This is a genomic window from Polynucleobacter sp. AP-RePozz3-80-G7 (assembly GCF_018882145.1).
In the GTDB taxonomy this organism is placed as follows: Bacteria; Pseudomonadota; Gammaproteobacteria; order Burkholderiales; family Burkholderiaceae; genus Polynucleobacter.
The window spans coordinates 905,744-1,000,929 of the sequence record NZ_JACVPC010000001.1 but is presented as its reverse complement, the minus strand read 5'-3'; the positions used below and the strand labels follow the sequence as shown (position 1 = coordinate 1,000,929).

Genomic DNA, 95,186 nt, shown 5'->3' with positions numbered 1-95,186 from the left:
GAATACATCCACTACTACAACCATGATCGAATCAAACAAAAACTAAAGGGATTGAGCCCGGTGCAATACCGAACTCAATCCCTCGTGCTAACCTAACTAAACTGTCCAACTACTGGGGGTCAGTTCAAATAAGTGGCTTTTAACTTCAGCAATGCAGACCTAACTAGTCTTTTTGGAGAAATACATTCACAGTTTCAGAAAGCTTCTTATAGCTTTGAAATAAGAATGCATGGCCACCCTCATAAAAAGCCAACCAGGCAAAAGGAATTTGATTGGCAATCACAACTGAGTTTTTTGGATTGTCGATGATGTCCTCACGACCGTCAGCCACTAGAACGGGAACTTTAATCTTCTTTAAATCCTGGTAATTCTGATTATCAGCATTCCAGAGAGTGATACGAGCACGAACCTGGCGTTCCTTAGCTTCTTTAGAAATTACGAAATCATCAGGGATGGTTCCCGCAGCTTTTGCTGCCATAAATCTCCCGTATACAACCTTAGCGGCCGCTTTACCTTCAGGCGTAATTGGGAACAACAACTCGAAATTCTCCATAGGAGAAAGACTCGGATTATTCAACTCCTCCCCAACCTTCTTATCAATAGCAATCTGATATTTTCCGCCGGGATTTGGGGCGCACAGAATGACTTTATTGACTAGCTCTGGGTGTCTGATAACAAGCTGCTGACCAATTCGTGCACCCATTGACCACGAGAATACGTTTACCTTTTTAAAACCCAGGGCCTTCACCAAGCCTGCGGCATCATCTGCCATTTGCGGAATGGTTGTGTAGTTTTCTTTAGTGTCGGTAGAAAGTCCAGCGCCGCGGTTATCAAAAATGATCAGCTGGTTATTCTTTGACAACTCACCGAGCAGGGCTGGATCCCAAGCGCTCATGGTGGCGGCATAGCCCATGATGAGGATCATGGGATCACCTTTGCCTTTTAGGTAGTAGGCTAACTTCACATCTCCTACTTGGGCATACTTAACTTCAGGTTTTTCTTGGGCTTGCACTGGAATGCTGAGGCTTAAAAAAATAAAAAGTATGGCAACCGTTAAATAAATGCCTCGCATTAAAGCGGTAGTCAAAACGCTTAGGGAGCTATTAAGAGCTGTCATAAGGTCCTAGGTTGGATTGGTTTTAGGAGGGGTCATATTAGCATTCAATACTGATCAAGAATTGCTTTAGGTCCTAAGCTGACATCCAAAAACGCCTCATCTCAGGGAGATCTTGCATTCCTCGATCATATCCATACTGAATGGCTGGCTCCATGATTGCCGGATCTACAACGCTCATTGTTCTTCTGCCAGGGAGCATCCCAACCACAACCAACTTGGTCTTTGTGCCGGCAGCTTCCAAGTCTTTTACTTCTTGCAAAATGGTATTAGGCAGATGATTCAAACGCAGCCCTTCTTTTTCTTGCTCAATAGTATCTGCCAGCGCAATTACTAGAGCTCGCTTAGATCCCGCAACAATGTCGCAATGTGTTTCGGTAGAGCCAATACTGCCATCCATACAAACACGATCCTTAACCCAGGTTGGGCCGGTGACACCTGGCGCAGAAGCACTAGCCGCACAAGCATCGATGACCGATACACCCGAATCTGGAGCAATCACTAAACGTTCAGCCGTATAGCAATCAATCGTAGTGATGTACATCTTCTGGGGAATGGCTTTAATACCCCCCAAGAAAACTTTAATGTTATTTTGAAACTTTTCAGATGGAATGGATTTTGCAGCCATTGCAGCATGGCCAATCGCCTGAATAGTATCGGGATTACCATCCTTGGCATTAAGCCCCATCCTCATTACACGCTCTTGGCTAGGCAAGAACTTTTTTGTTGGAACTAGCTTAGCCATGACCTTTGGATAGTCGGCCAATAAATTAAATTCTGCTGAAAATAGGTCTAGGCGGCTACCTAATAAAGCGCTTCCCAAAACTGCACCAGCAGATGTGCCAACCACAATGTCTGCCAAGCGAAGATCAATACCATTGGTTAGCATTGCATGAAAGTAGCCAACTAAAAATGAGCTCATGTATTCAGAGCCCCCACCCAATACAATCGCCCTATCTTTGCCTTTACCCGGAGGATTTTTATATGGAATCGGATGGGCTAGACCATCATCCCAGCTTGAGGTTGTTTTCTGAATTTCTTTTGCATCCAAAGCTCTCACTTCCGCAATAGTCTTTTTAGATACAGCTGGCGATTGGGGAAAAGCCTGAGTACTAGCAGCAACTGCCGCACCAATTGCAGATGATTTAAGGAAATTACGGCGAGTGGATTGGGTCATACATATACTCCTAAAGAATAACCACCCGAAGGTGGTTATGGATGTCTTAGTTTTTTGAAATTGAGATTACTGCTTCTGACTTGGTTGCGGGCAACCATTTGCCAGCGGTTTACCTGCAATGCGATCCTTTACCCAAGCTAGATAAATAGGCGCTGATACGCCAGGAGTTGTAAAGTGTGTTTGCTCACCCGGTAACTGATTTCTTCCCACATTCGCTCCCATAGCGCACATCTGCTTCTGATAAAGCTCGTGCATGACTGGTGGAACTGCAGTATCTTTGGTGCCCCAATAAATAACTACTGGCGCTACTGGTTTCACAGGTTTTACGCTGCCATTAATAAATGCATTGATCCAAGCTAAGGAGTTGCTAGGCTGGGGCTTAATCAATGATTTGTATTGATCGCCGTAAGTATAGGTAAATGAATCGGCCATCACGTGAACACATTTATTACCGGCTAACTGGTTTGCAACCTTGACACCTTCATCAGTCAAAACATCTGTTAGCTTCAGATTCGGATTAGCCGCCTGAGCTCCCCACAGACCCATGACGTAATGAGCAAATAGAAATACATTTGGGACATTTGCCTGGGTAAATTCATTCATGAGTTTATTAGCGCCTGCCTCATCCGCTGGTAACTTTGGTAATACCGCCGCTACGTCGTCTGGTGCCAATGCTACAAATCCAAGATATTGGAGATTATCTGCCGCAGTGCCCTGTTGAGCTTGGTACTCTGGCAGACTTGCAGCTGCAATCGTCGCCCCGCCACCTTGAGACCAGCCATAAATAATGGTCCTCTTACCGGCGCCGACTTCTTTCATGGAGCTAGCTGCTCTTGCAGAATTAATGGCATCTCTACCATTAGTTTGAGCCACTGCGTATTGATGCTTACCACCACCGCCTTGACCTTGATAGTCGGTAGCAACGATGACATAGCCTTCTTTAATAAACTCTTCCACATTCGGAATGCCGTAATCAGTCCAAGAATTGCCATCCATTAAGAAGTATTCATTTAAAGGGGTGGCTGGGTTAGTAATTTGAGAAGGGCCACAGTTTTGGGCTGAACCTGTTGTGCCATGAACCCAGGCCATGATCGGCCTACCCTCTTTAGGCGCCTGTCCAATAGGCGCTACGATTAAACCAGTTGAAATGGTCTTACGCTCAGCAACATCTGAAGAAATGTAAGCAATCTTCCATGCTTGCGCACCTTTAACGGATGTTTTTATCTTTTCTTTTTTGATAATCTGCCCCAACTTACCCTCTGGAGCCATTTTCATGACAGAGGCATAAAAAGGTGGCATTGGAGGTTCGGCAAATGCAACTGAAGACATTGCGCCAAGAGAGGTGCCAAAGATCAAAATAGGTAGTAATTTTTTCATCGGAGTTTGAAAGTAATCAAGGTGCAAGTCCTGTTGGTTAAAAATAGAACAATTCCAGTAAATATACCAAACTACATTTACTCACATCCCATGGAATTGCTGGGGAAATCTCGAACTGACAAGCGAGATATCCCCACTAATGCTTACTTTGGCGCAGCCTTTTCAGCCTTCTTATTTTTACGACTCTCAAAGAAGGTTTCGATTTCAACGTAGAAGACTGGCACTAATGCCACTGCAAGGCAGGTAGAGGCAATCATGCCGCTAAATACGGTAATGCCTAAGGAGATACGTGCTGCTGCACCCGCACCGGTAGATAGAAGCAAGGGCATGACACCCAAAATAAAGGCAATCGATGTCATCACAATTGGCCTAAAACGTTCTCTTGAAGCCTCTAAAGCAGCATCAACAAAACTCATGCCCTTATGTCTGCACTCAATAGCCACCTCAACAATCAAAATAGAGTTTTTACATGAGAGCGCAATCATTAACACCAGGCCAATCTGCACATAAATGTTATTTGATAGGCCCGTAAGCAATAAGGCCAATACCGTACCCGATAAAGAAAGTGGCACTGCAGTCAAAACAGCTAGCGGCGCTATCCAAGTTTCATATTGCGCTGCGAGCACTAAGTACACCAACAAGATCGATAGCGCAAAGATTAAGATTACGGTGTTTCCTACCAAATCTTCTTGATAAGACATGCCAGCCCACTGGTACGCGACCCCATCTGGCAAAGTCTTGGCGGCTACCTGCGCTAGCACCTTCATCGCCTGTCCAGAGCTATAGCCATCATTGGCAGCACCTAGAACGGCAGCAGAAGGATAAAGCTGGAACTGTGAAGCAAACGCAGGTCCAGTAGTGTCTTTGACATCAATGAAGGATCCAAGCGGAACCATATTGCCACTCTTATTCTTGACATAGAGTCGATTCACCTGCTCTACAGCATTGCGGTATTTACCATCAGCTTGAACATACACTTGGTAGGTTTGGCCATATTTGAAGAATTGATTGACGTAAGAGGATCCAAGATAGGATTGCAATACATCGTAAGCATCCCCAATATCGACACCAAAAGTTTCAGCCCTACCTACATTGAAGGTGAGTTGGAGTTGGGGAACATTGTTTTGGAATGGCGTAAAGATCATCATGATCTCTGGATGCTTTTGCGCCTCAGCAATAAAGGTCTTAGCGGCAGCATCTAACTTAGCAAAATTATTACTGCCATCCGTCAGCATCAGTCTCATCTCAAAACCACCCGATAGACCTAAACCTGGAATGGCTGGCGGCAAGAGCACAAAAGACTTAAGCTCTTGAACTTGCTTCAGGCCTTGATTCATATTGTTATAGATATCACGCAGGCCCTCACCTTTGCCCCGTTCTTCCCATTTCTTCATGATGACGTATAAGCCGCCCGCATTGGATTGGGAGCTACTGTTGTTCAGTAAGTTAATGCCGCCGATCACCACAACCGTGTCAACACCAGGAACCTTCTTGATGACATCAACTGCTTTTTTCATGCCACTCTCGGTACGCTGCAAAGAGGCCGCATCAGGCAAGGTAGTTGAAACCACCAAATAGCCCTGGTCTTCATTTGGAATAAAACCAGAAGGTACAAACATCAAGCCGATGAGAGAGGCGGCAATAATCGCAATCCCCACCATCGATGCTTTAGCTCGATTCTTCATCAAGCCTTCAATCTTGTGTCCATACCAAGTGGCCAAGCGATTGAAATACAAATCAAATTTTTGATAGAACTTATTTTTAACCTTATTAGGGTCAATCGGCTTGAGATACTGAGCTGACTGGGTTGGCTTCAGAGTAATCGCATTAATACCGCTAATCAAAGCAGTTGCTGCAATCACCAAAGCAAACTGTCGATACATTTGCCCGGTAATACCAGCAATAAACGAAGCCGGAATAAACACGGCCATCAAGACTAAGGTAATACCAATAATCGGACCCATCAAAGCAGTCATGGCATCAATTGCACCCTGCTTAGGATCCTCGCCCTCTTCTACCTTCTTAGAAACTGCTTCAACCACCACAATCGCATCATCTACAACAATACCGATACATAAAACGATCGCGAACAAGGTCAGCAAGTTGATAGAGAAACCAAGTGCGGCCATACATGCAAACGCACCAATAATTGTCACGGGCACTGTTGTTGCAGGTACCAGTGTGGCACGCCAGTTCTGCAAGAAAATCATGATCACGAGAAGAACTAAGATGCCCGCCTCGTAAAGCGTTTTATAAACCTCATGAATAGAGGCCTTAACAAACATGGTGGTATCAAAAGGAATGGCCCAAGTAACTTCTTTTGGAAGTGTCTTGGCAATACTCTTCATCTCATCCTGAACTGCTTGTGCAGTAGCAATCGCATTGGCACCCGGCATTTGGTAAATGGCTATGCCACCTGCAGGCTTGTCATCAATCTTGAAGAATTGACTGTAGTTCTGACTACCCATTTCTATTCTAGCGATATCACGCAAGTACGTGATTTCAGCCTTGTTACCAGCCTTGACAACAATTCTGCCGAACTGCTCAGGGGTTGTCATGGCGCTGGTAACATTAAGCGTTAACTGAAAATCTTGACCCATCGGTGTGGGCGGGGCGCCAATTTGACCTGCTGTTAGCAAGACGTTTTGCTTATTAATAACGGCAATGACATCGTTTGGCGTCAGATTGCGCATCTTGAGTTGGGCAGGATCAAGCCAAACTCGCATACTGTAATTACCCACACCAAATACATTGGCAGCCGCTACACCTGGTAATCGCGCTAAACGTTGCTGCAACTTGAGGTTTGCCAAGTTACTTAAAAATAAGCCGTCATGGTCAGGATTGGATGAAGTCAGGGTTACGAACTGCAGAATGGCAGTCGATTGTGTTTTGGTTGTGACGCCCTGCTTTTGAACTGCCTGCGGCAAGGAAGGAAGCGCAATAGCCACTCGGTTTTGCACATTGACCTGAGCTAAATCAGGGTTCGTGCCCACCTTAAAAGTTACGGTGAGGGTATAGTTTCCGTCATTGGTGGATGCAGACTCCATGTAGAGCATGCCATCAACACCATTCACCTGAGTTTCAATATTGCTCGCTACTAATTGCTGTACAAGTGTGGCGCTTGCACCTGGATATCGTGCTGTCACCTGAATCGTGGGTGGAACAATATTAGGGTACTGAGCAATCGGCAAGCTATTAATGGACACTGCTCCAATCAATAGCATGACTAAAGCAATTACATTGGCCAGTACCGGCCGTTCGATAAAAAATTTAGAGAGCATGATTATCGAGCTGGCATTGCATCAAGCGTGACCTGTGTTGGGTTAGCAATTTGATTAATACTCAGATTAATAAAACCATTAATGACCACTTTACTATCTGGGGTCAAGCCTTTGCTGATCTCGACATACTTTTCAAAGCGCTGACCCAGGCTAATATCTTGACGTTGTGCTCGCATAGCATTATCCAAAATAAAAACATAATCACCCACTTGATCCGTCATTACAGCAGTCTTAGGCAACAGCAAAGCCTGCCTTGGTGAGCCATACTGAGCCATAACTCGTGCATATAAACCAGGGATTAACTCGTAACTCTCATTTTTGAAGATTGCCCGCAATTGCAAGGACCCAGTCTCTGTAGAAATCAAATTAGCGGCGTAATCCAAAACACCTTCAAAAGGATATCCAACCTCCCCTTGAAGACCGGCATAAATGGGCAGAGTATTTACTTCAGACTTACGCTCTGCGTTTGTATCTTGACCCTTTTGAAACTTTAAGTAATCCCTCTCATTAATAGAGAAGTACACATAAATGGGTGAGATCTGCTGAATAGTAGATAGTTGCACACCCTTTGTAGTGGAATCTAAATAGGTACCGACATCCAATAAGTGTCTTCCCATGAGCCCATCAAATGGCGCCCTGATTTCGGTATAGCCCAAATTAATCTTTGCGAGCGTTAAATTAGCCTCCGCTTGCTGGTATTGCGATAAAGCCTTATCAACAGCTGCTTGCGAGGTTGCATTCTCTTTGAGCAAAGATTTTTGACGGCCATATTCAAGCTTCGCTTCGGTATAAATTGCCTGTTTTAATTTCACCTCTTGTATATATTGGTCTTGCTCAATGACAAACAGAAGATCACCCTTCTTCACCATCGCTCCGTCAGCAAAACCAATCTTAGTAAGGTAGCCCTTAACACGTGCATCCAAGTTCACTGTGAGGTATGGGTCCACTAGGCCATCAAAGGTCGCAAAACTGTGGATCTCTTGAGACAGTGGTTGAGCGGTTGTCACTGGAATTGGGGTCTGTTTAATTTCTTTGCCACAAGATTTCAAACAAATCAACGCAATCAAAGCAACAAGAACTAATAAAGAAACCCCAATTGTGCGTGGTGAAAGTTTCTTCTTAAGAATAGGAATCTCAACCGCGCTTAGCTTTACTAGGAATGCATTCCATTTTCCTAAGAGCGATCCCCAAAGAGTCACAAGCATCCCCCACAAGGGCAGCAGAAAAAGTTTGGCTTTTATTAATAGTTCTTTCATGGCGCAGCACTTCCCTGAGTCGGCGGAGTTGTTATATTTGATGGTGTATTTAATTTATCCGGCACTGTAGTTTGTGTGGGCTTTAATGGATCAGGAGCATCTACCAAAAACTTGCCAGCCTTCACCGTCAATGGATCACCTGTCCTGGTGAGAACAGAACCCCAATCTGTTCGGTCGGTCATGTCAGCAACCATCTGGTCTGGCAACTTAGGGGGATTCATGTCCGCAGTCCAACCGCCACCAAGCGCTTTAAATGCACCCACATATCCAATGAGCTCGTTTGATGAGGTTTGGACTAGGGAGTTTTGGATATTTAATAGATTCTGCTGTGCAGTGATCACCGTGGTGTAATCATTCTGCCCCGCCTTATAACGCTCAAGGGCTAAATCTGCAGCACTTTGCGCTGCTACCACACCGCGAGTTAAATCCTCTTTTGAACTTTTGGTAGTCGAGATAGTAATGAGTGAATCTTCAACTTCTTTCTGAGCATTCAGGACTTGATTTTGGTAGGCCAAGAGGCTCTGCTGGAAAATAGCATCCTGCACGCGGACTTGATCCACAATTGCGCCTCTATAAAACAGTGGCAAGTAAAGTCCGGCGTTTACTCCAGAAGAGTTGTTGCCCCAACTAAATAAATTGGCAGAAGATAAAGTTCCGTAATTTGATGTGGCATAACCAAAGATGCCGCCCAAGGTAAATGTTGGAAACAGTTGCGCCTTGCTTACACCAATCAAGGCAGACTTAGAAGCAGCGTCAAATTCGGCCTGCAGAACATCTGGGCGGCGACGCAATAAATCCCTTGGCATACCAACGCCAAGCTCAGATGGAGGCGTCAGACTTCCCTTAGTGTTTCCGTAAGTCTTTTCATAGTACTCAGGAGGCTCACCCAGCAAAATACTCATGGCATGCTGGTTTTTCTTTAAATTCGCAATCAAAGCAGGAATCTGCGCCTTAGTTTGCTCATACTGGGCTTGCGCTTGACTAAGGTCCAACATCGAGGTGGCACCGTATTTAAAGCGCGCACCTGCAATACGCAAACTTTCTTTTTGCAAGGCGAGATTGGTTTTAGCAACCATGATCAGCTCTTCATAGTTGCGAATATTGATGTAAGTATTAGCAACATCCGCAGTTAAAGACACATCTGCCGAGTAAAAGGCTGCAACCCCAGATAAATAAGACGTCAATGAACTTTGAATTCCGCGACGACTCTTGCCCCAAAAATCAATCTCCCAACTCATTTGAACTAAAGCATTTTTAGAGACTAGATTATTGGAATCATTAATTGCCTCTTGTATTGCGCTGTTTCGATTATTGGAATAGGAGGCACTTAGATTTAGGGTTGGTAACAATGCGGCATCACTCACACCCAGTTGTGCCTGCAGTTGGTATATCCGTAGAGCGGTTTGTTGCAAAGTGAGGTTTTGCGCAGTAGCTTGCTTCAGCAAGACATTGAGCGTTGGATCATTAAAGCTTTTCCACCACTCTACTGGGTCCAGAATCTTGTTTGAGTTTTCGCCCAAAGATTCGGTAAATTCAGTTTGAGCTGTTGATTTATATTGATCTACCGCCTTAACAGGGGGTCTTGCAAAATCTGGACCAACCATCATGCAACCAGCAAGCATCAAAGTGCCGGAAATAATAAGTGCATGGGTAATCGTGTTTCTAGTTAATGGCATTCAAGAGCTTAATCTTTAAACTGATGGCTTCGTCTAAGGGCGGAAATTATCGATATTAATCATAAGGATAAAGCAAGATTCAGAATGCTGGGCTAGTGTAAGCCCTAGGCTTACGGTTTAAGACTTTTGGATCTGCGCAATCACCGGAGCGTGATCTGAAGGCTGCTCCCAGGCTCTAGGTACTTTATCTACCGTGCTAGCACTGCATCTTCCCTTGAGCGCCTCACTCAGCAAGATGTGATCAATACGCATGCCGGCGTTTCTTCTGAAACCCATCATGCGGTAATCCCACCAACTAAAAGTTTTCGGAGCCTGCTCAAACATTCTGAATGAATCATGGAGGCCAAGCTTAATCAGGTCTTGAAACGCTTCTCGTTCTGGTGGTGAAACAAGGTTTTGCCCTTCCCATGCTTTAGGGTCATGAACATCTTCATCTGCCGGAGCAATATTGAAGTCGCCCAAGAGTGCTAAGCGTTCGTTCTGTTGGAGCTCTTCTGTTAACCAAGTTTGTAATGCCTTCAACCAACCTAGTTTGTATTGAAACTTATCGCTATCGGGCGATTGCCCATTAGGAAAATAGGCCGATACCAGTCTCATCGGTTTCGTACCAGCAAAGCAGACTGTCGCCGCGAGGATGCGCTGCTGCTCATCTTCGTAGTTGGGTATGTTTCTAGTGGGCTTCAGAAAGGCTGTTTCTATGTCTGAAGCGATAGGTGCGAGTGCCGCTTTACGCAAAATGATCGCAACGCCGTTATAAGTCTTTTGACCAGCAGCTAAGCTTAAGTAACCCGCAGCTTCCAACTCTTGATGGGGGTACTTATCATCCATAAGCTTAAGCTCTTGCAAGCAAAGCGCATCAATCGGTTGTTTCTTGCTTTCTTGGTCTTGTAGCCAACGAAGCACTTGTGGAAGGCGAACTTTTAGGGAGTTCACATTCCACGCGGCTATTCGAACCGAATCAGTCATCAATACCGAGCTCTTGCAACTTACGGGTAATCGTATTACGCCCAATACCTAGACGCTGAGCGGCCTCTACTCTTCTGCCGCGAGTAACCTCTAATGCCGCCTGCAATACCGCCTTTTCAAAACGTGCGGTCAAGGCATCAAAAACTTCTTTATCACCATCTTGCAACATCTTGACAGCCAGACGCCCTAAACCATTCTCCCAGTCACCTACAGCAACCTTGGCAGCAACGGGATTACTTGGCGAAGACTCGCCGTGAATAACGATGGGTTGTGCACTCGCTTCCGAAACAATATCAGCCGGGAGATCGCTTACACCGATTACGTTTGCAGAGGTCATTACCGTTAACCAGTGACATAAGTTCTCTAATTGACGTACATTTCCCGGAAATGGCATTACGCTCATTTCTTTTAAGACTTCATCGGATAATTTTTTAGGTTCAACGCCCAAAGACTTCGCACAACTCAACATGAAATGTCTAGCTAACATTGGAATGTCTTCACTACGCTCACGCAATGAAGGCATACGCAAACGAATCACATTCAAACTATGCAACAAGTCTTCACGGAAGAAACCGGCAGCTACTCTCGCATCCAAATTTTGATGAGTTGAAGCAATGATCCGAACATTCGCTTTAATCGGGTCTTGTCCACCGATGCGATAAAAATGTCCGTCAGTCAGAACGCGGAGTAAACGGGTTTGAAGATCAAAAGGTAAATCACCAACCTCACCCAAGAATAGAGTACCGCCGTCAGCCTGCTCAAAACGGCCTCGACGCAAGGTCTGAGCGCCCGGGAAAGCACCGCGCTCGTGACCAAATAACTCAGACTCCAACAAATCCTTTGGCACAGCTGAAGTACTTAAGGAGACAAATGGCCCTTTGGCGCATGGACTGTGCTTATGCAAGGCATGAGCAACCAACTCTTTGCCAGTACCAGATTCACCAGTAATCAGCACTGTGGCGTTAGATTGCGCTAAACGTCCAATGGCGCGGAAAATTTCCTGCATTGCTGGTGCTTGTCCAATAATCTCAGTAGCGTCTTGCCTCCACGCGGTTAACTCTTTCGCACCAGAGTCATTACGGATGCCCTGCTCTACCGCACGATGAATTAATTCAATCGCCTTTTCGACATCAAAAGGTTTGGTGAGATATTCAAAGGCGCCACCTTGAAATGAGGAAACAGCAGAGTCTAAATCAGAATACGCCGTCATGATGATGACCGGTAAATTCGGATGACTTGCTTTCACGTGCTGCAATAAATCCAAGCCGTTACCACGTGGCATACGGATATCAGAAATCAGCACCTGAGGAGATTCTTTTTCGAGGGCATTGAGCACATCATTTGGATTAGAAAAGCTCTTATGGGGAATATTCTCACGCGCTAGAGCTTTTTCTAAGACCCAACGAATAGATTGATCATCGTCAACGATCCAAATTGGTTTCATGATGCTTTCTCCTGCCTACGGTATGGAATTTGAATATGAAAATCGGTGCGCCCTGGACGGCTATTGCAAGCGATAGACCCCTGGTGCTGCTGTACAAAGGTTTGCGCCAGGGTAAGACCAAGTCCACTACCACCCTCTCTCCCTGAAACTAGTGGGAAGAAGATGCGCTCAATAATTTCTTCAGGAATACCTGGGCCGTTGTCAATCACATGCAGATCCATGGCTAATTTGTAGCGATGCTTTGCAATCGTGACTGAACGTGCCACACGGGTCTTAAGCTCAATTTGTGCAACACCACTGCTAATCTCTTCAGAGAGAGCTTGTGCAGCGTTATGCACAATATTTAAGGTTGCCTGAATCAATTGCTCCCGGTCGCCCAAGACATCGGGCAGACTTGTATCGTAGTTACGAATAATTCGTAAACCTTTTGGAAACTCTGCCAAGACTAGACTACGCACGCGCTCTAATGCTTCGTGCACATTGAAGGATTCCATCACATGCGCCTTGCGATGCGGCGCTAAGAGACGATCAACCAAGGTCTGTAGACGATCTGACTCTTTAATAATGACTTGCGTGTACTCGCGCAAGTCTTTGTCTGGTAACTCAAACTCTAATAGCTGCGCTGCCCCACGAATACCACCCAATGGGTTTTTAATCTCGTGAGCCAAATTACGCATTAATTGTTTATTTGCCTCTACCTGCTGCGTCACGCGTTCGTCGCGCTCACTACGCAACTGTTGATCAATCGGAAACCACTCCATCATGATCAGGGCGGGATCCTCCAAAGCCGCAACAACTACATGCGCCGGAATAGAATCCTGATGAATGCTACCCGGCAATGAATGTAATACCATTTCTTGGCGTTGGGCCAATACATGACCCTGTTTCACCTCAGAAATCATGTCACTTAATGCTAAGTTGTCGCCAAATAAGTTGTGCACAGATTGACCCTCAAGTGATTTACGCGAGAGGTCCAGGGCTGACTCAGCAGCCGGGTTCACGTATACCAATTGTTGGTTCTCAGCCTCAAATACCACGATGGCATTGGGCATCTGATCAAGCAATGTCGGAAAAAAAGGAGCAGCCGTAGCTGCTCCCTTGAACGAATTGCGCAACAGACCTGCGCTCAAGTTCTCTCCTTCGCTTACAGGGAGTAGTACATATCAAATTCGATTGGATGGGTAGTCATACGGAAACGTGTGACATCTTCCATCTTCAAATTGATATATGCATCAATCATAGATTCAGTAAATACTCCACCGCGAGTCAAGAACTCGTGATCTTTCTTCAATGCGTCCAATGCCTCTTCCAAGCTTGCACAAACGGTTGGGATCTTTGCATCTTCTTCTGGCGGCAAGTCATACAAGTTCTTGTCAGCAGCTTCGCCTGGATGAATCTTGTTTTGAACACCATCCAAACCAGCCATCATCAATGCAGAGAAGCAGAGGTATGGGTTAGCCAATGGATCTGGGAAACGAGTTTCAATACGACGGCCCTTGGGATTAGGAACGTGTGGGATGCGAATTGAAGCAGAACGGTTACGTGCTGAGTAAGCCAATTTCACTGGAGCCTCAAAGCCTGGAACCAAACGCTTGTATGAGTTTGTACCTGGGTTAGTAATTGCATTCAATGCTTTAGCGTGCTTGATGATGCCGCCAATGTAGAACAATGCAAACTCAGACAAACCTGCGTAGCCGTTACCAGCAAACAAGTTCTCGCCGTTTTTCCAAATAGATTGGTGAACGTGCATACCAGAGCCGTTATCGCCAACTACTGGCTTAGGCATGAATGTTGCTGTTTTTCCATAAGCATGAGCAACGTTCTGAATAACGTACTTTTGCCAGATAGTCCAGTCAGCGCGTTGTACCAATGTGCTGAACTTAGTACCCAATTCGTTTTGGCCTTGGCCTGCAACTTCATGGTGATGAACTTCTACTGGAATGCCCAATGACTCAAGAATCAAGCACATTTCAGAACGCATATCTTGGAATGTATCTACAGGAGCAACTGGGAAGTAACCGCCTTTTTTACCTGGACGGTGGCCAGTGTTGCCGCCTTCGATTTCTGCACCAGATGACCATGGGGCTTCTTCGGAATCAATCTTCACGAAGCAACCCTGCATGTCAGCACCCCAACGCACGCCATCAAAAATAAAGAACTCTGGCTCTGGACCAAAGTAAGCAGCATCACCTAAGCCAGTGCTCTTCAAATAGGCTTCAGCGCGCTTAGCGATAGAACGTGGGTCGCGATCGTAACCTTTGCCATCAGCTGGCTCGATAACGTCACATGTGAGAACCAAAGTTGGCTCTTCATAGAATGGATCGATATAAGCGGCTGTTGGATCTGGTCTGAGCAACATGTCTGAGGCTTCAATACCTTTCCAACCAGCAATAGAAGAGCCGTCAAATGCATGACCGCTCTCAAATTTGTCTTCGTCAAAAGCAGAAATAGGAACTGTCGTGTGCTGCTCTTTACCCTTTGTATCTACAAAGCGGAAATCAACGAAAGTACATTCTTTCTCTTTAACCAACTTCATCACATCAGCGACGGTCTTCGTCATGCAAATCTCCTCTATTAACTAAATTCGGAATCAAAACTTAAGGCATACACCCTTGTTTATTCCAGGCACCAAACATGCCTACTGGATGTATGTAATTTACTGAAGCAAACAAACGGGAACACTCATTATTGCACTGTTTAAGTGCTGAAATACCCCTCATACAGGCTTAAATACCCCTATTTGCACCTCTTTAGTGCAATTAAGCTTGGCTGATGTCATGGATTTCGTAACCCAGCTCTTGGGTACCTGCTCTCAAGGCAATCCAAGCGCTTTCTAAAAGGTTGGCATTGCCCTTTATCCCCAGTTCAATATGACGCTGAGCATAAACGCCCCCTTTAAAGGCATCACCGACAGAAGGGAGACTAAAGACCTTCACCCCCGGAAAATTAGCCTCTATGCGCTCCATTAAGGGGGTTAAGGTAGATTCAACTCCCTTAGGAACAATGAAGCTTTGCTCTGCCCAATTTTCTTGATGGAATAGATCCTTGTAATAAGTATCTAAGCACCAAGCCATCATCGGCGCAGCCATTACCGGAAAGCCGGGTACAAAGTGATGCTCCTGTATCCGAAATCCTGGAATTTGGTTGTATGGGTTTGGAATAATTTCACTACCAATGGGGAACTCCCCCATCTTGAAGCGATGTTGATTTTCAGGAGTACTTAAATCTGACTTGATGGGATCACCTTCAGCCATCGACTGAATACGACCAGCAATTAATTCTTGCGCAGCTGGATGTAACTGAGTTTTTGTTCCGAGAGCAAGTGCCGCACATTGACGGGTGTGATCATCCGGGGTGGCACCAATGCCGCCAGTACTAAATACGACATCACCACTCGCAAAACTATCTTTGAGTGTTGCGGTAATTTGCTCGGGATCATCAGCAACGTATTTAGCCCATGCAAGACTGAGGCCGCGCTCATTGAGCAGCTCAATAAGCTTACTCATATGCTTATCCTGACGACGGCCTGACAAGATCTCATCACCAATTACGATTAAACCAAAGCGACGTTGGACTTTGTTTGGCATTTCTATTTCGACTTTTTTCATTGCATCAACCATGGTAAGGCAACTCCATATCAACAACGCGAGATTGCACTGTGAGCGCTTGATCCAACTCTTCTTCTCTCAATTCTTTGAGCGCATCTAATAAGAAGTAGCTAAACCACAAAGCAGCAAACACAAAAATCAGAGAATAAATCCAAAGGGCTATAAAGCTCACTATTGGAAACAACACCAAAGCCAATGCGGAGGTAGCCCAGAAGAAGGTTGGCACTGCGCCCAACATCCCTGATGCAATACCCATACAGAACAAAGGCCAGCGATACTTTTGAAGCAGAAGATCGCGCTCTTCTGCGCTAGCATGCTTTGCCAGAACGTCATACGACATCAAACGCATCGTTAGCCACCCCCATAGCAATGGAGGCAAGACAGCCACTAAGGGAGGAACCCACCACACAGGTAAGGTGAGCATCACTAATGCAAGACAAATGAGGGCTGACCATAGGCTGTAGATCAAACTGCCAAAGAAACCGCCGCCCTTCTTGCGCTCTAGATCCTGAAATTGTGACTGCCTAGAGGCAATCTTCACAATCGAGGGTACCGTTGAAAACGCAATAAAGACTAACAAGCTAATCGTAATCAAAGGGATGATTAGCATGACAAAAAATAATGGCGCAATCCATGCCCTGGCATTTTCAAAGCCCGCCCACACTAAACCCTCTTGTATCCAACTAGTAAAGACAGAAGTTGTTAGAAAGATGCTTAATGTTTCTAATGCTGGAGTCCATGTGAGCCAAATGAGGCAACCCCATAAAACTGAGACGATCAAAAATGGCCTGAAGCTCAGCCATAACATTCGCGGATGCATGGTTCCAACTAATGCCATGCCAAACGATTTAAATACTTGCGGTAATCCGACCATACAACTCCTATTGACGGCAGACTTGTAGTCTACTTAGGCTTGAATTCTTTAATGGCACGCACCAAGCTTTGCCATTGTTGAGTGAGGATATTTTCTGAAACAGTTAAATTTCTGACACCCGTAGGATAGACCTCTTTAGTGAAGATGGCGGTTCCGAATAACATATCCCACCACGGAAACAAAATACCAAAATTACAACCGCCCAATACGCCAGGTTTACCTATTGCCTCATGCCCATAGCCCACAGCATGATGCATACGGTGAAACATTGGGGATACCAATAGGTACTTAGCAGACCCTAAGTGAACCTTAATATTGGCATGCTGCCAACTTTGAATAAATTGACTTAGCGCAATCAACATGATGAATTGTCCTGGCGATACACCAATCAACAGCGCGAAAAAAGACATGATTGCTGCTCGCATCACATCATCCAGAATGTGACTACGATTATCGGACCAGGCCGTCATCACTGTTTGACTATGATGCAAGGCATGCAATTGCCACCACCAGTTAAACGCATGCGAAGCGCGGTGATAAAGAAAATCAACAAAGTCCAGAATGATGAGATAGATTACGAAGCTAACGACGGGAACTGATGTCACACCTGGCCACCAGGACTCTACATTCAGGCGATCAAAACGGAAATCATGCAGGATGGAATCAATCTCAAAAAAGAATCCAGATAAGCATATAAAAATCAAGCCATGAAATATTCCCAGACGATGAAATAAGGTGTACAGAATATCCGCCCTACTCGACTTTGAAAATCGCTCTTGCTTTTCTGCTGGGGCTAGACGCTCCCACGTTCTTAATACAACCAGAATTAAGAAGAGCTGAACACAACCAAACAAGAACCAATCGATTCCATCAAATACATCCTCAGCCCAAGACATTAAATCGAATTGGTACAGAATCGGACCCACTACATTAGCAAACAGAAACTCCTGAACGCTGGCGTAAGCATTCGCAATCATGGAGGTGACGATAGTGAGGTCCATGCTTTATTTTGACTGATTTGCTGAATCTTTGGGTAGCAACCCAAAACAGAAACCACGGCCCTTCAGGTTAACAATCAACTGCTCCAAAACCGCAGGTGCCCATGGATCTTTTCTAGACCAAATACCCAAGTGAGCCATGGTGATATCGCCATCCTTTAGATCTCTACTCGCTTTGTCCAACAGAAGATGATTGGGATGCTTCTCGGAATTCAATTCATCCCCCAAGAAGCCAGCAGGTGCCCAGCCAATATGCTGATAACCACACATATCGCCGATGCGAATCAAAGTAGGCGAAGTTTTACCCCCTGGAGCACGCCAGATTTTCTGCAGCGGCTGATTTGTCATTTCTTGAAAGCGCTGATCAACCCGACGAATCTGCTTACACATTGCCGCTTCGTTATATAAAACGGTTTCCCCAGCCTTTGGACCAAATTGCGGTTTCTCAAAAACCTGTCCCTTAGGGCCATCCTTTATAAAGTAATCATGGTCGTAAGTATGACTACCAAAATGATTGCCTTCCTTTGCTAATTGCTGCCAAAAGGGTTTCCAAGAATCATCCAAGGCAAAGTCGCCGCGGTAAGTTTTTTCATTGGCCAAGAAAAAAGTAGCCTTTACGTTTTGCCGCTTGAGAATCTCAGCCACTTTTTCAGCCACTGACATATTGCCAGTATCAAAGGTGAGATAAACCTGCTTGCTGCATTGAGCAGATTGGGCAATAACGCCCATTGAAAAACAGCCGAGCATAAGCACGGCTGCGACACGGATGAATACCTTATGACTTTGGCGGCTCATGCTGAGGGTTACTCCCATCCAGCCCTTGGAGTGAAAAACACACCATGTGGTGACTTACCAACCGGAATCACCGTTACCAACTTCATTGTTGGGATATCAATTACCCCAACCTTTTTAGAAAAGCGGAAAGTGACCCACATCGTTTTACCATCTGGAGTAATTTCCATATCGTCTGGGCCAGCTGGCAGTCCTGTGATGTCGCCCACCTTCTCCAAGGTTTGCATATTGATCAAGCTGATCGTAGAAGCAATACGGTTGCTTACAAATACATGCTTTTTGTCCCCTAAAGGACGGAAGTTATGGGCACCCTTCCCTGTAGGGATACGCTTTACTTCTTTGCGATTTTTCCAATCAATTACTTGTACATAGTCTTCGCCCGTAATACCCACTAAGAGGAATTGATCACCAGGCGTCATCCACAAACCAGCAGGCACTTTACCCGTGGGCATGACCCACAATACATTTTGTGTTTCAAGATCTATTGCGGCAAGTTCACTAGAGTCTTGCAAAGTAATAAATGCAATTTTGCTATCCGATGTAAAAGCAATATGACTAGGTGTCTTACCTAGCTTTACGGTCTTAGCCAATTTAAGATTTGCACTGTCGGCAGCATAAATATCCACTCGATCCAAGCGATTGCCATTAGCTATAAACCATTTGTGGTTTGGGGAGTAACCGATTTGGTATGGATCAATAATGTTCGGAATCTTGCCAGTCAACTCACCCGTAGTTGGATTCATCAATACAACATCATTACCTGCAGCATTGGCAATCAATAGCGATTTTTGATCAGGGGTCATCATGAGGTGATGAGGTTCCTTACCAACCGAGATTGTTTTAATAACCTCACGCGTGTTCATATCGATCAAACTGACAGATGCAGAACCGGAATTCAGAATCACCGCCAACTTGGGTTGATTTGCAGGAGTTGTTGAGGCTACGGGACTAGCGGTTTGCCCAAAAGCGGTTTGATTGGCAACCAGAAGCGCCAATAATGCAGAGGCCGCGATTGTGCGAAAACCTCTAATCTTGATAAATTTGTACATCCCTCCATTGTAAGCAATTGGGGAGACAGAATAAGCCTCCAAATCCAGTGGATATGCTTTGGATTTGACCTAGCGCAAGCTTGTTAAAACCTTTTCGAGCCGCTTTAAGGACATAGGGGTTGGGGTTTTGAGCTCTTGAGCATACAAAGCCACCCTCAACTCTTCCAACTGCCAACGAAAATCCGTTAAAGCCTGATCCTCAGCCATCGCATAAGAGGCAGACCCCTTGTTACCTTGCATCAGCTTTTGCCACGGACGAGCAACCGATTCCCAATCCTTTTGGCATTGGGCATCACGACTAGGGTTTGATCGCAATTTATCAATTCGCATCGCAATTGCTTTTAAGTAGCGTGGCACATGCACCAATTGCGAATACGGTATCTCAGCCACGAACTTAGGGAAGATCAATCCCTGCATCTGCGCTTGTATATCCGTGTAGGCGCTTGGCGAAGCCGCTTTTGCACTAGCAATCTTTTTCTGCAAATCTGCATGGGCTTGCAATGCATTTAATGCGTGGCGAGAAATCTCTTGGGCAATAAGTGCCAATCTCGGTTTTCCGGCTTGAAGGCGCTCGGCGAATTGCTCTGCATTCACTGGAAGTTGCTCAGCCATAAAAGCACGCTCAAGGGCAATATTCAGAATCTGATCAATCAAGCCCTCTACCGATCCCACATTGATAAATAGCAAACCCAATTCACGTATACCGGGCAATTGTTTTTGCAGGGCTTTGAGCGTATCTTTATTACTCAGCGCAAATAAGCGACGTAGTCCTAAAGCATGCTGTTTGCGAGCCTCCTCTAAATCATCAAATACCTCAAGATCACAAAAATCACCGCGATCCACTAGAGCGGGGTAACCAAATAAAGTTTTATTTCCCTTCTGAATCTCTAAGGTTTCTGGCAACTCGCCAAACTCCCAAGTGCGGTATCCGCCCTGTTCGATCTTACGAGTCGCATCAGGGTTAGTCGTGTGAGATTTAGATTTTTCGTCTCTTGGTGGCTCCACTCCCAACTCAACCTGAGCAGTCTCTTGAGCAATGGCCTGGAAGGCATTACGGGCGGTCTGCCCATACTCTGAACGTAAGCGAGCCAAGTTGCGCTCTACCTCGAGCTGGCGTCCATGTTCGTCAATCAAACGGAAATTCATCGAGGAATGGAGTGGCAATGCCTCTGGCCTAAAGTCTGTGCGTTTAATTTCTAAGCCGCGCTCTTTGCGAATATCACCGATCAGACTATCCAGAAAGTCCCCAACGCCAAATTGCTTTTCTTCTAACTTACGCTCAAGAAAGGACTTTGCATAATCTGGCAACGGCACGCAATGGCGCCTTAATTTCTGCGGAAGTGATTTAAGGAGGAGCAATACCTTCTCTTCACACATACCAGGGACAAGCCATTCGCAACGACGCCCATCCACTTGATTAAGCTGGGTTAAAGGAACAACCAGAGTCACGCCGTCCTTTGGGCTGCCAGGCTCGAAGTGATAGGTGAGACTCAGCTGTGCACCACCGACCAACATCGTCTTTGGATAGCGATCCACTGTGATACCAGCGGCTTCATGGCGCATCAAGTCCGCTTTTTCTAGGCGAAGTTGAGTATCAAGATCTTTTTCGGTATTTCTGTCTTTCGTTAGCCATGCTTTAAGACTTTCACGACTACGCACTTCCTTAGGTATTCGAGATTCATAAAAAGCGAATAGCAACTCATCATCTACCAATACATCGGGCCGACGAGAGCGATGCTCTAAAGCTTCGATTTCTTTAATCAAGCGGCGGTTATGCCAAAAGAATCCAAACACATTAGGATATTTTTTCTTGGCATCAGCTTCTGTTTCACGCTGGAGCGCAGGGGTATCCATGCGCCCAAACATTTCTTCCTGCACCAGGGCTTGGCCAATAAATAACTCCCTAGTTTCCTCGGGATTGTGTGGTTCATATCGAACCCTACGGCCATGATAAATCGGCAAGCCATACAAAGTGCCCCGCTCAAAAGCCATCACCTCACCCTGACGGTTATCCCAGAAAGGATCACTAAGGGATTTAATCAGACGATGCGCAGCAACACGCTCCACCCATTGCGGCTCAATCTTCGCAATCGTTCTGGCATACATGCGATTCGTTTCTTGCAGCTCTCCAGCTAGGATCCAGGCGCCTGCCTTTTTGCCAATAGTAGAACCAGGCCAAATGAATGGACGAATACCACGCGCGCCTACGTAACCACCTGTTTTGCTATTGCGATCTTGAGATTTTTCGTCTTCTTCTTTTTTGGCTACATATCCGAGCAGGCCTGTTAATAAAGAAAGGTGTACCTGCTCATATGTTGCGGCCAAAGAATTTTCTTTCCAGCCCTTCTCGCCCAGCATGGTGTGCAGTTGACCATGAACATCGCGCCATTCACGCAAGCGACGTGGTGACAGAAATTTACTTTTGCACAGATTCTCAAGTTGTCGATTGCTATGTTTGTGTTGTAAGGCATCTTGATACCAATTCCAGAGTTTGACGAAACTCAGAAACTCAGAGCGTTCATCAGCAAACTGAAGGTGGGCTTGATCGGCGGCGGCAGCTTGGTCCATGGGGCGATCACGCGGGTCTTGCGTAGCTAAAGCAGATGCAATGATGGTGACTTCCTTTAAGGCATTCTGCTCTTTAGCAGCTAAGAGCATTCTGCCAATGCGCGGATCAAGGGGTAAGTCTGCTAATTGTTTGCCAATGGCCGTGAGCTTAAAGCTGTTATTAATATCCTTGCCATCTGCAGGCTCTGATTCATCAAATTCAATTGCGCCTAATTCGTCTAGAAGTTGCACGCCATCGGCAATCGCTCTACCCAAGGGTTTATCAATGAAGGGGAAATGCTGGATCTTGGGTAAGCGTAAGGAGCTCATGCGCAACAGCACTGCAGCTAATGAGCTACGCAATATCTCTGGATCAGTAAATTTAGGCCGTCCTAGATAATCTTGCTCGCCATATAAGCGAACACAGATGCCATCGGATACACGTCCGCAACGCCCTGCCCTTTGATTGGCAGCAGCTTGCGAGATGGGTTCAATTTGTAGCTGCTCTACCTTATTGCGATAGGAGTAGCGTTTGACTCTCGCTAGACCACTATCGATCACATACCGAATGTTCGGTACTGTTAACGAGGTCTCCGCAACGTTGGTTGTCAGAATAATTCGTCGTCCATTGCCTGGGCTAAAGACCCTCTCTTGCTCAGCGACGGATTGACGAGCAAATAAACTCAGAATCTCGGGATGAAAGCGTTGCTGCAAGACATGGTCTTTACGCAAGGCTTCTGCGCAATCGCGTATCTCACGCTCGCCCGGCAAGAAGACCAATACGTCTCCTGCGCCCGCTGCTCCTTCTCGCCATAAGCTGGCGATCTCTTCCGTCACCGCATCCGGGATTTCCTTGGCAGTTTTGGATTCTTTTTTGCCATCTGGTTTGGCATCCGGCTCCAGCGGTGCATAACGTTGCTCTACCGGAAACAATCTACCGCTGACTTCGATAACGGGTGCTACCTTGCCATTAATGGCAAAGTGCTCGGCAAAACGCTGGGCATCGATGGTTGCCGAGGTGATGATCAGCTTGAGATCTGGACGCTTTGGCAGCAGCTGGCGCAGATATCCCAATAAGAAATCAATGTTCAGACTACGTTCATGCGCTTCGTCAATGATGAGCGTGTCATAAGCACGTAACTGAGGGTCGCGTTGAGTCTCTGCTAGCAAGATGCCGTCGGTCATCAGTTTGATAGAAGCGGTATGGCTAGTCTTATCAGCAAAGCGAACTTGGTAGCCCACATCTTGGCCAATGGGCGAACCTAGCTCTTGGGCGATACGCTTGGCCGTAGCGGTGGCTGCAATCCGGCGAGGTTGAGTATGGCCAATGAGCTTGCCGCCATTAATCGTGCCTCGCCCCAGATCCAAACAGATCTTCGGAAGCTGGGTAGTCTTGCCCGAGCCAGTCTCACCGCACACAATCACCACCTGGTGGCTCAGCAGGGCATCCTTGATCAGCTGACGCTGACCAGAGACCGGCAATTCCTCCGGAAACCGAATTTCTAGCCGGCGTGAGGTGTTGGAAGCAGGCACAGGCCGTGGCATTGCTTTGGGTTTTTGTTGGTTTATAGGCTCTTGCACCCTATAATTTTCTCACTATGCCAACAAATGCACCGAACCAGGCCTTAATGGCCGAAGAAACGACCTCCAACTTCCCTTTCGTAGGGTGGTTGCGCGATGTTGCGCCCTACATTCATAGCTTCCGCGAGAAGACCTTTGTGATCGCCTTTGCGGGTGAACTTGTCCAAGAAATCGGCCTTGAGAATCTGATTGAAGATATCGCCATGCTCCATGCCATGGGTATGCGCATTGTTTTGGTTCACGGCATCCGCCCACAGATTGAAGAGCAGTTGATGCTCCGGAATATTAAAAGCAAGTTTGGCAAGAGCGCCTTGCACAGCTATCGGATTACTGATGCTGCCGCACTAGAGTGCGTTAAAGAAGCTGCCGGTGAATTGCGCCTCGATATTGAGGCAGCATTTAGTCGTGGCTTACCAAATACTCCAATGGCTGGCTCACGTATTTCTGTGATCTCAGGAAACTTTATTACTGCAATGCCTGTGGGTGTTGTTGAAGGCACTGATTACATCCATACTGGTTTGGTGCGCAAAGTTGACTCTAGCTCTATTAGACAGTCTCTTGATAGCAATAAGATTGTGTTGCTGTCTCCTTTAGGTTTCTCACCAACAGGCCAAGCGTTTAATCTGGCATACGAAGATGTAGCTGCATCCACTGCCGCAGCTCTTAAAGCGGATAAGTTAATCTTCCTGAGTCCATATGCCGGCCTTAAAGATAATGAAGGTGATTTCATCACCGAGCTGTCTATGCCGCAACTGCAAGAATATATTGCGCAGAATAAAGACATGGATCTTGGCATGAAGGGTCTACTGAATACTGCTGGTAGAGCGATTCGGGCTGGTGTTAGCCGTGTTCACTTCCTACCTTGCAATCAAGATGGCGCACTTTTGGAAGAACTCTTCACCCACGATGGTATTGGCATGATGCTGGCCTCATCTGATATCGAGAACTTGCGTGAAGCCAACCAAGATGACGTTGGCGGTATCTTGCAATTAACCATGCCTTTAGAAGATGAAGGCATCTTGGCGGCACGTGGTCAAGATGTGATTGAGCGTGATATTCAGCGCTTCTCAGTAATTGAGCATGACCGCGTTCTCTTCGGTTGCGCTGCCCTCTTCCCATTCCCCAATGGTGTTGGTGAATTAGCCTGTCTTGCTGTTGATCCGGATGTTCAAGGTTCAGGCGACGGCGAACGTCTTTTAAAGCGTGTTGAAATGCGCGCCAAGCAAGAAGGCATCAAAAAATTATTTGTTCTCACTACTAGAACTGAGCACTGGTTCTTAAAGCGTGGCTTTAAACGGGCAACGGTCGATGATCTGCCTGAAGAAAGAAAACAAATTTATAACTGGGACCGCAAGTCCATGGTTTTAACTAAAGATCTATAAGTAATTTAAGAAACTGAAGAAATACTAGAAAGGTATTACAGATGGCACGCATGGTTCAATGTATCAAACTCAATAAAGAAGCTGAGGGAATGGATTTTGCCCCGCTTCCAGGCGAGCTAGGTAAGAAGGTTTGGAATCAAGTCTCTAAGGAAGCTTGGGCAGCTTGGTTAAAGCACCAAACCATGCTCATTAATGAAAACCGCCTCAACATGGCAGACCCGCGTGCACGTCAGTACCTCCTAAAGCAAGTAGAAAAGTACTTCTTTGAGGGTGGTGCTGATATGGCTCAAGGTTACGTTCCGCCTGCAGACTAAGTAAATATAGTTTGCAAATAAAGTTTGCCGTGTTGCAGCATGTGATTTATTGAAAAATATATTTTGAATTGCTGTTGACACTGCCAACGATAAGCGTAGGATGAAGCTGTGGTGAGACAGAAGTAGTGTCCCACTCACATTGGCGAAAGCCACTAAAGATGAGTGCATCTGTGCACTCATAGATGTCGGAACTAATTACCTTCCGATTATCTGCGCCATGCATACCATGGCAGACAAACCCGATGGGCATACCCCGTCGGGTTTTTTAATTTCTACAGCGCAATTCTTTCAACGCCAGCAGCGTTACTGACCAACAGAATATTGGCTTTTTCTTTAGCAAATAGACCAACAGTGATCACACCAGCGATCTGATTAATTTGCGTCTCCATCTGAATAGGGTCAGCAATCTTCAGGCCAGCTATATCTAAGATCCAACCACCGTTATCGGTGACAAAAGGCTCGCTGGGAGTTTGATTGAGATCAGCCCTAGTGCTCTTTGCCAGACGTAGGGTAACTTTTCCGCCTAATTTCTCCAACTCACGACTCACAACGCCTTTTGCAAGAGGAATGATTTCTACTGGCAATGCAAAGTTGCCTAGCACTGGCACTTGTTTTGATGAATCGCAGATGCAGATGAATTGCTTTGCCATGGAGGCAATAATTTTTTCTCTGGTAAGCGCTCCGCCGCCGCCCTTAATCATATGTCCCAAAGGATCGATTTCATCTGCGCCATCAACATAGGCTGGCAGACCTTGCACATCATTTGGGTCTAGCACCTTAAAACCATGTTTGAGCAAGCGCTCAGTGGTCGCGTTAGAGCTCGATACCGTGCCCGCAAAATGATCCCTATGTGGAGCAAGTGCATCAATAAAGCAATTGGCAGTCGAGCCTGTACCAACACCCAAAACCTGCCCAGCGGGTAATTTGAGAACTTCGTCTCTAGCTGCCTCGCCCACCATTTGCTTTAGTTGATCTTGGTTCATATAGCTATCAAATGCCTTTACTGGAACTGAGTAATTAATCCATCTATCATATGATATCTATCAGAAAACCATCCTAGAGCAGCGAGTAAGCCCATGAATAGCACCCCTTCTTCACTAAGCCAACTTGAGCAACTCAAGAAACTGACCACGGTTGTGGCTGATACAGGCGATTTTGAGCGCATGCAGGCTTTTCAGCCGCAAGATGCGACTACCAACCCTTCGCTGATCCTGAAGGCTGCACAGCAAACCAATTACCAGGATTTAGTGCAGTCAGTCAAAGCAGCCCATCCAGGCATGAACCCAACCGACTTAGTCGATTACATTTTGGTTGCATTTGGCTTAGAGATTTTGAAAATTGTGCCGGGTCGCGTTTCTACTGAGGTGGATGCCAGACTTTCCTTCGATACAAAAGGAACGGTTGTTAAAGCCAAGCATTTAATTGCCCTTTATGAGTCTCATGGCATCGATCGCAAACGCATTTTGATTAAATTAGCTGGCACATGGGAAGGTATTGCTGCTGCCAAGGAATTAGAGGCGCAAGGCATTCATTGCAATATGACATTACTTTTTTCCCTCATACAAGCTGCTGCATGTGGAGCCGCCAATGCGAAACTTATTTCTCCATTTGTGGGTCGTATTACCGATTGGAATAAAGCCAAGTTAGGTACCAACTGGAGTGATAGCGCAAATGGTGGAGCGAATGATCCTGGCGTGACTTCCGTTAAGAGAATTTTTCACTATTACAAGCACTTTGGTATCCCTACTGAAATCATGGGGGCTAGCTTCAGAAATACCAGTCAGATACTAGAGTTAGCTGGTTGTGATCTTTTGACTATTAGCCCAGAGCTATTGGCTGAACTTCAAAGCAGAAATGCATCAGTTGAGATAAAGCTAATTCCCGCTAATGCCCAAGCCGCGCTTCAGACAGAGGGTATAACACCCTTAAAGCTTGATGAATCTAGTTTCCGCCTGCAGCTCAACAATGATGCAATGGCTACCGAGAAACTGGCTGAAGGGATTCGGAACTTCTGCGTAGATACTGAGAAGCTGGAAGCGCTACTAGCTAAGTAATTACTTCTTGGCGGTATTAATGCCTAGTATTGAATAAGCAGGGCAATTACCAATCATTCCTGTGATGAGGGGAATGACGCCAATCCAAGCCCATGGACCAGTAATACCAAAACCAGCCAAGCCCATCAGCGTGATGCCGACAGTCATTCGTAGAACGCGATCAGTATGTCCGATATTGCATTTCATAAGAAGCCTTTCGTTTTACTTAGCAGCTTTGTCAGTTACCTTATTTACTTACTTTAGCTAGGCGCTGTCTTAATGCCTCATATAAGCATACGCCACTTGCAACGGACACATTCAAACTGGATACAACACCTTGCATCGGTATTCGAACCAATTCATCACAGTTTTCCTTGGTAAGGCGACGCATCCCCTCGCCCTCAGCACCCATCACGATCCCAATAGGACCTGTGAGGTCAATGTCATAGATCGATTTTGTGGCTTCGTCATCGGTACCAATCAACCAAACACCCGCTTCCTGCATTTCTTTCATACTGCGTACGAGATTGGTCACCGTAATGACTGGCATCACTTCTGATGCCCCACTAGAGACCTTGCTAACGGTGGCATTAACCGATGCAGAGCGATCTTTAGGAACTACTACAGCATCTACGCCCGCACCATCTGCTACACGCAAGCAAGCACCAAAGTTATGGGGATCAGTAATGCCATCCAAAACCAGAAATAATGGCTTTTTCTGAGCACCCTCAGCATCTTCAACCACTTCAGTAACAGTGCGTGCCACAGTCATTTTTTCAGCCAAGGCCACAACACCTTGGTGGCGATCATGTCCTGTCAGCTTATGCAAACGCTCAGCATCAGCGGCATGTAAACGCTCACCTAAAATCTCTTCAGCTTGTTTTAAAAAATCCCCCATACGTCTATCACGACGACCGGAGTCAAAGTACACAGACTTCAAACTGTCTGGATCAACTCGTAAGCGCGCTTGCACCGCATGAAAACCTACTAATATTTGCTTCATTTTCTTTTCTATTCTTTATTTGCGGCGTGCTTTAGTACTGCGAACTGGAGGCTTGCTGCCTGCAGGCTTGCCGACGGCCCTGCCGGGCTTTGCTTTGCCATTTTTGCGAGTGGCTTTACTCTTAGACTGGTTAGCTCCAAGCGTTCCAGCAGATTTAGCTGCATTGACATTGATGCCACTTGGCTTTTGTGGAACCTTGTTGTCAGAACGACCTCTTTGAGGGGCTGCTTTTTTATTGGGTCTGCCTGTATCCGTTGCCAATAGCAATTGACGACGATTGGAAGATCCGCCAGGCTCAGCACCAACGGATTTGACAAGACTAAATTCAATCTTGCGCGCATCTAAGTCAACGCGACTGACCAATACATGTAAACGATCGCCCAAGCGATAACGAATACCAGTACGTTCTCCACGCAATTCTTGGCGCGCTTCGTCATATTGGAAGTAATCTCCGCCAAGCTCAGTGACATGCACCATGCCCTCAACGAAGAGATTTTCTAACTGAATAAACAAGCCAAAGTTTGCAACGCCAGTCACTGTACCTGCATATTCTTGACCTAAATGATCACGCATGTAGTAACACTTGAGCCAAGCTTCTACATCGCGTGATGCTTCATCAGCACGACGCTCATTGGATGAGCAATGAACACCCAATTGACCCCAGATTGGCAATGCGGCATTGGCACCCTTAGGTGGCTTAGTGCCTTTGGCCACTCCTGCTTTAGCATCACTTTGGGATTTCTTGGCATTGACTGCATTCTCACGACCTTTACCCTTACGCGGTAATGTGAGATTGAGTGGAACCTTCGGCGGTAATACCGGTACGTAAGGTTTTTTCTGAAGAATCGACTTGATCACGCGATGCGTTAGCAAATCAGGATAACGGCGGATCGGGCTTGTGAAATGTGAGTAAGCTGGGTAAGCCAAGCCAAAGTGGCCTTCATTGTCGGGCTGGTACATCGCTTGTTGCATGGAGCGCAATACCACTGACTGCAGCATATTGGCATCGGGGCGCTCCTTGATTTCACGCATCAATTTAGCGTAGTCACGTGGCTTAGGTTTATCGCCACCGCCTAATGACAGACCTGAAGTTCTCAGAACTTGACGCAAAGTAACCAACTTCTCTTCTGATGGCTCACCATGCACACGATACAGACTAAGGTGCTTATTTTTTTCAATAAAGTCAGCTGCACAAACGTTTGCAGTCAACATGCACTCTTCAATTAAGCGGTGGGCATCATTACGAAGACGTGGCTCAATACGGAGAATCTTGCCAAGCTCATTGCTAATAATTTGAGTCTCGGTAGTTTCAAACTCAATAGCACCCCGCTTCTCACGAGCAGCCAATAGAATCTTATAAAGCGAATATAGGTTACCCAGCAATGGGCGGAACTGAGCAAAGCGTGTTGCCTCTGGACCCTTGCTGTTAGAAAGAATTTCCCAGACGGTGTCATAAGTAAAACGTTGTGCTGAGTGCATTACCGCTGGGTAAAACTGGTAAGCCAACACAATACCGTTGTTATCTACGACAGAATCGCACACCATACACAGGCGGTCTACACCTGGATTGAGTGAGCAAAGACCATTGGAGATCTTCTCTGGAAGCATTGGGATTACGCGTCTTGGGAAGTAGACTGAAGTAGCACGCAGTAAACCCTCGTCATCCAATGGCTGACCTGGTTTGACGTAATGAGATACGTCAGCAATGGCTACAATTAAACGCCAAGCCTTAGTCTGACCGTACATGACCGGCTCACAATAGACAGCATCATCAAAGTCACGGGCATCAGCACCGTCAATGGTGACCAATGGCACATCACGTAAATCAACGCGGCCTTCTAGATCGGATTGCTGGACTGTATCTGGCAATGCTGCAGCCTCTTTCATGGCAGCAGCAGAAAATTCATGGGGGACGCCATACTTACGTACAGCGATTTCGATTTCCATACCGGGATCGTCAATCTCACCCAATACTTCAACTACACGTCCAACTGCCTGACGATAACTATCTGGGTAATCAATAATCTCCACACTGACAACCTGGCCTAGCTTCGCTTGTCCTTGACCTTTAGGCGGAATCAAAATGTCATGACCTATGCGCTTATCTTCGGGCGCAACAATCAGAACACCGTTTTCATTTAAGAGGCGGCCAATCACTACTTTATTAGCGTGCAGAACTACTTCAACAATCTGCCCTTCTGGGCGACCACGTCGATCTGTTCCTAATACTCTGACATTAACTCTATCGCCGTGCATGACGCGAGACATTTCTCTTTCAGATAGAAAGATATCTTCGCCACCATCATCGGGAATGACAAATCCAAATCCATCTCGATGCCCTTGAACTGTTCCTAAGCGGTCAGCCTCACGTGGCATCAAGTCTTTTGCTTTACGCATTTAATTCCTTCGGCAATACATGCCCTGTATATATCTACTGATATCTATTTTTGTTATGAATAAGGCTACTGTATCAAACCACCAAGTCTGAAGGGGAAAAGCCAAATAGGGGTAGAAATGACCTCAAAACGCCCATCCCCCTATAATAAGGGTATGCCCAGGTGGCGAAATTGGTAGACGCACCAGCTTCAGGTGCTGGCGATCGTAAGGTTGTGGGGGTTCGAGTCCCTTCCTGGGCACCAAATGCACCTACAAAGTCCTATATGGGGCCTAAAGCCCCCTTTTCAATAGACTCAGATTCCAAGCGTCCAAAGAAAAACCGCCCGAAGGCGGCTTCAAATCTAGGGTTCACTATCTTTAGTTTTTCTTAAATACCTGCTGACCATTTACCCACGTTTCATTTACTTCAATATCTCTAATCTTATAGGCATCAGTTTTCATTGGATTTTTATCCACGATGGCAAAGTCTGCGTACTTGCCCGCTTCTACTGAGCCAATCTTGTCATCCATCTTTAGCTGATAAGCAGCATCAATAGTGATCGCCTTTAAAGCATTATTTATAGATACTTTTTCATCTGCATTTAATACTTTTTGCGGGGCAACCTGCCAAAGTCGTGAAGCACCTTCCGAGGCATACTTTAATGGATGAATAGGGGAAACTGGGGAGTCGCTATGGTAGGCAAAATGCATACCGTTCTTAATCAAACTTGCGCTCGCATCAATACGATTAGCCCTCTCCGGCCCAAGCAGATGGTCATGAAATGCTTCACCCCAATAATCTGTATGGCCAATAGTCAAGCCAGGTACAACGCCTAGCTTTGCTGCTTTTGCAATTTGTGCCTGAGTAGGGACAGTAAAATGCTCAATTCTTAATCTAGTCTTAGCATCACTTGGCTTGGTAACCAACTTCTGAAAAACATTAAGAGTCTGCTCAATCGATTTATCGCCGTTGGAGTGCACAGAGATTTGCCAGCCCTGATCAAATCTTGGCTTGGCAAGATCATAGAGCTCTTGCTCAGTAAAGTTGAGAGTGCCGGTATTTGTGGTTTCTGCAGGATACGCATATGGCTTAGTCATAGCACCAGTAAGACCTTGATCGGAGCCATCCGCCACAATCTTTACGCCAATAACCTTAAAGACGTCATCACCCTGACCTGGCTTATAGCTATTGTTAGTCAGTGGGTATGCGCCTGCATACATATAACCCCGCACGCGAACAGGTAGCTTGCCGCTGTGGGTCATTGAGTCTAGTAAGGCATATTCTTTATCAACACCAAGGTATCCGCCAACAGTAATTTCCGCTGAAGTAGTGACGCCCTTGCTCACCATTTTCTGGCCAACCTTTTGAACGGCTTGCTCAATCATTTCTTGATTTGGAACAGGCATCTTGCTTAAAAACAAGTAAAAGGCTGGCACCTCATAAATCACTCCTGTTAAATGCCCCTTGCTATCTTTTAACAACTGGCCACCCTTTGGATTTGGACTGGAGTCAGTTAGACCCGCAAGCTCCAAAGCCTTGTGATTAACATAAGCAATATGCATACTTTGGTTCATGACAAAGATTGGCTTTGTAGTGGATACCATATCCAAGATATCGGCCGTCAATTCAGACATGAATGGCTCTGTTCTGGACGGATCTACTCCGAATGCAGTAATCCACACACCATCCTTAACATTCTTGCTATACGTTTTCAGCTTTGCAACCAAACTATCCAAGGTGTCATGCGGCATCTCAAAATTGGACATGTTCTGCCACAGCTCTTCTGAAAATGCTGTACCAAAAATATGCACATGAGGCTCAACCAAACCAGGCATTAATGTTTGACCATTTAAGTTAATGAGCTTGGTATCTTTTCCTTGAAGGGTCTTCACTTTGGATAAAGAGCCAACCTTAACGATTTTTCCAGCCTGAATTGCTACAGCCTCAGCTGTAGGTTGGGCTTTATTCATTGTGACAATATCGCCACCATAGAAAATAGCATCTGCATTTCCACTTGCGATGGCTGATTGTGCAATCAAGCACATGGCTGTAAAGGTAATTTGATTTAAATGGCGCATTGTTTAACCTTAGGATTTAGAGAGTGTTTCTTGTGAATTCTAACAGCGCAAAGACTGGAAATTGGCTATGCAGACTATCTCAATGCCAGTGCTTTATTAGAAAGCCAAATAGCCTTTATTTGCCACAACCTTTAATATAGGGCACTTGTCCCAGCTTTACGCACTCAGAAAACACAAATTGACTAGCCAGCCAAATCCGACTTTACTTAAAAACTCGAGCAAGAAAACCCAAGGCATTAGCCTTTTTTCAGCCACTGCTCTAGGTATCGGCGGCATGATGGGGGCTGGGCTATTTTCTCTTTTGGGTACTGCTAGCGCTCATGCGGGGTCGCATATTCCCCTGGCCTTTTTACTAGGGGCTATAGCTGCCTCATTCTCGGTCTACTCCTATGCCAAATTAGGTGCTACCTTTCCTAGTAGTGGAGGTGCTGCCACATTCACAGTGATGAGCTACGGTCCTGGGGTCATTTCTGGTGGCCTGAATATATTTCAATACATTGCCTATCTGATTGCAGCCGCTCTTTACGCTGCCGGCTTCTCGGAATACGCCAACACCCTGCTTGGCGGAAACTTAGACCCCTTTGAAGTAAAGATCGTTGGCGCCGTTATCGTCATTCTGTGTACCGGCATTAATTTGTTGGGCACCAATATCGTTGGCAAAGCAGAAATGTTAGCGATTGGCTTTGTCACATTTGCTCTACTACTATTTTCTGTTGAGGGCATTCATGTAGCCAATATTGGCGCATATCAGTTTACTGGCTGGTCTCTCAATGGCATTGCGATTGCTACCGGCATCTTGTATATCAACTACCAGGGTTTCGGCGTAGTTGCCAACTCCTCCAATGCCATGCGTGAACCCCAAAAAGAGCTTCCTCTTGCTATGTTCTCGGCCCTGATTTTAGTAACGATTGCTTATGTACTAGTTAGTACCGCAGTGATACTGCTACTTTCACCCACTCAAATGGCAACCTACAACGGCCACGTATTGGCCGATGCAGCTCAAATCGTATCTGGGAAAACAGGTTTTGTTGTGATTGGTGCCTCTGCCCTCCTAGCCTGTGCCGCTGCGCTCAACGCCACTATTTTTGCCGCATCTAATATTGCAGCCGATATGGTACACAAGAATTCTGTCTCAAAAGCCTTAGGTGACTCGATCTTAACAACAGAGTTTCGCGCCTTAACTGTGTCTGCATTTTTAGTGATTGCTTTAGTAATGGCATTTCCATTAGAGGTTGTTGGCAAAATGGCCAGCCTTGCCTTTTTATTGGTCTATGCCGCCATTACTTACGGACACATTCGCGTACGAAATCAAACAGGTGCAAAGCTTTGGCCACTTTGGGCGGCAATCGTCATTAACTTGAGTCTATTTGCTACTTTATTCGTGAATGTGATCGAGACAGCTCCGAATAGCGCAATCGCTTTAGTAATTGCCTTATTAGGATCTTTTGTGGTTGAAGCAACTTCTCGTAAATTTCTCAGAAAGAAATTAAAGTCCCATTGAGCGGTGCAATATTTTAGACTTCATCTCCGCCCACAGACTTTCAAAATCTTCAGTCTTGTCTTCTGATAGTCGTATGGACTCAAAGAGGCCGCCAAAAATAATGGAGCCCTTCTTTACCAAAGTCTTATCAAACTCACCCAAGGATATCGGCTTATCATCCATATCTCTAGTGAGCTCAGCTGAGCAGACAATCGCATCCGCATCATCTCGATCAATGACTGCAAATTCAATGAACTGTTGATTTTTTTCAACGATTACCAAAGTGCCACGCGCATAGCAAACCGCCTCATGTGCCTGTACGATATAAGCAAGAAATTGATTCTGCTCATCGTCACTCTTCATGGGGAGATCATCAATAAAGAATAGATATTGATCTCCCTCGCCGTTTACCAAAGTAAATACCTTTGGAACAACTCCATGACCTAATGCCAAATTACAGTAATAGGAGGAAATTTCTACTGCAAGATTTTCAGAAAATAAGTGCATATTGATTCAGGAAAATATTACTCTTTACGAGTTTTAATGGATTCAATAATTTTATAGAATGCAGCTGGCTTAACGGAATTCTGACCCTTAAACGGCTGATCAGTTATCACCAACAAAGAAATCAAAGCGCCCATGGTGATGGGCAAGATCTTCAATCCCAAAAAAAATGAATCTGAGGGCAAGAATAGAGTATTGATACCAATCAAGGCAAACATACAGATCAAAATGACTATCCAAAATAAACCAGGCAAGCGGATATTCGAACGCTCAATGCGAGCCTCCCTACTCTCAGCAACCTCTTCAGACTTCTTAATGATGTCTGTATACATTGCTGTTTGACGATTGGTTTGGGGTTCGATTGACATGAGTTGCCTAGAAATTCCACGCCACAGCATATGCGTTTTAGTACTGCCTTGCCCCTTTTGCAATAGAGCCCACTCATCATTAACAATGGAGTTCATATATTCAAATAGTTCAACACGAATAGGTGCAATGGATGGATCACCAAATCGCGTGAGTAGACGATCCAAGTTATTAATACGTCCAGCCTCTTGAGAAACCAAGGTTTGGACTTCACGAAAGTTGCTTTGTGCTTGATTGAGCAAAAAACCAATCAACAGACCGCTTAGAGTGATGATGGATCCAAAAAGACCCAAACCTAATCGAGTGCTATCTTGTGTAGGTGCAAGGATCGGGATAGTTTGCAGTACACGTGGCATCAGATCCAACAAGGCAACAAAGAAGAGGATTAATATCAAAAGAATCTGGACATTACTTTTCTTGTATATCCAATTGAAGAACGCATCTTCACGAGTACTTTTATTCATAAGACCTAGCTATTAATAGTTTTTTGTAGGAAATTGAGCGTACGCTCCCAGGCCAGCCGCGCTGCTTCAGCGGTGTACTTTAGCGGAGCCAATCCGCGCGCATCCGATTTAGGGTTAGCAAAGGCATGCTTTGTATCGTAGCGATGAAATTCATAATTCACGCCCGCTTGCTTTAGCTTTTGCTCTAGATGATCGACTCCAGCTATTGGAAAGAACTCATCATGCATAGCCCAGTGGCCTAACATCGGCTTGCTAATGGCCTCTGCATTGACATACTCCAAAGGAGGATTGCCGTACCAAACGATGGAAGCGTCGAGTTCAGGCACATTACATGCGGCCAAAATGGTCAGCGCACCGCCCATACAAAATCCTGTCACCGCAACCTTTGTGCTGCCAGTAGCTTTCAAATACTGAACAGCACCTCGAATATCTTGACCAGCCGCATCACCAAAGTTCAGGTCGCCCATTAAATGCTCAGCTTCATTAGCTTCAATCGCTAACTTACCGCGATATAAATCTGGGACTAGTGCGCGATAGCCCTCTTTAGCAAGGCGATCAGCCACCGCCTTCACCTCATCATCCAAACCCCACCACTCCTGAATGACAACTACTCCAGGGGCATCCGCTTTATCGACTGGCTCGGCCAGGTAACCCTTTACTGCCTGTCCATCGGGTCTTTTAAATTCAATCATGGGGTCTCCTTATGCTCTTTAGTTCTTACGCTTTTTTCGTATCAGAATGAATATATCCCACAACCCAAAAAGTGAGCAAGCCGCAAATGGCAGCCCCATAACCAACTAGGTTGTAATGCTCCATCCTTCCATTGGTTGTAATTGTGACCACTAGGCCTGCTACTACTGATGCTATGCCGGAAGCCAACATCTGCACTGAGCCAATTAAGCTCATAAAGGTTCCCCGAATTTTGGGCTCTACCATTTGGCTCACAATAGCCATGGCCGGAATCATTCGGCCAGAAATCAAGACAAAGAAGGCGGTCTGATTAACAAGCACCACCCATAAAGGGACCGGCATTAAATTGGTTGTCACTAAGATCGGTATCAAACTAATAATGGCTAGCATGCGAAATACTTTGACCTTGCCATATTTATCCGCCATGTGTCCAATAAATCTTGAGCTCATCAAAGTCGCCAAACCACCACAAAGATAGATCAGGGAAATGTAGGAATTTTCGATCCCAACGTTAGCGGTGAGATAGAGGGCAATATAAGGAATGACAGTAAAGCCAGTCAACATAATTAGACCCACAAACAGAAAGGCGCGTAGATGACGATGAGCAACAAAGACTTCGTAGATTTGCTGGAAGCGATTACCTTCATGAACGTGATGCAAGTGGCCAGATATTTTAGGGATATAGCGATATCCAATAAATAGAATCAATATAGAGATGAGTCCAATAAAAATAAACGGGGCACGCCAGCCTAAAAAGCTAATGTGATTAGCTAAGAACAAACTCAAAGGCACGCCTGCAACGGTTGAAACTGAGAAAGCAGCCATGACCGTACCCAGCGCCTTACCTCTGCGCTCAAAAGGAATGCTATCAGCCACAATCGTCTGCACCAAAGATCCTAGAATGCCTCCAAAGGCACCTGCGCATGCACGGGCGATAAATAGCATGTGATAGTTTGAAGCAAGCCCACAAGCTATCGTTGCAATAATGAAGCAAACATACAAACGCAGGAGCAATTGCCTTCGCTCAAAACGGTCGATGTAATAGGTGGCGAATACCCCAGCGATTGCAGCAGCAAAAGTATAAGAAGACAGCAGCAGACCAAATTGATGCGTATTAATGGAAAGCGCTGTAATGAACTGAGGCCCCAAAGGCATCATAATCATGAAATCCAGGATGTGGGTGAACTGAATGCCAGCCAATGAAAACAAAAAGAAGCGCTCTCGCTTCATGGCTTCAGTAGTATGAGAAACGGTATTCAAGGGATGCTTTACTTGAGGTAATCAATATGACATTATCAACCCTGATCCAGATGTTTGCTTATCCCATACCTTTCAAGAACTATCTAAATTTATGCCAATTACCCCAGACGTTGTAGCCCAAACATCCTTAGCTGGCATCCCACTTCTGCCCCTAGTGAGAGATGCACTTTATGGGTTACTGGGCCTGATCATGGTAGTTGCTTTCCATGGCGGCCTGATTAATTACGTCATGATTCGCTTTGAGAGGTTAACCGATCAAAATCTCAAGAAGAAGCAGTATGACCGCGTTTTTTATCACTTCTACGCCTCTTTTTTAATCATCGCCCTTATTCACCTCACAGAAATTATCATTTGGACCGTCTATATCACCAACCTCAGATTAATCGACGACGGTTTACAGACGCTACTCTTCGTGGGTAGCTGCTACACCACAGTAGGCTTCGTCTCAGACATCCTACCCAATGGCTGGAAAAGTCTTGCCTTCTTTATTTCCTTTTCAGGATTATTCTCAATCGCATGGACCACCTCAACCATGATTGGAATGACCAACACCTTTAAGGCAGCGTGGAATATAAAACATCGCCAGAAAGATCCTACCGCCTCTTAACGTAGTACCCATAGACACAACGATTTCCGCCTCTTGAGGGATCGTGTGTATCGTGAATCACGCCATCAATGATCGCGGTGAGATGCTTCGAAACCCTAGCAATCAGCATTTCTTTGGGTAGCTCGTCGGGGCGTAGGTGAACCTGACAGCCCGCCCCTACTTTCATAGTGGGCACCCACTCAAAACCTTGGGCTAGGATATAGTCATGAAAGACATTCCGGTGATTACCGTTTCTGGGTGACGAACCTTTGACGTTGAGCCTTTTAGCAAGGCGGTCATTTTTCAGTTGGGCGTAACTCTCATTTGCCAGTCTTAAATCCTCATAGACCTGCATATAAGGCAGGCTTGCGGCAATGGCAATAGATCTGACAACACAATCTCCTGCGCCACCTTTAAAGCCAGCCGCCCCCCTTCCGCCATCATCAAACTGAAATGGAAACCTGGGATATGACTTGGCGAATGGGTTTAAAAATGCAAACATTTGACGGTGTGTAATAAAAAATGGATTTGCTTTTTGGGCAAATCCATTTTTACTTAAAGCGTCGGCTAGATTACTTAGCGTGCGCCTTCTTTACCTCTAAACGCCATGCATGCAGCAAAGGCTCTGTGTAGCCGTTAGGCTGCTCAAGACCTTTGAAAATCAGATCGCTCGCTGCTTTATAGGCATATGAATCTTGGTAGTTAGGCATCATTGGCTGATACAAAGAATCGCCAGCATTTTGACTATCAACTACTTTAGCCATACGTTGCAAGGTCTCGTTGACTTGATCAGCAGTCACAATGCCATTGAGCAACCAGTTAGCGATATGCTGGCTGGAGATACGCAAAGTCGCACGGTCTTCCATCAAGCCTACGTTATGAATATCAGGCACCTTGGAGCAACCAACGCCTTGATCAATCCAACGCACCACATAACCCAAGATACCTTGGCAATTGTTATCCAACTCTTGCTGAATTTCTTCCTTAGACCAGTTGGCCTTTTCAACCACTGGAATAGTCAACAAATCATCGATTAGCGCTTCTGCTTCAGCGGCTGTATCGAGCTTTTCCATTTCTTTTTGGAGTTCAGCCACGTTTACTTGATGATAATGCAGCGCATGCAAGGTTGCTGCTGTTGGTGATGGCACCCAAGCAGTGTTTGCGCCTGCTTTAGGATGAACAATCTTCTGCTCAACCATGGCCTTCATCATGTCTGGCATTGCCCACATACCCTTACCGATTTGAGCGCGGCCACGCAAGCCACAATCCAATCCTGCAAATACGTTACGACGCTCGTAAGCGGATAACCACTTGCTGGTTTTCATATCACCTTTGCGCATCATTGGACCTGCATACATCGCTGTGTGCATTTCATCACCAGTACGATCTAGGAAGCCAGTATTAATAAAGGCTACGCGCGCACCGGCAGCAGCAATAGCCGCCTTGATATTTGCACTCATGCGACGCTCTTCGTCCATGATGCCCAGTTTCACAGTGTCTGCTGGTAAGCCGAGTAATTTCTCAACACGCCCAAAGAGCTCGCCTGCGAAAGCGACTTCTTCTGGGCTGTGCATTTTTGGCTTCACGATATAAACAGAACCCTTGCGAGTATTACCAATGGTTTGGCTTGCTGGACGATTGATGTCGTATAAAGCAATCAATACAGTCACTACCGCATCCAATATACCTTCATAGATTTCTTTACCTTCGCCAGTAATGATGGCTGGGTTCGTCATTAAATGCCCAACGTTACGAAGGAACAAGAGTGAACGGCCATGCAAAGTTACCACACCATCTTTTGCATCAACAGCGCCGATACCGGCTTTGTACTTGCGATCTGGGTTTAGTGAGCGAGTAATTGTCTTATCGCCCTTCTTCACCTCCTCAACTAAAGTACCTTTTAAAATGCCTAACCAGTTTTCATAAGCAAGCACCTTATCGTCACCGTCAACGGCAGCAATCGAGTCTTCCAAATCCAAAATAGTGGAGAGTGCAGCCTCGAGGACAACATCATTGATGCCTGCAGGATCGCTAGCACCAATCGTTTTAGTCTTATTGATTTCAATATCAATATGAACACCGTTATTGCGCAACAAGATAGAGCTTGGCGCTGCTGCCTCACCTTGGTAGCCAACAAATTGCTTCTCATCCGCTAAACCTGTTGTAGTGCCGTCTTTTAATTTAACGGACAGCTTATTGCCATCAACAGAGTACGCAACTGAATCACGGTGCGAACCTTTAGCCAATGGTGCAGCTTGATCCAAGAAATTGCGAGCGTATGCAACTACTTTTGCACCACGAATTGGGTTGTAAGCGCCAGTCTTGGTTGCGCCATCTTCTTCTGAGAGAACATCAGTGCCATAGAGGGCATCATATAAAGAGCCCCAACGTGCATTAGCAGCATTTAAGGCATAGCGTGCATTAAGCACTGGAACCACTAATTGAGGGCCAGCTTGCAGAGCCAACTCATCATCTACATTCTTGGTGGTTGCAGTAATTTTTCCCGGCACATCAACTAAGTAGTCGATCTCTTTCAAAAACTTGCGGTACGCAGGCATATCCTTGATTGGGCCTGGATTGGCTTGGTGCCATTTGTCCAAATCCAACTGAATGCGATCGCGCTTTGCGAGCAAGGCATCATTTTTTGGCGTGAGATCTTTAACGATCTCATCAAAACCTTTCCAAAAAGCGGCACTCTTAATACCAGTACCCGGAAGTACTTTGTCTTCGATGAATCTATATAAGGGAGTTGCCACCTGGAGGCTATTGCAAGTAGTGCGCGCAGTCATGTTGTGAACCTTTGTCTCTAAAGCGAAAGTTAATAAATATGGTTGATTAAATATTTTCCATCAATCCTGGAAAGGATGTTGGAGAAGAATGGTTTCATCACGCTCTGGGCCTGTAGATACCATTGCAATCGGCTTACCAGCTACCTCCTCGATACGACGAAGGAACTTTTGGGCTTCGGCGGGCAACTTATCCCACTCGCGAATGCCGAAAGTTGTACCCTTCCAACCCGGGAAATCCTCATAAATTGGCTCGCAACGGGCAACTGATTCCGCGCCACGCGGCAATACATCTAACTTCTTGCCATCAAGGTGATAACCAACGCATAAGCGAATAGTTTCAAAGCCATCAAGGACATCTAGCTTAGTAATGCAAAGACCAGATAGGCCATTGATCTGAATCGAGCGCTTCAAAGCAGCAGCATCTAGCCAGCCAGTACGACGTGGGCGTCCAGTGACAGAACCAAATTCTTTACCTACTTCAGCCAAACGCACGCCAATCGGATCTTGTCTTGCAGGATTGTCATGGTCATATAGCTCACTTGGGAATGGGCCGGCACCAACGCGTGTGCAGTAAGCCTTCGTAATACCTAAAATGTATTGCAAAGAGTCTGGCCCAACCCCTGAACCTGCAGCAGCATTACCTGCTACACAGTTACTGGAGGTTACATAGGGATAGGTGCCGTGATCGATATCGAGCAATGTGCCCTGCGCACCTTCAAATAACAAGTTTTGACCAGATTGCTCGGCAGCATACAAGGCACTGGATACATCCACCACCATTGGCTTAAGACGCTCTGCATAAGACATTGCCTCAGCTAAAGTCTTCTCATAGCTTACTGGCTCAGCACCGTAGTAATTTGTGAGCATGAAATTATGGTATTCCAAATTCTCTCGCAATTGCTCAGCAAATTTCTCTGGGTAGAACAAATCTTGCACACGCAAAGCACGACGAGCTACTTTATCCTCATACGCAGGTCCGATGCCGCGACCAGTTGTGCCAATCTTGGCCTCACCGCGCTTTTTCTCGCGAGCATGATCAATAGCTACGTGATAAGGCAGAATTAGAGTGGTTGCTTCAGAAATTTTGAGACGGGACTGAACATCTAAACCAGCAGCCTCGAGCTCGCCGATCTCTTTAAAGAGCGCCTCTGGTGAAAGCACCACGCCGTTACCGATATAGCAAATCACGTTTTTATGCATGATTCCAGAAGGAATCAAACGAAGAATGGTCTTCTTGTCGCCTATGATTAATGTATGGCCGGCGTTGTGTCCACCTTGAAAGCGAACTACTGCTTGTGCATGGTCAGTCAACCAATCCACTACCTTACCCTTGCCTTCATCACCCCACTGGGTGCCAATGACAACTACGTTACGACCTTTTGCTTGCTGCGTTGAAGACATAATGAAATCCAAAAAGATAATTACAAAATAAGTTAACTGCTTAATGCCAAATTGATTGCTTTACTTCTTTTTTACTTCCCAAGAGCTGCCCTGCTTTACCAGTTCTCGATCACATTCATACTCGGCAGCTTCTGCTGCTGTTCCTACTGGAATCTGTATCACCACCTCGCCCTGACTTCTCAAAGCGGTGATTGCCTTGCTTAATGCAGCATCCTCAACCCAAGGAGCCAAGATAGCCAACTTGCGCACCTTCATGGGTGATAAGCCTGCAAGAGTCAAAAGATCTAACGAAAATCCGGTTGCTGGACGAGGGCGACCAAAGGCCTGACCCACATGATCGTATCGACCACCTCTGGCAATAGGCTGAGGCAACTGATCTATATAAGCCGCGAACATCACACCACTGTGATATTGATAGCCACGAAGATCGGCCAAATCAATACTGAGCTCTAAGTTGACAGATAACTTCGCTGCAGCTGAAACTAAACGCTCCAGATCTGCCAAAGCCTGATCAATTGCTACGTGCTTAGGCAAGTCTTTCTTAGCCTTTGCCAACACTTCAGCACAAGGGCCATTTAACTCAGTCAAGGCCATCAGCGCTTTAGCAACATTCGCAGGCAAACACGCCGCCCACTGACTTAAGCGAGGACGATCCTTGCTTTGCAAAAGGCTATACAAAGCTTCAACCGTTGCTTTATCTAAATTCTGGCCATCTAAGATACCCGCCAAAATGCCCGCATGAGATAAATCGAGGTAAACCTTTTCTAGGCCTGCAAGAGACAGTGTTTTGAGAAGCAAGGTGATAGCCTCTAGATCAGCTTCCCAAGTGGCACATCCATAGATCTCTGCGCCCAACTGCAACTCTTCACGCGCTGAGCTACCAACTGGTGTGCGAGCGTGCGCAACGGATCCGGCATAGCAAAGACGAGTGACGCCAGCACGATTCAAGAGATGTGCATCAATACGAGCAACTTGCGGAGTCATGTCTGCACGCAAACCTAAGGTGCGCCCAGATAACTGGTCTACCAATTTAAAAGTTTGCAGATTAAGATCGGAGCCAGTGCCGGTTAATAGGGAATCTAAAAACTCCAAAATAGGAGGGGCAACCAACTCATAACCATAGGATTGATACAAATCCAAAATAGCACGACGCAATGACTCAACTTTGCGAGCCTCAGCGGGCAAAACGTCTGCAATATCTTCAGGAAGTAACCAGCGATTCATGATGTGGACTATTCGCTTTCTTATTTTTTGTGCAGGAACTTAAAGAACTCACCATTCGGCTCAACCACCATAATGTCCTTCTTGTCCTTAAAAGAACTTCTATAGGCTTCTAGGCTTTGATAGAACTGAGCAAACTGGGGGTCGCGCCCAAACGCCTCTGCATAGAGTGCAGTCGCTTTAGCGTCCCCTGCCCCTTTAATCTTTTGGGCATCGCGATAAGCTTCCGCCAGGATAGTGTCACGTTGACGCTCTGCATTCGCACGAATCTTGTCGGATTCTGCAGCACCCGTGGAGCGGAGCTCATTAGCCACACGCTTACGCTCTGCTTCCATACGGCGATATACAGAATCACTGATTTCTGCCAAGAGGTCAACACGCTTTAAGCGCACATCAACAATCTCTACGCCGATATCAGAGGCATCATCAGCAACCTTCTTGCGAATACCCTGCATCACCTCTTCACGCTGATCAGAAATTAACTCACGCACAGTGCGTTTAGTGAATTCTTCATTCAGGGCGGAACGAACCAATTGGGTTAAGCGATCCTGAGCTAAGCGCTCATCGCCTTTGAAGCTGATAAAGAATTTTCGTGGATCAACAATGCGCCACTTCACATAAGAATCTACCAATAAGTTTTTCTTCTCAGCAGTAATAAAACGCTCTGCTTCTGGATTATCGATTGTCAAGATGCGACGATCGAAGAAGCGCACGTTTTCAAATGGCGCTGGGAACTTTATTTGTATGCCCGGCTTCTCAATCACACGAACAATCTGTCCAAATGAGAACACCACAGCGAACTGACGTTGATCAACGACAAAAATACTAGAGGACAGAACATAAATCAGCGCAATAAAGCCAATACCTGCAGCGATTAAACGATTGGCATTCATTATCTGGACTCCCGATCACGACTACGGAGACCATCACGTTTATCGGTAGAGTTATTCACAGCTGACACTGGAGCTGCAGGAGCAGCACTGGAAGTTGGGGCTGGAGTATTTACTCCAGTGGCACCACCAACTGTCACGCTACCAGTTGGAGTGTTGGTACCAGACTGATTTGCCTGTGTATTTGCCGCTTGAGCACTTTCAGCACTCACCTGTGCAACGATCTTATCGAGTGGGAGATATAAGAGACTATTGCTCTTGGTGGTATCAACCAAGATTTTGGTCACGTTGTTATACATCTCGCGCATGCTATCGATATACATGCGATCACGAGTAACTTGAGGCGCCTTAGAGTATTCAACCAATATTTGTTTAAAACGTGTGGCATCGCCCTCTGCAGTAGCAACTACACGAGCCTTGTATCCCTCAGCCTCCTGAATCAGGCGGGCTGCAGTACCTTTGGCGCGCGGAATAATGTCATTGGCATAAGCCTGGCCTTCGCTCTTCAAGCGCTCCTGGTCTTGACCCGCTTTTACTGCATCATCAAACGCTGCTTGAACTTGTTCTGGTGGCTGAACGTTTTGGACGGTTACGCTAGTCACGTAAATGCCCGTTTTGTAACTGTCCAAAATCTTCTGAATTGAGTTGGCTAAATCGATACCAATCTTTTCACGACCCTCGTACAGTACAGTATCCATCTTGCTGCGAGCAACGATTTCACGCACAGCCGTTTCAGCAGCTTGCACTACCGCCGCATCAGGATCACGGTTATTAAATAAGTAATCCGTAGGATCCTTGAGGCGGTATTGCACAGCAAAGCGCACATCGATGATGTTTTCATCTTCGGTGAGCATTGAAGAATCTTTTTGATTGGTAGCCTTGATTAATACGGGGCGCCCTACTTCTACAGAGCGAACTCCTGATAAATTCACAGTCTCTTCAGACTGAATTGGCCAAGGCATATGCCAGTTAATACCCGGCTTAGCGGTGTAATCGTACTTACCAAAAGTTAAGATAACGCCAGCCTGCCCTTCTTGAATAATGAAGAAGCCACTGCAGATCCACACAAAGAAGACCAGCGCTCCAGCAACAAGAATGCTTGCTTTAGATCCAAATGGATTATTGAAATTAAAGTTAGGCGCATTGATGCCGCCATTACCACCACCGTTACCGCCATTTCCGCGTTGTGAAGGTGGGGGAATATCGGTGCTGTTTGGTTTATTCGTTGGCCTACCAGTAGGACTGCCTGTTGCGCCTGGTGTTTTCTTGCCACCAAAGATACCGGCAATTCTGTCATTGAAATCGCGCCAAAGCTCGTCCAAGTCTGGTGGGCCGTCTGGCTTAGTTGGCTGATTCGTTGGTTGAGTCTCTACCGGCTTATTAGTTTCTGGATCTGCTTTGGGGGCTTGTTCATTTCCCTGCCCATCTTTGGCATCTTTGGATCCACCGGCATTGTGGCTATTGCCCCAACCTGGATCATTGACCGAAAACAGGTCGAGAAATTTACGCATCATTTGAAAAATAGCTTCGCTTGGCAATCGGATTAAATTCAGAAGTTTCTGGTCGTTCGGGTAAAGGCTCTAAAAACTCATCCGGGGCCAATTGCTTCTTGGCACGGTTGTGCTCGACCCTTATTCTATCAGTCATTTGGGAGCATTCGGCCAAGGCTGAACGGAGTAAATCAAGGCCCAAGCCCGTCTTGGCCGACAGGAAAACCTGGCTCGGAATACCCTCCCCATCCCGCTCTAAAACAGCCCCACGGGTGAAGGTTAGAGGCATCTGGTCAATCTTATTCATGACCTCGATACGGGGGATGTCATCTGCCCCGATTTCCTCCAAAACCGCTTCAACTTCCGCTTTTTGCTCTCTAGCTACAGGGCTACAGGCATCAATGACATGCAAAATCAGGTCGGCATGGATGGTTTCATCCAAGGTGGCTCTAAAAGCCTCTACTAACTGGTGAGGCAAATCCCGGATAAATCCAACCGTGTCAGAGACCACAATGGAACCAACCCCCTTTAGATGGACCCTTCTAGAAGTGGTATCCAGAGTGGCAAATAACTGGTCAGCAGCATAAGTCCCGGCTTTGGTTAGGGCATTAAATAAGGTGGATTTACCAGCATTGGTATATCCAACCAAGGAGACCGAAAACACATCTCTACGATTTCGGGAACGTCTTTGGGTTCTTTGCTGACGCTGCAGCTTTTCAAGCTCATTTTCCAAGCGCTTTGCTTTAGTGGCTAGCATCCGGCGATCTAACTCCATCTGCGTTTCACCAGGGCCGCCACGCACACCAATACCGCCGCGTTGACGCTCCAAATGACTCCAGGCTCTCACTAAGCGTGACATGCGATAGCGGACCTGTGCAAGCTCAACTTGCGTCTTACCAATATGACTTTGCGCTCTTTGGCTAAAGATATCCAAAATCAAGCCTGTGCGATCCATTACATGAAAGCCAATGTGACGTTCTAAATTGCGTTGCTGGGTTGGGGATAGCGGGTGATTAAAGATGGCAAGTTCTGCCCCCTGCTCCTCCATCACCCTCTTGAGTTCGTTAGCCTTGCCCGAACCAATAAATAAGGCGGGGTCAGTTTTGCCCTTGCGTGCGATAACACTGGCTGCAGGTATAGAGCCGGCGCTGTCAGCTAAAAGACTGAGCTCAGCCATGCTATCTGCAAAATCCTCGCGTCCTGTATCTACACCAACCAGAACGGCGCGTGCCGCATCTACTCCAGTTTTATACAGGGCTAGCTTCTTCCAAACGGAAATCAATCGCACGAGCGGGAACGATCGTGGAGATTGCATGTTTGTAAACCATCTGTGTCACGGTATTACGCAAGAGGACAACATATTGATCAAAAGATTCAATATTGCCCTGTAACTTAATGCCGTTTACAAGATAGATCGAAACAGGAACATGCTCTTTGCGCAAAGCATTGAGAAAAGGGTCCTGAAGTAATTGAATTTTGTTGGGGTTGCTATTACTCATACTGCTCCTTAATTATTTTTTGCTTTATTACTTTTTTGGGAGTCTTGCTTTTTTATTAAATACCAATTCACTACAAACCTTCACTACAAATCATTTATTACAAACTACTCAATCAGCCCTCTATATTGGGCTGATTTTGGAAAAAATCAAGCCCATTTCGAATGAAAGATAAAACTCAGCTTAAATTAACGCTTTTTGCCTTTTTTACCCTTATCCGCTTCTACGTAGGGGTTTTTAGCGGTATTCATCTGAATACGCAGAGGCGTACCGCGTAATTTAAAGACATCCCTAAAGCGACCTTCTAAGTATCGCTTGTAGCTATCCGTCACCCCACTCAAGGATGTACCATGAATGACCACAATTGGAGGGTTCATGCCCCCTTGATGGGCATAACGCAATTTAGGACGACCCATACCAACGCGTTTAGGCTGTTGATGCTCAATCGCCTCTTGCAAAATACGGGTTAAGCGTGGGGTTGGTAGTTTTGCCATTGCGGCTGCATATGCAGAATCCACATCCTTAAAGAGCTCCTTAAGCCCTGTACCCTTTTTAGCGGAGATTGGGTGGACGTTTGCAAAATCGAGGAAGCGTAGCTTTTGCGCAATCTCTAATCGAGCGCGCTCTTTTACATAAGCATCCAAACCATCCCACTTGTTCACTGCAACCACTAAAGCGCGGCCAGCTTCCACAATAAATCCAGCGATGTGTGCATCTTGCTCCGAAATATCTTGCTGAGCATCTAACATCAAGATCACCACATTACAGTCAGCAATCGCTTGCAATGTTTTAACAACAGAAAACTTTTCAATCGCTTCAAAAACTTTTCCACGGCGACGCAAGCCTGCAGTGTCAACCAAGATGTAAGGCTTGCCATTGCGCTCAAAGGGAACTTCGATCGCATCACGGGTGGTACCTGGCATATCAAATGCAATGACGCGCTCTTCACCGATTAATTTGTTAATCAGTGTTGACTTGCCAACGTTAGGTCGCCCTACTACGGCGATCTTCATTGGACGATTTGGATCGTTAGCCAATTCATCCTCATCTGGCTCTGCAATGCCAAGGGAATCTAATGCGTCATCGATCAAGCCACGCACGCCATCGCCATGTGCTGAAGAAATTGGGAACGGCTCACCTAAACCAAGCTCATGGAAGTCGGCTGTGACAACGCCAGCCTGCATGCCTTCTGTTTTATTAACTGCGAGGATAACGGGTCGACCAGTCTTACGTAAGAAATCAGCGATGACACGATCTTGTGGAGCCATACCAAGACGACCGTCAACCAAGAAAATCACAATGTCAGATTCAGCAACGGCTTGCTTGGTCTGCTTTGCCATCTCAGCCACAATGCCGGTCTTGGCTACTGGCTCAAAACCACCGGTGTCTACGCAAATAAAAGCGCGCTCACCAATACGACCTTTGCCGTAGTGTCGATCTCTGGTTAGGCCAGAAAAGTCAGCCACCAATGCATCACGTGAACGCGTTAAGCGATTAAAGAGAGTCGACTTTCCCACATTAGGACGGCCGACGATAGTGATGACTGGATTCATTTTGGACTGTACGCCGCTATTTTTCCACCTTGAGATTGAACCAAGATGAGGCCACCTACCGCAATGGGGGCAGCCGAGATTGGACTACTGTCGTGACGAATACGCGCAACCATCTCGCCATTCGCCTGTGAAAATGCATGGATATAACCTTGAGCATCACCCATGAGTAGCACCCTACCTACCGCAAGCGACTCACCAACATCACGGAATGTCAGCTGCGTGTTTTCCCAAACTTGAGTGCCGTCTTTTGTTGCAAAGGCGGTGACATAAGACTTATCGTTTGCCGAGAAAACCATGTCGGTGCTTTGTGAGGTACCGGTATAACTTGAATAGTCTTTGAACCATAAAAGGTTGCCTGTACGAGCCTGCCCGCAACCAATACGTCCTTGATAAGAGACTGCGCAGAGGATATCGCCTTCCATACTTGGTTTAGCGGTGACATCATTCAAGCGCTCAATCTCTGAGAAGCCCTTAGGAAAAGAAACTGGCGTCTCCCAAACTAAGCCGCCATTAGCAATAGCAATCATCCCAAAGCGCCCACCAGTGAAACCAGTAACGATGACTTCATTGCCAATAGCCAGCATGCCGTAGCCAACACGCAATGACAATGCAGCCTGTTGACGCTGATAAGTCCATTTTTTAGCGCCCGTTAGCGCATCCAGTCCAATGAAGCGATTGTCTAGCGCGCGCACTACGACAACGCCACCGGCTACCACTGGCTCACTCAATACTTCACTACCAACGCTGACATTCCACATCGGCTTACCAGTATCGTCATAGGCGTAGACCACCCCCTTGGTGGTAACGGCAACAGTAGTACGGCCATCAGAGCCAGGGCCAACCGATAAATTCTCAGGAACGGATACTGACCAGACCTTATTGCCGGTTGCTAAATCAATCTTTGCCAAGTTACCACCATGAGAGGCTGCATACACCGCATCGCCAGCAACAATAGGATGAAAGTTAAAGGATTCAGATGAACCAATGCTAGTTGACCATACAGGCTGCAAATCAAATTGATTGGTAACGGTCACTAAATCAGCGGGCTTCCTTACTCTGGAGCTACCAGAGCATGCGGCTAAAGCAATTACCACGGCACCCAATACCAAGGCGGCGCCTAAGCACATCGGTAAACGCTTGATTTCTTTAGTCATCACTGAGCAACTCCTCCAACAGCATCTAATTTAACCTTGAGAAGGCGACGCGCCTCTTCAGGAAATTCTTTTGCTTGGTCTAATTTTTTCCAGGCATCTTGATAGCTTACTTTAGCTTGCTCATTTTTCTTTTGCGCCAAATACCAATCGCCACGACGCTCAAGCCATAAAGATTCAAAACCAGCAATCGGTTTCTCATTCAATATTTGATCAGCCTCTGCAAAATCTTTTTCACTGCCCTGCTCAATCAATAGAGTTACTAGGCGTAATTTCGCCAATCCAAGATAACCATCATTAGATGCATTCTTTGCCGCCCAACGCAAATAATCCAAAGCCTTCGCGGTATCACCTGCGTCTGATGCGATCCGTGCGGCGATCAAACTAGACATTGCTGCGTAAGGTGTGCGGCCATAATCTTTTTGTAAATCATCTGTTGCGCGCAGAGTCTGATCTTTATCACCTTTAGCAATAGCGCCCACCATCGTTTCATAAAGCTTCGAGGCTTCGAGCGCCTGACTATTGCGCCACCATTGATATCCACTGTATGCGGCGTAAGCAAACAACGCAACCGTAACCACACCGGTAATGAGGTTGCGGTACTTTTGCCAAAACGCTTTGAATTGGTCTAATTGTTCTTGTTCTTCTAGATCTAAAGGCATGTCAATCCAAACTTATTTAATAGGTAATTAGTATGTATTAGCTTAATTCTATTCGGAGGCGCCTACCAAGGCATCAATTGCAGCACCTAAGACATCATCCAGGGGTACAGACTTCTGCTCGCCCGTACCGCGCAAGTCCTTGAGTTGCGCCTCATTCTTGGCTAATTCATCGGGTCCAATAATGACCGCAAAGGCAGCCCCACTACTATCAGCCTTCTTCATTTGGGACTTAAAGCTGGCTGATTGACCATCAGGAGGACAGAACAGGATGGTATCGATTCCAGCGCTCCGCAAGCGTTCAGCGATGATCATGGAGGCAGTCAACGTCTCGCCACCTTGATGCAATACAAAAATATCGCATTGAGCCTGAGCTTCTGGCAATGATCCAGAAACCTTCATTAATTCTAGAACCCGTTCCATACCCATCGCCCAACCACAAGCCGGCGCGGCTTTGCCTCCCATACGCTCAATTAATGGGTCATAGCGTCCACCGCCAGCAATAGTGCCTTGAGCACCTAATTCATCAGTCACCCACTCAAATACAGTGAGGTTGTAGTAATCAAGGCCACGAACTAAACGAGGATTAATTTTGCAGGGGATGTTATTTGCTTTAATTAATGCCTGTACCGCATTGAAATGCTTCAGCGACTCTTCGCCCAAGAAATCCAATAATTTTGGTGCGCCCTCAATCAATGCCTGCATCTCTGGATTTTTAGAATCCAAGATACGCAAGGGATTGGTAATGAGACGACGCTGTGAATCTTCGTCTAGCTGCGATTGATTTTTCTCAAAGTAAGTAACCAATGCGGCGCGGTGTTCAGCACGCTCAGGGGCCTGACCTAGGGAGTTCATTTCTAAACGAACGCCCTTCAATCCCAACTCGTCCCATAAACGCTGACCCATGAGAATGATTTCAGCATCAATATCAGGTCCGGCAAAGCCTAAGGCCTCAACACCAAACTGGTGGAACTGGCGATAGCGACCACGCTGTGGGCGCTCATGACGGAACATCGGTCCGGTGTACCAAAGACGCTTAGGCCCTTCGTATAACAAATTATTTTCAATTACAGAGCGCACTAATGCGGCAGTACCCTCAGGGCGTAAGGTGAGTTGCTCGCCATTCAAGCGATCCTCGAACGAATACATTTCTTTTTCAACAATATCGGTAACCTCACCGATGCCACGCTGGAATACGGCAGTTGCCTCAACAATAGGTGTTCGCAAAAACTCATAGCCGTAAGCACGAGTTAAATCACGCAATACATGCTCAAGATGAGCCCACTGCGCCGCATCCGCTGGCAGTAAATCATTCATACCGCGCACGCCATTTATCTTTTGAGTTTTCTGGACTTTAGTTTGCTTGTTCTCGTCAGTCATTTTTATTATTCTTCTTGTTAAAGCTTGGCAGCGTAGTTTTGTTTAACATAGTCATCTACGATCACCTGAAACTCTTCGGCAATTTTCTCACCACGTAGCGTTTTGACTTTAACTCCATCGACAAACACTGGCGCCGCAGGGCTTTCACCAGTTCCTGGTAAAGAAATACCAATATTGGCATGTTTGCTTTCGCCTGGGCCATTGACGATGCACCCCATTACAGCAACATTCATATTTTCTACGCCAGGATGGGTTTTCTTCCAAAGAGGCATTTGTTGGCGCAAATAAGACTGGATATTCGCCGCTAACTCTTGAAAGGTAGTGCTAGTAGTTCTGCCGCAACCTGGACATGCAATCACCATTGGCGTGAAATTACGCAAGCCCATGGTTTGTAATATTTCTTGGGCAACGATGACTTCATTTTCACGAGGAGCACCTGGATCAGGCGTTAATGAAACGCGAATCGTATCGCCAATACCTTCTTGCAACAAAATACTCATTGCTGCAGTAGAGGAAACAATGCCTTTGCTACCCATGCCTGCTTCAGTTAAACCCAAATGCAGCGGATAGTCAGAGCGTCGAGATAGATCACGATACACAGCAACTAAATCTTGAACATTGCTAACTTTGCAAGAAAGCAAAATCTGATCAGGATTCATACCAAACTCAACTGCTTTTTCTGCTGACTGCAAAGCCGACTGAATCAAAGCCTCAATCATCACTTCTTGAGCAGTTTTTGGATTTGCCAGAGCTGCATTGCCATCCATGATCGAAGCCAGAAGCTCTTGATCCAAGCTGCCCCAGTTCACACCAATTCGAATAGGCTTGTCGTATTTGCAAGCGGCTTCAATCATTTGCGCGAATTGTGGATCGCGCTTGGCGCCCTTACCCACATTGCCTGGATTGATGCGGTACTTCGAGAGGGCTTTAGCGCACTCCGGAAAATCATTTAATAAAGTATGCCCGTTGTAATGGAAGTCGCCAATCAATGGCACCAAGACATCCATCTTGTCCAACTGCTCACGAATATAGGGAACTGCAGCAGCAGCCTCTGGAGTATTGACAGTGATACGCACCATCTCCGAACCAGCGCGGGCTAATTCCTTTACCTGAATTGCAGTACCCACCGCATCCGCAGTATCGGTATTAGTCATTGACTGCACACGTACTGGTGCATCCCCACCAACGGTAATGATGTTGGTTTTCCAGGCAACGGTTGCTTGACGCGTTGCACGCTTAAGGGATGGGCCCAGCGGCAGTGGTGGCAATGATTGATTAGAGCTCATTAGGATCTATGGGTTGGGTTCTCATTTTTTACTTAAGCTTTTTGAGCCACTCGATGGGATGCTCGTTTGGCCCCAGATTGGTATCCTCATCAAACTCTTCATCCGACCCAACCTCTGTGAGCTCGATCTCAGTATTGTGAACAGCACGTTCACGCACACGGGTGCGGTCGACTACATCCCCTGCCAGCTGACCACAGGCGGCAGCAATGTCATCACCGCGCGTCTTACGCACAGTAGCCACCATGCCCGCATCTAAAAGGATACCGGCAAAAGCATTGACGCGTTGGGCTGATGAGCGCTTGAGGCCAGACTCCGGGAAAGGATTAAATGGGATGAGATTAATTTTGCACTTAATGTTTCTAAGTAAGCGCACTAATTCTTTTGCTTGGATGTCAGAGTCATTCACGCCATCGAGCATGCAATACTCAAAGGTCAAGAAATCTCTTGGCGCAAATGGTAAGTAACGTTCACACGCATCAAGCAGTTCACGCAGGGGATATTTTTGATTGAGTGGCACTAATTGATCACGTAATGCGTCATTGGGTGCATGCAATGAAACCGCCAACGCTACTGGACAATCTTGTGCGAGACGATCAATCATCGGCACTACACCTGATGTAGAAACTGTCACACGACGGCGTGATAAACCGTACGCCCTATCGTCCAGCATCAAGCGCAATGCAGATACAACGTTGTCATAGTTGAGCAAGGGTTCACCCATGCCCATCATCACCACATTTGAAATCACACGACCCGTGTGTTCCCAGCCTGGCGTTGGAAACTTTTCAATTCTGCGAATAGCCTCGGGGTCATTACGCAAAAGATGTTCAGCAAACCAGAGTTGGCCAATGATTTCGCCAGAAGTCAGATTGCGTGAGAAGCCTTGGTGCCCAGTTGAGCAAAAACGGCAATTGACTGCACAGCCTGCCTGAGAAGAGATACACAAGGTGCCTCGATCATCCTCAGGAATAAACACAGACTCGACCGCATTGCCAGCGCCCACATCCAATAGCCACTTGCGTGTGCCGTCATTGGCATGCTCATCTTTGATAACAGGGAGGGAAAGTACTTCAGCTTTATCTAGCAAAGTTGCTCTAAAGCTTTTTGCTAAATCACTCATATCATTAATGTCAGCTACACCGCGTTGGTGTATCCACTGCATGAGTTGCTTTGCCCTAAAGGGCTTTTCATTCAACCCCGCGACATACGCTGCCATTTGGTCAGCGTCAAAATCTAAGAGATTTACGCGCGGGGAGGTCACTGCGCCTACTTATAAATTAAATAGGTTGTTCGTTAGCAATCGTTGATTAACGATTGAAAACATTCACGCCAGGGAAGAAGAATGCAACTTCCACAGCAGCTGTTTCAGGAGCATCAGAACCGTGAACCGCATTTGCATCAATGCTGTCAGCAAAGTCAGCACGGATTGTGCCTTTTTCTGCCTTCTTCGGATCAGTAGCGCCCATCAAGTCACGATTCTTAGCAATAGCGCCTTCGCCTTGCAACACTTGAATCATTACAGGACCAGAAATCATGAAGCTCACTAAATCTTTGAAGAAAGGACGGTCTTTATGAACGCCATAAAACTGCTCAGCTTCATTTTGTGACAAATGCGCCATTCTGGAAGCAATGATCTTCAAACCAGCGGATTCAAAACGGTCATAGATTTTGCCGATGACGTTTTTAGCGACAGCATCAGGTTTGATAATAGAAAGGGTGCGTTCAATTGCCATGCAAGACTCCAATAGTGATTTCAAAGGTATTTGCTAGGTGAGGTCAATAAGCCACCCCACTCCAGCGACCCCCGAATTATACATTGCCTGACCGTATTTACCCCTATGTCTGTAGGGCTAAGCCCTTGAATTTACAGGGCATAAGCCTTTAATTTGTAGGTCTTTTCTGTGGGGGCTTGAAATTAGGGTGTTTTGTCTATACTTAACCTCAACAGCCCTTCATGGGCTCTTGTATTCACTATGAAAAAGAAGGAGTCAATATGAGTGATCTGAACTCTTACGGCTTTGGCCAAACCGGCTCAATTAGTAATGTCCAGGTGCGCAACCGCGTTCTCCGTAATACTTATGCCCTCTTGGCGCTCTCCATGATTCCAACCGTGATTGGCGCCTGGCTTGGAGTGGCCATGGGTCTAAGCCTTTTCTCTGGTAGTCCATTTATTGGCTTTATCGTCTTCATGGCCGTAGCCTTTGGCTTCTTCTGGGCAATTGAAAAGAATAAAGATACAGGCGTGGGCGTTCTCCTGCTCCTGGGCTTTACCTTCTTTATGGGCATCATGATGTCCCGCTTGATTGGCTTTACCCTCAATAGCTATAGCAATGGTGCGACATTGATCATGTTGTCATTTGGCGGTACGGCTGCAATCTTCGCCACAATGGCAACCATTGCAACAGTGAGCAAGAGTGATTTCTCTGGCCTAGGCAAATTCTTGATGGTAGGCGTACTTCTCTTGATCATTGCCTCATTGGCAAATATCTGGCTGCAATTACCAGCGTTGATGTTGACAGTGATGGTGTTAGCCATTGCCATCTTCTCAGCCTTCATCCTGGTTGATGTTCAACGCGTCATCAATGGTGGCGAGACAAATTACATCATGGCTACTCTGGCTATTTATTTAGATGTCTATAACGTCTTCACCAACTTACTTGCCCTCTTGGGTATTGTTGGTGGTAATCGAGATTAAGGGAGATTAAGACACGCTAAAACTTTAGTGTGTTGTTCTCATTAGGCGCCTGCGGGCGCCTTTTTTACTACTGCTATTTAGTCTGTTTGTTTAGCTAAATAATTAAGTTGCTACAAACATACTCACAGCATAGGATAGTGCAAGCAAGATCAATAAGATTGCAAAACTATCTGAGGCTTTCATGACGCTCTCCCGAAGGTAAAAAAGTTGGGCAGAAATACATCACTGCACAAACTCAATCTACTCTTCTATAAGACATGATTTTGAGGGCGCCGCACCAGCATCAGGCTAAATGCACTAAATATGGGCAATACTTACGGAAAATAGAACTAAATCTGCGGTTTGAGGGGCTATAGACGATCAAATACGGCCATAGACTCCACGTGGGAGGTGTGGGGGAACATATTAATAATGCCCGCACTACTTAATGTGTAGCCTGCCTGATGGCACAAGATCTCCACATCCCTCGCCAATGTTTTGGGATTGCAGGACACGTACACGATGCGTTGTGGCAACAATTCACTTTGTGCAATATGCAATTCTGCAAGCGCCTTGCAAATCTCCATTGCGCCCTCGCGCGGCGGATCCATTAACCAGCGCTCTGCTTTACCCCATGATGCAATCGTTTCTGTTGTGACTTGAAATAAGTCGCTTTGCATAAAGCTGGCTTTATCAACGAGCCCGTTATGCTCTGCATTGGCTTTAGCTCGAGTCGTCAAACTCTCCAAACCCTCGATCCCTAAAACCTGTTTTGCTTTTCTGGCAAGGGGTAATGTGAAGTTTCCAATACCGCAAAAGAGATCCAATACTCGATCTGTTTCTTTCACTTCCAATAAGCGAATCGCCCTACTAACTAAGGCACGATTCATCATATGGTTGACCTGTGTGAAATCTGCAGGCTTAAAGGGCATCTCAATTGCAAACTCAGGCAGCCGATAACAAAGCTTGCCGGTCTCAGGGTAAAACGGTGCAACAGTCTCAATGCCCTTGGGCTGGAGCCATATCCAAACCTGATGCTGATCCGCAAAAGCTCGCAGAAGTTGCTCGTCATCTGCAGTTAAAGACTTGAGATTCCGAAACACTAAAGCAGTGACTGGTTTTGATTTCTTAGGATCATCCGATAAGGCATCTTCCGGCTCGCCAACCGCAATCTCAATCTGCGGCATGCGGTCAACGATTGATAAACCCATCACTAGCTTACGCATTTCTGGCAATAAATCCGATACATGCTTGGGCAAAATTTCACAAGCCAGCATGTCAGCTACATAGCCGCTCTTACCCTCATGAAAACCAATCAGTACGGTACCTTTTTTAATGGAGCGATTGACAGCACTTAAACGTGCGCGGTGACGATATTCCCAAGTAGGGCCACCCATCGGGCGCAGAATTTCTTCAGGCCTTACCTTGGCAATATGTTGCAAGTCATCCTCAAGTACACGCTGCTTGATAGCCACTTGCGCTCGTATATCTAGATGCTGCATGGTGCAGCCACCACACACACCAAAGGCTTTGCACTTAGGTTCCACCCTAAATACGGCGGGTTTCAGAATGTCGCGTACTTTAGCCTTACTAAAGCGCGCTTTATCACTGGTGATAGTGTAAGTGACCAACTCGGTTGGCAGCGCACCCTTAATAAAGATCACCTTACCGCTTTGACCTTGGGCGACCTCCTCCTCATTGGGGGCTAGGCGCGCAATCCCCTGGGCATCCAAATCCAGTGCTTCGACTTTAATTGGCTCAGTCACCTCAATATTGACCGGCTTATCCCCTCTACGCATTCGCAGAAAAACCTTGGAGATATTCTTGCCACTGACCACCGTTAGGCTCTTTAGATTCTTTTTCTAAATAAGCCTTTACGAATTCAATTTCTTCTTGATATTCAGCGTGAGAAAAGCCGCCACGCAGCAATTGAAAGCGGCAGTACATGAGATAGGTATTGACCACGTCGGTCTCGCAGTAACGGCGGATGTCATTAATCTTGCCATCTTGATACGCGGGCCATACTTGGCTGCCGTCCATACCCATCTTGCCCGGGAAACCACATAGCTTTGCCAACCCATCTAAAGGGGCATTCGCACGACCATTGAATTTAGCCAACAGATCCATCATGTCAAGATGACGCATGTGATAACGACTGATGTAGTTATTCCACTTAAATTCTCGGCTATCAGAATCCTGGCTCTCACCCATCTCCCAGTAGCGGGGAGCTTGCACATGATTCGCTAATGCGCGATAGTGCAACACGGGTAAATCAAAGCCGCTGCCATTCCAAGAAACGAGTTGAGGGGTGTATTTTTCGATGAGATCAAAGAAGGCTTGTATTAGGACCTTCTCATCATCCTGCGGAGTGCCTAGAGTGCCCACTTTAATTTGTGGCAAGCCCTCTTTAGTAGTTCTGCGAATCACACAAGAGATGGCAACAATCTTTTGCAGAAACAAGGGTAGAAATTCACTACCGGTCTTTTCTGCGCGCTCAGCCATCACTTTGCTAGCAACCTCGGCATCACTCATGGAGTCTGGAAAATTCTCCAGACGACGTAATCCAGAGACATCTGGAATGGTTTCAATATCAAAGACAAGAACGGTCGCCATGACGCCTACCTTAGACGAACAACATTACTGCAAGTACGGCGTTGGATTAACAGGTTTGCCGTTAACGCGTAACTCGAAATGCAGCTTTGCTGCAGTAGTGTCTGTATCGCCCATCTCAGCAATCTTCTGACCCTTACGAACAGCATCACCCTCTTTTACCAAGAGCTTACTGTTGTGGGCATAAGCAGTGAGATAGGTATTATCGTGCTTAACAATCACAAGGTTGCCATAGCCACGCAAACTATTACCTGCGTAGACTACTTTGCCATCAGAGGCGGCAAGAACTGGCTCGCCGACCTTGCCGGCAATATCAATCCCTTTATTGGTCTCACTGAACTCACCAGTAACCTTACCTTTTGCAGGCCAAGATAAACGAATACCTGGCTCAGCAACTACCTCGTTTTTCGCTGACTCAGGAGTGGAGGCTACTGAATCTGCTTTATCCGCTGCAGGTTTTTTCTCAGCCACTTTTGCGGGCTTAGTTCCTGCTGGTGCTTTAACCATGATCAAGTCACCGACCTCAATCACGTTGGGATTAAAGCTAGGATTGGCTGTCTTGTTCCACTGCACCACATCACGCGGTGCCTGACCATGGTCCAAAGCAATGCGCGCCAAGGTGTCACCTTTTTTAACGCGATAGTAACCAGGGGGCGCAGGCTCAGTTGAGCCACCGCTACGATCAGTCACGCTAGCAGGCTTAGTGCGAGGTGTAGAACATCCAACCATCAACATCAAAGATGAGGACATGAGCGCGGCGAGGAAAAGCTTCAATAAAGTGGATGACATTAAATTGGGTTCTGAATTGGTGAATTCATCATAAATCTCATACTACCCCTGATTGTAAGGGTACAAAAAAGACCCCGTCCAGTACAGTTCTTTGATAGCGCTGGGAACTCATTCTTTCAACCATTACCAGCTGCTGCTCTTTGTCATTCTTGACGACTGGGGCTACCAAGCGTCCACCTATCGATAACTGATCTAGCAAGGCATCCGGAATACCCAAGCCAGCTGCAGCCAAAATAATCCCATCAAATGGAGCAGCCTGAGGCAAACCTAAAATACCGTCGCCATATATTAAACGAAGGTTGTTAATGCGAAATGGGCGCAACTTAGCTCTTGCCATGTCATGTAGCGGACGAATACGCTCTATGGAATAAACCTCGTCTGCCAATAAACTCAGTACCGCCGCTTGGTAACCGCAACCGGTACCAATCTCCAATACTTTGCCAAGTTTATGTTTAGGCTTGTGAAGTAACTCAATCATGCGTGCAACTACTGATGGTTTAGAGATGGTCTGCTCATGCCCAATTGGTAGCGCAGTATCTTCGTAGGCTTGCGCATGTAATCCAGCATCCATAAAAGCATGACGTGGGACAGTGGCAATTGCCTCTAATGTTTTGCCGTGCTTTACTCCCCCAGCATGTACTTTCGCTGCTAGAGCCTGCCGATAAGCAGCAAAGCGTTCGGTCGGAGCCTTCAACCGCGGTCCCAGCCATTTGCGCGCATTGCCGCTAAACGAGCATGGTGCGTTAAATCAAGTTGCATTGGCGTAATCGAGATACATCCTTCAGCAATTGCATGAAAGTCAGTACCTTCAGAGCCCTCTTTGACATCGCCTGCGGCGCCAATCCAGTAGATCTTCTCGCCACGTGGACTGTCTTGCACGACTACTGGTTGTGAGTGATGACGATTACCGAGACGGGTTACACGCCAGCGATATAAATCAGCATAAGGACGATTAGGGATGTTGACGTTCAGTAGTGTTGCCGCACCCTCAGTACGAGCCAAGGCAGAAACCAGCATTTGGGCTACTACATCATGCGCTGCTTTAGCGGCATCTTCAATACGATTCCACCCACGATCAATTTGTGAGAAAGCGATGCCTGGTACACCAAACATCACGCCCTCAACTGCAGCAGCAACTGTGCCAGAGTAAAGCGTATCTTCACCCATGTTCTCGCCTTGATTAATGCCAGAGATCACTAGGTCAGGTTTCTCATCCAAAAATCCAGTCATGGCAACGTGCACACAATCTGTTGGCGTACCGTTGATAAAGAAAAAACCGTCACGCTCACCGCCAGCTACTCGATGAATCGAGAGTGGTCTAGAGAGCGTCAAGGAGTTTGAAGCCCCGCTGTGATTTTGTTCTGGAGCAATCACAGTAATTCGCCCTAATGGACGTACCGCATTGACTAAGGCTAATAAGCCAGGAGCCAAATAGCCATCATCATTTGAAACCAAGATATGCGGTTGTTTTGACATGATTAAACAAGCCCCTGTTTACGTGTGCCACGCGCTCTCATTGCTGCGTAGATCACTGGCAAAACTAGTAAAGTTAAAATCGTAGTGGTTACCATGCCGCCCACAATCACAAGAGCCAACGGACGTTGCGCCTCGGAACCGATCGAATGGGACAAAGCTGCAGGTAGAAGACCTAAACCAGCCAACATTGCTGTCATTAGCACAGGGCGAACACGCAATGCAGCACCATCTACCATCGCATCTTTCATGGCGCCAGACTCTTCAGCTACGGTTTTATTAATATAAGAGATCAAAATCACACCATCTTGGATTGCAATACCAAAGAGCGATAAGAATCCAAACAAAGCAGAAATACTCAAGGTCTCGCCACCAAGATGCAAAGCAATGATGCCACCAATAGCAGCGAATGGAACGTTGATCAAAACAATCACTGCATCGCGGAAATTACCCAAGGCAGTTACAAGCAATAAGAAAATGGCAACGAGCGTCAATGGAATGATGACCATGAGCTTTTGTTGTGCAGCCTTCATTTGATTAAATTGACCGTCCCAAGCAATAGTGTAATTCGTTGGTAAAGCTACGTTCTTTTCAACTAAATACTTGGCATCCTCTACAGCACTACCCAAGTCTCGACCACGTACACTAAAGATCACAGCGATGTAGCGCTTACCTGCTTCACGATAGATAAAGAATGGGCCATCGGTTAATCGAACATTAGCCACCATACCCAAGGGAACCTTTTGCCCATTGGGTGTATCAATCAATAAGTTCGTGACATCGGGAATGTCATTGCGGCTTGCTTCATTTAAACGAACGGCAATTCCAAAGGTTTTTTCATCCTCTAGGAAGTTTGAAACTGGCGCACCGCCAATCGAATTTGCAACCACTGTTTGAATATCACTGACATTCACGCCGTAACGCGCAGCCTTATCGCGATCGATCTGAATATTCAAAGTAGGTTGACCCAATTCTTTGAGGGTATTTTCATCCTCAATACCGCGTACTTTTTTGAGTTGCGTCACTACTTCATGCGCTTTTTGTGCAAGCACCTCTAGATCGGAGCCAAAAATTTTGACTGAGTTTTCTCCCTTAACTCCAGATAAGGCCTCATTCACGTTATCTTGGATGTACTGAGAGAAGCTGTAATTAATACCCGGGATCTTATCGAGCTCAGCCTGCAGATGTTGTAATAGAACATGCTTGCTTGTGCCTTTTGGCATCGACTCAGGAGACTTTAAATACAAGCCGTACTCTTGGTTAAATACCCCAGTAGAATCCGTACCATCATCAGGGCGACCAATTTGAACGGCAACTTTTTCTAATTCTGGCTGCTTTAAGAAAGTCTCACGCAGTTGATTGGCAACCTTAATAGAGTAATCAAGATCAACCGTATTAGGTAAGGTCACGCGCAACCAAATATTGTTTTCTTCGAGCGTTGGTAAGAACGCCGTTCCCAATCGAGTCGCGCTTAATAAAGTTACGCCTAAGATAAAAATAGATACAGCAATGACATGACGAGGATGATCCATCCACTTTCGGAGCAAAGGGCGATAACGCTCGAGCATCCAAGTAATGAATTTAGGCGGCGCATGATGGAAATTTTCACCAAAAACATAAGACATCGATGCCGGCAAGAAGGTCAAACTCAGAATAATCGAGGCCACCAAAGCAAAGCCCATAGTGAAGGCCATTGGCTTAAAGATAATACCTTCAACACCGCCCATTAAAAACAACGGTGAATAAGCCACAATGATGATGCTGGTGGAATAAATCATGGCACGCTGGACTTCGCTAGTGGCCAAAATAATGCTTTGATTGACCCGCTTACCACCCTCTTCCATATGGCGCATCACGTTTTCCGTAATGATCACAGCCGCATCCACAATCACACCGAAGTCAATTGCTCCTAGCGAGATCAAATTCGCTGGCACATTGAATATATACATCATGATGAAAGAGAAACATAGCGCTAACGGAATCACAGCGGCTACGACTGCCGCAGCGCGGAAATTACCTAAAAATACATAGAGCAATACCAGAACCATGGTGATGCCAAAGAACATGGTGTGCTTCACAGTGCCTACAGTGATGTCCAGCAACACCTGTCGGTCATAAAAAGGTCTCACCTGAATACCGGGTGGCAAGATGTGATTATTGACGTTATCAATTTTTTCACGCACGCGAGCCAAGACTTCTGAGGCATTTTCACCGCGACGTAGATAGACGATCCCTTCAACAGAGTCTGGATTGCTATCGAACTGAAACAGGCCCAAGCGGGGTGCATTACCAATAAGAACAGTTGCAATATCGCCAATTCGAACTGGTACTCCCTTATTGACTGCAACAACTACTTGTTTAATATCAGCAATATTCTTCAGTAGGCCCACACCGCGCACGACAAACTGTTGCTCGCCACTTGGCAATATGCCACCACCAGTGTTGTCATTCGCTTTCGTTAGTGCATCGATCACCTGAGGCACAGTCACGCCCTTGGACTGAAGACTTTCTGGGCTAACAATGACTTGATATTGGCGAACTTTGCCACCAAAGGAAGAAACGTCAGCTACCCCTGGAGTTTGCTTGAGCTCTTTATAGATCTCGTAATTTTGTAAGGTCTTAAGACGTGTAGGTGACGCGTAATCAGAAGTCACCTGGTAACGCAAGATTTCACCGGTCGCATCTGAATCTGGACTAACACTGGAATTTACCCCTGGCGGAAACGCCACATTGCCTAAATTGGTGATGAAGATTTGGCGAACTTTAAAGGGGTCGGCATTGTCATTGAACTTCAACGTAACAACGGACAAACCAAACAGAGATACTGAGCGAAACGCTTTTACCCCCGGAATACCAGCTAAGGCATTCTCAACTGGAATAGTGACTTGCTGTTCAACCTCAGTTGTACTTCTCCCTGGCCATTGGGAAATCGCCTGAATCGTCAGCGGCGCAACTCCTGGGTATGGCTGAATCGGTAATTGTTTTAAGCTAAATGTGCCAAGCACCAACAGCACAGCAGCGGCAAATAAAATAATGACGCGCTTATCTAAAACTCCCCGAATGAAGGAGGTTACAAAACTCAATTATTCCTCCTGCTTGGCAAAACGGTCGTTCAATAGAACCGCGCCATCAGTTAAGACCAACATTCCAGGCTCCAGCCCCTCGGTTACCGCGAAACGCTTGCCATCAAGGTCGTAGCCTTTAACTGAGAAACGGCGGAAGGTGTCTTTAGATGTTTTGATGATGACATAACGCATCTCACGTACCCGCACAATGGCTGACTGAGGGACGACAACAGCCTCTGCCTCGCCCGTCTTAAGCTTTGCGCTGACATACATATCGGGGCGCAATAAACCATCGGTATTTTCAACATCACAACGGATGAGCAAAGCATGTGTCTCTGGATCAATCACTGGCGCAATGTAATTGGCCGTTGCAATAAATTCTTTATCAGGATAGGACTCGGAACGCAGCACCATGGCCTGCCCTTTTTGAATCTTCCGAATATCCTGCTCGTACACATTACCTAAGAACCACAACTCTTTAGGATTTGCCAAGGTCACCAAAACATCGCCAGCATTTACGATCGATCCTGGCTCTATTGAGCGCTTTACCACCACGCCCTGTAAAGGAGAGCGCATCACTAAGTTATATTGGGTTTTTCCACTTTTATCTAAAGTCTTAATATCTCCATCACTCGCCCCTAGATTACGCATCCGGTTTGCAGCAGCCTGTTGCGTAATTTGAGCATCGCCCAACAGATCACTCATTGTCTTGTTCGCCTCAAGCACTTTAGCGGTCTTAGAGGACAGTAAATACTCTTGTTGCGCAGAGAGAAACTCAGGACTATAGAGCTCAACCACTGGAGAGCCGACTTCAACTGGCGCGCCATCAAAAGCATAGATACGCTCTACCCTTCCAGGGGCTCTAGCAGAGAGTACCTTAGATTTTTCAGCATTAAATGCTAGGCGGCCCGGAACACTTAACTCAACAGGCACTTGAGTTTTTACGGCATCTTGGAAAATATAAATATTGGGATTGAGATCTACGCCTGGGAGCTTTAACTCCATTGCACCACTGTTTTCAATCGATAAAGTCTTGGCTGTTTTCTCAAGTTTGACTGGACGGTTCACGTTAACAAACAAACCAATCACAATACCCAGCATCAAAATAGAAACACAAATAATGACTAAGCGGAGACGGGCACGTGTCTCTGGGGGTAACGCCCAATATGAGCGATGAATCTGATTCGTATTAGCGGCAATGCGAGCAGTAAATTTATCCCTTAGCTTCTGAATCTCTTCAGAAGCTCGCTTGAGGATATGGGTTAACTTGTCCTTCAAAACAACTCCTTAAAAAGGTTCTTTGCCAGCAGAAACCAGCAAGACTGCCTGGGATTGCATCAAATTTGCTTCCGCCAAAGCCAGTTGCACCTCTAAATTACGCAACTGCGTCTGTGCCGTCAATAAATCATTAAAGCCTTGACCGTTATTGGAATACTGAATTAATCCCACCTTGTAAGCAGCATCTGCTTGTGGTACTTGGCGATCTTTTAAAAACTGGGTTTGATTCTTGGCCTGCTCATAAGCAGCATAAGCAGTGTTCACAGCAAGCACGATTTGCTGACGATTAGAGATATTGCCCGCCTCAGCAGCTGCTTGATTGCGCTGCGCCTGCTCTACCCCGTACTTTTCCTTGGTAAAGAAATACAAAGGAATGATGAGATCCAACTCTAACTGGTAGAACAGTGCGCCATTGTTTGCGGAAAATGGACCACGCGGTGTGTAAGATGAACCAATCACTTGGAAGTCTGGCAAATAAGCTTTCTTAGCAAGATCCACACCCTTACGTGCAGCATCCAATTGCAGCGCGGAACTCTTTAAAGCAGGATGACTGCTTTCAGCATAGTCTTCAAGCTCAATTAATGTAGGTACACCATTCATAGCACGACGCACATCACCGCGGAGTACAAGCTTCTCACGGGAGTGGCGACCCACTAAGGTATTAATACTATTAATAGCAACTTGAAGTTGACGGTCAACATTAAATTGATCGGCTTCAGCAGCGCTTTGTGCCACTTGCGCATTCAGATACTCAACATAAGCTGCAGCATTATTCGCATAACGGGCCTTAGCTACATTCTTAATCATCTCCAGTCGGATGACGGACTCTTTAAGAACCTGTAGTTGCTTTTGTGAGGCGAGTGCGCCGTAGTAAAGACTGGAAAGCTGCGCACCTAACTGCAAATAGGTCGCTTCTGACTGAGCCAATAAAGCCTCTGCATTTGTATCGGCAATATTCGCTGCTAAGCTTTTTTTGCCTGGAAACTGAAAAGGTTGCGCAATCGAAATAGCATTGTTACTACTGATACCGCCGCCGCCAGGGTTGTTGGGAGAAGGTGCATTTGCCCCACCTAAAGCAAGCGGAGAATTCACCGGCATACCTGACCACACCAATCCTACTTGCGGATTGGCTGGCGCATTAATTTGTGGAACAGTCGCCTTAGCAGATAAGTAAGACTCACGCAATGAAGATAATTGCGGATTATTCGCCTTGAGCTCATTCCAAAGCTGGCGCAAATCCATCTCCGTTGGTCCAGATGCAATAGGCTTGGTATAAATTTTTGGAGTATTTGCTTTTGTGACTGGAGCAAACATTTCGGCCGCCTTAGAGCTAGCGCCAAGTTGCGCACCAATGGATGGTGGCGCTGCTAATGAAGTATCGTTAGACTGAATGGTCACACTTGCTGGAGCGCTATCTGCAGATGACTGAGAAAACGCTGAAATAGAAAAAGTAGAGGCGCAAAGAACAAAGGCTGCCATTGCAAATGGAGTCACTCTTTTGAGCGGTGTAGCTACGCTAGTTTTGTGTTTGCCGAGAATCAACAAAAGCGGCTGCCTCTAAATCAATAAAAATGCTGTTTTTATAGCCCCAGATGCGGATTTAGAACTAGTCCAACGCCGTTTCCGAGGGTTTTAAGGATTATAGGGGACAAAAGCCAAAAGTCGAATTATTGAAAATTGCTATCTTATTGATTCTAAACATAATAATTATGGCTAAAGTCATTAAAACTCCTAAAACTCGGCGTGGATCCTAAAAGAGAGGATATTTACAGGTCCACGGGCCGCGTTATAGGCCGGATTATTGATGTGCTGGAAGTTCAAACCTGCCAGAACATTTTTAATCACAGTCGCGTTGTAATACACCTCACCAATACGCTCTGGACGATAAGAAATTGTCTGTCCTGGACCGGCATAGTCACCAATAAAGTAGGACACTCCGCCAGACTGTAAGTAATTCTTCCGATAGCTTGATAAGCCGTTTTGCATCATTGAAATACCAACGGTATCTTTTGGACGACTCCAACTTTCGCCATTCAGTCCCATACCTACCGATAAAGAATTATCCGCTTCGGTGAAGGACATGGTTTCGGTATGCCCATCCGATGTAAATGCGCGGCCATAGATCCCGAGATCTTTGGTTAATGCTTGCTCACCATTAATGCCAATACCCGTTTTGTATTGATAGTTGGTGCGCACATTATTAATGGCTTGTGTACCTTGCGCATTGTTGGCAATTACGTAATTAGTCGCATCAGAAAAACGCGCCAAGATCATTTTATTGCGATAAGCAAGCACACTCACCTTACCAGGCAAGTCGGCAATTTGATGTTGGCGCTCAACCTCAACTTGATCGCCGTAAGTATTAAAGATTTGCCAATTGAGATCTCTACCATTCGGAGTCTTTGGAGCAAGCATACGTCCAGCACGCATCACCCAATTACCCAGGTACCACTCGCCCGCCAAGCCAGTACTGTAGCCACGCGCATCGGCTGCATAGTCATAGGCTAGATAGGTCATATTGCCCCAGTTCATAAACTGCACGCGAGGATCCTTAGCGTAACGACTGTCGTCAAAAATATCTAATGTAGAAAACTGACCGGCGGTGACTACAACGCGATTACTGCTTACTGTTTGGGTAATTTGATTGGCTTCGTTTTCCAGAACAATCTTATCGCCCTCCTGATTAAAAGTCTGACGCAAAAAAGCACGGGCAGAATAAAACTTTGCTTGAGCCCCAGTCGCTTTGGTTGCTTCACCGTTGGTAAAACCGGCGAGACCTACCAAGCCTGAAAACGGTACGCCAGAAACAACTTCGGGGTTGAAGTAGATGTCGGTATTAGGAGCTAAGCGTGCACCAAAAAATAAAGTGCCAGACCAGGTATAACTCATCGACTTTAAGTCAGATAAACTATTTTGTCCTGAATAAGAGGATGTGAAGTTGTTATAACGCTGGTTGATATAGGTTGTTTGACCATGCACGTTTACCGGCAAACCAAGGACCTCGCCCTCGGTTGGCAAGCCCTCAATAGCTTCTGCAAAACTCGCAACTTGGTCGGCACCTGACCCTGCCCGCTGTGCATACACAGAAGCAGTGACAAAACTTAACAAGAGAATGAGCAAAAGCTTGCGGGTCATTCACGATTTCTGATGAGGTTGCTAAACCTAGTGGTTATGGCAACAGATTGAAGGAAAAATCTGTGCTCTCACGGCCTGGGATTGAAGCCCAAGGGTGGTGCAGCCCAAATTATCCCCAAAAAGAGGCAATTTACCTAGTCTTTATGTCCTAGAGATGACAGATCGAGGATCAATCACTGATGGATTGGGCTCGAATTAGTCTTTGGGTGTGCCCCGAAAACAACTCACCACCCGGAACGAAGAAGAATTAGCGGCGATCCATTAAGGCGCGAGCCAAGGTGCCAGCATCCACATACTCGAGCTCACCACCCACTGGGATACCTCGCGCGATGCGAGTGACCTTGATACCTTTCGACTTGAGTACTTCACCAATGTAATGCGCAGTGGCCTCACCTTCACTCGTGAAATTCGTAGCCAAGACCACTTCACGAATCGGTACACCGGTATCGGGAATCTCAATGCGATTGAGCAATCGATCAAAGCCAATTTCGTTTGGACCCATGCCATCGAGTGGTGAGAGACGACCCATCAATACAAAGTAATTACCTTTGAAACTGAGTGTCTGCTCCACCATCACCTGGTCTGCAGGCGTTTCCACAATGCACAGCAATGAAGGATCACGGCGACCATCGGAACAAGTACTACAAACCTGGGTCTCTGAAAACGTATTGCAACGCGCGCAGTGTCCAACAGTTTCTACTGCTTCACCCAATGACTGAGCAAGGACTGCTGCACCATTACGGTCATGTTGTAACAAATAGAACGCCATGCGCTGCGCTGACTTGGGGCCTACCCCAGGCAGAACGCGTAATGCCTCAATCAATCGACCGAGTGCATCTTGAGGAGCTTCTATGCGTGCCATTAAATATTCAGGTTCTTATTTAGAATGGCAACTTAAAGCCGGGAGGCATAGGCATACCAGCAGTGGCGCCAGACATCATCTGGGCACTTGCCGCTTCCACCTGTTTGAATGCTTCTGTGTAGGCGGTCACGATGAGGTCTTCCAACATCTCACGATCGTCCATTGCACCCGGATCAATCTGCACGCGTTTGAGTTCGTATTTGCCAGAAATGGTTACTTTAACCAGACCACCAGCCGCTTGGCCAGTCACTTCCAACGCAGCCAATTCGGCTTGCGCAGTTTTCATCTTCTCCTGCATCTGCTGAGCCTGTTTCATGAGGCCAGCAAGTCCACCTTTCATCATCGCTTTATTTCCTTAGTGGTATTACTTATGATTTATGAAAATTGATATTGAATTAAAGAGGTTTCACAGAACCGCCAACTACCTTGGCACCAAACTCTTTTTCTAATTGTTGAATAAATGGATCGGCCGCAATCATTTGCTCCGCATTCACTCTCTTCTCTTGATGAATCTGGGCATCAACTTTAGCAACAGTCTTGCCTTCTACTTCGCCCTTCTCAATCACGATCTTGACGGGCTTGCCAAAGTGAGCGGTGAGCGCATCAGCCAAACGGCCAACAGAAGCGTCAGAAGCTAACTGCGGCATTGGCGTAACGATGGTTGCACGTACTCCAGCAGGTGAATCGCTCCAATCTTGCAACTCTGTCTGGAATGCTAACTGCTGCACCATCCCTTTAACGGGTAACTGACGCATTAAGGCATGCCAATCAGGACGCTCGGTAGAACTAGCTGCGGCAGGTGGTGCTGACGGTGTCGACATCGGAGCGGCAGGCGCGGCCACTCTAGCAGCAGGTGCTGGTGCAGACGCCTTAGGAGCGGGCGCTGCTGGCCGGGCAGTATTTACTGGTGGAGCCGAGGGTGATGATGGCGCTGAAGAAGAATTGCTTCCTCCACCGCCATTGCTTCCGGGACGAAACGCCAACATACGCAATAGCGTCATGGCAAAGCCCGTTTGCTCATCCGGTGCCAGCGATAAATCTGGGCGGCTAGTAATCGTAATTTGATAGAAGAGCTGCGCTTCTTCTTTTGTGAGCAGGCCTGCCAAGCGACGAATCTCGCCTGCTTCTGGCCAATCTTCTAAAACGGACTCTGGAACAACTTGCGCTGCTGCAATTTTTTGCAACAGACTTGAAAGATCTTGCAACGCCAATGAGAAAGACATACTGCGCTCACCCATTTCATTTGCGACTGCGAGCAGGCTTGCACCATCTTTAGCAATCAAGCAATCCAAAATACGGATGAGGTAAGCGTCATCTAAGGTGCCGAGCATGCCACGTACGGATTCTTCGCTAACCTTGCCAGCCGCATAGGCAATAGCCTGATCAGTTAACGATAAGGCATCACGCATTGAACCTTGAGCTGCCTTGGCGAGAACACGTAAGGCATTGACTTCACATTCTACTTTTTCTGCAGCAAGCACTTTTTCTAAATGCTCAACGATGAGCGGTACTGGCATTTGCTTGAGGTTGAACTGTAAGCAACGAGACAAGATAGTTACAGGAATCTTTTGTGGATCAGTTGTCGCCAGAATAAATTTAACGTGCTCTGGAGGTTCTTCCAAAGTTTTAAGCATGGCATTGAAGGCATGATTGGTGAGCATGTGCACCTCGTCAATCATGTAGACCTTATAACGCGCATTGCTGGGTGCGTAAGCTGCCTTCTCTAGGAGAGCGGCAATATCGTCAACACCACGATTACTTGCCGCATCCATCTCAATATAGTCAACAAAGCGACCTGCATCAATTTCCATACAGGCCGGGCATTTACCGCAAGGCTCTGAAGTCATCTTGCCTGAACCATCGGATCCAGTGCAGTTGAGGGCTTTGGCCATAATCCGGGCAATTGTGGTCTTACCTACTCCACGGGTACCCGTGAAGAGCCATGCGTGGTGCAGGCGACCCTGATCCAAAGCATGGGTTAAGGCCTTAACCACGTGGTCTTGGCCAACTAATTCAGAGAAGGTTTTGGGGCGCCACGAACGGGCTAATGCCAATGCTGTCATGTCTTACATTCTAACAAGCTAAAATGGAATTGGATGGGCCTCCCCGCATGGTGGGTTGGATAACCTGGTCAGGTCGGGAACGAAGCAGCCAAACCCAATTTCTGCCAGTGCCGGGGGTTTGGCTCATCCACCCCCCCCAGGAATTCAGAAGATCTTCAGAACCCTGAAAATTCCCCAAATCATCCAAATAATGAGCAAAACCAGGACTGTTAGTGCGTCTAACGAGATCCTAAATAACTGCAATTGTTTATGGGAACACTCAATAGACACGCGCAAAGTATGCCCTCCTCAATGTGGAATATTTGAGCGTAGAACTATGCGATCTCGCCGAATAGGGCGTGCGGATGATTTAGGTGTAAACGAATTGATACACAAGGCACAATAGATCTGTACAAACCCAATAAAAAGCACTTATGCCCCAAGCCATTATTTTTGATGTAGAAGCGACCGATAAAAATGATGCCGTCATTATTGAAGCTGCCTCACTCGATGTCACCTCACTTAATCCATTCGAAGTAGGCAATCCTTGGGTGCAACGTTACAACCCGGGAAAACCCATTAGCTTAGGTGCACTTGCCACTCATCACATCATGGATGAGGAATTGATCAACTGTCCCGCAAGCAGCTCTTTTAGATTGCCGGCTGGAACTAAATATCTTATTGGCCACAATATTGATTTTGATTGGGTTGCGATTGGCAGCCCTGAGGTCAAGCGCATTTGCACTTTGGCACTTGCGCGTAGTCTATGGCCTGATTTAGATAGTCACACGCAAAGCGCACTACTCTATTACTTTGAGCGCGAGACGGCACGAGAGCAATTACGCAATGCGCATAGCGCCTTAGCCGATGTATGGATCTGCTCAAAAATTGTTGCTCAGATTATCGATAAGTTACACCCCGTTTCTTTGGATGCTTTATGGGAGATGTCCGAGAAAGCCAGAATTCCAAAGACCATGCCTTATGGCAAACATAAGGGTGAGCTCATTAGTCAAGTACCCAGTGATTACAAGCAATGGCTACTACGCCAAGACAATGTCTCTACTTATTTGCGCAAAGCTTTAGAAGCCAAGTAACAGCCTTTACTAGGGAATAAGGAATCCGTGATTTCCTTATTCCCCTTCCAGGCCTACTGCTTGTTCTTTACTGATATTTACGATTAAAGACTTGTTTTGTTGCGCCTTCATGGCGCTTAGTATTTTTCAATACTGCGCAGTAAGACAAAACCATGATGGCTACGAGAGAAATTCCGTTGAAGTTGTTTAATAAGTCCATTTGCTTCTCCTCTTTATGCGTTGTTACGTGTTATTGATTAATTGTTTTTTGTTGCTGAATTCTTTATCTAACTACCGGTAACTCATCCCACTTAGTCGTATAGTTCGGCGACCGATTGTTTGATCTCATCTGCCACTCTTCTTTAGTGCCGTTGGTTCCTGCGGCTGCAGATCTGATGAATGCATTGCCAAAGCGCGTGTTGATCTCATCCACCGCTTTCATCAAGTGAGCAGACTTACCTTTAGTCTCGATATCCTCAAACAGGGATTGCTGAGCGGTTGACTTATCGCTAATGAGATTCAGAATGACGCCCGCCTTCTTGTAGCGGAAGTTCGTTTGGTAGATTTTCTTGAGGCCAGCCAGCGCTGCATTGGTTAAGGTCAACGTGTTATCCGTTGGATTCGCTAATGGAATCGTGACGCTTTGGTGATGCTGTGGCTCGTTTTGCTTAAACGGATTGGTTTGAATAAATACGGTGAGCGCGCCCGTAGTGCTATTTTGCGTTCTGAGCTTTTCAGCGGCGCGCGCTACATGGGTAGCAACTGATTCTGCAAGTTCTACCTGGCTAGTCACTAACTTACCAAAACTGCGTGAGGCAATAATTTGTTGTTTGGCTGGCGCTACTTCTTCTAGTTGCAAGCAAGATGTGCCACGGAGTTCATAACAGAGACGCTCCATCACTACGCCAAACTGTTGACGCATAGCTTGTGGTGAGACTTGCAAAAGATCAAATACGCTCTGAATGTTTTGGGTCTTGAGTTTCTTGGCGATTTGTTTACCTACACCCCAGACCTCGCCCACCCCAGTCTCGCTCATCCACTGATAGAGCTCTTCTTTGGCCATGGCATTGACATCACATACCCCAACGAACTGCTTGTGTTTCTTAGCCAAGTGATTGGCTAACTTAGCTAAGGTCTTGCTAGCACCAATGCCCACACAGACTGGCAAGCCAGTAGTGTCTTTCACTTCCCGCTTGATTTTTTGACCTAATTCAATCGTGTCTTGATACTGCTTTAAGACGGTCTCGATTTGCAAGAAGCTCTCGTCGATGCTGTAAACCTCTAGGTTGGGCGTGAATGCTCTCAGCACCTGAACTACGCGACTACTCATGTCACCATACAAGGTGTAATTAGACGAGTAAGCCTGAATGCCATGCTGCTTGGCTAAGTCCTTCATTTGAAACCAGGGTGTTCCCATCTTGACGCCAAGCGCTTTGACTTCAGCACTGCGCGCTACGGCGCAGCCATCGTTATTGGATAGCACCACCATCGGCACCTCTTCTAACTTAGGCTGGAATACGCGCTCACAAGAAACATAGAAATTATTTACATCTACGAGTGCGAAGAGTGGATTTGAAATGTTTTGTGCATTCATCTCACTTGCCCTCTTTGTTGTATCTGGTGCTGGCATTGCTGTACTTTCGTACTACCCCAACCACTACACCCCAGATTTGTAGCTCACTGCCTTCATTAAAGGTGATGGCTTGATAGTTTGGGTTTTCTGGTTGGAGCTCAATACGGCCGCGTAACTGATAAAGGCGCTTGATGGTGTACTCGCTATCAACCACCGCGACTACGATATCTTTATGTTTTGGCTTAAGAGCCTTATCAACGACGACCTTGTCGCCATCACAAATCCCCGCACCCAGCATGGAGTCCCCCTTCACAGTGAACATGAAGGTGGCTGGCTTGTTTTGGACGAGGTAATGGTTCAGATCGAGGCCGTCTTCAGCGTAATCTGCCGCTGGACTAGGGAATCCAGCTGACATCCGGTGGCTTAGGAGCTTGAGCTCATAGGCGGCAAAATGGCCTGTCAAGGCTTGTGGTGCCTGGCTCAGGGTTACTTTTGCGGGGTTTATTACTTGCGTCATAGTCATTAATATACTGTATGTTTATACAGTATATGTAAAAACCGCAAAAATGGCCTTATTTTTGTTGTTTTGGGGCTATAGACTCACTCCCACCCCCTCTTTTTTCTCGGCCTCACTAGTCATAAACCCCGAGTTGACCCTACTCATATTGCCCCCTAAGGAATTGCATAATGATTCCAGAAGTTACTGCGGAAGTAATCCAGTGGCTCATATAAAAAGAACAGTAGGAGACATATGAAGACGTATCAGATTGCGTCCGTCCCAGGCGACGGCATTGGCAAAGAAGTAATCCCGGAGTGCGAGAAGGTATTAAATGCCTTAAGCAAAAAACATCCTGAAGTCGCTTTTGCATTCGAGCAATTTGATTGGGGTGGTGATTATTACCGTAAGCACGGCATCATGATGCCCGAGGATGGTCTTGAGCCCTTGCGTTCTAAAGACGCCATCTTGTTCGGCTCTGCTGGCGACCCCAAGATTCCGGATCACATTACTTTATGGGGCTTGCGTCTCAAAATCTGCCAAGGCTTTGATCAATACGCAAACGTGCGTCCTACGCGCATTCTTCCTGGCATCGAAACACCACTACGTAATTGCAAACCAGGTCAACTCGACTGGGTCATCGTGCGCGAGAACTCTGAAGGCGAATACTCTGGTGTAGGCGGTAGAGCCCATCAAGGCCATCCCATTGAGGTTGCCTCTGATATGAGCATCATGACTCGCGTTGGCGTTGAGCGCGTACAGCGCTTCGCCTTTAAGCTCGCGCAGTCACGCCCTCGCAAGCATCTCACAGTCATCACTAAATCTAATGCTCAGCGCCATGGCATGGTGATGTGGGACGAGATCGCCAATATCGTTGCCAAAGATTTTCCGGGTGTCACCTGGGATAAAGAATTGGTTGATGCCGCTACTGCGCGCATGGTCAATCGCCCAGAATCTTTAGACACCATTGTTGCAACCAACTTACATGCCGATGTCCTCAGTGATTTAGCGGCTGCCCTAGCCGGCAGCTTGGGTATCGCACCAACTGCCAACTTGGATCCAGAACGTCGTTACCCATCCATGTTTGAACCGATTCATGGTTCTGCTTTTGACATTATGGGCAAAGGTCTTGCCAATCCAATTGGCACCTTCTGGTCAGCAGTAATGATGCTCGACTTCCTGGGTGAAAAAGCGCTCGGCGCAAAGTTAATGGCAGCCATTGAAAAAGTGACAGCCAATCCTAAGTTGCACACTCGTGATTTAGGCGGCACAGCCATGATGAGTGACGTTACTAATGCAGTCATTGAGGAGATCTCCAAATGAAGCTATTTCAATTTCTAAGTAGATTGCTGAGTATTGGCTTGGTTTTACTTGGCTTGTTGTCCGGCGCGCATGCTCAACCCTTCCCCGATAGGACTATTCAGTACATCATTCCCTTCCCACCTGCTGGCGAGTCTGACCTGGTGGCGCGCTACCAAGCCGACATCTCCGCTAAGAAATTCAAGCAGCCGATGGTAGTGATGAACCGTGCTGGCGCAGGCGGCGCATTGGCTTGGAGTAGCCTTAATACCTATCCAGCCGATGGCGCAACAGTAGTGGGCGTCAATATTCCCCACACCATCTTGCAGCCGCTACAAGAAGGCATTCAGTACAAGACTGAAGACATTAATGCGATCTACTACTATCACTTCACACCAGATGCTTTGATGGTGTCTGCAGATAGTCCTTACAAGACCTATCAAGAATTTATTACGGCTGCCAAAAAAGATCCCGGCAAGATGACGCTTGCTGGATCCGCGCAGTTCTCAGCTAACCACATGGCAGTCGAGCGCCTCAATAAACTGGCTGGCGTCAAAATTACTTACGTTCCCTTTAAAGGCACGGGTGATTTAATTACCGCCCTGATTGGAATGCACGTTGATGGTGCTATGGGTTATTTGCCTTTGGCTATTCAGCAAAAAGGGAAAGTGCGTACGCTAGCAATTGCTACTGAGAAACGTAATCCCGCTCTACCGGACGTACCAACCTTTAAAGAGCTGGGATTGAACTGGGTGGATGGTGCGTATCGTGGCGTTGCCGTGCCCAAAGCAACCCCGCTGATATTGCAACAAAAGATGTCTGACTACTTCGCACAGCTCAATGCCGATCCCGAGACTAAAAAGAAATTGGAAGATGCTGGCTTTGTGATTGTGGATGTTCCTCTGGCAAAGATGCCGGCATTTATGAAAGAGAAAACAGCTCAAGCCATGGATGATGCCAAGAATGCAGGGATGATTAAGTAAGGCTTTAACTTCCTTAAATAAAAAACCACCGCATGTTCGGTGGTTTTTTATTGGATGCTTGCTTTCCGCTCTAGCAAAAAGCAAAAGCGAGAATTGCCGGATCATCCAGAAAAGCGTTGGATAAGTAAACACTGGCTCGGAAGAGCCAAGGGTTTACAGTCTCAACGATTTGTGAAAAATATTCCATGACTATATTGTAAGGGCTACTTAGCCGCCCAAGTAATCGGTCTTCCCGATCTCCACCCCGTTATGACGCAAAATGTCATAAGCCGTGGTTACATGGAAATAAAAGTTTGGGATGATCCAGGTCAGCAGATATTGCTCGCCGACAAACTCAAAGCTCCATTCTTTAATAGAGAACTTAATTTCTTTTGCTTCAGTGCCATTAATTTGCTCTGGCTTGAGGCTATTGGCAAAAGCAATAGTTTTAGCAATACGGTCTTGTAGCTGGGTAAAAGTAGTTTCGTTATCTTCAAATTTGAGTGGCTCAACACCGGCTAGGCGCGCCATGCCATTTTTCACTTGATCACAAGCAATTTGAACTTGCTTGGATAGCGGAAACATATCTGGGGCAAGACGACCCTCCACCAATGCTTTGCTATCAAGACTCTTGGCACTTGCAAACTCCTCACCCTTTTTGAGGATATTGGAAAGATTGGTGAGCATCTTTGTCAATTGCGGTATTGACGCTTGGTACATTGAAATTGCCATAGTGCTCTCTCCACCCTCTTAGTTATTCTTACACGTCGCTCATAAAATCACCACCGCCATCATCCCAAGAGCTCGAACCACCATCATCCCAAGAGCTTGCATCATTGACGCCAAAGTTGGCAGCATCTGGTGCTTGACCGCCTACTTGGTTAAAGTCGTTATTGAGGTTTGGATTTGGGCGTTGATTACCGCCCATTAAATGACTTGCCAAAGCTTCACCAGCAACCATACCAGCACCGAGTGCTGCACCAGTCGCTAAGCTGCCCATTAAACCACCGCCCATGCCAGATGCTGGTGCGCCTGGGTAACCAGGCGGATAGGTGCCAGGCGCTCCTGGTGCCCCTGGATATGGTCCATTTGCAGTCGGCGCGTTATAAACCTCCACTGGCTGCTGGCGCTTCCTCATAAAGAAGATTACGCCCGCAACCAAGATAGCAATCAAGATCCAAAAAACTGGGCTAGTAAAGATGGAATTTGCACCCGCATTAGTATTAACGTTGCCTGGTGCTGTACCTGCACGTAATTGCGCTTGGAGCCTTTGTACAGAATCAGGTTGAGCAAATGGTAAACCTGGCGCCAGATTTTCTGCTTGTACAAAAGCGCTTCTTGCAGCATCTAACTTACCTTCTTTGAGGTAAAGCTCAGAAGCCATGTAATGTGCCTTGCCGCTATTAGGATGATTTTTCAAGACCTCTTGCATCATGGCATCCGCTTTTGCCAATTGCCCAGATTCAATTGCTTGATAGACCTCGGGCAAAGTAGCTTCTGCAAAAGCAAGATGACTCGTTAGTAATAGCGCGCTTGCGAATACACCAACAAACAACTTGAGTAAATTACCCATTTTCATCATGACTCCTCGTGAAATGTTTTGCTGCGAATTTTATTATCGCCAGTTTAGGCATTTCTGCTATTCATCATCCATATGAGGGCTTTTACGGGAAATTCAAGGGCATGAGCACCCCCTTCACACTCCTTGCTACCCTCTTCTTTAGATTGAAATTCCCATAATTTTTGTAGTTATATTAATTCATTGATGTTATGATTTAACGTAACTACAATATTTCCGATGAAATTCACTTATGATTCGGCAAAAAATGATTCAACCTCGCAAAACATGGCCTTCCGCTCTCAAATGCAAAGATACTTGATTGGGATACAGCCTTTAGCTGGATCGATGAAAGAAAGAATTACGGTGAAGAAAGACGGATTGCTTTGGTGTTAATGAATGAACGCCTGTATTGCGTGATTTATGTAGAGTCAAAAATAGCGATGAGAATTATTAGTTTAAGAAAAGCAAATAACCGTGAGATGAAAATCTATGAAGAAGAAGCTAATTAGACTGAGTGCCGAAGAGGATGCCGCAATTACTAAGGCCGCCTTATCTGACCCCGATAACCCGCCTATCACGGAAGAAGAGTGGAATGCGATTAAACACAGAGTCGTTCGCGGCAGGGGAAGACCTGTGGGTAGCGGAATTAAAGAACAAGTTACTCTAAGGATTGATAAGGATGTTTTAGATTTTTATAAATCTAAAGGTGAAGGTTGGCAAACATTTATCAACCAAGTGCTTGGCGAAGTAAAAAGAGAATCTAAATCCATTTTGATGGTTGAAAAGAAGTTAAACAAGGGAACCTTGATCGCCAATAAATTCAAGGTAGCTGCTTAACACCCTACTTCACTTCTACCATCTCACCTTTTGATGAAATCAAATAAGCCTTGTTTGGCTTATCTTTTCTGATGCGTGCGAGTTCAGCTTGGTAGCCCTGCAATTGCTTGCGGTACTTTTCATATTTCTCGCTACCCACCTCTGGGATAGTGAGTTTGTAATCGATGATGGCCAAATGATCATCAAGCTCTACCAAACGATCCATGCGATAGCTCTTACCCTCCTCACTAGCGATATCGAGCTCATTCCAAGCTTGCAGCCATTCGCCTGAGGCAAGATAGCGCTTAAGTTCGGGAGCCTCTAGTACTGTTTTTGTCCGAGCGATCAGCGTTTTTGCATGCTCCTCATCTACCCCCAGCCAATTCATCAGCTCTTGCTCGCTTGGCATGGGTGGCCTTGTTTCATTGCTGGAATCTGGGGTGAGGAACTCGAGCAATTTATGGAAGTTCGTACCTTCTTCCAAAATTTCTGGGTCGGGATCTTCTACCCGTTCGCCCTCGCCTGCAAATACTTCAACTGTGACGCCGCTTTCAATATCAGACAGCATTTGTATATGACTTTCTTGCGCGGGATTCCAGTCCAAGACAAAATCCTCGACCGCGTTTTCTTTACTAGATTTTATAGCCTCAGTCTCTTCTGTGACTGCAGCCTGATGATTGACCTGATATACAGTCAACCCTGCATTGCTCGCCTTCCCATACCAAGAGGCTTTATCTAAGCCACTAGGATTGTTGGCAGTTGGTTTTTGAGCATCACCACTAATCCATAAACCTTGTCGCGCACGGGTCATTGCAACATAGAGCAAGTTCCAGTTTTCTTTTTCACCAATTTGCTTCTCTGCTTCATTGATTTCGCTACGTGGGCTTGTCAATGTTTTGGATGTAAACAGCGATAGATGCGATGGCCCCTCTTCTTGCGGAGACCAGTCTATCAATACTCCACTGTAATCCACATTGGTATCGGTATTATTTGCATCGAGAATAATGACAAAGGGTGATTCCAAGCCCTTGGCACCATGAATAGTCATCAAGCGCACACGCTTATGGCGATCCTCTTCCGACATCTCACTCTCTTCATCTACATCAGCCAAGTTCTCATCACTTGCCGCATCTACATCACCTTCATCGGGAGTTTCATCGTCATCCCCGCGGCGCTTAATGTTAATTTCCTGAATAAAGCGACTCAAGCTTGGATACTGACCTCCGTCTTGATTGAGCGCCACCTCTAAGAATGCATCTAAATTTGCCAAGACCTGGGGTCGATCCAGGTCCTGACATACTGCAGCGTATTTCAGGCGCACATCACCCTCTTGGTAAATACGATCAAGCAGGTCATGAACCGGCAAGCGCTCACCTAAAAGATGCCAATGCTTTAAATAACGCGCAGCTACTTGTAGCTTGGCATCCCTACTGTCTTGTAATGCATCCCACCAGGAGCGGTAATGGCCAGACGTCATCGCCACCGCCAATTGCTGCATTTGTTTTTCTGTAAAACCAAAAATTGGGGTTCTGAGAACCTGCGCCAATGGTAGGTCGTGATGAGGAGTCACCAGTACAGTAAGCAAGGCAATCAGGTCATCTACCTCAAGAGTATTGAGCAAGCCACCTAGACGAGGACTCTCATAAGCAAGCTTCAAATCACGCAAAGCCCTTTCGTATTGAGGCAGGTATTTACGCCGCTTGACGAGTAACAAAAAATCGCTTGCTCTGGCGTCTCGCCAAATTTCCTTGCCGCCCTCTTTGTCAGCAACTTTTCGGGTTGCAACTACTTCTTGAATGAGGCGCGCCGCTAACTCACCCTCATGCTGGCGCTGAATCACTCCAATAGTTTCACTTGAATCCGCAATGGCACGATCAAAAGCGCTACCTTCTCGTAACTCTTGAGTCTGCTCCACATAAGGAATCAGCGGTAGTAAATAAATCTCGCCTTGTTGGGCATAAACGTCGGTGGGTTTGCCCTCATCAGGAGCAGCCCAAAGCGTTTGCTGTTCTGAGTATGGGTAATCAGGGGGAACTTGCTCACCCCGAAAGATTGCATTTACCGCTTTATTGATTTCACCTGCATTACGGCGCGTTTTGTCCTGCTCAATATAAGCGGCAGCATGGTATTGATGCAAAAACTGGGCTGCACTTACAAATAATCTTGGATCAGCGCGACGGAAGCGATAAATCGACTGTTTGGGATCCCCCACAATAAAGACTTTTGGCCTCTCATCACCCTCGCTATAGCCCGCTAACCAGGCTCGCAGAATTTGCCATTGCAACGGATTAGTATCTTGGAACTCATCAACCAAGATTTGCTTGTATCTAGCATCTAAGCGTGACTGGAGGTAGGCGGCATTAGCGGCATCGCCCATGAGCAAACTGACGCCAAGCTCTAGGTCATCGAAATCACGCACACGCATATTTTCTTTTTGAGCGCTGGCATGCGCCATCATGGATTGATTGAGAGCAAACCAGGCTTCATTGATTACAAAGATATCCTGCTCTGCTTGCCATAGCAGATATTCCTCAAAAGCATGACCCCAATTCTGCTTAATGGCAATGTGCTCATCAATACGATGAGCCTCACCTATCCTCTCAAGATATTTTTTCGCCTCACCTAAAGCCTTGTCGTTATTGCTACGATATTTTGGTTCTTTGGTTAAGAAGGTGGTTTGAAAATTAACCGCAACCTCCATTACATCGCCAGCATTCTCTTTGCAGGCGATTGCAGGAAGCAAGTATTTCAGAAGATCACCATCTTTTACGCTGCTATTTTCAAAACAGCGCGCTAAAAACTGTAAGTCTGCTAGCGCATTAGGTGCATTCCACTGAGCTAGTAGGGGATTGGGTAGATTCAGTTTATTTAGGGATTGCTTTAGGCGATCTATTGGAGTGATGTCCGTTTGAATGCATTGCTTTGCAAAAAAAGTCCATGCACCTCTTTGTTTAAAGAGACTACTTTTACCCATTAAGAGTTTTTGGGCCTCATGTGAGCCCAAATACTTCAGTAAAACATCGTAATGCGCTTTCCATTCTGGAGTGAGATCACCCCACCAATCATCAAGACACTCCTCTTGCAACCGCTTAGCATCTTCACGCAGCTTAAACCCAGGCTGAATGCCCATAGATACTGGAGCCGCGCCCAGCAGCCTGCCAAACCAACCATGAAAGGTATCAATCACAATCGGTTGTGGGTTTGCCAGTACCTGCTCATAAAGTGCTTTAGCCTTGGGCAGGTATTTTTCAGCCCGCTCTTTTTCCATGCCCCGAGCGGTTAGCTCTTTCATCAAAGAGACGTCATCACTTTTGGAAAATTGTTCAAGCAATCCATATAGCCGGTCACGCATTTCTTGCGCTGCTTTGCGTGTAAACGTTAATGCGAGGATCTCTTGTGGCTTCACATCATCAAGCAATAGTCGCACCATCCGCGCCACCAATAACCAGGTCTTGCCGCTTCCTGCGCAAGCCGACACAATGACCGAGCGCTGTGGATCACAAGCAAGCCTCTCTGAATAGGGCTGCTTCTTTGGCAACACATTCATCTGATCACTCACCAAATCCCCTTCCTGCAAATGCCTCTTGCTTCGCAGTATTGGCAAACTCCCTCTGGAGCAAATGCTTGCATGGGCTTTTTAGCCCAAAGCTGCTCTATATCTTCTGTAATTTGCTCAGAAAACTGTTGCATCATTTCTGGCATATCAACTACCTCTTGGCTACGCAGTGCTTTTTGCTCGCCCTTAGAGATATCCGCCTTCAAGGCTACCCACTCCGCTTGCTGCACCCGATGTCCAGTTAGCTTATGGCTCTCTTGCCCCTCATTGGCGGCCCGTGCATAGATCAATAGCTGTGGGTCATCCAGAATATGCTCAGCCCTTACTTTAACTCTCTCAAAACGTTGATTTTTGTAGTCAATCACTGAGGCAAGCTTGTTGTTATCTATATTGACGTCATAACGATCGGCATAACCCTCAATACGAATGATCTTGGGATTGCCATCTACATCCTTAAATGGCAAATCAAAGCCAACTTTGACTTCGCCATCGAAATATTGCCAACCCGCTAACTCACGTTGCAACTGCCAATCTACAAAACTAGGGATTTGTTTTTGCCAATCCCTCAACGCGCCCATCACTCTTGCGTCACCCTCAATCAAAGAGGCAAACTCTTGCTCCGAATACACGCTTAAGACTTGTTCCATCCAAGCACGTCTTTGATCTGAATTGGTTTTCAGCGCAGAATTAGTATGTTCTTGGGTTTTGAGTGCTTGGTAGAAACGCTTGAGCAGTTTATGCAATGTCTGTCCTGCTAACGAAGCGTCAAAGCCCTCATCAAACTCTTTATTCTTGCGTAAACCTAGCAGGCTGCGGACGTAATAGCGATATGGGCAATCCCGCAGAGCCTTATAGGCGCTGGGGCTCATCGATAGCGGCATAGGTAGATCTTCTTCAAAATGTGCAACCGCCATCTTCATTGGTGCAGCTTCAAAAGCGCGCCTGCTCAATTGAGTTGTTTTCGCCTCCCACTCAATTTGATTTTGCAAACGCTGTATCCAAGCGGAAGGTCTCAGCGGCTCCCCATTATTGCTTTTACTTTGCCAAAGTAAATCGACATTGGTGCACGACACCAGTAGCTGCGAGAGATCCCTAGCCTGCTGTACAAACTGCATTGCAATCGTCGAGGTCTTCAATAGCTGATTTAGTGCATCTGAAAAAAATAATGGTGGCTCGGAATACGCTGGTAACTGTTGTTCGTCGCAACCCACTACCACTACCGCCTCGAAGTCACGCATCCGCGTAGAACTCAGCGGCAAAATACTCAGCGTCGCTTTAGCCTCTTTGCCGGCCTCTTGATAACTAGCGCCCTCAATGACGGTTTTAAGCAAACTGAGCCATTCACTCAGGCGAATAGGCGCCTCCTGATACTGCGTCTTACTTAAATCAAATGTCTTGAGGACATCTAGCAATTGCTTACCGGCTGAATCTTTCTCAAGGCTGTGAACCATGCCAGTCGCCTGGAGATTCGCCTGCAGGTGAGCATACGCTTTGCTGCAATCCACCTTGAGTGTTAACCACTCATGATGGCGCTCTCTGACAAACTGTAATAACTCAAATAATGCAGCACTGGGTAATGCGCTAGATGTTTTTGCAGCATTTTCTTGTGCACCCTCGATGGCTAGATAAAAAGTTTTCCAACCAGACTCTGCCCTGCTACCAACCAGGATGTCTTCAAGCTCTGCAATCAGTCCAATACAAGCTTCTGCATCTCGATTCAAAAGCTTTCCAAGATCTAAAAAAGGATTCTGCAAAAACTCAAGCAAGTTTTTTGCGCTAGGCCCATCTTTTGGCGCCTTAATAATTTCTAGCCAACTATTGAGTGCAGCTGCGGCGCGCGTTGTAGATAACTTCCAACCAGTTTCATCTCGAATGTTGAGTGCTGGACCTAATCGCGAAAGCAGTGCACGCACCCTTCTGGCCACCAAGCGATCTTGCGCAACAAGCGCCAACTGAGTTTTGCCATCAATCAGATGCTGCTCTATTGTTTTGGCAGCAGCCCACGCAAGCTCTTCAAAGCGTTTAGCTGCAACCAGGCGCCAACCCCTGCTATGGGCTTGTTTGACATTTCTGAGCGCCCCTGCCTGCGCATCACTAGTACCAATAGCCTCTGCCCATAAGCCCACATCACCCCAACTCATCCTTGCCTCTACCGCAGGTGCATGTTGGGCATACTCGGCCAGCAGAGTTCCGATGATATCTTGATCGATGGGGGTTGGATCAGCAGTCTCCACCCAAATCAGAGGTCTTGCGGGATTTGCATTCTTAGCAGCTTCAAGATAAGCCGCCATTGCAAACTGATTACGAAATGCTGGATCACTCACGCTCGCGGTGTAACGCCAAAATGTGAGCAAGACCTTGGTCTCTTGATCAACCACCTTACGCGCCATTCCCGCATAGACTTTAGCAACGGTACTATCGAGCAAACCTTGTGCTTGACTCAGATATATCTCTCCGAGATTGCTTTGTAGACTCCGATTATCTTGAATGAATTCATGAATCTGTTTTTGTAGTTGTGGACTCACTGCAGTTGATAAGGTGTCACATGCTTTAACGATTGCTTGTGCTAGACCCCACGCACCAGATTCCGTTTCCGCTTTAAACCATGACTGCAAATCTTTGTGTTTGCGCAAAGTGGCATAGACCCCCAACCACCTCTCTAAATCACTTTGCTTCTTTGGAAATTTCCATGCCCCTGGCGCAGCTTCCAGCCAATCTGTAAAGCTGATGACTTGAGGCAAGAATGCGATGTTGCTAGGAAGATCTTTAGGTCGGTTTAATTCAAGGGCTGCTCTAACCCCGATTAATGGTCCCGCAGTACTCAGAACCACTAGCGGACGCTGATTGGTTTGCACTGCACAATCCCAAATCCCTTTTGCCAATTGAGCAAGCGCTTGGCTATTGGGCGTAATCGCCCACCGTTGTACTTGCTTTTGGTCAGAAAGAACTGGGAAAGGCTGGGACATGAATGGAGTAATTTATCTATTTTGAGCAGAACGTTCCGCTTATTGCTAATATAAGCGTTGTAACGACATAATTAAATAACTCGCTAAATAAGTCTAAATAAGGAATTTTCATGAGTGCCGGCATTAAATATGTAACTGACGCCTCTTTCGAACAAGACGTCCTCAAGTCCGATAAACCTGTCCTGCTCGACTTCTGGGCTGAATGGTGCGGTCCTTGCAAAATGATTGGTCCGATCCTGGAAGAGCTCGCTGGCGAGTACGGCGACAAGATACAGATCGCAAAAATGAACGTGGATGAGAACCAAGGCGTTCCTGCCCAGTTCAATATTCGCGGCATTCCTACTTTGATTCTCTTCAAAAATGGCACCGTGGCTGCCCAAAAAGTAGGCGCTTTGGCCAAATCCCAGTTGACTGCATTTATTGATAGTCATCTGTAAATAGTCTCAGACCACAGGTTCACCAGCTGAGCCTGTGGCTTTTACCGCTTTAAACGCTTTTCACACCCATTTTTTGGTGTAGTATTACTCAAACGCACTTATCAGTGCTCCGATTTTCAGCAATTTACCTCCCCCTTCTTTTAGCAAATTCCAAAATTCTGTTTTTCCACATCTGCGTGATCTAAATCAGCGCAGCGATACCCCAAAAAAATTCCCAAATTCAAATTCATCAACACCCGAGAACCACATGCAACTAACTGAACTCAAAGTCCTCCACGTATCCGCTCTGCTTGAAATGGCAGCTAGCTTGGAGATTGAAAATACACAACGCATGCGCAAACAAGAATTAATGTTTGCCATTCTAAAAAAGCGTGCGAAGGCTGGTGAAACCGTTTTCGGTGACGGCACTTTGGAAGTGCTGCCTGATGGCTTTGGCTTCTTGCGCTCCCCTGAAGCCTCTTATATGGCTTCTCCTGACGATATCTATATCTCTCCTGCGCAGATTCGTCGTTTTAACTTGCACACTGGTGATAGCGTTGAAGGTGAAGTACGCACACCTAAAGATGGTGAGCGTTACTTTGCTTTGGTAAAAGTAGACAAGATCAATGGTTTGGCTCCAGAAGCCCTCAAGAACCGCATCATGTTCGAGAACTTAACCCCATTGCACCCAAATCGCGTGATCAGCTTAGAGCGTGACATCAAGGCCGAAGAGAACCTCACTGGCCGCATCATCGATATGATCTCCCCGATTGGTTACGGCCAACGTGGCTTGATTGTGGCCTCACCAAAATCCGGTAAGACCGTGATGATGCAGCACATTGCTCACGCGATTGCCGCCAATAATCCTGAAGCAATTTTGATCGTATTACTCGTTGACGAGCGTCCTGAAGAGGTAACTGAGATGCAACGCTCCGTTCGCGGTGAAGTTGTTGCCTCTACCTTTGATGAGCCAGCAGTGCGTCACGTTCAAGTTGCCGAGATGGTGATTGAAAAAGCCAAGCGCTTGGTTGAGATGGGCAAAGATGTGATCATCTTGTTAGATTCCATTACTCGTCTTGCACGCGCATACAACACTGTTGTTCCTTCGTCAGGCAAAGTACTCTCTGGTGGTGTGGATGCCAATGCATTGCAACGTCCAAAACGTTTCTTTGGTGCCGCCCGTAATATTGAAGAAGGCGGCTCATTGACGATCATCGCAACTGCCCTGATTGAAACCGGCAGCCGTATGGATGACCTCATTTACGAAGAGTTCAAAGGAACTGGCAATATGGAAGTTCACCTTGAGCGTCGTTTGGCTGAGAGACGTGTTTACCCATCGATTAACCTCAACAAGTCTGGCACCCGCCGTGAGGAGCTCCTGGTAAAAGCTGAGAACCTCCAGAAGATTTGGGTATTGCGTAAATTGCTGGCCGACATGGACGATATCGAGGCGATGAACTTCATCGTAGATAAGCTCAAATCGACCAAAAATAATGGTGAATTCTTCGACTTAATGCGTCGCGGAGGCTAACTTAGATGCCCTCAGGGGCTATTTAAAGGTAAAAAGGGGCTGTTTTAGCCCCTTTTGCACACCCAAACAGCGCTTTGTTGTTGATTTCATGGCATAATTTCGCCTTTACCGCTTTTAAAAACCTGGGAAAGTATTTCAGCCAATTTGGCTCAAACGGCTCCCCGCTCATAGGACTCAACATGAAACCTGGCATTCACCCCGAATATCGCGAAATCGTCTTTGTAGACGTTTCCAATAACTTCAGCTTCAAGACTCGCTCCACTATGTCTACTAGAGAGACAATCAAGTGGGAAGATGGCAATGAATATCCATTGGCCAAGATCGAGACTTCATCTGAATCACACCCTTTCTACACTGGTACCCAGAAAATTATGGATACCGCTGGTCGTGTTGAGAAATTCCGTCAGAAATTCGGCACCAAAGCTGTTGCTAAAGCTACCGGTGATGGCGCTGCTAAAACAGCTGAGAAAAAAGCTGCTGCTGCAGAGGCTAAAGCTGCTGAAAAGCCATCTAAGAAGAAGGCTTAAACCACTTCTATTCGCGGGGTATGTTAAATACCTGCTCTGCGAGATAATTAAGGCAGCGTTTGCTGCCTTTTTTATTTTGAACTTCACACATGGTCAAACTTACTGCCGCCGCCACTAAATCTATTCCGCGCATTATTATTTTTGCGCTGACCTTAGTTTATGGTTTCGCTGGCCTCTTCTTTCGGGACCCCTGGAAGAATGAAGATGCCATAGGTTTTGGTGGCATGTGGACACTCTTTCGCGGTAACTCCTTAGACTGGATGGTTCCCCACTTAGCTGGACGCGATATTTCTCTTGGCGCGCCGTTGCCTTATTGGATGGGCGCCACACTTATTGAGTGGTTCGGTCCATTCATTGGCGCCGCTAATGCTGCACGCCTTTACGCAGCCATCTGCTTTTTCTCTGCTGCATTAGCAATTTGGTATGCCACCTATTTATTAGGTCGTCGTCGTGAAGTGCAGCCGATGGCATTAGCTGTTGGTGGTCAGCCTGATTTAAAGAGCTACGGCATGACCCTAGCCGATGGTGCACTGCTCATTTTCTTGGCGTGCGTAGGTCTAGCGCAACACGCTCATGAAACAACGCCAATGATTTCGCAGCTCATGGGTATCAGCATCGTGCTGTACGGTACAGTGCGCGGCTTAGATAAACCTTGGCAAGGTGGTTTATGGACTGGTCTTGGCATTGCCATCGTCGCCCTATCAAGCAATCTCACGCTGAGCTTAATCATTGTCTCCTCCACCATCATTGCGGTCATTGCTAGCAATGCAAAGTTGCGTTTTCGTTGGACGCTGACTAGTACTGTTTTAGGTTTAATCGGTTTTGCAATTTGGCCTCTGATTTGGTATCTAGCTGATCTGCCAGTGCAATGGCGTCACATCGCTGAAGAAGGCTGGCGCAATGTACCGGAAATGCGCGCTACTCCATCAATTGAATCACTTGGTTTCTTGAGTGTGAACTTCTGGGCTTACGCGTGGCCTGTCTGGCCGCTCGCAATCGTCTCCCTTGCGCACTGGGGTCGTATTAAAGAATCAGGCGCATGGCGTGCGCCCCATCTTTGCATTCCTTTGAGTTTATTTATCGGCAGCTTCATGTATGTTTTGTTCCGCCTAGAAGCAAATGAACATGACTTGATGATTTTGATTCCAAGCCTTTCCATCATTGCCGCATTTAGTTTGCCCGTTCTCAAGCGTAGCGTCATTAGTTTTATTGACTGGTTTGCAATGTTTAGCTTTACGCTAATCGCTCTGGCTATTTGGATTATTTGGCTCGCAAAAGTGACTGGCTATCCAGAATCTACGGCCGCCAATATTGCACGCCTACTACCTGGATTTACTGGTCAATTTAATGTCTTAGCCTTTATCGTGGCTCTTACTACTACGGGTGTATGGCTTGCAGTAGTTCGCTGGAGAACTTCTCGGGCCCCGAAAGAAATTTGGCGCTGCCTCATCATCTCGGCATCGGGAACCACTTTGATGTGGGTACTACTGATGTCTTTATGGCTGCCAACGATTAACTACGCCAAAACCTATCGTCAGGTTTCTGCACGATTGGCACAAGTGATCCCCACTGGTGGCGGCTGCATTGACACTAGTAACTTAGGCTCTGCACAGCTCGCCTCTTTTGAATATTTCTCCAAGCTCAATTTGCGAGATGACCCCAATTGCCCATGGATGCTGACCCACAGCCAATCCGAAGCAAAGGCATATGCAGAGCTAAATAACAAAAAGCTCACACTGCTCTGGGAAGATCGTCGCGCTGCTGACCGCGATGAACGCCTACGTCTCTACGAAGTTATCCCGGAATAATTCGTGCTGCACTTTAAACTATCGCGCCTTCGCGAGGACATCCCCTCTTTACTAAAACTAGCTGGACCTCTATTAGTGGGGCAGCTTGCTGTGATTGCATTTGGCGTACTCGATACTGCGATGACGGCGCGTTATTCAGCCGATGATTTAGCGGCGCTGGCAATGGCTTCAGCCATCTTTATCAGCATTTACGTAGGTCTCACCGGAGTGATCTCTGCGCTAGCACCAATTGCAGGACAACTCTTTGGCGCTAAACGTTTTGGAGAAATCGGTGAAGAAGTGCGGCAAGCAGCTTGGCTTGCTTTAGGTCTCACGATTTTGGGCTGTTTCATTTTGCTCAATGCAGATCACTTGCTAGCTATTTCCCGAGTCAATGATGCTATTGAAGGTAAAGCGAAGCTATATCTGAGTATTCTGGCAATTGGCTTACCAGCCAGCATGGCTATGCGCGTATTGATGGCCCTCCACAATGCAGTCTCACGCCCCACCGTCATCACCGTTGTACAAATTATTGGCTTAGGACTCAAGCTACCCTTAAACCTACTCTTTATTTATGGAGGCTTAGGCATAGAGGGCATGGGTGGGCCAGGCTGCGCTGTAGCTACTGTCATCATTAACTGGTCTTGGCTACTTATGACTCTAGGCTTTGTGTTACTTGATCGCTTTTATAAACCATTTAAGATCTTTGCTCGCTTTAGCATGCCCGATTGGCATCGTATCTGGACATTATTAAAACTTGGCGCACCCATTGGCTTTAGCTACTTGATTGAAGTAACTTCTTTCACGTTTATGTCGCTATTTATTGCCCGCCTTGGAACTACGGCATTAGCAGGCCATCAAATCGTAGCCAATATGGGAACTGTCATCTACATGGTGCCACTATCCCTCTCCATTGCGACCATGACCTTAGTTTCACAATCTATTGGTGCCAACAAGCCCGAGCGTGCCGAAGAGATAGGTTGGTCATCCGTCTTTTTTACCACCACGCTGTGCATCACTATTGGTATCGCAGTTTGGATTTTCAGAATACAGCTATTGGATTTATACGATCCACCGGCAGAGGTGAAGGTATTCTCTATTCCCCTCTTCTTATTTATAGCCTTCTATCAAGTATTTGACGCTCTTCAAGTTACCGCAGCATTTATTCTGCGGGCCTATCGCATTGCTTTTTTACCGATGGTGATTTATGCAGGCTCACTCTGGGGCGTAGGCCTTGGTGGTGGCTACCTCATGGGCTTTAATGTATTTGGTAATACACCAGAATTTCTACAAGGCGCTAATGGCTTTTGGGCTGGTAACAGCTTAAGTCTAGGCTTAGCTGCGTGCTTTTTACTCTATCTATTTAGAAGAACGGCGGAGCGCTATGAGAAGACGCATCCGCCGGTAGAGACCTAAAAAGTAGCATCTCTAGAGCTTAGCGATAGCCTGGACCTGGAGCAGGTGTTGCGTAACTAGGCACTTGATTACCCTTGGAGTACATGCACTGTTGATACGCAATATTGTATTGAGTTTGCGCTTGATTTTGTTTTCCAGATGCATTCATAGCACCAATTGCAGACCCGCCTAACAACCCTACGCCCGCACCAGTTCCAACGCCTGTATGACTGCCCCCACCAATGACAGCACCAGCAGCAGCACCAAGAGCTGCTGCTAAAGCTGCGCTAGTAACACCTTCCTTGAGAGCGGCATCGCTTGTATCTTTAACCGCATTTGCAGCAAATTGTCGGCATACTTGATCTTCTTGCTGAAACACCTCAAAAGGCTTTCCTTCACGCGGCATTACAGCAATGGTTGGACCAGTTGGCGCGGATACGCATGCAGTTAATGAAGCAAGAACGGATATAGTTGTTACTACAACGCGAGTAAATCTATTCATATTAAAACCTTTAACTATTCTGAAATTCTAAAAATATTTAGCGCTGTGGCTGCCTAGGCTGAGTGCTACTCGTTGGCGGAGTTGCAGGTTGAGTTTGCCAGCCAGTTGGGCAATCTTGTACGTATGGATAATACTTTCCACTAGCTTGGCAGTAATACCAAACTGAAGGTTGAGGTTGCGCCGCCAAGACCATTGGTTGTGGTGGAGACATATAAACAACTGGAGGTGCATATACTACCGGCGGTGCATAGTACCCGGCATAGGGGCCATAATAACCACCGCCATATGCCCAGTTACCACGCCATCCTGGACCCCAGCCACCGCCATAAGGTCCGTAGGCCGCTGGACGCCAACCACCGCCATAGCCACCACCCACAGAAACATTCCAACCCACATTGCCTGCTTGAGCAATCACTGGCGTGGTAGCCAATAAAGTGACTAAAACAACTGAGGCAACACCTAAGATGCTGAATTTATTGATTTGTTTCATGATCGACCCCCATATATTTGGTCTTTTACTGCTTTCTATTTCTATTTTAGTTTTTTCTAGTATTACTATCAATAACGCCTCAAATACGGCCAGGCTGACAAGAAAATAACTTATTTATTCAGATCGATTAGGGCCATCTATTGCTCCAATTTTGCACCTGACTGCAATACCACCTTACTCCACTTTGCAGACTCTTGCGTAATCAGTCTAGAGAGTTCTTTGGGGCTTCCGGGTGCAGGCTCTAAGCCTCCCGCCAAGAGTCGAGCTTTAACTTCAGGACTATTTAGGGTGCGGTGCGTCAACTGATTTAAGCGCTTTTGAATTGGGAGTGGCAAGTTTGCGGGTGCCATTAAAGAGAACCAAGAAACCGCCTCAAATCCTGGAAGCCCCTGCTCTGCAAATGTCGGAATCTCAGGGGCAGCATGCGAGCGCTTTAAAGTGGTTACGCCTAGGGCTTGAACTTCCCCTGCCTTAATCAAAGCCAAGGAGGAAGAAAGATTATCAAAGAGCATAGAAATGCGACCACTGAGTAAGTCAGGCAAAGATTGTGCCCGCCCCTTATAAGGAATATGACGGATTTGAACACCGGCCATTTGTTTAAATAATTCACCTGACATGTGCAAAGAAGTGCCAACACCTGATGAACCAAAAGTAAGTTGATCTGGTTTTGCTTTAGCTAATTCAATTAACTCATGAAGATTTTTAACGCCTAATTTCTTATTTACTATCAATACATTTGGTGTGCTTGCTAAAAAACTAATAGGTGTGAAATCTTTCACAGGATCAAATGAGATCTTTTCATACAGTGCGCCATTAATCGCATGAATACCCACCGTACCAATTAATAAGGTATAGCCATCTGGATCACTCTTAGCAACGAGATCAGCGCCAATATTGCCGCCATAGCCTGGGCGATTCTCAACTAGCACTGGTACGCCTAAAGTTTGCTGCCAACTTTCTGCTAAAACGCGCGCTAATATATCTGGAGCACCGCCTGGCGTAAAGGTTACGATGATGCGAATGGGTTGTTTTGGCCAGGTAGCATTTTTCTGGGAAGTACTTTGCGCAAGAACAGTAAAGCCCATGGTCAACAACACAGAAGCAAGGAGAAAGTTCTTCAGAACTTTAGAAAATTGCATGCTCAAAAATGCAAAACTAGATCAGGCGGTCTATATTAGAAACCAAAGCGAGAGCGTAGCCACAACCAGCCCTCATACTTCACTGGGTCATCAGCGCAGGGGCCGATACCGCACTCCAAGAGTGTAGATACGAGATTGCCCAAAACCAAGAGAATGAAAGCAATCACAAGTGCATTAGCAAACCATGAGCGTGAGCGGACCTCACGATTAGGTAGCATTAAGAGAATTGCTAGGCCCATTAACAAACCGGTATACCCAACATAAGCCCAAGTATAAAAATGCAACTCTAAAAATGTTTTTCCAAATCCTTTGTCGCCCGGCAGAATATGCAAGAAGACCTGACGAAGAGAAACCATCATTCCAACCAGGCCCCCAATAATGCCCCATCCGTAGTGAGATGAATAAGCGCCAGAACGAATATTCAGAACCAAAGCAAAACCAATAACCACAAATCCAACGCGCTGCATTAAACACAAAGGACAAGGCAGCTCACCAAAGTAGAGTTGATCTACAAAGGCATATGACAACATGCCGACAACAGCTAGCAATGCAAGCTGATTACCAAGTGCAGCCAAGGAAGGTAGAGAATGTTTGCTCACAATCAATTACAGACTGATATTGAGATGGTCAGTTGCATGAAAACGGAACCAAACCAGAAGAATGGCAACGGTAATCGCCAAAACTGTCAAACCTGCAAGACGCTTCTCAAACCAGACTAAGACAAGTCCGATAAAAGCTGTCAGGAAAGGTAGAAACATATACATAAGGGAATTCTAGCGCAGGACACTTTGCTTGTGGTCAATTCTGCATATTCAGGGCTTGGGGAAAGGTCTTTTGTTTAAAATGGGCTCATGACTACTAGCTCCACCCCGCCCTGCTTAGATCTACAGATTGATGGGAATGTGGCATGGGTTACCTTTAATAACCCCGCTGCGCGTAATGCGCTGACTTGGCCAATGTATGAAGAACTCAAAAGGATTTGCGACTCCCTGGCTAACAATCCTGAAATTCGAGTCGTCATTTTTCGAGGGGCAGGAGATAAAGCATTTGTCTCTGGAAGTGACATTCAGCAGTTTATCGACCTCAAAGAGGATGAGGCATATGAAGTTGCAGTCGATTATATTTTCTCCTCGCTGCAACAACTACCCATGCCGACTATTGCCATGATCGAAGGTTTGGCTGTAGGTAGCGGTTTATTGATGGCAACTTTCTGCGACTTTCGGATCTCGACGCCGGATGCACGTTTCGGTATACCAGTAGCCAAGACCTTAGGAAATTGTTTATCGCCAAGCAATTTGTCTTGGCTTGCAGCTCACCTAGGAGCTCCAACAGTGAAGAAGATGCTTCTGACTGCGGAACTCATGAAGGCGCCGGAATTATTAGCCTCAGGCTACCTCTATCAAACGGCAGAGTCTGCAGAAATCAAATCTGTTACCAATTTGCTCGCTCAAAAATTAGCAACCCTTGCTCCTATTACGCAAAAAGCCAGCAAACTGACATTGGCACACTTACTTCAAAACAATCTTCCAGACTGCACAGATCTGATGCGAGAAACCTATAACAGCAAGGACTTTAG

Annotated in this window: 80 protein-coding genes, 1 tRNA gene, 1 other RNA gene and 2 pseudogenes (1 of these 84 cut by a window edge); 20 read left to right on the top strand and 64 right to left on the bottom strand. The window is 46.4% G+C overall.

The annotated features are described in order from the left end of the window. On the top strand, positions 1-96 hold a 96-nt coding region (locus tag ICE90_RS05355; RefSeq protein WP_216123889.1), incomplete at its 5' end, for an IS3 family transposase. 67 nt (positions 97-163) lie between these two features. Here ICE90_RS05355 and ICE90_RS05350 read toward each other — a convergent pair. The 16 genes from ICE90_RS05350 to hrpA all read right to left on the bottom strand — a co-directional run bounded on the left by ICE90_RS05350 (position 164) and on the right by hrpA (position 23,704). Then, positions 164-1,087 carry an alpha/beta fold hydrolase gene (locus ICE90_RS05350; RefSeq protein WP_216191271.1) on the bottom strand — a complete coding sequence of 308 codons (924 nt, stop codon included), beginning with the start codon at positions 1,085-1,087 and terminating at the stop codon, positions 164-166. A 103-nt stretch (positions 1,088-1,190) separates the two neighbouring features. Further along, the gene (locus tag ICE90_RS05345) at positions 1,191-2,291 is read right to left on the bottom strand and encodes a patatin-like phospholipase family protein (protein ID WP_216191269.1); all 1,101 of its coding nucleotides are present in this window, start codon (positions 2,289-2,291) and stop codon (positions 1,191-1,193) included. Between the two features lie 66 nt (positions 2,292-2,357). After that, positions 2,358-3,668 carry a lipase family protein gene (locus ICE90_RS05340; RefSeq protein ID WP_216191267.1) on the bottom strand — a complete coding sequence of 437 codons (1,311 nt, stop codon included), beginning with the start codon at positions 3,666-3,668 and terminating at the stop codon, positions 2,358-2,360. 143 nt (positions 3,669-3,811) lie between these two features. Further along, entirely contained in the window at positions 3,812-6,949 is a 3,138-nt protein-coding gene (locus ICE90_RS05335; RefSeq protein ID WP_216191265.1) for an efflux RND transporter permease subunit, read from the bottom strand. 2 nt (positions 6,950-6,951) lie between these two features. Further along, positions 6,952-8,154, bottom strand: coding sequence for an efflux RND transporter periplasmic adaptor subunit (locus ICE90_RS05330; RefSeq protein ID WP_216191263.1), 1,203 nt, complete (start codon positions 8,152-8,154; stop codon positions 6,952-6,954). 47 nt (positions 8,155-8,201) lie between these two features. After that, a complete protein-coding gene (locus tag ICE90_RS05325; RefSeq protein ID WP_215321867.1) occupies positions 8,202-9,881 on the bottom strand; it encodes an efflux transporter outer membrane subunit in 1,680 nt (559 codons plus the stop codon). A gap of 117 nt (positions 9,882-9,998) precedes the next feature. After that, the gene (gene xth / locus ICE90_RS05320) at positions 9,999-10,847 is read right to left on the bottom strand and encodes an exodeoxyribonuclease III (RefSeq protein WP_215321866.1); all 849 of its coding nucleotides are present in this window, start codon (positions 10,845-10,847) and stop codon (positions 9,999-10,001) included. Beyond that, complete coding sequence (gene ntrC, locus ICE90_RS05315; protein ID WP_216191261.1) at positions 10,840-12,291, bottom strand: nitrogen regulation protein NR(I); 1,452 nt, start codon at positions 12,289-12,291, stop codon at positions 10,840-10,842. The genes xth and ntrC overlap by 8 nt, the downstream gene beginning before the upstream one ends. Beyond that, positions 12,288-13,421 carry a nitrogen regulation protein NR(II) gene (gene glnL, locus ICE90_RS05310; RefSeq protein WP_216191260.1) on the bottom strand — a complete coding sequence of 378 codons (1,134 nt, stop codon included), beginning with the start codon at positions 13,419-13,421 and terminating at the stop codon, positions 12,288-12,290. The genes ntrC and glnL overlap by 4 nt, the downstream gene beginning before the upstream one ends. 14 nt (positions 13,422-13,435) lie before the next feature. Next, complete coding sequence (glnA, locus tag ICE90_RS05305; RefSeq protein ID WP_215361531.1) at positions 13,436-14,851, bottom strand: type I glutamate--ammonia ligase; 1,416 nt, start codon at positions 14,849-14,851, stop codon at positions 13,436-13,438. A gap of 199 nt (positions 14,852-15,050) precedes the next feature. Then, positions 15,051-15,899: a molybdopterin-binding protein gene (locus ICE90_RS05300; protein WP_255533299.1), complete on the bottom strand. Its 849-nt coding sequence runs from the start codon at positions 15,897-15,899 to the stop codon at positions 15,051-15,053. Between the two features lie 4 nt (positions 15,900-15,903). Next, positions 15,904-16,773, bottom strand: a complete 870-nt coding sequence (locus tag ICE90_RS05295; RefSeq protein ID WP_216191258.1) for an EI24 domain-containing protein — start codon at positions 16,771-16,773, stop codon at positions 15,904-15,906. A 29-nt stretch (positions 16,774-16,802) separates the two neighbouring features. Beyond that, positions 16,803-17,774, bottom strand: a complete 972-nt coding sequence (locus ICE90_RS05290; RefSeq protein WP_216191257.1) for a sterol desaturase family protein — start codon at positions 17,772-17,774, stop codon at positions 16,803-16,805. Positions 17,775-17,777: 3 nt separating this feature from the next. Next, on the bottom strand, positions 17,778-18,566 hold the full coding sequence (locus tag ICE90_RS05285; protein ID WP_216191256.1) for a polysaccharide deacetylase family protein: 789 nt from the start codon (positions 18,564-18,566) through the stop codon (positions 17,778-17,780). Between the two features lie 8 nt (positions 18,567-18,574). Then, positions 18,575-19,612: a cytochrome D1 domain-containing protein gene (locus ICE90_RS05280; protein ID WP_255533298.1), complete on the bottom strand. Its 1,038-nt coding sequence runs from the start codon at positions 19,610-19,612 to the stop codon at positions 18,575-18,577. 69 nt (positions 19,613-19,681) lie between these two features. Further along, entirely contained in the window at positions 19,682-23,704 is a 4,023-nt protein-coding gene (gene hrpA / locus ICE90_RS05275; protein WP_216863826.1) for an ATP-dependent RNA helicase HrpA, read from the bottom strand. A 53-nt stretch (positions 23,705-23,757) separates the two neighbouring features. On the opposite strand from hrpA, the gene argA reads away from it, so the two are divergent. Further along, on the top strand, positions 23,758-25,122 hold the full coding sequence (gene argA, locus ICE90_RS05270) for an amino-acid N-acetyltransferase (protein WP_216191253.1): 1,365 nt from the start codon (positions 23,758-23,760) through the stop codon (positions 25,120-25,122). 41 nt (positions 25,123-25,163) lie between these two features. Beyond that, positions 25,164-25,436, top strand: a complete 273-nt coding sequence (locus ICE90_RS05265; protein ID WP_215359870.1) for an oxidative damage protection protein — start codon at positions 25,164-25,166, stop codon at positions 25,434-25,436. Positions 25,437-25,708: 272 nt separating this feature from the next. Here ICE90_RS05265 and rpiA read toward each other — a convergent pair whose 3' ends face one another. Further along, positions 25,709-26,419, bottom strand: a complete 711-nt coding sequence (gene rpiA / locus ICE90_RS05260) for a ribose-5-phosphate isomerase RpiA (RefSeq protein WP_216191251.1) — start codon at positions 26,417-26,419, stop codon at positions 25,709-25,711. Positions 26,420-26,512: 93 nt separating this feature from the next. On the opposite strand from rpiA, the gene tal reads away from it, so the two are divergent. Further along, positions 26,513-27,490 carry a transaldolase gene (gene tal, locus ICE90_RS05255; RefSeq protein ID WP_216191249.1) on the top strand — a complete coding sequence of 326 codons (978 nt, stop codon included), beginning with the start codon at positions 26,513-26,515 and terminating at the stop codon, positions 27,488-27,490. Here the strand turns inward: tal and ICE90_RS05250 are convergent, their stop codons facing one another. The 3 genes from ICE90_RS05250 to rnr are packed head-to-tail and all read right to left on the bottom strand — an operon-like array spanning position 27,491 to position 30,869. After that, positions 27,491-27,676: a DUF2892 domain-containing protein gene (locus ICE90_RS05250; RefSeq protein WP_072582189.1), complete on the bottom strand. Its 186-nt coding sequence runs from the start codon at positions 27,674-27,676 to the stop codon at positions 27,491-27,493. A gap of 40 nt (positions 27,677-27,716) precedes the next feature. Continuing rightward, complete coding sequence (rlmB, locus tag ICE90_RS05245) at positions 27,717-28,472, bottom strand: 23S rRNA (guanosine(2251)-2'-O)-methyltransferase RlmB (RefSeq protein ID WP_216191247.1); 756 nt, start codon at positions 28,470-28,472, stop codon at positions 27,717-27,719. Between the two features lie 15 nt (positions 28,473-28,487). Continuing rightward, positions 28,488-30,869, bottom strand: a complete 2,382-nt coding sequence (rnr, locus tag ICE90_RS05240) for a ribonuclease R (protein ID WP_216191245.1) — start codon at positions 30,867-30,869, stop codon at positions 28,488-28,490. A gap of 155 nt (positions 30,870-31,024) precedes the next feature. Between rnr and ICE90_RS05235 the strand changes: the two genes are divergently transcribed. Continuing rightward, a tRNA-Leu gene (locus tag ICE90_RS05235) sits at positions 31,025-31,111 on the top strand. 115 nt (positions 31,112-31,226) lie between these two features. On the opposite strand, the gene ICE90_RS05230 is transcribed toward ICE90_RS05235, so the two are convergent. Next, entirely contained in the window at positions 31,227-32,927 is a 1,701-nt protein-coding gene (locus ICE90_RS05230; protein ID WP_216191243.1) for an amidohydrolase, read from the bottom strand. A gap of 178 nt (positions 32,928-33,105) precedes the next feature. Here ICE90_RS05230 and ICE90_RS05225 point away from each other — a divergent pair, with 178 nt between their 5' ends. Next, positions 33,106-34,428: an APC family permease gene (locus ICE90_RS05225; RefSeq protein WP_216191242.1), complete on the top strand. Its 1,323-nt coding sequence runs from the start codon at positions 33,106-33,108 to the stop codon at positions 34,426-34,428. On the opposite strand, the gene ICE90_RS05220 is transcribed toward ICE90_RS05225, so the two are convergent. Genes ICE90_RS05220 through ICE90_RS05205 form a run of 4 tightly spaced genes read right to left on the bottom strand, consistent with a single transcriptional unit; the run spans position 34,414 to position 37,691 of the window. After that, a complete protein-coding gene (locus tag ICE90_RS05220) occupies positions 34,414-34,914 on the bottom strand; it encodes a hypothetical protein (RefSeq protein ID WP_216191241.1) in 501 nt (166 codons plus the stop codon). The two genes, ICE90_RS05225 and ICE90_RS05220, sit on opposite strands and share 15 nt — an antisense overlap. 17 nt (positions 34,915-34,931) lie before the next feature. Further along, entirely contained in the window at positions 34,932-35,741 is an 810-nt protein-coding gene (locus tag ICE90_RS05215; protein ID WP_215321849.1) for a DUF4239 domain-containing protein, read from the bottom strand. Positions 35,742-35,746: 5 nt separating this feature from the next. Continuing rightward, on the bottom strand, positions 35,747-36,433 hold the full coding sequence (locus ICE90_RS05210) for a dienelactone hydrolase family protein (protein ID WP_216191240.1): 687 nt from the start codon (positions 36,431-36,433) through the stop codon (positions 35,747-35,749). A 25-nt stretch (positions 36,434-36,458) separates the two neighbouring features. After that, the gene (locus tag ICE90_RS05205) at positions 36,459-37,691 is read right to left on the bottom strand and encodes an MFS transporter (protein ID WP_255533297.1); all 1,233 of its coding nucleotides are present in this window, start codon (positions 37,689-37,691) and stop codon (positions 36,459-36,461) included. Positions 37,692-37,782: 91 nt separating this feature from the next. Here ICE90_RS05205 and ICE90_RS05200 point away from each other — a divergent pair, with 91 nt between their 5' ends. Then, positions 37,783-38,298, top strand: coding sequence for a hypothetical protein (locus ICE90_RS05200; RefSeq protein WP_216156985.1), 516 nt, complete (start codon positions 37,783-37,785; stop codon positions 38,296-38,298). Here the strand turns inward: ICE90_RS05200 and ICE90_RS05195 are convergent. The 15 genes from ICE90_RS05195 to ndk form a co-directional block, all read right to left on the bottom strand. Then, positions 38,285-38,779, bottom strand: a complete 495-nt coding sequence (locus ICE90_RS05195) for a hypothetical protein (RefSeq protein WP_216156988.1) — start codon at positions 38,777-38,779, stop codon at positions 38,285-38,287. The two genes, ICE90_RS05200 and ICE90_RS05195, sit on opposite strands and share 14 nt — an antisense overlap. A gap of 70 nt (positions 38,780-38,849) precedes the next feature. Beyond that, entirely contained in the window at positions 38,850-41,066 is a 2,217-nt protein-coding gene (locus tag ICE90_RS05190) for a malate synthase G (RefSeq protein ID WP_216191239.1), read from the bottom strand. A 60-nt stretch (positions 41,067-41,126) separates the two neighbouring features. Continuing rightward, on the bottom strand, positions 41,127-42,467 hold the full coding sequence (locus ICE90_RS05185; protein ID WP_216191238.1) for an adenylosuccinate synthase: 1,341 nt from the start codon (positions 42,465-42,467) through the stop codon (positions 41,127-41,129). Positions 42,468-42,527: 60 nt separating this feature from the next. Continuing rightward, the gene (locus tag ICE90_RS05180; RefSeq protein WP_215321843.1) at positions 42,528-43,691 is read right to left on the bottom strand and encodes an ATP phosphoribosyltransferase regulatory subunit; all 1,164 of its coding nucleotides are present in this window, start codon (positions 43,689-43,691) and stop codon (positions 42,528-42,530) included. Between the two features lie 20 nt (positions 43,692-43,711). Beyond that, entirely contained in the window at positions 43,712-44,581 is an 870-nt protein-coding gene (gene hflC / locus ICE90_RS05175; RefSeq protein ID WP_215321842.1) for a protease modulator HflC, read from the bottom strand. Further along, complete coding sequence (hflK, locus tag ICE90_RS05170; protein ID WP_216191237.1) at positions 44,581-46,092, bottom strand: FtsH protease activity modulator HflK; 1,512 nt, start codon at positions 46,090-46,092, stop codon at positions 44,581-44,583. The genes hflC and hflK overlap by 1 nt, the downstream gene beginning before the upstream one ends. After that, complete coding sequence (hflX, locus tag ICE90_RS05165; RefSeq protein WP_370624642.1) at positions 46,082-47,356, bottom strand: GTPase HflX; 1,275 nt, start codon at positions 47,354-47,356, stop codon at positions 46,082-46,084. Before hflX ends, hflK begins: the two co-directional genes overlap by 11 nt. Then, the gene (gene hfq, locus ICE90_RS05160) at positions 47,316-47,567 is read right to left on the bottom strand and encodes an RNA chaperone Hfq (RefSeq protein WP_072582173.1); all 252 of its coding nucleotides are present in this window, start codon (positions 47,565-47,567) and stop codon (positions 47,316-47,318) included. The genes hflX and hfq overlap by 41 nt, the downstream gene beginning before the upstream one ends. Positions 47,568-47,752: 185 nt before the next feature. Then, the gene (gene der, locus ICE90_RS05155) at positions 47,753-49,117 is read right to left on the bottom strand and encodes a ribosome biogenesis GTPase Der (protein ID WP_072582172.1); all 1,365 of its coding nucleotides are present in this window, start codon (positions 49,115-49,117) and stop codon (positions 47,753-47,755) included. Then, entirely contained in the window at positions 49,114-50,271 is a 1,158-nt protein-coding gene (gene bamB / locus ICE90_RS05150; RefSeq protein ID WP_215321840.1) for an outer membrane protein assembly factor BamB, read from the bottom strand. The genes der and bamB overlap by 4 nt, the downstream gene beginning before the upstream one ends. Beyond that, the gene (locus ICE90_RS05145) at positions 50,271-50,930 is read right to left on the bottom strand and encodes a tetratricopeptide repeat protein (protein ID WP_215321839.1); all 660 of its coding nucleotides are present in this window, start codon (positions 50,928-50,930) and stop codon (positions 50,271-50,273) included. Before ICE90_RS05145 ends, bamB begins: the two co-directional genes overlap by 1 nt. Positions 50,931-50,978: 48 nt before the next feature. Then, positions 50,979-52,307: a histidine--tRNA ligase gene (gene hisS, locus ICE90_RS05140; protein ID WP_216191236.1), complete on the bottom strand. Its 1,329-nt coding sequence runs from the start codon at positions 52,305-52,307 to the stop codon at positions 50,979-50,981. A gap of 17 nt (positions 52,308-52,324) precedes the next feature. Beyond that, a complete protein-coding gene (gene ispG, locus ICE90_RS05135) occupies positions 52,325-53,593 on the bottom strand; it encodes a flavodoxin-dependent (E)-4-hydroxy-3-methylbut-2-enyl-diphosphate synthase (protein ID WP_216157006.1) in 1,269 nt (422 codons plus the stop codon). 28 nt (positions 53,594-53,621) lie between these two features. Next, positions 53,622-54,854: a 23S rRNA (adenine(2503)-C(2))-methyltransferase RlmN gene (gene rlmN / locus ICE90_RS05130; protein ID WP_215321836.1), complete on the bottom strand. Its 1,233-nt coding sequence runs from the start codon at positions 54,852-54,854 to the stop codon at positions 53,622-53,624. 46 nt (positions 54,855-54,900) lie between these two features. Next, on the bottom strand, positions 54,901-55,326 hold the full coding sequence (gene ndk, locus ICE90_RS05125) for a nucleoside-diphosphate kinase (RefSeq protein ID WP_216191235.1): 426 nt from the start codon (positions 55,324-55,326) through the stop codon (positions 54,901-54,903). Positions 55,327-55,586: 260 nt separating this feature from the next. Between ndk and ICE90_RS05120 the strand changes: the two genes are divergently transcribed. Beyond that, positions 55,587-56,288, top strand: a complete 702-nt coding sequence (locus ICE90_RS05120; protein ID WP_215321835.1) for a Bax inhibitor-1 family protein — start codon at positions 55,587-55,589, stop codon at positions 56,286-56,288. A 350-nt stretch (positions 56,289-56,638) separates the two neighbouring features. Here the strand turns inward: ICE90_RS05120 and rlmD are convergent, their stop codons facing one another. The 12 genes and pseudogenes from rlmD to dnaX all read right to left on the bottom strand — a co-directional run bounded on the left by rlmD (position 56,639) and on the right by dnaX (position 71,542). After that, on the bottom strand, positions 56,639-58,066 hold the full coding sequence (gene rlmD, locus ICE90_RS05115; RefSeq protein ID WP_216191234.1) for a 23S rRNA (uracil(1939)-C(5))-methyltransferase RlmD: 1,428 nt from the start codon (positions 58,064-58,066) through the stop codon (positions 56,639-56,641). After that, positions 58,059-58,880, bottom strand: a complete 822-nt coding sequence (locus ICE90_RS05110; protein WP_216191233.1) for a 3'-5' exonuclease — start codon at positions 58,878-58,880, stop codon at positions 58,059-58,061. The genes rlmD and ICE90_RS05110 overlap by 8 nt, the downstream gene beginning before the upstream one ends. A gap of 24 nt (positions 58,881-58,904) precedes the next feature. Then, the gene (locus ICE90_RS05105; protein WP_215321833.1) at positions 58,905-59,666 is read right to left on the bottom strand and encodes a peptidoglycan DD-metalloendopeptidase family protein; all 762 of its coding nucleotides are present in this window, start codon (positions 59,664-59,666) and stop codon (positions 58,905-58,907) included. 37 nt (positions 59,667-59,703) lie between these two features. Continuing rightward, positions 59,704-60,327: pseudogene (locus tag ICE90_RS05100) on the bottom strand (protein-L-isoaspartate(D-aspartate) O-methyltransferase); the annotation flags it as partial. A gap of 29 nt (positions 60,328-60,356) precedes the next feature. Continuing rightward, the gene (gene surE, locus ICE90_RS05095) at positions 60,357-61,142 is read right to left on the bottom strand and encodes a 5'/3'-nucleotidase SurE (protein ID WP_215321831.1); all 786 of its coding nucleotides are present in this window, start codon (positions 61,140-61,142) and stop codon (positions 60,357-60,359) included. Between the two features lie 2 nt (positions 61,143-61,144). After that, entirely contained in the window at positions 61,145-64,222 is a 3,078-nt protein-coding gene (locus tag ICE90_RS05090) for an efflux RND transporter permease subunit (protein WP_216191232.1), read from the bottom strand. Next, on the bottom strand, positions 64,223-65,482 hold the full coding sequence (locus ICE90_RS05085) for an efflux RND transporter periplasmic adaptor subunit (protein WP_216191231.1): 1,260 nt from the start codon (positions 65,480-65,482) through the stop codon (positions 64,223-64,225). Positions 65,483-65,491: 9 nt separating this feature from the next. Continuing rightward, entirely contained in the window at positions 65,492-67,027 is a 1,536-nt protein-coding gene (locus ICE90_RS05080; RefSeq protein ID WP_215321828.1) for a TolC family protein, read from the bottom strand. A gap of 186 nt (positions 67,028-67,213) precedes the next feature. Next, positions 67,214-68,617 (bottom strand): carbohydrate porin, encoded by a 1,404-nt coding sequence (locus tag ICE90_RS05075; RefSeq protein ID WP_215321827.1) that lies wholly within the window; start codon positions 68,615-68,617, stop codon positions 67,214-67,216. 247 nt (positions 68,618-68,864) lie between these two features. Further along, on the bottom strand, positions 68,865-69,479 hold the full coding sequence (recR, locus tag ICE90_RS05070; protein ID WP_215321826.1) for a recombination mediator RecR: 615 nt from the start codon (positions 69,477-69,479) through the stop codon (positions 68,865-68,867). A 19-nt stretch (positions 69,480-69,498) separates the two neighbouring features. Next, entirely contained in the window at positions 69,499-69,822 is a 324-nt protein-coding gene (locus ICE90_RS05065) for a YbaB/EbfC family nucleoid-associated protein (RefSeq protein WP_072582156.1), read from the bottom strand. Positions 69,823-69,874: 52 nt separating this feature from the next. Then, positions 69,875-71,542, bottom strand: a complete 1,668-nt coding sequence (dnaX, locus tag ICE90_RS05060; protein ID WP_216191230.1) for a DNA polymerase III subunit gamma/tau — start codon at positions 71,540-71,542, stop codon at positions 69,875-69,877. Between the two features lie 32 nt (positions 71,543-71,574). Here dnaX and ffs point away from each other — a divergent pair. Together ffs and ICE90_RS05050 are read left to right on the top strand one after the other, a co-directional pair. Then, an RNA gene (gene ffs / locus ICE90_RS05055) (signal recognition particle sRNA small type) lies at positions 71,575-71,673 on the top strand. A 282-nt stretch (positions 71,674-71,955) separates the two neighbouring features. Next, the gene (locus ICE90_RS05050; RefSeq protein WP_216191229.1) at positions 71,956-72,615 is read left to right on the top strand and encodes a putative quorum-sensing-regulated virulence factor; all 660 of its coding nucleotides are present in this window, start codon (positions 71,956-71,958) and stop codon (positions 72,613-72,615) included. Positions 72,616-72,682: 67 nt separating this feature from the next. On the opposite strand, the gene ICE90_RS10815 is transcribed toward ICE90_RS05050, so the two are convergent. The 3 genes from ICE90_RS10815 to ICE90_RS05040 form a co-directional block, all read right to left on the bottom strand. Continuing rightward, positions 72,683-72,814 (bottom strand): hypothetical protein, encoded by a 132-nt coding sequence (locus ICE90_RS10815; RefSeq protein ID WP_255533296.1) that lies wholly within the window; start codon positions 72,812-72,814, stop codon positions 72,683-72,685. 63 nt (positions 72,815-72,877) lie between these two features. Then, entirely contained in the window at positions 72,878-74,188 is a 1,311-nt protein-coding gene (locus ICE90_RS05045) for a Y-family DNA polymerase (protein ID WP_216191227.1), read from the bottom strand. 1 nt (position 74,189) lies between these two features. Beyond that, positions 74,190-74,690, bottom strand: a complete 501-nt coding sequence (locus ICE90_RS05040) for a LexA family transcriptional regulator (RefSeq protein ID WP_215321821.1) — start codon at positions 74,688-74,690, stop codon at positions 74,190-74,192. A 228-nt stretch (positions 74,691-74,918) separates the two neighbouring features. Between ICE90_RS05040 and ICE90_RS05035 the strand changes: the two genes are divergently transcribed. Both ICE90_RS05035 and ICE90_RS05030 read left to right on the top strand, forming a co-directional pair. After that, positions 74,919-75,986: a tartrate dehydrogenase gene (locus tag ICE90_RS05035; RefSeq protein WP_216191225.1), complete on the top strand. Its 1,068-nt coding sequence runs from the start codon at positions 74,919-74,921 to the stop codon at positions 75,984-75,986. After that, complete coding sequence (locus tag ICE90_RS05030) at positions 75,983-76,945, top strand: tripartite tricarboxylate transporter substrate binding protein (protein ID WP_215321819.1); 963 nt, start codon at positions 75,983-75,985, stop codon at positions 76,943-76,945. Before ICE90_RS05035 ends, ICE90_RS05030 begins: the two co-directional genes overlap by 4 nt. A gap of 207 nt (positions 76,946-77,152) precedes the next feature. On the opposite strand, the gene ICE90_RS05025 is transcribed toward ICE90_RS05030, so the two are convergent. Both ICE90_RS05025 and ICE90_RS05020 read right to left on the bottom strand, forming a co-directional pair. Continuing rightward, complete coding sequence (locus ICE90_RS05025) at positions 77,153-77,656, bottom strand: DUF1993 family protein (protein ID WP_215321818.1); 504 nt, start codon at positions 77,654-77,656, stop codon at positions 77,153-77,155. A gap of 28 nt (positions 77,657-77,684) precedes the next feature. After that, the gene (locus ICE90_RS05020) at positions 77,685-78,503 is read right to left on the bottom strand and encodes a tol-pal system YbgF family protein (protein WP_216191223.1); all 819 of its coding nucleotides are present in this window, start codon (positions 78,501-78,503) and stop codon (positions 77,685-77,687) included. A 266-nt stretch (positions 78,504-78,769) separates the two neighbouring features. Between ICE90_RS05020 and ICE90_RS10885 the strand changes: the two are divergent. Both ICE90_RS10885 and ICE90_RS05010 read left to right on the top strand, forming a co-directional pair. Beyond that, positions 78,770-78,994 (top strand): annotated as a pseudogene (locus ICE90_RS10885) (BrnT family toxin); the annotation flags it as partial. Continuing rightward, positions 78,975-79,322, top strand: coding sequence for a BrnA antitoxin family protein (locus ICE90_RS05010; protein WP_215321817.1), 348 nt, complete (start codon positions 78,975-78,977; stop codon positions 79,320-79,322). The pseudogene ICE90_RS10885 and the gene ICE90_RS05010, both read left to right, overlap by 20 nt. Before the next feature lie 4 nt (positions 79,323-79,326). Here ICE90_RS05010 and ICE90_RS05005 read toward each other — a convergent pair whose 3' ends face one another. Continuing rightward, positions 79,327-82,860 carry a UvrD-helicase domain-containing protein gene (locus ICE90_RS05005; protein ID WP_370624641.1) on the bottom strand — a complete coding sequence of 1,178 codons (3,534 nt, stop codon included), beginning with the start codon at positions 82,858-82,860 and terminating at the stop codon, positions 79,327-79,329. Beyond that, positions 82,857-85,823, bottom strand: a complete 2,967-nt coding sequence (locus tag ICE90_RS05000) for a PD-(D/E)XK nuclease family protein (RefSeq protein ID WP_216191221.1) — start codon at positions 85,821-85,823, stop codon at positions 82,857-82,859. Before ICE90_RS05000 ends, ICE90_RS05005 begins: the two co-directional genes overlap by 4 nt. 110 nt (positions 85,824-85,933) lie before the next feature. Here ICE90_RS05000 and trxA point away from each other — a divergent pair, with 110 nt between their 5' ends. The 5 genes from trxA to ICE90_RS04975 all read left to right on the top strand — a co-directional run bounded on the left by trxA (position 85,934) and on the right by ICE90_RS04975 (position 91,500). Continuing rightward, positions 85,934-86,260: a thioredoxin TrxA gene (gene trxA / locus ICE90_RS04995; protein ID WP_062309025.1), complete on the top strand. Its 327-nt coding sequence runs from the start codon at positions 85,934-85,936 to the stop codon at positions 86,258-86,260. Positions 86,261-86,507: 247 nt separating this feature from the next. Beyond that, positions 86,508-87,770, top strand: a complete 1,263-nt coding sequence (rho, locus tag ICE90_RS04990; protein ID WP_011903147.1) for a transcription termination factor Rho — start codon at positions 86,508-86,510, stop codon at positions 87,768-87,770. 179 nt (positions 87,771-87,949) lie between these two features. Beyond that, complete coding sequence (locus ICE90_RS04985) at positions 87,950-88,297, top strand: type B 50S ribosomal protein L31 (protein WP_215321815.1); 348 nt, start codon at positions 87,950-87,952, stop codon at positions 88,295-88,297. An 89-nt stretch (positions 88,298-88,386) separates the two neighbouring features. Next, entirely contained in the window at positions 88,387-90,105 is a 1,719-nt protein-coding gene (locus ICE90_RS04980) for a glycosyltransferase family 39 protein (protein WP_215321814.1), read from the top strand. Between the two features lie 3 nt (positions 90,106-90,108). Then, entirely contained in the window at positions 90,109-91,500 is a 1,392-nt protein-coding gene (locus ICE90_RS04975; RefSeq protein ID WP_215321813.1) for an MATE family efflux transporter, read from the top strand. Positions 91,501-91,519: 19 nt separating this feature from the next. On the opposite strand, the gene ICE90_RS04970 is transcribed toward ICE90_RS04975, so the two are convergent. From ICE90_RS04970 to ICE90_RS04950, 5 genes are all read right to left on the bottom strand, one after another. Next, on the bottom strand, positions 91,520-91,981 hold the full coding sequence (locus ICE90_RS04970; RefSeq protein WP_215321812.1) for a glycine zipper family protein: 462 nt from the start codon (positions 91,979-91,981) through the stop codon (positions 91,520-91,522). 37 nt (positions 91,982-92,018) lie between these two features. Beyond that, positions 92,019-92,471 carry a hypothetical protein gene (locus ICE90_RS04965; RefSeq protein WP_215321811.1) on the bottom strand — a complete coding sequence of 151 codons (453 nt, stop codon included), beginning with the start codon at positions 92,469-92,471 and terminating at the stop codon, positions 92,019-92,021. 137 nt (positions 92,472-92,608) lie between these two features. Further along, the gene (locus tag ICE90_RS04960) at positions 92,609-93,610 is read right to left on the bottom strand and encodes a tripartite tricarboxylate transporter substrate binding protein (RefSeq protein ID WP_255533294.1); all 1,002 of its coding nucleotides are present in this window, start codon (positions 93,608-93,610) and stop codon (positions 92,609-92,611) included. 35 nt (positions 93,611-93,645) lie between these two features. After that, positions 93,646-94,209, bottom strand: coding sequence for a disulfide bond formation protein B (locus tag ICE90_RS04955; RefSeq protein WP_216191219.1), 564 nt, complete (start codon positions 94,207-94,209; stop codon positions 93,646-93,648). 6 nt (positions 94,210-94,215) lie between these two features. Continuing rightward, positions 94,216-94,374 carry a DUF5993 family protein gene (locus tag ICE90_RS04950; RefSeq protein ID WP_158009030.1) on the bottom strand — a complete coding sequence of 53 codons (159 nt, stop codon included), beginning with the start codon at positions 94,372-94,374 and terminating at the stop codon, positions 94,216-94,218. A gap of 87 nt (positions 94,375-94,461) precedes the next feature. Between ICE90_RS04950 and ICE90_RS04945 the strand changes: the two genes are divergently transcribed. Continuing rightward, positions 94,462-95,186, top strand: partial view of an enoyl-CoA hydratase/isomerase family protein gene (locus ICE90_RS04945; RefSeq protein ID WP_216191217.1) — the 5' portion only. It continues 55 nt past the right edge of the window; only the first 725 of its 780 coding nucleotides appear in the window; its start codon is at positions 94,462-94,464; its stop codon lies off the right edge, out of view.

What these genes read in the sequence shown, in the direction of transcription:
- xth (WP_215321866.1), bottom strand. Translation starts at nt 10,847, where the DNA reads ATGACTGATTCGGTTCGAATAGCCGCGTGGAATGTGAACTCCCTAAAA.
- recR (WP_215321826.1), bottom strand. Translation starts at nt 69,479, where the DNA reads ATGGCACGCATAGAAGCTCCTCAAGATGCACTCGGTCGATTGATTGAG.
- ICE90_RS05330 (WP_216191263.1), bottom strand. Translation starts at nt 8,154, where the DNA reads ATGCTTGTGACTCTTTGGGGATCGCTCTTAGGAAAATGGAATGCATTC.
- ICE90_RS05295 (WP_216191258.1), bottom strand. Translation starts at nt 16,773, where the DNA reads ATGGTCGGATTACCGCAAGTATTTAAATCGTTTGGCATGGCATTAGTT.
- tal (WP_216191249.1), top strand. Translation starts at nt 26,513, where the DNA reads ATGAATAGCACCCCTTCTTCACTAAGCCAACTTGAGCAACTCAAGAAA.
- hisS (WP_216191236.1), bottom strand. Translation starts at nt 52,307, where the DNA reads ATGACTGACGAGAACAAGCAAACTAAAGTCCAGAAAACTCAAAAGATA.
- ICE90_RS05325 (WP_215321867.1), bottom strand. Translation starts at nt 9,881, where the DNA reads ATGCCATTAACTAGAAACACGATTACCCATGCACTTATTATTTCCGGC.
- hrpA (WP_216863826.1), bottom strand. Translation starts at nt 23,704, where the DNA reads ATGCCACGGCCTGTGCCTGCTTCCAACACCTCACGCCGGCTAGAAATT.
- ICE90_RS05185 (WP_216191238.1), bottom strand. Translation starts at nt 42,467, where the DNA reads ATGTCTTCAACGCAGCAAGCAAAAGGTCGTAACGTAGTTGTCATTGGC.
- ICE90_RS04965 (WP_215321811.1), bottom strand. Translation starts at nt 92,471, where the DNA reads ATGAAACAAATCAATAAATTCAGCATCTTAGGTGTTGCCTCAGTTGTT.
- ispG (WP_216157006.1), bottom strand. Translation starts at nt 53,593, where the DNA reads ATGAGCTCTAATCAATCATTGCCACCACTGCCGCTGGGCCCATCCCTT.
- ICE90_RS05120 (WP_215321835.1), top strand. Translation starts at nt 55,587, where the DNA reads ATGAGTGATCTGAACTCTTACGGCTTTGGCCAAACCGGCTCAATTAGT.
- ntrC (WP_216191261.1), bottom strand. Translation starts at nt 12,291, where the DNA reads ATGAAACCAATTTGGATCGTTGACGATGATCAATCTATTCGTTGGGTC.
- ICE90_RS05195 (WP_216156988.1), bottom strand. Translation starts at nt 38,779, where the DNA reads ATGTTTGCATTTTTAAACCCATTCGCCAAGTCATATCCCAGGTTTCCA.
- rho (WP_011903147.1), top strand. Translation starts at nt 86,508, where the DNA reads ATGCAACTAACTGAACTCAAAGTCCTCCACGTATCCGCTCTGCTTGAA.
- ndk (WP_216191235.1), bottom strand. Translation starts at nt 55,326, where the DNA reads ATGGCAATTGAACGCACCCTTTCTATTATCAAACCTGATGCTGTCGCT.
- bamB (WP_215321840.1), bottom strand. Translation starts at nt 50,271, where the DNA reads ATGACTAAAGAAATCAAGCGTTTACCGATGTGCTTAGGCGCCGCCTTG.
- hflC (WP_215321842.1), bottom strand. Translation starts at nt 44,581, where the DNA reads ATGAATGCCAATCGTTTAATCGCTGCAGGTATTGGCTTTATTGCGCTG.
- ICE90_RS05290 (WP_216191257.1), bottom strand. Translation starts at nt 17,774, where the DNA reads ATGGACCTCACTATCGTCACCTCCATGATTGCGAATGCTTACGCCAGC.
- ICE90_RS05250 (WP_072582189.1), bottom strand. Translation starts at nt 27,676, where the DNA reads ATGAAATGCAATATCGGACATACTGATCGCGTTCTACGAATGACTGTC.
- ICE90_RS05265 (WP_215359870.1), top strand. Translation starts at nt 25,164, where the DNA reads ATGGCACGCATGGTTCAATGTATCAAACTCAATAAAGAAGCTGAGGGA.
- argA (WP_216191253.1), top strand. Translation starts at nt 23,758, where the DNA reads ATGCCAACAAATGCACCGAACCAGGCCTTAATGGCCGAAGAAACGACC.
- ICE90_RS05020 (WP_216191223.1), bottom strand. Translation starts at nt 78,503, where the DNA reads ATGAAAATGGGTAATTTACTCAAGTTGTTTGTTGGTGTATTCGCAAGC.
- ICE90_RS05065 (WP_072582156.1), bottom strand. Translation starts at nt 69,822, where the DNA reads ATGATGAAAGGTGGACTTGCTGGCCTCATGAAACAGGCTCAGCAGATG.
- ICE90_RS04980 (WP_215321814.1), top strand. Translation starts at nt 88,387, where the DNA reads ATGGTCAAACTTACTGCCGCCGCCACTAAATCTATTCCGCGCATTATT.
- dnaX (WP_216191230.1), bottom strand. Translation starts at nt 71,542, where the DNA reads ATGACAGCATTGGCATTAGCCCGTTCGTGGCGCCCCAAAACCTTCTCT.
- ICE90_RS05035 (WP_216191225.1), top strand. Translation starts at nt 74,919, where the DNA reads ATGAAGACGTATCAGATTGCGTCCGTCCCAGGCGACGGCATTGGCAAA.
- glnA (WP_215361531.1), bottom strand. Translation starts at nt 14,851, where the DNA reads ATGACGAAGACCGTCGCTGATGTGATGAAGTTGGTTAAAGAGAAAGAA.
- ICE90_RS04960 (WP_255533294.1), bottom strand. Translation starts at nt 93,610, where the DNA reads ATGCAATTTTCTAAAGTTCTGAAGAACTTTCTCCTTGCTTCTGTGTTG.
- ICE90_RS05075 (WP_215321827.1), bottom strand. Translation starts at nt 68,617, where the DNA reads ATGACCCGCAAGCTTTTGCTCATTCTCTTGTTAAGTTTTGTCACTGCT.
- ICE90_RS10815 (WP_255533296.1), bottom strand. Translation starts at nt 72,814, where the DNA reads ATGGACTTATTAAACAACTTCAACGGAATTTCTCTCGTAGCCATCATG.
- surE (WP_215321831.1), bottom strand. Translation starts at nt 61,142, where the DNA reads ATGTCAAAACAACCGCATATCTTGGTTTCAAATGATGATGGCTATTTG.
- ICE90_RS05145 (WP_215321839.1), bottom strand. Translation starts at nt 50,930, where the DNA reads ATGCCTTTAGATCTAGAAGAACAAGAACAATTAGACCAATTCAAAGCG.
- ICE90_RS05280 (WP_255533298.1), bottom strand. Translation starts at nt 19,612, where the DNA reads ATGTACAAATTTATCAAGATTAGAGGTTTTCGCACAATCGCGGCCTCT.
- ICE90_RS05190 (WP_216191239.1), bottom strand. Translation starts at nt 41,066, where the DNA reads ATGACTGCGCGCACTACTTGCAATAGCCTCCAGGTGGCAACTCCCTTA.
- ICE90_RS05030 (WP_215321819.1), top strand. Translation starts at nt 75,983, where the DNA reads ATGAAGCTATTTCAATTTCTAAGTAGATTGCTGAGTATTGGCTTGGTT.
- ICE90_RS05050 (WP_216191229.1), top strand. Translation starts at nt 71,956, where the DNA reads ATGCCCCAAGCCATTATTTTTGATGTAGAAGCGACCGATAAAAATGAT.
- ICE90_RS05340 (WP_216191267.1), bottom strand. Translation starts at nt 3,668, where the DNA reads ATGAAAAAATTACTACCTATTTTGATCTTTGGCACCTCTCTTGGCGCA.
- rnr (WP_216191245.1), bottom strand. Translation starts at nt 30,869, where the DNA reads ATGCGTAAAGCAAAAGACTTGATGCCACGTGAGGCTGACCGCTTAGGA.
- rpiA (WP_216191251.1), bottom strand. Translation starts at nt 26,419, where the DNA reads ATGAACCAAGATCAACTAAAGCAAATGGTGGGCGAGGCAGCTAGAGAC.
- hfq (WP_072582173.1), bottom strand. Translation starts at nt 47,567, where the DNA reads ATGAGTAATAGCAACCCCAACAAAATTCAATTACTTCAGGACCCTTTT.
- ICE90_RS05040 (WP_215321821.1), bottom strand. Translation starts at nt 74,690, where the DNA reads ATGACTATGACGCAAGTAATAAACCCCGCAAAAGTAACCCTGAGCCAG.
- ICE90_RS05110 (WP_216191233.1), bottom strand. Translation starts at nt 58,880, where the DNA reads ATGGCGACCGTTCTTGTCTTTGATATTGAAACCATTCCAGATGTCTCT.
- ICE90_RS05200 (WP_216156985.1), top strand. Translation starts at nt 37,783, where the DNA reads ATGCCAATTACCCCAGACGTTGTAGCCCAAACATCCTTAGCTGGCATC.
- ICE90_RS05335 (WP_216191265.1), bottom strand. Translation starts at nt 6,949, where the DNA reads ATGCTCTCTAAATTTTTTATCGAACGGCCGGTACTGGCCAATGTAATT.
- ICE90_RS05215 (WP_215321849.1), bottom strand. Translation starts at nt 35,741, where the DNA reads ATGAATAAAAGTACTCGTGAAGATGCGTTCTTCAATTGGATATACAAG.
- ICE90_RS05285 (WP_216191256.1), bottom strand. Translation starts at nt 18,566, where the DNA reads ATGAGCCGCCAAAGTCATAAGGTATTCATCCGTGTCGCAGCCGTGCTT.
- ICE90_RS05180 (WP_215321843.1), bottom strand. Translation starts at nt 43,691, where the DNA reads ATGAATCGCTGGTTACTTCCTGAAGATATTGCAGACGTTTTGCCCGCT.
- ICE90_RS04985 (WP_215321815.1), top strand. Translation starts at nt 87,950, where the DNA reads ATGAAACCTGGCATTCACCCCGAATATCGCGAAATCGTCTTTGTAGAC.
- hflK (WP_216191237.1), bottom strand. Translation starts at nt 46,092, where the DNA reads ATGATGCGTAAATTTCTCGACCTGTTTTCGGTCAATGATCCAGGTTGG.
- ICE90_RS05010 (WP_215321817.1), top strand. Translation starts at nt 78,975, where the DNA reads ATGAAGAAGAAGCTAATTAGACTGAGTGCCGAAGAGGATGCCGCAATT.
- ICE90_RS04970 (WP_215321812.1), bottom strand. Translation starts at nt 91,981, where the DNA reads ATGAATAGATTTACTCGCGTTGTAGTAACAACTATATCCGTTCTTGCT.
- ICE90_RS04950 (WP_158009030.1), bottom strand. Translation starts at nt 94,374, where the DNA reads ATGTATATGTTTCTACCTTTCCTGACAGCTTTTATCGGACTTGTCTTA.
- ICE90_RS05105 (WP_215321833.1), bottom strand. Translation starts at nt 59,666, where the DNA reads ATGTCATCCACTTTATTGAAGCTTTTCCTCGCCGCGCTCATGTCCTCA.
- ICE90_RS05000 (WP_216191221.1), bottom strand. Translation starts at nt 85,823, where the DNA reads ATGTCCCAGCCTTTCCCAGTTCTTTCTGACCAAAAGCAAGTACAACGG.
- rlmB (WP_216191247.1), bottom strand. Translation starts at nt 28,472, where the DNA reads ATGAAGCAAATATTAGTAGGTTTTCATGCGGTGCAAGCGCGCTTACGA.
- ICE90_RS05210 (WP_216191240.1), bottom strand. Translation starts at nt 36,433, where the DNA reads ATGATTGAATTTAAAAGACCCGATGGACAGGCAGTAAAGGGTTACCTG.
- ICE90_RS05230 (WP_216191243.1), bottom strand. Translation starts at nt 32,927, where the DNA reads ATGCGCCATTTAAATCAAATTACCTTTACAGCCATGTGCTTGATTGCA.
- ICE90_RS05345 (WP_216191269.1), bottom strand. Translation starts at nt 2,291, where the DNA reads ATGACCCAATCCACTCGCCGTAATTTCCTTAAATCATCTGCAATTGGT.
- der (WP_072582172.1), bottom strand. Translation starts at nt 49,117, where the DNA reads ATGAATCCAGTCATCACTATCGTCGGCCGTCCTAATGTGGGAAAGTCG.
- ICE90_RS05220 (WP_216191241.1), bottom strand. Translation starts at nt 34,914, where the DNA reads ATGCACTTATTTTCTGAAAATCTTGCAGTAGAAATTTCCTCCTATTAC.
- ICE90_RS05025 (WP_215321818.1), bottom strand. Translation starts at nt 77,656, where the DNA reads ATGGCAATTTCAATGTACCAAGCGTCAATACCGCAATTGACAAAGATG.
- rlmD (WP_216191234.1), bottom strand. Translation starts at nt 58,066, where the DNA reads ATGCGTAGAGGGGATAAGCCGGTCAATATTGAGGTGACTGAGCCAATT.
- ICE90_RS05045 (WP_216191227.1), bottom strand. Translation starts at nt 74,188, where the DNA reads ATGAATGCACAAAACATTTCAAATCCACTCTTCGCACTCGTAGATGTA.
- trxA (WP_062309025.1), top strand. Translation starts at nt 85,934, where the DNA reads ATGAGTGCCGGCATTAAATATGTAACTGACGCCTCTTTCGAACAAGAC.
- ICE90_RS05300 (WP_255533299.1), bottom strand. Translation starts at nt 15,899, where the DNA reads ATGAAAAAAGTCGAAATAGAAATGCCAAACAAAGTCCAACGTCGCTTT.